Genomic DNA, 113,182 nt, shown 5'->3' with positions numbered 1-113,182 from the left:
GCGATGGCGACGAAGAGCAGGACGACGGCGACGACGAAGTTCTCCGGCTCGGCGATCGTGAGGCTGTACAGAGGCGCAGTGAAGAAGTAGTTCAGCAGGAATCCGGCGATCAACGCCGACAGTGCAGCAGGCGCAACACCTCCCAGCAGTGCGACACACAGCACCACCATGAAGAACAGCGCACTTTCCCCGCTCGGACCGAAATTGGGACCGACCCAATTGAGCACCGTCGCGGCCAGACACGGGACGACGACTGCCGCTACCCACGCGAGGAGGCGTCGACGACCTGAGTCGACCTGAAGTCGCCAGCGCCGCGCCCGTTGATCGTGAGTGACCATGTGCACGTCGATCTTTCCGGAATGCTGCACTACCGCAGCACCGATGCCCTCGTCCAGAATTCGAGCCACGCGAGACCGTCTCGAGGTACCGATCACCAGCTGAGTCGCATTCACTCCGCGAGCGAAGTCGAGCAGAGTGGTGGGTACGTCGTCCCCGACCACGCTGTGCACGCTGGCACCGAGCCCTGCTGCGAGCTTGCGCACCGAACCCATCTGTGGGGCCGAGACACCCATCAGCCCGTCGCCGCGAACGATGTGCAGCACCATCAGTTCGGCACTGGACTTCGAGGCGATCCGACTCGCGCGCCGCAGCAGCGTCTCCGATTCCGGCCCACCGGTCACCGCCACCACGACACGCTCACGCGCCTCCCAGGTGTCGGTGATTCGGTTCTCACTGCGGTATTTCACCAGAGCGGCATCGACCTGATCGGCGATCCACAACAGTGCGAGCTCGCGCAAGGCCGTCAGATTGCCCCGGCGAAAGTAGTTGCTCAGTGCCGCGTCCACCTTCTCGGCGGCGTAGACATTCCCGTGCCGCAATCTGCTGCGCAGCGCCTCCGGAGTGATATCGACCAGCTCGACCTGGCCGGCACCACGAACCACGCTGTCGGGCACTGTTTCTCGCTGCGGAACCCCGGTGATCTGATGCACCACGTCGTTGAGCGATTCGAGATGCTGCACATTGAGTGTCGAGATGACATCGATGCCCGCATCCAACAGGTCCTCGACATCCTCCCACCGCTTGCCGTGCACACTCCCCGGAGTGTTGGTGTGCGCCAATTCGTCGACCAGCACCACCTGGGGCCGCCGCGCCAGTACCGCCTCGAGATCGAGCTCCTCCGCCGCCGATCCGCGATACTCGACGAGACGAGGCGGGACCACCTCGATCCCGTCGAGTGCAGCAATCGTCCGCTCTCGGCCGTGCGTCTCGACCAGGGCAGCAACCACGTCGCAGCCCCTGTCCTGACGCCGATGCGCCTCACCGAGCATGGCGAAGGTCTTGCCGACGCCGGGTGCCGCGCCCAGATAGATGCGCAGCTCACCTCTGTCCGGCACGGCCTTCTCCTGTCTCAGCTGCAGGGGCTGGTCAAGCCCAGCGCCACGTTGAGCTCCGGCACATTGACCGCCTTCGCCCCGAGAACACCGTACTGCGGTCCAGCGGTGTACTCGGCGACCAAGGCCTCGACGTCGCCGACACTCATGCCGTTGACCTCGGCGACCCGCGGCACCTGCAGCGCGGCGTACTCCGGACTGATGGCGGGGTCGACCCCCGAACCGGAACCGGTGATGGCGTCCGGGGGAACAGCGGCAGGGTCGACGCTCTCTCGTGCGGCGATGGCGGCGCGACGCTGCTCGATGAACGACGCGAGTACCTCGCTCGACGGCCCCTGGTTGGTCGGCAATGCGGCCGCCGGATCTCCCGGAGCGAACGCGTCGTCGTCCGACACCGATCCGGTCACGCGGGTGTGGAAGTACGGATCCGGTTCTCCGGGAGCAACCTGCGGATCGACCCCGATCAAGGAGCTGCCGACGACGCAGCCCTGGACGTCGCGCAGCGGCGACCCCTCGGCGGAGTCGGTTCCGATGCGACTGATGCCCCAGACCAGGGCCGGGTAACCGATGCCGAGAACGACGGTCAACGCCAGCAGCACTGCGAAGCCGGCCACGACCTGTCGAAGAAATCCCTGTACGAAGCGCATGATCAACCTATCCCTGGAATGTGTCGAACGAGTAGATCGATGAGCCAGATCCCGACGAACGGGCTGACGACGCCGCCGACGCCGTAGACCAGCAGGTTGCGCCGCAGCAGTGCTGCCGCCGACGCGGGGGTGTATCGAACACCTTTGAGCGCCAACGGAATCAGTGCGACGATGACCAGCGCATTGAAGATCACTGCGGACAGGATCGCCGATTCCGGTGTGGCCAGACGCATGATGTTGAGCCCGCCCAGCTGCGGATAGACGGTGGAGAACATCGCCGGCAGGATGGCGAAGTACTTCGCCAGATCGTTGGCCAGTGAGAACGTCGTCAGCGCTCCGCGGGTGATGAGCAGTTGCTTACCGATCTCGACGATCTCGATCAACTTGGTGGGGTCGGAATCGAGGTCCACCATGTTGCCGGCTTCCTTGGCGGCGGAGGTGCCGGTGTTCATCGCGACACCGACGTCCGCCTGCGCGAGAGCCGGGGCGTCGTTGGTGCCATCGCCGGTCATCGCGACCAGCCGTCCGCCCTCCTGCTCCTGCCGGATGAGCGTGAGCTTGTCCTCCGGCGTCGCCTCGGCCAAGTAGTCGTCGACACCGGCCTCGGCCGCGATGGCCTTCGCGGTCAGCGGATTGTCTCCGGTCACCATCACGGTGCGAATGCCCATGGCGCGCAGCTGAGCGAACCGCTCGGCGATGCCCGGCTTGACCACGTCGGAGAGCTCGATGACGCCCAGAGCCCGGGTGCCACTGCCGGTTTCGCGGACAGCCACCACCAGCGGGGTGCCGCCGTTCTGCGCGATGTCGTGCACGGTGTCGTCGAGCGGGGCCGTGGCGTCCAAATCAGCCACTCCGCCGCCCTCACGAATCCACTCGTACACCGAATCCGCCGCCCCCTTACGAATTTCCATCCCCGGCAGGTCGAGGCCGCTCATCCGAGTCTGCGCCGTGAATGCCACGAATTCGCCGCGCTCGGATTCTTCTTCGTCCATCACGGATTCGAAGTCACGCTCGACCAGTTCGACGATGCTGCGTCCCTCGGGGGTGCCGTCGGCGAGGGAGGAGAGTCTGGCAGCCCGCGCCAACTCGGCCGCGTCGATGCCGGTGGCCGGGTGCAGTCCGGTCGCGCGGCGATTGCCGAACGTGATGGTGCCGGTCTTGTCCATCAACAGGGTGTCGATGTCGCCGGCCGCCTCCACTGCGCGCCCGGACATCGCCAGCACGTTGCGCTGCACCAACCGGTCCATCCCTGCGATACCGATCGCCGACAGCAGGGCCCCGATGGTGGTGGGAATCAAGCAGACCAGCAATGCGATCAGCTGGATCGGATCCTGTTGCCTCCCTGCATAATTCGACATCGGCCCGATAGCGACCACCGCGAAGAGGAACACGATGGTCAGTGACGCGAGCAGGATGTTCAGAGCAATCTCGTTCGGCGTCTTCTGCCGAGCTGCACCCTCGACCAACGCGATCATCCGGTCGACGAACGTCTCACCCTGTGCTGCAGTGATTTTCACGACGATCTCGTCGGAGAGCACGATGGTTCCGCCCGTCACGGCAGAACGATCACCACCCGACTCGCGGACCACCGGAGCAGATTCACCGGTGATCGCGGACTCGTCGACGGTAGCGATGCCCTCGATCACGTCGCCGTCTCCGGGAATGACCTCGCCCGCCGAGACGATCACCTCGTCGCCGACCGCCAACTCCGCTCCGGCCACCTCCTCTACTCCGGCTGCTGTGCGTCGTCGAGCAACGCTGTCCTGCTTCACTTTCCGCAGGCTCGCAGCCTGAGCCTTGCCCCGGCCTTCGGCTACGGATTCGGCGAGGTTGGCGAACAGCACCGTGAACCACAGCCACCCGGTGACGAACCAGGCGAACACCGACGGCTGGGCGATCGAGAGCACGGTGGTGACGATCGAGCCGAGGAAGACGACGAACATGACCGGATTGCGGGCCAGATGCCGTGGGTCGAGCTTGCGGAACGCGCCGGGTACGGCCGTGGACAGTGACAGGTTCATTGCATGGCCTCTGCTATGGGTCCGAGAGCAAGTGCGGGGAAGAAGGTCAGGGCCGCGACCAGCACGGCCGTACCGATCAGCAAGGTGCCGAACAACGGTCCATCGGTGGGCAGGGTGCCGGCATTGGGGGCACTGCGTTTGGTCGTCGCCAGTGATCCGGCGAGGGCCAGCACAAGGACGATCGGCAGGAAGCGGCCGAGCAGCATCGCCACCCCCAGAGATATCTGGAACCAATCGCTGGTCACCGTGAGCCCGCCGAAGGCGCTGCCGTTGTTGTTCGACGCCGAGGCGTAGGCGTACAGCACCTCGGAGAAACCGTGAATGCCGGTGTTGCCCTGGTAGCTGGTCGTCGATTCCAGAATCACGGTGATGGACGTGCCGACGAGCACGAGGATCGGCATGACGAGCACCGACAACGCGGCCATCGTGATCGCCCGTCGGCCGAGCTTCTTGCCGAGAAACTCCGGAGTGCGGCCGACGAGCAAGCCCCCGACGAACACAGCGATGATGGCAAGGACCAGCAATCCGTACAGACCGGTGCCGACGCCACCCGGCGCGATCTCACCGAACAGCATGTTCAGTAGCACCGCACCACCACCGAGCGCCGACATACTGTCGTGGGCAGAATTGACTGCGCCGGTCGATGTTCCGGTGGTGGAGACGGCGAACAAGGCCGACGCCGGAATACCGAAGCGGACTTCCTTGCCTTCCATCATCGCGCCCGCAGCCGTTGCCGCGACTCCGCGAGTACCGGACTCGGCGAACAGCGTCACCGCCAGCAGCGTGGCCCACAGTGTTGCCATCACCGCCAGCAACGTCAGGCCCTGCTTCCGATTGCCGATCATCGTGCCGAAGGTGCGCGTGAGCGCCACCGGAATCAGCAACAGCGAGATGATCTGCACGATGTTCGTCAGCGGAGTCGGGTTCTCGAACGGATGCGCCGAGTTCGCTGCGAGGATGCCGCCGCCGTTGGTGCCCAGGACCTTGATCGCCTCCTGCGAGGCCACGGGCGCAAGCGCATTGGTGACCGTCTGTCCGTCCACACCGGTGGAGGTGAACCCGGTGGAGAAGGACATGATGGTTCCCTGCGTCAGCAAGATCACCGCTACGAGCAGCGAGAGCGGCAACAGGATGCGCAGTGTGCCACGGGTGAGATCGACCCAGAAGTTGCCGAGCTCGCCGCCGGTGGACACCCGTACGAAACCGCGAACCACGGCGATCGCGACTGCGAGACCGACTGCGGCGGAGACGAAGTTCTGCACCGCGAGGCCCAGCGGCTGCGTCAGATTGGACAGTGTCGTCTCGGGAACGTACGACTGCCAATTGGTATTGGTGACGAACGAGGCCGCGGTGTTGAACGCCATTGCCGGGCTGACTCCCGACAGGCCACCGTTCAGGGGCAATACACCTTGAACTCGTTGCAGCACAAACAGAAGTACGACGCCGGCGAACGAGAATCCCAGCAGGCTGGTGGAGTACCCGACCCAGGTCTGTTCGGACGCGGAGTTCACCCGTGCCACTCGATAGAGCAGACGCTCGACAGGGGTGTCTCGGGGCGAGTCGAACACCCGAGCCATGTAGTCACCGAGCGGCACGTACGCCGCCGCCAGAACTGCGATCACGACGCAGATCTGGAAGAACCCGGCCACGTCAGAACCTCTCCGGATCGAGGAGAGCGACGAACAGGTAGACCGCGACGAACGCGGCCACCACGAGACAGAGCAATTCGGTCATTGCTCGATCCTGGAGCCCGCCGACGAACCGAGCCGCGTTCCTTACGCTTTCCTACGCCGTCGACCAGCGGTCATGACGAAGTTTTTACGCCGGGACCTTCAGTCAGCGCTCCTCGATGTCGTCGACGCGAATCTCGACCGCATCTCGGACGAGGGTGACGCCGAGCAGCTGCCACACCGTGTCGATCGCGATGGTCGCGAGTTCGTCTCCCGCCGCCTGCAGGTCGTCGCCGTAGACCCCGATCACCGCGACGAACAGACCGATGCAGGCGTGATCGTCCAGGTCGAGTTCGATCTCGGTCGGCTGTGCGCCGCGCACGCCGGCGAGGGCGCGCCGAAGCGTGGTCTTGACGATGTGGTCGCTGACCCGCAACGAATCTGCCGGTCCGGCAGCGGAACCGGGAGGAAACGCGCTGTCGATCGGCCACGTGCGTCTGGTGGTGTTGCGGACCTTCGTGAGAATGGACGTGCTGATATCCACCCAATTCGCTTCTTGCGGTGCGTCCCGAAGTTCGGTGGCAGCACGCGCGAGAACCGAATCCGGCTCTACCGGGTTCGCCATGTTGCCAACCTTTCACTCAATGTTGCTCGTGCTCTGGTCAATTGACCTCGTACAGCTCCGGCCGACAACGTCATGATCGCGCCGATCTCGGGGTGCGTCAGACCCTCCACCTCGCGAAGCAGCCAGCAGGCCCGCTGACGGTAGGGCAGCTCGGCGAGGGCAGCCCCCAGCTCGGTCATGAAGCTGTCGGCTTCGACGTCGGCTTCCGGATCGCTACCCGCACCCGTGCTCTTGCGTTCGAATACCCAATCCTCCGCTGGAGGAACGCTACGACGTCGTCGATTGTCGATCACCTTGTGCGACACCAGCGAGAACAACCATGTTCGCAGTGCCGAGTCCCCACGAAAGTTGTCCAGACCCTTCCACGCTGCCACGAATGCGTCCTGCACCACCTCTTCGGCGGCCCCCTGATCGGACAACATGTTGCGCGCGTACCGAAACATCTCCGGGCCGTAACGCCGGACGATCTCCTCGAACGCATCGGTCTCGCCGAGCGCGGCAGCGCCGACGAGAACGCGGTCCGACGCGTCTACCCACTCCATCGGGCCCAGTCCTTCCTATATCGTGACGTAGATCACTTTACGTGGACGTGCGTTTCGACCATCCGGCTACGACCAACTCCTGTCACACACTCTGCATCAGAATCGAATCGAAGAGAGGCATTCATGAGCTCCACGACGGACACCAAGGCAACCGTATCCGCAGCAGGCGAGGGAAAGACCGACATCACCACCAAGTCGGATTCCGTTCTCGTCAGCTCGCAGGGCCGCACCACCATTGCCGATACCGTCGTCTCCAAGATCGCCGGCATCGCCACCCGTGAGGTTCAGGGAGTGCATGCAGTCGGCGGCGGAGCCAGCCGCGCGATCGGTGCTCTCCGTGAGCGCATCCCCGGTGCCCGCGTCAACCAGTCGCAGGGCGTCTCGGTCGAGGTCGGCGAGCGCCAGGCAGCTGTCGACATCGACATCGTCGCCGATTACGGCGTCTCCATCGCAGACCTCGCCGCGGGCATCCGCCGCAACGTCATCAACGCCGTCGAGCGTATGACCGGTCTCGAGGTCACCGAGGTCAACATCGTCGTCCACGACATCTTCCTCGACGACGGCTCGGAAGAGGACGACACCATCGAGCCCGCCACCACCCGAGTGCAGTGACCGAGCCGCACATGGCGGATCGTGACAGGTCCGAGGACATCGCCGACGCCGTTCTGGCGGTCGACGGTGTCGTCGGGCTGCACGGCGGCATGTTCGGTGAGGCCGCGACCTACCTGCCCGGACGCCGAATCGCCGGCATCCGAAGCGGCGAAAACGGAACCGAGGTACACGTGACACTGGAGTTCGGTGTTGCGGTCCGTGACACCGCCGACGCCGTGCGTCGCACCGTGGCCGCGATGGTCGACGGTCCCGTGCACGTCACCGTCGAGGACGTCGTGCGAGTCTGAATTGTGCGAGTCTGACCAGGTGAACGATCATGCAGCGCCCAGCCGAGCCGCCGAGTACAAGGCGGCTCGGCGCGCTGTGGCGCGTGAGCATCACCCCGACATCGGCGGAGACCCGGCTCGCTACCTTGCCGAACTCGCCGAGGTAGATCGAAAGTTCGCCGTACCTCCCCAGGCCCCCCTGGCTTTCGCGAGCCCGCCGACCGTGTTCCGCGCGTCGCCGATCCCGGCTCCCTTGCGCACTCTGCCCAAGCGCATTGCTCGAATCCACAAACGCGTCACCCGGCGCAACTACTTCGAACTCTGACTGGAGATCAAGACCATGACCACTGCAACCATCGGTTTGTTCGTGGGACTTCTGCTGGCCATCGCCGCAGCAGCCGGTGGTTTCACCGGCTTCCTCATCGCCATCGTCCTCGGCGGCCTGGGCTTCTTCGTCGGCCGCTACATCGACGGCGAGCTGGACCTCAACTCGATCATGCGTGGTCGCGGTCGTGACTGAGACAGCTGTGGAGCCCGGTGAGCGCGGCTCACTGGAAATCAAGCACAAAGCCGTCGAGCGTCTCGCTGTTCTCGCAGCTCGCAGCACCGACGCAGTCACCGACCGCCACCCAGGACTACGCGTCCTGGGCGGACGTGAACTGCCCAAGGCAGACGTGACGATCAGCGGCACACGCGTTCGCGCGAAAGTCGACGTGGCCGTCACCTGGCCGGCACCGCTGGCCGAGGTCGCCGCCAACGTCCGAGCAGCAGTAGCCAGAGACCTGTCCGAGCTGGGCATCTACACCGTCGACCGAGTCGACGTCACCGTGCAATGCGTGCCTGCCGAGACGGCCACCGACGACGAAGGGAGAGTCCAATGAGCGCCAAGACGAGCAAGAAGCCGGTAGCAACTCCCACCGCGGCCGTCCCCGCTGTTCTTTTCGCACTTCTCCTCATCGCGGCCGGCATCGTTCTCGGCCGCGAGGCGCTGCTGAAACTGGGCGCACTCGACGGACCGGAGTGGGTCGGCCCCGCTGCGGCACAGCTGGACGGACTCACCGCGCAGAGCTGGATGCTGCCGGGCGGTATCGCAGCAGTGGTCGTCGGATTCATCCTGGTGTTCGTCGCTGTCAAGCCCCGTCGACGTACGCACCGCGCCCTCACCGAGCAGGACGTCTGGCTCCGCAAGGGTGACGTCGCTGCCGTGGCTCGCGCCACCGCGCTCGACAACGCCGAAGTCGAGTCCGCGACGGCCAAGGCCGGCAACAAGAAGGTCACCGTTGCCGCGTCCACCGTGATGGGCACCGACACCTCGACCCTCAAATCCTCGATCGTCACCTCCGTGGACGACGCCCTCCGCCCACTCGCGTCGGCACCGAAAGTCCGCACCCGAGTGCGAACGACAGGACACACCTCATGAACCGCGTCAACGCTTCGGTCGACCGAACCAGCACGGCGGTCGTCGGACTCGCATTGATCGCCCTCGGCGGCGGAGCAGTCGCGTGGGAGCGCGGCAGGTTCCCGGGCCGGGAGCGCATCGACGCCGCTTTCGTCGACACCACCGTCGACGCCGGTTGGTGGCCGTGGGCTCTCGGAGCGGCCGCGATCGTCCTCGTTCTCATAGGCCTCCGGTGGCTCTTCGCGCACCTGCCTCGCCGTTCGGTCGGCATCGTCGCGCTCAGCCACACAGCGAATTCCGAGTCGTTGGCTTCCGACGTCGACGGCAAGCTCGGGGTCGATTTGAGCACGGCCGCCAAGAGTGCCGCCAAGTCGTTGGCAGCCCACGACGGCGTCGTGTCCGCATCCGGCCGCTCGGTGTCCGACCGCGGAGAGCGGGTCGTGGAGATCACTGCGACTCTCGACCCGGCCGTGACGTCGCTCGACACGATTTCCGCCGCAGCAGCACAGACTCGTGACGACATCTTGACGTCCCTGGAAGGAACGCCCGCTGCTGTGCGAATTCTGTTGCAGTGCGGCAAGTCTCGAAAGCAGTCCGCTCGCGTGAGCTAGAACTCGATCTCCCCGATCAGTCCATGATGATCCGATCCGGGGAGATCGATTCTGTCGAGCGATCGAGCATGGCCGCTGTTGGACAGAATGTGGTCGATGCCGATGACAGCAGGCGTGCCCTTGTCCGTGGGGTACGTCGGCACCAGGCCCTTACCCAATTGCGCTGCGGCGTCCGAATATCCGGCATCGAGGAGATTGCGGAACTTCTTGTGCGAATATGTCGTGTTGAAGTCTCCACTGACGATCACCGGCCCGGTTCGCGACACCGCCTCCACATCGTCTCGCAGCGTGTCCAATTCGGCGGTCCAGATGTCGGCCGGAGTGATGAAGGCAGGGCCGGGATGCACGGCCAGTAGTGAGATCGGCTCGGAGTCCGGAACTTCGATCCGGGTCGCAAGATTCATCGGGCCGTACCCGGCGAGTTCGCGGCTGCCGGACAGCGGCAGGCGACTGTAGATTCCGGCTCCGCCGCCGCCCGTCGCGTACGGCCGCAGAAAACTGTAGGGAAAGAGCTCGTCCATCCCGGCGTCACGCAGGCCGATCACCGACGCATCGGTCAATTCCTGGATCGTGACGACGTCGACGGTGTTTTCGCGCGCCTGATCCACCACCGACGTCGGATCAGCGCTCCCCACCATCAGATTCGCTTGCATCACGCGCACCCGCACACCGTCTTCGCTCGGTGCCGCGTCGGCTGTGTACAGCGGGGCGTACGAGAGCGCACCTGCTGCCAGCACCAGCGCCGAGACTCCCGCGAGAATCCACCGCCTACCGACGAGTGCCACGACGGCACCGAGTGCGACCGCGATGAACATCAGCGGAACGAACGACGCCAGTGCAATCAGCACGTTGATGCGGGTGTCGGTGTAGTAGGCACCCAACGCCACCAGCCCGGTCAGAATGCCCAACGTTGCGATCGTGCCGGTGAGTATCCGTACCCAGGTTCGCTGCATCGGTCCGAGGGTAGCTACGCCCGAACGCCGAGGGTGAGCGCGGTGAATGTTGTCCAGGTCAGGGACACCAGACCGCGAACCGCTGCGAACGAGAACGCCGTGGACCACACCGTGCGGGTGCAGGGCTCGGGCACCGGCACACCCGCGAATCGATCGGCGAGCCAATCCAACGTCAGTGGTGCGCCGAGCGGGTGCAGCGACAGGTGTTCGCTCAGCCGGTCTCGTAGGTACGTCACGTGAGCGCCGGCTTCGTTGTACCGCTCGACCTGCCCATCCACGTCATCGATCGCGATGATTCGGTCATGTACCGCTTGGATCACCAGAAGCGGAACCGACGGGGCGATGCGACCGGGCTGAATGTCGTGGAACACCTGAACGATCTCGGGCAGCGCGAGCAGGTCGGCCAGAGGAATATCGATGTAGTTGTCCAGATCGTGTTTGGCCAGGCGGGCGACGGCTCGGACGGTCGTCATCGACTCGACGGAATCGAGAATGCGCAACCCCTCCTCGTCGACGTACTGCCGAACGACCCGATCCAGATCCGGGTAGGTGCGCCGTAGACCCGCTACCACCAGCGTCGGCAATGCTGCGTGCAGCGTGGCATTGAGCCGGGTGAACGCCGAAGCCGGATCGCCGACGGGCGAGCCGAGTGCGGCACCGACCAGCTCGATCTCCGGCGCATACTCCGGGGCCATCTCCGCCGCCCAGGACGTTGCCAGCCCGCCGCCCGAGTAACCCCACAGTGCGACCGGCGTGCTGTCGTTCAACTCGAGCGGCTCGAACGACAGCACAGCACGAATGGCGTCGAGTGTGCAGAATCCGGGTTCCTTCGGCGCACCCCAGTGTCCGTCGGGTCCCTCGTGATCCGGAATCGAGATGGTCCACCCACGGCGTAGGGCATGCAGAACCAGCAGGAACTCGAACTGCGGAACCGCCCCGAACGCCTTCGCGCCGCGGCGAAGGGCATAGGACGGGAAACACGAGGACGCAACGCCGTCGATCGCGCACTGATACGACAGCAGCACCGGCTCGGCATCCTGTGGCCGCAACACCGTCGTGACGCCGGCCTGCGGAAACCCGCCCAGATCGACGGTGCGGTAGAGCAGCTGCCAGGCGTCGACTCGTTGACGCACCCGACCGAACATCGCGACCTCGACCGGCCTGACCCTCAGAATCGTCCCCGGTCGAGCCGCTTCGTAACCCTCGGGCGCGACGTAGAAGGAATCGTCCTCGGGCCTGGTCGCGTCGCTGCGCATCGGTGCTCGTTCCACCGGCCAGGACTGTTCGTCCTCCATCGATCTGTCGACGCTCATGTGCCACCGCTTCTTGTCCGAGTCTCTTCGTCACACTAACTTGCCCTCAACGACCTCATTTCATGCAGCCTGCTGCCAATTGGTGATCAGAACGTCGGTCGCGTAGCTGAGGTCGAGGCCTTCACCACCCCAGTTCGGGACGATGGCGTCGGGCGCGATCCCGTCGTATCGTCGCCGAAGTTCCTCCGCATCACCGGCGGTCACCGGAGCGTGAATCATCGCGATCCCCGAAGGATGGTGAAACGAGAAGCGTTGATCACCGACGGCGTCGATGAAGAAGTACCCGTCGTGCAGCGCTCGATGGTGTTCACCGCACAGCAGGACCAGATTGTCGAGTGACGTGGCACCTCCCCGTGAGCGGTAGGTGACGTGATGAGCGTGCAGGAATCGGGTGCGCTCGCAACCCGGCACCGTGCAGCATCTATCTCGAATGATCAACTGACGCAACTGGGTACGGCCCGGCGCTTTCGCAGTCGAACTCCACCGCACAGTTTTTCCCAGCCGGCCGTGGCCGACGGTTCGCATGACCGCGGAACACAGCACCTGCGCGAGAGTCTCGTCGTCGAGGCCGGGCCCGTCGTCGAAATGAGCATGATCGCATCCGGCTTCGGTGCTGTTGCCGATATGGACCAACACCTCCGCAGCCGGCGAAACGACCGGAGAATCCACCGCAGCGCAGACCATCTCGGCCATGGCAATCATCGCCGGCACCGGGTTGGGCGGTGCAGGGGCTGCCCGGTCGCCCTCGGATTCGTCCTCGGTTCGCGTCCGCTCGTACTCTGCCCTGGTCAACGCGGCGAGAAGCCGCTTACCGTCCTCGGGCCGAAAGCGTGCAGTCAGAACGAGCGAGCCGTCTTCCTCATCCCACCGCCACCGCCCGGTACACGGATCGAGGTCGACGCCATTGCCCCTGGTAGGACGCATTGCCTTCTTCAGACCGCGGCAGAGACGTTCGATGTGCGCAGCGGGTGCGTCGAGCGCCTTCTGCAGCAACGACGCCTCGTTCTCGGCCGTGGCCACCCGCGTCATCGCGCGCACCTTGGAGTACGAGATGGTGCCGCTCAGGTACGCCGAGGTGATCAGCGGCAGCTCACGCATCGCCTTGGCCACGCGCACCTGCTCACGGGCCGTGTGCAGATCGACTCCCGCACGCCAGGACAACCAGTGCGCACAGGACCGCATTTCCCAGGCGGCCCATCCGCGTCGAGAATCGAACTCACCCACCAGAATCAGATACTGCGCCGACGCCGCAGCGATCTGACCGGCCAGAGCGCAGATCTCGGTCTCGATATCTCTCGTCTCGATCCGCCCCGCCTCGGATCCCACCTCGGCCATGTCGATCATGAACGCCCCCATTCATCGAATGCATGTTCGAGCAATGTACGACGAGGCACCGACAGGAAACTTCTCGATGGGCCCGACGCGTCCCCGCGGGGACGTCTCGAGCTTGCTTTCTCACTGTTGGGCCCGATACTGACACCAGATGCTGGTTCCGACGAAGGGTGGCACGTGAGCGACGACCCGACGGCACGAGAACAGGCCACGAGGCATCCGGCATCGGAGGCGCAGCGAATGCCCTACATGGCCGACGACCGCAACCCTCTCGCGCGCTTCAGCAGTCCGCTGCGGGGAACATGGTTGACGTCGCTGTTCGGCGCAGTGCTGCTCGTTGCACTGCCGATCATCACGGTGACGGGGCTGCTCTCGTACAGCGCCTACGGACCCCAGTTCGGCCAGGCCAGACCCGGTGACGTGGGGTGGTTACGGCTGCCGCACTTCGACTGGCCCACCGATCCGGCCTGGCTGTATCAACTCACGCAGGGCCTGCACGTCGGGCTCGGGCTCATCATCGTGCCGCTCGTCATCGCCAAACTGTGGTCGGTGATGCCCAAGCTCGTCGAGCTGCCGCCGGTGCGGTCACCTGCCCACGCGCTCGAAAGACTGTCGCTGTTGGCACTGGTCGGAGGTCTGCTGTTCGAGATCGTCACCGGTGTTCTCAACATCCAGTACGACTACGTGTTCGGTTTCGACTTCTACGCCGCCCACTACTTCGGTGCCTGGGTGTTCATTTCCGGATTTCTCGTCCACCTGTGCCTCAAGGTCCCGCTCATGTGGCGCACCCTGAGGTCGGAATCGCTGATGGACGTGCTGCGCGCCCGCAACGAAGCTCCGGATCAGCAGGACGACGACAATGCCCCGGCGACCATGACCCGACGCGGTGCCATCGGCTTGGTGGCCGCTGGAATGGGGTTCGTCGCTGTGCTGACGGTCGGTCAGACGCTCGGCGGCGTGCTGCGCAAGGCGGCGATTCTGTTGCCCCGCGGGCGTTCGTACGGTGACGGCCCCAACGACTTTCAGATCAACCGAACGGCCGAGGCTGCGGGCATCACCGAGGCGCAGACCGGGGCTGACTGGCAATTGACGATCAGCAGCGCAGCCGAGGACGCGGTCCCCATCGTATTGTCCCGAGGCAGGCTGCTGTCGATGCCGCAGCGCACCGCCGAACTTCCGATCGCGTGCGTCGAAGGTTGGTCCACCACACAGACGTGGACCGGCGTGCCGTTGGCCGAACTCGCCGCGCTGGCAGGCGTACCCGCACCGCGATCGGCGGAGGTGAGCTCGCTGGAGCAGAACGGCGCGTTCACCCGTGCGGTACTGCAGGGAAACCAAGCGGCGCATCCGAACTCGCTGCTGGCCTTGAAGGTCAACGGTGTCGATCTTTCGCTCGATCACGGATTTCCCGCCCGCGTGATCGTTCCGGCTCTTCCGGGGGTCCACAACACCAAATGGGTTGCGCGCATCGTGTTCCGACCGTGACTTGCCACGACCGGCCGTGTCGTAAAGAGTGACACAGGCCACCGAGCAGTCGCCGGCACGTGAGGAGAACCGATGAGCGAGACGACCACACCGCCCCCGAAGTGGAAGGTGGTCGGCCCCGGACTGGTGGTCGCCGCCACCGGTATCGGAGCCGCCGATCTGGTCGCGACTTTGGTCGCCGGCTCGCGTTACGGCTACGCCCTGCTCTGGGTCATCATCGTCGGCGTCGTCATGAAAGTTGTTCTGGTGGAGGGTGCCGGACGCTACACGTTGGCCTCGGGCAACACGATATTCCAGGGCTGGCGGTCGCTCGGAAGATGGACGACGGTGTACTTCGCGCCGTACATCGTGATCTGGGGATTCGTCTACGGTGCTGCGGCGATGTCGTCGAGCGCATTGCCGATCGTCGCGCTGTTCCCTGGCTTGGATCTGAAGGTCGTGGCCATCGCGTCCGGACTCCTCGGTTTCGCACTGATCTGGCTCGGTAGCTACGGCTTCTTCGAGAAGATCATCACCGTTTTCGTCGGCATCATGTTCGTGACGGTGATCGGCGCTGCGGTGGTGGCGGTTCCCAACGTCCCCGCGATCATCAAGGGCATCGTGCCCACCATTCCCGACGGCTCCATCGTGTATGTCCTCGGCCTCGCCGGCGGTGTCGGCGGCACCATCACGCTCGCCGCATACGGCTACTGGCTCCGCGAGAAAGGCTGGATCACACCGAAATTCATGCGGGTGATGCGGATCGACAATTCGATGGCCTACGTGATCTCGGGCATCTTCGTGCTGGCGATGCTCATCGTCGGTGCCGAACTGCTCTACTCTTCGCAGATCGCCATCTCCACCGGCGATCAGGGTCTGGTTCAGCTGTCCGATGTGCTGGCCGAGCGCTACGGCACCGTGTTCGGCTACGTCTTTCTCATCGGCTTCTGGTCTGCGTCGTTCTCGTCCCTCATCGGGGTGTGGAACGGGGTTTCCCTGATGTTCGCAGACTTCGTGGGCAACCTGAAGGGACTCGAGCAGGGACATTCGGACACGCGCGTCGGTGGCAAGTACTTCCGTTGGTACGTAGCGTGGCTGACCTTCCCGCCGATGGCACTGCTGTGGCTGGATCAGCCCATCGGACTCGTCCTCGCATACGGGGTGCTCGGGGCGGTGTTCATGCCGTTCCTGGCGGTGACTCTGCTCGTTCTTCTCAACAGCGACCGCGTGCCGAGGCAGTGGCGCAACGGCTGGTTCACCAATCTCACGCTCGGTGTCTGCGCGTTCCTCTTCGCCTGGCTCGCTGTCGACCAGGTACTGGACGCCCTCGACAAATACGTTTACTGACCGGCCGCTTCCAGCCGGGACCGCAAGGTCGACTCGGTGTGGCGGATCGCTTGACCCACAACCGGTTCCACCACAGCGGCGAGCAATTTACCGGCGATACCACCGGGCAGGCTGTACCGGAACACGACCACCAATCGGGTCTTGCCGTCTCCGACGTCCTCGAATGACCACGTCGACGAGTTCGACAGGCCCTCGACCGACTCGAGCGTGAGCCGCTCGTTGTGGACCCATTCGGTGACGTGAACCACGGACCGGAGCGCCTTGGGGCCGATCTGCATCGTCGCGTCGTACGTGGCCCCGAGACCGGACGTGACCTCGCTCGTCGGCTCGAACCGCGTGATGCCGAACATCCACTGCGGCACGTTACTGAAGTCATCGAGATAGGCGAAAGCCGCCTCCCGACTGGTCGACGCAATGGCCGAATGATTGATTACACGCACTCGCGCCACACTAATACACGCTACGCAGTGTTACACACACTTTGCCTGTTCGGCCTACCGCTGGACATAGCCCATCCGCTTGTCCACCACGTTGACCAGGGGCGAATCGTGCATATATCGCCGCAGGTTGTCCTCGAACAACGTCCAGAGCCGTTCGGCGAAGTCGTCGGCGTCACCCGCCAGGTGTGCAGTCAGGATGACGTTGTCGAGATTCCACAACGGGCTCGTTTCCGGGAGCGGCTCGACCTCGAACACATCCAATACGGCCCACCCGATAGCTCCGGCTTCCAACGCCGCGCACAGGGCCTGCTCGTCGACCACAGGACCTCGGGAGATGTTGACCAGTCCAGCCTCCGGACGCATGGCCCCGAGAATCTCGGCATCGACGAGGCCGTGGGTCCTCTCGGTCAACGGTGCCGCGAGCACGATCACGTCGTATTCACCGGCATACGTGGGTAATTGGTCGACGTCTCTGATTCGCGAGAATTCAGCGCCACCGGGGCGTTCGGACGTCCCCGACGCATCGACGGTCATCCCCAGCGCGCCGAGTACTCGTCCGATTTCGCGTCCGATCGAACCCGGGCCGATCACCAGCGCGGCGCGACCATGAATTCCGGTGGTCGATCTGTGTTCCCAGACGCGCTCGCGCTGACGCCGCAACGCCTGGGGCAGCTTCTTGACAGACGCCAGAATGCCTGCGGCGACGTATTCGGCAATCGCGCGATCGAGGATGCCTCCCGAGTTGGTCAGCAGCCACGGCCCCTCGCGCAGAACGGGATCCAGCAGCCGATCGACTCCTGCGCTCGACGCGTGGATCCAGCGAAGGTTCTCGGCCTCGGGCCACACAGCCTGCAGATCGACGGACTCGAACGTGCGAAACAACAGCACCTCGGCCCACACGACCGCATCGACCAGTTCTGCTATGGTGCAGCTACGGAACCGAACACCCTCGATCGAAGGAAATGCCATTCGGTCCGAAACACTCTCGACCACAAGCACGTTCACCACAGGAACCGCCACCTCCGTACGATGACACAGTGCTCACCGTAGAACTCGCATCTGCCGCTGACGCGGCAACGATACTTGCCCTGCGGCACGCTGCCGAGGACTGGTTGGCGGCCCGGCACATCGACCAATGGGCACCTCGCGAGGTTTCCCTGTCGACCGTGGCTGCACAGATCGACGCAGGGGGTTCCACATCGTCCGACGCGTCCCCGACGGCCCGCTGGTCGGAGCGCTTCGTTTGATCTGGTCCGACCCGTGCATTTGGCCCGATCAGGACCACAGAGCCGGCTACGTGCACGGCCTGGTGATCGACAGAAATGAAGCGGGAACCGGACTTGGCGCATCCATGCTCGACTCGGCCTCGCGGCGAGCCCGTCACGAAGGGCGATCGCTGCTGAGATTGGACTGCGCCGAGACCAACACGGAGCTGTGCAGCTATTACCTGAGACAAGGCTTCCGCCACGTCGGTCGGCGCGAATTCGCCGACGGTAGTTCATGGTTCAGCGTCGCACTCTTCGAGAGGTCGATCGATCGGTAACCTGTGCGCCATGGGTCGCACACCTTCGCTGTAGGTAATCCCTGTCGCGCGATCCGCGCGCTACCGTGACACCACCTCGTGCAGGATCTTGTCGGAGTCGCTGACCAGCGCATCGACGGCCATCCGCGCACCCCACCACATACCCAGCCATCCGACTGCCGCGGCCACGGGGACGGAGAGGTATGCGAGGGCCCCGGGGAGGAGCAAAGCCAGCAGAAGAGCGGGCAGTACCTACACTGCGAGAACGACTATTGCCAGCATGACCAGGGCGACCGAGCCTCCGTTGAACGACCCGCGCGTGTTCAGCGAGAAGGCCTTGGTGGGTTCAGGGACCGGGTAGGCGGCACGGACCGAGATCACGACGATGAGCCCAGCGCTGACGCCGAGCATCGACAGCGTCACCGAGATGGGGACTGCCAACCGGTCGAGTCCGAGGTCACCGAAGATTCGGACGACCGCCGTGGACACGATCGCAAGGGGTGCGGCCACGATCAGCCAGGCGATCTGCCGACCACGGACGTCGTCGCGCAGAGCTTGCGGAATCATCACCAGGTGCCACATCGAACCGCCGTCCAGGCCGTACAGATTCGATCCCGCACCCATTGCCATGAAGATCACGATCCACGCGCCCCACGCGGCGTCGAACGGTATGGAGTCGGTCACCAACGGACCGATTCCGCCGAGCACCGCGAAGATGAGGACCGACAGCAACTGACTTCGACGACGCATATCGCCGCGCCACAGGGCCAGCTCACGCGTCACCACCGCGCCGACCCGCGATGCCCGCCAACCGGTGTCGCCGTTGCGTCCGTTCGCTGCCGTCTGCTTCCGCGACGCACCGTACGAGGCAGACACCCGTCCCTCGAAGAGCCGCAGGACAAGTCGCTGCCACGACCACACCAATACGACATCGAGAAGCAGCAGACCCGCCACTGCGCCGATCGCGAGCAGCCAATTACCGTCCAGCGCAGCATCGACACCGGTGATTCCCCAGCTGAAGGGAATCGAATGTGCCAGCGTCAGAGGCCATATCACCTCACCCGACACCACCCGAGAGAAGTTCTGGGTGATAGGGAACTGCAGGAAGTACAGCCCGCCGAAGAGCGCCCCGAACGCCAGCAGAGCGAACTCTCGACTGCGTCGACTCTTCAACAGCTGAGACATCGCCACGGTAACCACCCTGGACAGAGTCACGAAGAGCACGACGGTCGCAGGCCAGGCCACCAGGGCAAGTGGAAGTGTTGCGACAGAACGCGATACGGCATAGATCGGGATCGATGCCGTCGCAATGGCTGTCAGCGGCACAACCATGCCGACTGCCGACGTCGTCAACAATGCACGTGCCAGACGTGCGGGTTCCACCGACAGCATCTGGAAGTGGCGGGGTTGGATGTTGTCGTCCGAGATTCCCGACAGCACCGGGAACAGTACTTAGCTCAGGCCCAGCAGGGTCAGCCCGAGGCTCGCGGTGCCGCCGACCAACACCTGCGAGGCTCCACTACGCGCAGACAACACGCAGGCCACGACCGCGAACACCAGTCCCAGTGCCCCGAACAGAACCTTGACCGCCGCTTGTCCACCTTGGAACTGCCTGCGGTAGAGCGTTGTTCGCATCTGCAGGACGGTGCGCCCGAGGGACGTCACGAGCGCATCCAGGACAGACCGTCGGGGTTCTGCTCCCGACTACCGACCAAGCGAACGAAGGCGTCGTCGAGGCTCCCGCCCGCGCGGACCTCGTCCACGGTTCCGGCGGCCACGACGCGACCTCCGGTGATGACGCCGACGTGAGTGCAGAGCTGCTCGACGAGCGCCATCACGTGACTCGACAGAATCACCGATCCGCCGGACCGGACGAACTGAACCAGAATGTTGCGAATGGTCGTGGAGGAGATGGGGTCTACCGCTTCGAAGGGCTCGTCCAGCACCAGCAGGCGCGGACCGTGCAGCAGCGCCGAGGCCAACCCGATCTTCTTGGTCATGCCCGCGGAGTAGTCGGCAATGACGGTTCCCCCGGCGTCGGCGAGATCCAACGCGTCCAGCAGCTCGTCTCGACGCTGCGCGATGACGTCTTCTGGCATTGCGCGTAGTCGACCGAAGTACGTGAGAAGCTCGTGGCCGGTGAACTGGGATGGCAGAGCGAGCCCGTCGGGCAGTACGCCGAGGAGCTCTTTCGCGGCGATGGGATCGGCCCAGACGTCTCGTCCGAACACCAGACTTCGACCGTACTGCGGCCTGAGCAGACCGACCGCCATGGAAAGACAGGTCGTCTTGCCTGCGCCGTTGGGACCGACCAGCCCGTACATCGAACCTGGTGGAACCACCAGAGACAGGTCGTCGACGGCAACTTTGGGCCCGAAGGCCATGCACAGGTGCTCGATCAGCAGGGCAGCGGAGTTCGTTTGCACGGGTAACAGACTAAATGGTTTGCACGGTTTCGTCACCCGCTACCGGTCATCGGCCAACGTTCGAGCGCACCGGTACCATTCGGGCATGAATCGCACCGCAGTGGTCACCGGAGCTTCGTCGGGAATAGGCAAGGCCGTTGCGTCGGCACTGGTCGAACGCGGGTATCGCGTGATCGGCACCTCCCGAAACCCCGATTCGATTCCCGACGCGGGACGCGCGGCAGGCGTCGACTATCGCGCCCTCGACCTGACCGATGCCGCGTCGATCGAGACGTTCGTCGCGGAATTGGGAGTTGTCGACGTTCTGGTCAACAACGCCGGTGAGAGTCAGTCCGGCCCGTTCGAGGAGCTGCCGACCGACGCCATCGAGAGGCTTTTCCAACTGAACGTTTTCGGCGCAGTGACGTTGTCGCAGGGCGTCATTCCCGGTATGCGCGAGCGCGGGTACGGCCGCATCGTGATGGTCGGCTCGATGTTGGCCAGCTTCCCGCTCGCCTACCGGTCGTCCTACGCCTCGACGAAGGCCGCCATCAAGGGCTTCTCCGACGCGGCACGCTTGGAACTCTCGCCCTACGGCGTGTGGATGACCACGGTGGAGCCGGGGTCGATCAACACCGGGATCAGCGAGCGGCGAACGAAGTACATCGCATCGGATTCGGTCCACCGAGACGATTTCCACACCGCGATCTCGTCCCTCGACCGCAAGGAAGGTACCGGCATCTCCGCCGAGGATGTCGCCGAAGTCGTGATCAAGGCCATCGAGGCCGACAAGCCGAAACCGTTGTACGCCAGAGGAAGCAACGCACCGGTGGTGTTCCTCGCCCGGCGGTTGCTTCCGGCGACGTTCATGGAGAAGACGATCGCGAAAATGTTCGGACTGAAGAGGTAGCCGAACCTCACCCGGCGATCGCGGCGTGCATCTCCCACACGATCACTTCGGCACCGCTGGCCGAGCTCAGCTTCTGACCGCCACCCCCGCTGACGCGCACGGCGTCACCCTCGGCGAGTAGACCGACGCCCTCGAGCATCGCCTCACCCTCGGCGACGAAAATGTGTACGAACGGCGCATCGGGGATCTCGACAGCGGCCTGCCCGGACCGTATGCGCGCTACGTGCATCGCCGCGTACTTGTTCTTGATGCGGATGGCTGCGTGGTCGGCGTGGTCCGGCATACCGGAGGCGACGGGAACCAAACCGCCGCTGAGCAATTCGTTGTCGATCTCGAGCTGCTCGTAGCCCGGAGTGATGCCCTGCTCATCGGGTACGACCCACATCTGGACGAACCGAACGGGATCACCGTGCTTGCCCGAATACGAGCCGGCAGTATCGCCCAGCCGCCACGAATCGTTCTTCTCGGAGTGCAGGATTCCGGTACCCGCGCTCATACGCTGCGCCAGACCGGGATAGATGACGCCGGAGTGACCCATCGAGTCCTGATGGACCAGCGATCCCTGCAGAACCCAGGTGATGATCTCCATGTCGCGGTGCGGGTGGGTCTCGAATCCCATTCCTGGCGTGACGATGTCATCGTTGTTGACCATGAGGACACCGTGGTGGGTGTTACCGCGATCGAAGTGGTTACCGAACGAGAAGGAATGCTTGGAGTCGAGCCAGCCTATCTTGGTCTTCGATCGGTCGTCGGCGCGCCGGATATCGAGTGTGGTTGCTGCAGAGGTCATGTCATTGCCTCGGTTCTCGAAGTAGGTGGGTCTCATAGAACGTGCGATCCGTACATCTCACCGAGCGGATCCGCGATGAGTTCCAGCCGCGCACCGTCGGGGTCGCGGAAGTACAGCGAGACCTCGCTGTGCTCGATCAGCTCCACGCCGGCGTCGATCAACTTGCTGCGCAGATGCTCCCAGCGAGTGGGTTCGACGCTGATCGCCACGTGGTGCAGACCGCCCAGAACCTCCGCGTAGGGACCGACGTCGAGGCCCGGAAAATCGAAGAAGGCCAGCAGATTGCTGTTGCCGATGTCGAAGAAGAAGTGGGAAGAGCCGGGGTAGTCGCGGTTCTCGATGAGCTCGGTCAGTGGGAACTCGAGCAGATCCTGATAGAAGCGCACCGTCGCCTCGACGTCGCTACTGACCAATGCGGTGTGATGGAGTCCGCGGGCCGACGATGCCGGCCGCTCGCCTGCAGGCTTCATGTACTGCTCACGAATGCGGTCCCGCTCTGTGGTGTGTACATCTGTCTCGGTCATCGCTCCACCCTCCGGTCAAGTAGTTGCTTCGTCAACTACCAAAAACAGTACACCCGATAGTTGCGTTGTCAACTAGCATGGAGGTATGGACTCACCACGGTGGCTCGATGCCGACGAACAGCAGGCCTGGCGCGCGTACCTCGACGCGACGAGGCTGTTGCTCCGCGACCTCGACAATCAACTCACACGCGACTCCGGAATATCCTTCACCGACTTCGAGCTGCTGGTCGTGCTCTCCGAAGCACCCGACCGACGACGGCGAATGAGCGAACTGGCCGACGCTGTCACCACCACGCGCAGCGGCGTCACCAGGGCCATCAGCCGACTGGTCGACAACGGCTGGGTCGTTCGCGTCAAATGCGACGACGACAAGCGAGGAATGTCCGCCGAGCTCACCGAAGCCGGTATGAACACCCTCGCCGCCGCCAGCCCGGGCCACGTCGAAGCAGTGCGACAGAACATGTTCGACCTCGTGAACCCGAGCGATCTCGCGGCTCTCACACGCACATTCTCGGCAATGCGGTACCACGCGTCGTGACCCTCACCCTTGTTCGCAGTGCCGAACGACATCACTGGTGGAACGAGTGGCTCGACTCCAAGCAGTCGTTTCCCGCCACCGGCAACTACGACCTCGCGGCCAATGCGCACGGACTGCTGATGGTGCACAACGAGGACACGGTGTTTCCCGGCGAAGGCTTCGACTCGCATCACCACCAGAACATGGAGATCCTCACGTGGGTTCTCGAAGGCACGCTCGAACACACTGATTCCCAGGGCAATACCGGGCAGATCCGTCCCGGAACGATTCAACGCATGAGTGCCGGCACCGGCATTCGCCACACCGAACGCAATGCGTCGAGTCGGTCGAGCCGCGAGAAGTTACGCGTCGTGCAGATGTGGATTCCGCCGGATGCCGACGGCCGGGTGCCGTCGTACGAAGAGCTGGATGTTCGAGGCGAGTTGGCATCGGGCGAGCTCGTCTGCGTGGCGTCGGGAATGCCCGACGTGAGCGGAGTACGCATCGGTAATCGCTTTGTGGCACTGCATGTTGCGCGGCTCCAGCCCGGACAATCGATCGTCGTTCCCGAAGCCCCTTTCGGTCACGTCTTCGTCGCCGACGGCTCCGCGGTGTTCGAGGACATCGGCGATGTCGTCCAGGGTGACGCGGTGCGACTGACCGGCACCGGCGGACAGCGCGTGACAGCATCGACTGCGAGCGAGATCATGATCTGGGAAATGCACGCCGAGTTCGCCTGAGCGGGAGAACGCGTGTGCGGTTACGACTGCGCGCGCCCGTCCAACGCCTCCGCGCACGCAACTAGATTGCGATGCAGCACTTCTCGCTCCTGTGCGGCGAGCGATGCGATCATGGCACGTTCCACCTCGGCGACGGCAGCCGACGCGTGCCTGAGACGTTCGATTCCACGTTCCGTCACGTACAGGCGCTGGTCTCGACCGGCCCCCTCTATCTCCACCAGACCCTCGCGCGTGAGACCGGCCAACAGCTGATGGGTCGCTTGCCGGCTGACGAACACCGCCCGAGCGAGCTCGGCGTTGGACAGCCCCGGCTTGTGTGCAAGGAGTTCGAGGCTCGAGTACTGCGAGACGGTGATGTCCAGATCACGTAGACATTCGTCCATCGCCGAACGCAGGGCAGAGGTAGCCCGCTTGAGGGCGTATCCGATCGAGGTGTCGACGTCCACTTGACTCATGTCAACATCTTGACATACATTCGGATCGTCAAGAACTTGACAAGCCAAAGATAGGACCCGACATGACCGTCGCAGCCGTTTCCGGACCCAGCTTCCTCTCCCTCCAAGTACGTGACCTCGCCGTCAGCGCAGACTTCTACGAATCCCAGCTAGGCCTCGTCCGCGCACCTCAGGCACCGCCCGGCGCGGTGGTCTTCATGACTTCACCCATCCCGTTTGCTGTCCGAAACCCAGCTCCCGGAACAGATCTCGACACCGGGCAAGCCGGACTCGGAGTTGCACTGTGGCTCGAATGCAACGACGCCGTGGCGCTACACGAAATGCTGATCGCGGCTGGAGTCACCATCTTGAACGACCCCTTCGACGGGCCCTTCGGAAAAACCTTCGTCCTGCAAGACCCCGACGGATACGCCGTCACCGTGCACAGCAGCTAGTACCGTCGAATCCATGCCGAACCGCCTGATCGACCGCCTGATCGAGGCAGCCAACGCGCCTCGAAAAGCTGCGAAGCCACCCGGTCCGATCCTGCTCGCGTTCACAACGATCGCCGTCGTCGCGTTGGTTGTCATGTCCGGGAATTGGTGGCCGTCTCCCCGCGGATACTTCGCATGGTTCGATCCGCTGCTCGTCGGTGCGGTAGCGGTCGTGGTGCTGCTGACCGTGGGGCTGCTCTGGGCAATTCGCGTCCTCCACGTCGTCGGCCAGGATCGACGGTGGTCGTGGTGGATCCTGCCCGCTCCGATCGTGATTTGCCTCGGAGCGCTGCTGATCGTGATCCTGCAGGAGCAGGCGATGAGCGCGACTTGGCTCGACTTTGCGGTCAACTGGAAGAACTGACCCTCGGGCACACTCCGAAAGAACTATTGCGAAATATTTCTTTCGAGTTATGGTTGGTTCATGAGCCCACCACCCCCACCCCGGACTCCGCGGAAGCTGACGGACATGTCCGAGCTCAAGGCGCTGACACATCCAATCCGGCTGCGGCTGCTCTACGCGCTGCGTGCCAACAAGTCGATGACGGCCACCCAGCTCGGCGATCTGGTGGACGAGTCACCGGCCTCGGTGAGCTATCACCTGCGCAAATTAGCCGAGCACGGATTCGTCAAAGAGGTCGAGAACGGATCGGACAAGCGTCAGCGGTGGTGGTCGGAGGCCCACGAAGGAGGGTTCAGCTGGTCGGAAAACGACTTCTCGAATTCACCCGAGTCGTTGTCGGTCGCCAAGGCCTCCATGGATTCCTGGTTGGCGCATCAATGGTCACGCCTGCACGACTTCGGACGAACCTCGGAATCGTGGGGCCCGGAGTGGGTGGCGGCGGCATTCAGTAGCGACGACGTTTTGCGGCTCACTGCCGAAGAAACGAAATCCATGGGCACGGAGATGCGCGCGGTCATCGACAAATGGCGGCGTCACGGCGAGAACGCGGTACCGGCAGAACGCGAACACGTCATGGTCCTGATGCACGGATTCCCCACCACACCATAGGAGTTGGCATGTATCCGTTCGATCCGCACACGTACCTTTTCCTGACCCGTCACGATCGCGACCAACGAGCACTTCAGGCTGAGCGCCGGAGACTCGCTGCCGCCCAGAAGCGCCTGCGCCGAGATGAACTCCGCGTTCAGCGAGCGTGGGACGAGTTGACGGCATCGCTCGCCGACGTTTCGGCATCGGAACAGCGTGTGTTCGAGCTGGCCCATCGGTGACAACCGTGAATGCCGCCCGCCTCTACTTGGCGGCAGCGCGCTTCGCGAGCACCTTCGATATTCCGAGCTGCGCAGCGACGATGATGCCGCCCACGATCGCGCCGATGATCGCCGACGCCAGAGTGTTGACGACCCACGCCAACACTCCGCCGATGCCGGCGACGCCACGGACGGCCTCCTCGCCGTGGTGCACGAGTTCGTAGATCGGATGGAATCCGAGTTCGTCGATACCGACGAGCAGGATGTGTCCGCCCACCCACAGCATCGCTGCGGTACCCACGACAGAGAGCACCGACATGACCTTCGGCATACCCTTGACCAGGCCTCGGCCGAACTTTTCGACGAACCCGGTGGAACCGTCGGCCAACTTCAGACCGATGTCGTCCATCTTCACAATCAGCGCGACGACTCCGTAGACGACGATCGTGATGACCACGGCGACAACCGCGAGGATGACCAGTCGGCTCCAGAAGCCCTCTGCAGCAATGGTGTCGAGCGCAATGACCATGATTTCGGCGGACAGAATCAGATCGGTGCGCACTGCTCCGGAAACAACGCTGTCCTCGTCGCGCGGCTCGTCCTCGGCGGCGGAGTGATGGTCGCCGTGGCCGAAGAGTGCGCCCCAGATCTTGTGCGCGGCTTCGTAGCTGAGGTAGCAGCCACCGAGCATCAGAATGGGCGTCAACAGCCACGGCACGAACTGACTGAGAAGCAACGCGATCGGCAGAATGATCAGCAGCTTGTTGCGCAACGAACCCACGGCGATGCGCTTGATGATCGGCAACTCACGTTCGGCCGCAAGACCCCGGACGTACTGTGGCGTCACCGCCGCGTCGTCGATGACGACGCCTGCCGCCTTCGCCGTCGCTCTACCGGTTGCTGCACCGACGTCGTCGATGGATGCAGCTGCCAGACGCGCTAACGCGGCCACGTCGTCGAGCAGGGCTACGAGTCCGCCGGCCATCACAGACCTCCGAATGAAGACGAATGCACGGGCTGGCTCCTAGGGCTGGGTACGACGCCGAATCCCGACGATCTACGTGTCGGAATATTACCGCCAGAGCTACGGCGAGGACCACACACGCCGAGATGTATGGTTTCCTATACGTATAGCGAACTATACTTCGATCGGAGCTTTGCATGACCCTCAGATGGTTGTCGGCCGGGGCCATCGGCCTCGCCACGGCGGCGGCGACGGCATTGCTCGCCTGGCTCGTCTCGCCCGTTGCGCCGGGAACGTCAGCGGTGGTGTTCGGATTCACCGCTTTGCCCTTCGGAGCGATGCTGGGGTGGATCCTTCTCATCGCGCCGAAGACGGCCGAGGCTGTGTACTCGTCGGGCGACAGCATCGAATCCCACTGGGCGACGACTGCATCGAGCGGGACGGCCACCGACCTGGTCTGCATTCTGGGCCTGACACTGACCGTGGTGTCGATAGCGCGGGCCGAGCCACCGACCACACTGCTCCTGATCGGCCTGCTTCTCGCCGCGTTCGCATCGTTCATCGCCCGGTACGCCTACGCGCGACATCGCGCGCTCTCCGAGTGAAGAACAGTGTTCGACGACGTCGCACCGAGCAGGGCTGGTCTCAGAGCGAACTGGCTGAGCGCATCGACGTCACCCGCCTGACGATCATCTCCATCGAGAAGGAACGATTCGACCCGAGCCTGCCCGTCGCCTTTCGCCTCGCCGCGGCCTTCGAATGCACCATCGAGGATCTGTTCGAGCCGGATCAGAGCTGATCGCTACTGCCGGTAGGAGCTCATGAAGTTGCCGAGCCGCTCCAATGCCGTCGCGAGATCATCGACGTTGGGGAGGGTGACGAGCCGGAAGTGATCCGGCACATCCCAATTGAAAGCGCGGCCGTGGCTGACGAGGATCTTCTCGGATTCGAGGAGGTCGAGCACGAACTTCTCGTCGTCGACGATGCCGAAACGTTCGGTGTCGAGTTTCGGGAACATGTACAGCGCGCCCGCAGCCTGAACGCAACTGATTCCGTCGATCGAGTTGAGCATCCGATGCGCCAGGTCACGCTGTGCAGTAAGCCTGCCCGCCGGAAGCAGCAGATCCTCGATCGACTGCCTGCCGCCGAGCGCAGTCTGTATTGCGTGTTGCGCCGGAACGTTCGCGCACATCCGCATGTTGGAGAGCAGCGTGATGCCTTCGATGAAGCTGGCCGCTCGTCGACGCGGCCCGGTGATCGCCAACCAACCTGCACGAAATCCACACACTCGGTACGCCTTCGACAGGCCTGAATAGGTCAGACACAGAACATCTTTCCCGGTCAGGGTGGCCAGATTCGTCATCTCTGCACCGTCGTAGACGATCTTTTCGTAGATCTCGTCGGCGAGCAGAATCAGATCGTGCTCACGTGCAAGGTCGACGAATCGTTGCAGCGCCTCGCGTGAATACACCGCCCCTGTCGGATTGTTGGGGTTGATCACCACGATCGCCCGGGTGCGGGGAGTGATCTTCGCTTCGAGGTCGTCGAAGTCCGGGGCCCAGTCCTGGCTTTCGTCGGCCAGATAATGGACGGGTACCCCACCGGCCAGGGCCACCGAACCCGTCCACAGCGGATAGTCGGGCGAGGGGATCAGAATCTCGTCTTCCGGGTTGCAAAGGGCCTGCATCGTCATCGTAATCAATTCCGACACCCCGTTACCCAGGTAGACGTCGCCGACATCGAGGTCTGTCAGACCCTTGGTCTGGTAGTACTGCACCACCGCGGTGCGCGCCGAGAACAGGCCGCGTGAGTCGGAATAGCCCTGAGCAGTCGGGAGATTGCGGATCATCGCCATCATGATCTCGTCCGGTGCCTCGAAACCGAACGGGGCAGGATTGCCGACATTGAGGCGCAGGATCGCGTGCCCCTGCTCCTCGAGTTCCTCGGTCTTGTCAAGAATGCGTCCACGAATGTCGTAGCGCACGTTCTCGAGCTTGCGCGCCTGATCGATCGATTTCGTCATGTCGAGTACTCCTCCTGCCGAACGGTCGGCGACATCCGGGTCCGGACCGCCACTGTTGCACATGCGATGACCGCCGCTCCACCCCCGACCACCGGCCACGTCAACCCCTCGCGCAGGATGATCGCGGCCCAGCAGAGGGTGAGGACGGGTTGGACCAGCTGTATCTGACTGACACTCGACATGGGACCGATGGCCAAGCCCCGATACCAGGCGAAGAATCCGAGGTACATGCTCACCACTGCCAGGTAGGCGAACGATGCCCACTCGGGTGCACCTGCCGTCGACGGCTGCTTCCACCACGCGACGGTGGCCAACACCCCGGTCACCGGAATGCTCACCACCAGAGCCCACGACACCGTCTGCCAGGCGCCTAGTTCACGGGCCAGCAAGCCCCCTTCTGCGTAGCCGACCGCCGCGGCAACCACGGCCCCGAGTAGCAGTAGGTCCGACCACTGCAGCCCAGCGGCCGTTCCCGTCCCCAGAAAGGCGAAGCCCACGGCAACGACAGCGCCCATGGCTGCGACCATCCAGAACATCGGCCGAACTCGTTGCCGTTCTCGCACTACCGCGACAACAGCCGTCGCCGCCGGGAGCAATGCGATGACCACGGCACTGTGGCCGGCCGAGGCCGTAGTGAGGGCGTACGAGGTGAGTACCGGAAACCCGATGACGACACCGGCCGCGACCACCACCAGCCGACGCCACTGCCCGCCTCGGGGAAGCTGCTGCCTCGTCACAGCCAGAGCCGTTGCCGCCAGTGCGGCGGCCAATACGGCACGACCGGTGCCGACGAAGAGCGGTGACAGGCCACCGGTGACGGCGATGCGGGTGAGCGGAACGGTGAACGAGAATGCAGTGACGCCTGCCAATCCCCACAACAGTCCGACGCGTGATAGCGGTCCCGCACCAGTTCGAGTAGCGCTACTATGCTGTGTCATGTCCGACGATAGCAGCTCTCGAATCGTGGCGGCCCTGAAGCAGTGGATCGCGGCGGCACCGGCCGAGGCCAAATTGCCGTCCACGCGCTCGCTGGTGGCCGAGCATCAGGCCAGTCCGGTGACGGTGCAGAAGGCGCTGCGCGCACTTACCGCACAAGGCGTCATCGAAAGCCGCCCTGGTGTGGGCACTTTCGTGAGAACCGTCCGCACGGCCCGGCCCAACGACTATGGATGGCAGACCGCGGCGCTGGGCGCGCCGGACAATCGACTGCAACTACCGGCGGCTCTGCAGTCGACCTCCAGCGATGTGATCGCGCTCCATTCGGGCTATCCGGCTCGCGAGTTGTTGCCGGAGAGACTCGTTCATGCTGCATTCACTCGGGCGTCCCGCACCGACGCGGTGATCGCCAGACCCCCGACAGCCGGACTGCCCGAACTGCGGGCGTGGTTCGCCGCGGAGTTGGGGACGTCGACACCGGTAGGCGTCACGCCGCCGTCGGCCAGCGATGTCGTCATCATTCCCGGGAGTCAGACCGGCCTCGGCACCGCATTTCGCGCACTCGTCGGGGCCGGCCGGCCGCTGCTGATGGAATCGCCGACATATTGGGGCGCGATTCTCGCTGCTAACCAGGCGGGCGTCCGCGTCGTACCGGTCCCCAGCGGCGTGCACGGTCCTGATCCCGATGCACTGTCGGAGGCTTTCGCACGCACCGGCTCTCGGGCGTTCTACGCCCAACCGACGTTTGCCAGCCCGACCGGAGCCCACTGGTCGCCGGCGCTGGGCGAGCAGGTTCTCGACACCGTTCGACGGCACGGCGCATTCCTGATCGAGGACGACTCGGCTCACGATTTCGGCATCACCGCCGAACCCAACCCACTGGCCGCACGGGACGACGCCGGACATGTGGTCTATCTCCGATCGCTCACGAAGACGGTATCGCCGTCGGTTCGATTGGCGGGCTTGGTTGCTCGCGGACCCGCTCATCAGCGAATCCTTGCCGACACCGGTGCCGAATCGATGTATGTCAGCGGGATCCTGCAAACCGTCGCGCTGGACGTGGTCACCCAACCTGCCTGGCGTACGCACCTTCGGCATCTTCGCACGCAGCTGGCGTCGCGTCGAGACTTGTTGGCGAACAGCCTGATCGAGTTCGCGCCCGGTGGCCACCTCGACGCCGTGCCGTGCGGCGGATTGAACCTGTGGATGCGCTTGCGTGATGACGTGGACTTGGATCAGGTTGTGCAACAGTGCAAATCCGCCGGTGTGATCGTCGGGGCCGGAAACGACTACTTCCCCGCCGAACCCACCGGTAAATATCTTCGACTCAACTACGCAGGCCCCAACCCCGGCGAGTTTCCCGATGCAGCGCGCACGATCGGGTCGATCATCTGAGACCGTTGGAGGCATCGACGGCGAACATCCACACTGCGCGCCGTTCAGCCGAACGAACGACAATAGTCTTTGGGGCGCAGAGCTTTCGGCTCGTAGGATCATCCGAATGAGGGATACTCGAACCGGCAGTTGCCATGTCACCATCGCTGAGACGGACAGCCCGTCACGTACGTTCGGTGGAGGAATTGTGTCGCGTAAAAGTCGAATTCGTAAGAACCTGGGCCGCCGTTCGGCGGCGGTCGTCCTGACCGTCGCAGCGTTCGCGCTCGCCGCACCCGCATCGGCCCTGGCCCAGCCCGAACTCGGCCCCATCATCGACAGCGGCAGCGCCATTCTCGACAGTGGCAGCGCCATTCTCGACGGCGGGAACATCATCGACAACAGTGTCCGCATCCTCGGGAGCGGGAGTGCCATCGCCGGCGGCATCCTCGGAATCGACACGGGTTCGGCGAACGGTGGTATCGCAACTCAGCAATGCAACGCCTCGACATTGTCGGGTGAGGAAGGTGTGACGGAGACGCTGCACGAGCTGGGTCGAACCGGCCCGACCTCGTTCGTCCTCAGTTACGACACCGTGAACGTGCCCGATCAGATCGAGGTGTTCTACCAGGGTGCACCGATCCACAACACCGGCTACGTCGGTGGCAGCACCGGCGTCGGATCCGTCGTGGTCTCGGTTCCTCCGGGCACCGCTACCGCGGTGCTGGTCCGAGTCACGGGACCTGTGGGAACAGTCTGGACGTACACCGTCAGCTGCCCGGTCTGACGGACTGTCACCGCCCGGCCCCAGCAGCTACGTTGAACCCGTGCAGAAGGTCAAGAGCGACTACGCCGCATGGATCGACCTGGGGCCGGGCGGTCTCCCCGCCAATGTCGGTGGCTGGTTGATCACCACCGCCCTGAGATTGTGTGCGCGACGCGACCCACTTCGTGTCGACGGTTCATCCGGTACCGGTCTGCACTGGCAGCTCGAACACCGCCCCGGACGACGGCCGTCAGTCGCGCCGTACCCCATTCCCCATCGCCAGCTCACTGATCGGGCGACCCATGCCTTGATCGAGCGGCTTACTGCCGCCGTCACCGCCGAGGTGCTGTTGGATGGACCGTTCCATCTGGCGCGCAGTCGTTTCGAGCGTAGGGGTGACGCGCTGTATCTTTCCGATCTACGGTCTGCCTCGCCCTGTATCTCTCGGACCAAAGGCGAAATAGTGCACGTACACGAGACCGAGGGTTCGTTGCACGTCGTACTGCAACCGGACGATGCGCAGACCGTCGTATCCGCGGGGTGGGGCGAACTGCACCCGCTGGCAGGACGCCCCTTTCTCGGGCTACCTGAGACCTACGTCTTCCTGTACGCACCGAGAGATTCCGACGACGCCGATCTAATCGAACAGATCATCCACCGCGCGGCCGCTACTGCGACGAGGTAACTCTGGGCAAGAGCGGACGAACATGTGAACATCGATGCATGACACTCGACGACATCGTGAATCTGGTCGGTAGCTTCGAGGGCACTGTCACACAGCGGCCCCGAGAAGGAGACGGAACCCCCGAGCTCGCATGGGGCGACGTGTTCTTCTATTACTCGCCCGACGGCACCATCCCGACCACTCAGCCGTTTGCGACGATCGTGACCAAGAACTACCCGGACGACGAACTGTCTCGACTGGACAGGACAGGCGCGTTTCGTGTCAATATCGTTGCAGGAAAGCAAGAATTCGAGAAGTTCTTGGGAGTGCCGCCCCGTGACGCGGCCCACGCACCCCAGGCCGACAGCGACGACGTCATCGCCGCCCACCCTCAATACGGCACGGCAGGATGGATGTCGGTGGTGAACCCGTCGTCGCGGACCGATACGAATGTTCGGGAACTACTCGACGCCGCCTACAACGTTGCCAAGAGCAGGTACGAGCGCCGCCAGAACTGATCAACCGAAGAAGTCGTCCATCGATCGGGACAGCCCCTCGATGTCGAGACCGTTGGCTTGGTCGTGTTGGGCCACAGTCCCGTATTTCCTGCGCTCTCCGGGCTCGACGCCGATCCCCAGCACTCGATGCCGTATGTCCGATAGAGCCCGATCGACCTGACACACAGAGGTTTCCGCAAGATAGGGCTCCATATCATGACGTCGGGCGCAGTCAGCGTCGTACGGAGAGTCGTACCGTCGAAGGGCCTGATCGTCGACGCGTGCAGCACCGTCAGGTCACGTCCACGGGCTGCGACCAGGACACGGTCCGTCATCGGACCGACCGAAATGACCGTGCCCGAATTACCTTGCTGCAGAACGGTCATCGAAGCGTCTTCTTGGCCGTGCGGACGTTCGTTGCACACTCCGTCGAGCCTGATGTAAACGCAATCGTCGGTTGCCGCCGCAGTGCGCAGCATCCATTCGACCTCGTCCACGTGCCCGGGAACGTGGACCGTCCAGCCGCCCAGAGTGTCGAGGAGTGCCACATCTCGCTGACCGAAGTGGGTCTCGCCGCCCTGCGGCCAGCCGTAGGACCCGCCCGAGCTCACCAGAATTGCGCCGACGCCCTGATGCCCCAGATCTAGCTTCACTTGCTCGAATGGCCGCTCGATCAGGAACGGCGGAAAGGTGTGCACGATCGGACGCATTCCGGCGAGCGCCATACCGCCTGCTACTCCGATCATCGCCTGTTCTCGGATCCCGACGTTGATGACCCGCGATCGAACATCCTCGGTGAGATCCGGCTCGAGATAGCCGACTCCGATCTCGGCCAGCACCAACGCGATTCGCTCGTCCTGCGCCAACAGCTCGGGCAGCAGACGATAGAAGTACTCGCGCTGGTCCAGCGTTGCGGTCATCAGCTCTCCTTCCTCTCCACATGGGCTACCACCACGTGTGGCCGGTCCGGGTGAGCAGTACTGAGTGCCGTCCGGAGTTCACCGTGATCACGTCCGTCGACGTCCGAGGTCGACCACCCTTCGAGGGCGAAGCGCGACGCGATAGCCCCGGGCCACCCCAAGCCGGCCGAATCGTTGTCGATCACCACCGTCGTCAGGTTCCCAAGCCGCGAGCGCCCGACGAACTGGATGGCTTCCATGTTGCTGCCCTCATCGAGCTCGGCGTCGCCGATCAGTACGAACACTCGCGCGTTGCTCTTCCGAATCCTCAGCGCAACAGCGGTTCCGGCGGCCAGAGCGAGACCGTGACCGAGCGATCCCGATCCGATGTCGACTCCGCGAACCAACGTGCGATCCGGGTGACTGCCCAAGGGCGAGTGGTAGGTGCCGAACGAAGCGAGCTCGGACCGCGTCAAGAACCCCTGTGCCGCCAGCACTGCGTAGTACGCCATGGGCCCGTGGCCCTTGGATAGGTAGAACCGGTCCCGCCGCGGGTCATCAGGATTCGCTGGGTCGACCCTAAGAATGTCGGAGTACAGCACCCACAGCACATCGAGCGTGGACGTTGCACTGGGACGGTGCTTTTCGTCGCCTGTCATCAGAGTCATGAGCTGCGGCAACTCGTCGAAAGTCGTATGCATGAAGCAACCTTGCAACCTCGAGTGCACTCGAGGTCAAGTGCGCTGCGCGAGAGGTGGGCTGAGCGTCCACCATTACTGTTCATGTCCGGAATCCCGCTTCTCGGCCCGAATTGTGGACACTCAGCACACCACCGCCCGTATTGTCGTGGCATGTCGCGCCCACATCTCGACGTCGCAGGTATAACCATCGATTGCGCCGATCCAGCGGTGCTCGCTCGCTTCTACCTCGCGCTACTCGGCGGAGACTTGCTGTGGGAGAACCTGGACAGCACCGGAATCAGAACACAGGCGGGCATGAACATCGTCGCGCAGAGAGTCGCGAACTACGCTCCGCCCCTGTGGCCGTCGGCATTCATCGTGCATTTCGATCTGAACGCCGGAGCCGACCTGGACGAGTCCGTTTCTTACGCCGTCGAATGCGGCGCGACAGAAGCAGTGGAGCAACCGGACCCGCGATGGCGCGTTCTCCTCGACCCCGCCGGCCACCCCTTCTGCATCACCACGGAGGTGTACGAGGAATGAAGGAAATCTGAGGTGTCCTGGCATGCAGAAGTCGAGCTGAGCGTCGACGACATTCGACACGTGACGGACTTCGCAGCTACCTGCGCACGACGGGCGTTGCCGATCTTCGAGATGGCCAACCCCAACGATGCGCGTCCACGTACGGCGATCGACGGTGCCGAGGCTTTTGCGGAGACCGGCCACCGCACGACAGCACTTCGCCACCTTGCCTGGGGCGCGCACAAAGCTGCCCGGGAAATGCCTGCCTCCGAGGCCACGGACGCCGCACTGTCCGCAATGCACGCCGCCGGTGCTGCCTTTGTCCATCCGCTGTACAGCCCACATCAGGTCAAACACATGCTCGGATCCGCCATCCATCTGGTGCTCGCCGACCCCAAAGCTGTTGCAAAGCAGATCGAATGGATCAATGCACAAGCGGACGCAACGCTACGCTCGGTTTTGCGCCGGTTTCCGCCACCGATCACTGGGCGTACGCGATTCAGCGTGCTCATGGTTCAACTCGATACCGAATTGCGACGTTGAGCCGTTGCCCATATCCGGGTGCGGTGACAGCATGAAAGACATGAAGGCCGAAGAACGCCCCTGGAAGCGTTACGGGCTTGCCGCGTTGCTGGCCGCGCTCGCGTTCCTCACGATCAGCGACCTTGTGTCCGATCCTTCTGCCTGGAACTGGTCGAAGCTGGTAGTGCTGGCTGTAGCGGCTGTGTTCATCTGGTACGGAGAGCGTCGAACCTGGACGGCTCCGGAGAAGATTAAGCCCGAGGATGTGCCCGCCGCGGATGTCGAGGCGGTTGTCGCAGAATCCGGACGAACTGTTTACGCGATCAAGGCGTTACGCGAGAAGCATCCCGGCCTCGGTCTGCGCGATGCGAAGAATCTCGTTCAACCGGACTACTGACGAGGAGTAGGCGGTGACATCAGTCGGTGGTACACGTGCCGTCCAGGATCCTGCGGGATTCACCGAGGCCGCAGCTCTGTTGATGGATTTCAATCGCGAGTACGACTACCCGGTGCCCGAGTGGGATTGGCTTGCAGTACATCTCGGCACTCTGGTGACATCCGGTGACACCAGCGTCCTGATGTTCGGGACTCCCGCCATCGGCGTGGCGGTTTTGCGATTTCGGATAGCGACGCTGAGTGCAGACCCCGAGGCCTACCTTGCCGAGTTCTACATCCAACCCGGGCTACGCGGGAAGGGTTACGGCACAACCTTCCTCGACGACGTGATCCAGCACGCACGCCGCAGGGGTGCCACCTACATGGACCTCAACACCTCCGAGGACGACGAGGCGGCGCGACACGTGTACGAGAAACGCGGCTTCGACTGCCACGAAGGTAACGGCGAGGGGCCGAAGGCGCTCTATTACGAGCTCGAGCTCGACCCGGTGGAGTAACTCAGCCGAGATAACGGCTCGGCGTCGCCGTTTCTCGACCGTTCCGGCCCCTGCGCGGACGTCCGCTATTTCGCGTCGCGGAAGTACGGTTCGACTGTGCCCTTGAGCTTGACGAGCATGGGATTACCGTAGCGATCCTTGGCGGTCGGGACTTCGACTCGCACCCAACCTTCGGTCACGTTGTACTCGCGAACACTGGTCTTCTCGACGCCGTTGAAGCGAATACCCACGTCACGGCGCAGAACCTCTTCGTCGTAGAAAGCGCTGCGCGGATCGATGGAGAGATGGTTCGGTGGAACGTCTGCGTTCTGGTCCTCGGACATGGATCACTTTCGTCGAATGTTGCGTCAGGTGCTTGATTCACAGTGAGAATACGGACCCAGGGCTGGACCAGCGTGGTTGACCCTAGCCCCGCGCCATATCGACGAACCGAGACAGGTGAAGCTGGTGTGCCACAGTGATTGTCGCCGTCGGACCGTTACGGTGCTTGCCGAGGATCAGGTCGGCCTCACCGCCGCGGGGGTCGTCGCGCTCGATTGCGTCGGGGCGGTGCAGCAGAATCACCATGTCGGCGTCCTGCTCCAGGGATCCGGACTCACGGAGGTCGGACACCATCGGCTTCTTGTCGGTTCGCTGCTCGGGACCACGGTTGAGCTGACATACCGCTACCACCGGGCACTCGAGTTCCTTGGCCAACAGCTTCAGCTGACGGGAGAAGTCCGAGACCTCCTGCTGACGGGACTCGACCTTCTTGCCCGACGACATCAGCTGAAGGTAATCCACCACAATGAGTTTCAGTCCGTTGCGCTGCTTCAGGCGTCGCGCCTTCGCACGGATCTCCATCATCGTCAGGTTGGGCGAATCGTCGACGAAGAGCGGCGCTTCGCTGATCTCGCTCATGCGCCGGGCCAGTTTGGTCCAGTCGTCGTCGGTCATCTTTCCCGAACGCATGTCACCGAGCTTGATCTTCGCCTCGGCGGACAACAGACGCATGACGATCTCGGTGCGACTCATCTCCAGAGAAAAAATAACACTGGGCATGCCGTGCTTGATCGAGCACGAACGCATGAAATCCATCGACAGCGTCGAGTTGTGGGTCGGGATCATCGACTCACTGGCGAGATAGAGGTGCTCTGTGTTGTCGACCTCCACGCAACGAACTGGGACCGAATCCACACGACGGACGTCGACGATGAACCGTGAACCCGACCTTACGGTGGATCCTGCAGCTCGACGTTCCTTGTGCAGCAACTGCTTCCGGTGCAGGCCGAACACGACATCGTCCGTCGCGAACGTCAACGTGAATGCCGTCGACGACGCTTCACTCCGACCCCGCGCCCTCTTGGTCGACATCTGTACTCGATAGCCCAAGCTGACGATCAGCTCACGGACCCCACGAACGAGTTGCTCACTGGTCACTGAGAACTGGACCGAACCGCCCGCCGTGACAGTGCCGTCCGTATCGAGCAGGCCCGCAAGGAGCGCTCGCCGTTGGCCCTCGGAACTGCGGAGGTAGTCGATGGGAACGTGCTTGTTACCCAGTACGCCGATCGTCCGTAGGCGCGCCTGCACGGTCCCGATCGAGTTGCGGCATGCCTGACAGCGGTGCAGACCGGTCGTGACCTTGCCGCAGTCGATGCACGTCGGTGCAGCGACTGGAGCGGACATGAAACGCGCTTTACCTCCGCATGATTGGCCGCAGGTACGGACATTGAGCGGAAACGGCACGAACTGCTTGCCGCAAACGACACAGTCCTTCGCCTCGACAACCTCGGTAGGCAGTTTGATCGAGTATCGGAGTGCGGCCTTCTCCGACGCCACCACGTGCAGGCCTTCGCCTTCCATCCGCGCGATGATTTCAGGGTCAGCGCTGGTGATCTGCGCGCACGCCGACGTTCCATCTCCCAGCCATGCGCCCATCGTGTACGGCGGTACCAGAAGTTCCCGCTCGGGCAGCTGAACGGCCTCGGTGTTGGTGACCGAGTGATTGATGCGTGCATCTTTCGTCGGACAGCGCACAGTGTTCGCGATTTCTTCGGTTGTGCGCACAGCAGCGAATGTCTGCTGATTGCGGGTCCGGTTGTAGTTGACCGCCGCAGCCTGCGCCGACTTGCGTGACGCCCTGGTCTCCGTCAACCACTGATGCTCCGCGTCGGCGACGATGACTGTGCCGTCAGAGAATTCGACTTCGTAGCAGGGTCGATCGAGCATGACGTCCGTGGCAGCCACGACGCGCGTCGGCATCCCGTGCGCATCGATGAGGTGGTCGCCCACGGCTACCTCGCCCATCGTGGTCCAGCCGTCGGGCGTCGGAAGTGGCGTATCGAGAGCAAGCGCCTTGCCCACACCAGGTCTAGCCGCCACAATGATCATCTGACCAGGGTGAAGACCGTTGGTGATTTCGTCGAGTTCGGCGAATCCGGTCGGCACACCCAGGGAGATTCCGCCGCGGCTGGCGATCGAGTCGATTTCGTCCATCGTGGGCTGCAGCAGCTCTTCGAGGGGCAGGAAGTCCTCGGATGTGCGGCGCTCGGTCACCTCGTAGACCTCTGCCTGTGCGCGGTCGACGACCTCGGCGACGTCCTGTCCATCGGCCCCTGCGTAGCCGAACTGGACGATGCGGGTGCCGGCCTGCACGAGGCGGCGCAGAATCGATTTTTCGGCGACGATCTCGGCGTAGTAGCCGGCGTTGGCCGCGGTGGGCGTCGTCTGAGTCAGCGTGATCAGGTAGGGCGGACCACCGATGCGCTTGAGCTCTCCGCGCCGATCCAATTCGGCCGAGACGGTCACCGGGTCGGCGGGCTCTCCGCGGCTGTAGAGATCCAGGATCGCGTCGTACACGTTCTGGTGGGCCGGGCGATAGAAGTCACCCGGCCGCAAGACCTCGAGCACATCGGCAATGGCGTCCTTGCTCAGCAGCATGCCGCCCAACACCGACTGCTCGGCAGCCATGTCCTGCGGGGGTTGGCGACCGAAGTCCTCACCGGGACCCTCGCTGGAGGAGGAGCCGGAGTAGTCGGACTGTCCTCGATCGTCCACAACTGCCACGCGAACCGGCCGTCCTCTCCCCATAGTCTTCAGCACCGCCGAATAGCACCCGGCCGTGCGCTCGAGCAAGTTCTACCCCCGGGCACCGACAAGCTTTCTCGGCACCGGATTCGCGCAGTCTCGTCGCCTGTCCGCGGCACCGAGAGAGACGCTGCACGGACGTTAAGCGGTATCGGCAGGAGTCACAACACAGCATGTGCATGAATCTGTGGATGAAATGTGGATGAGCTTGAACAACCGTGTTGACCACTTGGGGATAACCTGGGTATAACTTTCACAGTTTCGGCAGTTCAACCTGGTCACCGGGTGTACATAAAGTTTTCTTCCTGTGCATTGATTTGGGAGCGGCGTGTCGGCCGAATTGACAACTCGGGCGTGTTGAGTAAATACGAGATGAACCCAGGGGTGAACTAGGTCACAAAGACTGGGAATGCTCACAGAAACAGACCACCTACCCGTTTCAACGACCGAGGGCCCGATCCCACACACGGGATCGGGCCCCTCGTCACTGCCGATCGGACCTCAGGCTTCGCTCTCCTGCGGACTGTCGGCCGGATCCAACACGGTGACCTCCTTGGTGCCGATCTTGAGCACCCTGGCCGTCGGAATGTCGAAGAACAGTCCGGTGATGTGCAAGCGCCCTTCTGCGTTGGCACGGCCCACCACACGGTGACGAGTGAGCGTCTGCAGCTGCACGGCGACGTTCACCATCGCGAGCTGATCCGCTTCACCGAAACCGAGTTCCGCGGCCTGACGGCCGACCACATGCCCGCTGCGGTACGCCTCCAGGCTCGTCATCGCGTGGCCCAGCCATTCCGCCACAGACTCGTCTGCGGCATTCTCCGGCCCACTCAACACGGCCGTCATGGCACCGCAGCCCGAGTGCCCGCCCACCACCACCGACGACGTCCCCAGCTGGTCGACACCGAACGCGAGCGCGGCCTCCACCGAGCAATCCTGGCCCTTCGCGGGAACGAGGTTGCCCATGTTGCGGACCGTGAACAGATCGCCCGGTCCGCTGCTGGTGATCGTGTTCGGCATGACGCGCGAATCCACACAGCAGAGAAAGAGCGTGTCCGGATCCTGGTTGTCGGTCAGACCCTCGAGGTGCGGACGAATATTGGGCGCATGGGTGCGGTGGTACTCCGCCACTCCGCTCATCACCGGCCGGAGCGCGACGGGCGAATCTTCCTGCTCGACATCGTTCTTGAGCTGCCAGGCCCGCCACGGTGCCAAAGAGCTGCTCACCGTCGCCGCCCCACGCTTGGGCGGGCCCTCGGCGGCAGCGGCCATCGACGCCGTCCCCACTTCGTGGACTTTCACTGTGCCCCCGCCGAGTTCGTGCTGGCGCATCCATTCGTTCAACGCATCGTGCACCGCATGATCGAGGAAGTCGACGCTCAGGCGCACAGTGACATGCGTGCCTGCAGGCACGGTGGACAGCACATGCGTCAATCTGGGAAGCGCGAGGAAGCTCAACGATCCCTCGGTGGTGACGCGCCAGGTACCGTCCACCGTCTCTTCCGCGCGCACCTTGGCCCACACCACGCGACGCAGAACCAAGATGATCGACAGAGCCAATCCGATGAGCACGCCTTCGAGCAGATTGAGCGCCACCACACCGACCACGGTCACCGCGTAGACCGCGATGTCGCCGGTCTTGTTCGCAATCTTGATGTCCGCCAACTTGATCAGCTGCACGCCGATCATCACCAACAGCCCGGCCAATGCTGCGAACGGAACGAGTTCGACGATCGAAATGAACAGTACCGAGAAGATCAGAATCCATACTCCGTGCAGAATCGCCGACGCACGAGACTTGGCACCGACCTTGACGTTGGTGGCGCTGCGCACGATGACGCCGGTGATCGGCAGACCGCCGATGGCACCGGAGGCCATGTTGCCCGCACCCTGTGCCATCAATTCACGGTCGAAGTTGGTGCGCTCACCACTGTGCATCTTGTCGACGGCCACCGCGGACAGCAGACTCTCGACACTCGCGATCAACGCGATGGTGATGACACCGGTCACGAATGCACTCCACTGCCCGTCGGGCATGACCGGCAGGCTCAAGGAATCGATCAGGTTGCCCGGCAACTCGATTCGCTCGACATCGAGGGAGAAGAAGATCGAGACCGCAGTTGCGGTGACCACTGCGACCAAGGCGGCAGGCACCTTGGTGACCTTTGCCATCACGCTGGACAGCTCGGCCAACCGCGGCCAGGCAAACATCAGCACGACGACGATTCCGCCGACGATGATCGACGGCCACTGACCGTTGGCGACGGACGTGGGAATCGCCAGTATGTTCTGCACGGCCGAGCTCTCGGACTCACCGCCGAGCAGCACGTGAATCTGTTGCAGCGCAATGGTTATGCCGATTCCGGCCAGCATTGCGCGTACCACGACAGGGGAGATCGCCAGAGCACTACGCGCAATTCGGCTCATGCCCAACAGGATCTGAACAACACCTGCAAGGACAGTGATGGCGCACGTCACTCCCCACCCGAACTGGTTGACCAACTCGGCTACCACCACGGTGAGACCCGCAGCCGGTCCGCTCACCTGCAGTGGCGATCCGCCGAGGATGCCGGCCAGTATGCCGCCGACAACGGCGGCAATGAGGCCGGCCATGATCGGCGCGCCCGATGCGACGGCGATACCGATCGAAAGTGGCACCGCAACAAGGAAAACGACCAGTGAGGCCGGTACGTCGTATCTCAGAATCGACCCGACGCGAGACTGCGGCTCGCGTCGGGTTCCAGGACTGGGGTCGGAATCGGGTTCCACGGTCGTGGTCACGGCAGAGTTCCTCCGGGCGTCTAGGCGGCAGGTCGGTTGTTTCCAGTTGGTGATGGTGTTCGATGTCGCCCCGCCCAAAGACTACGCAAAGCTTTGCTCACAAACGTTCGAGGAGAGATGCTTCACAAATCGGAACCCATTGCGGCAGTTCATCTTTGTGAGAAGACACGAAAAAGCCCCACGAACCGAGGTTCGTGGGGCTTTTCTGCAGCCGTAGTGGGCCGAAAGCCGAAATCAGCTTCCGACGACCTCCAGCTTGAACTTGGCGGTCACGTCGGGATGCAGATTCACGACGATGTCGTGCTTGCCCGTGGTCTTGACGTGAGCCTTCGGCAGATCGATGCTGCGCTTGTCGACGACCGGTCCACCGGCAGCCTTGAGGGCAGAAGCGACGTCCGACGCGGTGACGGAGCCGAACAGCTTGCCCGAGTCGCCGGCAGTCTTCACAGACAGCGTGACGGACTCGAGGCCTTCGATGGCCTGCTTGAGCTCGTTGGCGTGCTCGAGGCCGCGAACGGCGCGAGCTTCCTGAGCGCGACGGATGCCGTCGACCTGCTTCTGAGCTCCACGGGTGGCCTGAATGGCCAATCCGCGGGGCAGCAGGAAGTTACGGCCGTAGCCGTCCTTGACCTCTACGGTGTCGCCAGGCGCACCGAGGTTGTCCACATCAGCGGTGAGGATCAGTTTCATACCAATCGCCCCTTTCTATCGAGCCGTCGCGGCGTAAGGCAGCAGTGCTACCTCACGCGAGTTCTTCACGGCAACGGCCACGTCACGCTGATGCTGGACGCAGTTGCCGGTGACACGGCGAGCACGGATCTTTCCGCGATCGCTGACGTACTTACGCAGCAACGTCGTGTCCTTGTAATCGATCGCCGTGTTCTTTTCCTTGCAGAAGGAACACGCCTTCTTCTTGAGCACCTTGTCGCGCAATGGCGGTTTGGGCATAGGTCTTTCTCCGTTACATCTGGTTGTTCTCGATCGAAGGATCTAGAACGGTGGCTCTTCGTCTCCGCCACGTCCGCCGAAGGAGCCCGACGCCGCCGGGGCGCTGCCCCAGGGATCGTCTCCACCCGAACCGGAGTTGGACAAGGAGTTCGAGCGGCCGCCGCTCGATCCGCCGGAGGAACCGGAGCCGGAGTTGAAGCCGCCTCCACCGCCACCTCCACCGCGGTTGGCCTTGTTGACCTTTGCGGTGGCGTAGCGGAGGGAAGGTCCGATCTCGTCGACTTCGAGCTCGACGACTGTCCGCTTCTCACCTTCACGCGTTTCGTACGAGCGCTGCCGCAGCCGTCCGCTCACGATCACTCGCGAGCCTCGGGTCAAGCTCTCGGCAACGTTCTCCGCTGCCTCGCGCCAGATGTTGCAGCGCATGAAGAGCGCGTCGCCGTCTTTCCATTCGTTCGTCTGACGATCGAATGTGCGCGGGGTGGATGCAACCGTGAAGTTGGCAACTGCCGCACCGGCGGGGGTGAATCGAAGTTCTGGATCAGCCGTCAAGTTTCCGATGACGGTGATGACGGTCTCGCCTGCCATGGTTCCTCTTTCAGTAGTAAGCGTTGTGAGTGCCAGCCTAGGGCCGGACACCGACAATTACTTGCCCTGTCGCAGGACCTTCGTACGCAACACGGACTCGTTGAGTCCGAGCTGACGATCCAGCTCGCTGACGGTGGCAGGCTCGGCGTTGAGGTTCACAACGGCGTAGATGCCCTCGGCATGCTTGAGGATCTCGTAAGCCAGACGACGCTTGCCCCACACATCGACCTTGTCGACGGTGCCGCCATCCTTGCGAACGACGTTGAGGAACGTATCGAGCGACGGAGCGACAGTGCGCTCGTCCAGATTGGGGTCGAGAATGACCATCAATTCGTAATGACGCATAAGACCTCATCACCTCCTGTGGACTAGTGAAAACGGCCACGGACTATCCGTGGCAGGAGGGTCGTTGCGTCAGCAACCCCTCGAAGATACACGACAGGGCGCTGACCTGCTAATTCGCGCTGGACGTACAGTCCGACTTTCGCTCGTCATACTCTTGCACCATGCGATCCGGGGTCCGCGCCACATCGATGACGGTCGTCGTGGTCGTCGTCACGGCTGCCCTCGGCTTGATTCTGGGATATCTGAACAAGGCCCGCTGCGCCGTCGCCCCGTTCGACGAGTCCGGGCGCAGCACGGTGTTCGACGCCATCAAGGACTCGTCCGTCTGCTACTCCGACATCCAGTTCCTGTGGCTCGGTCGCGATATCGACAACCACATCTTTCCGTACATCCACGGGGCCATCACGAGCGATGGAATCCTCACCGGAGGCACTGTCGAGTATCCGGTTCTGAGCGGTGTGTTGATGTGGCTCGGCGCGATCCCAGCCCACACCGACGCGCAGTTCCTGTTGACCTCGGCCCTCATCCTCGCGCCGTTCGGTCTGCTCACCGCGTGGATGCTCGGCCGGATGGCCGGCTGGCCGGCCTTGCTGTGGTCGATCGGCCCGCCCCTGGTGATGTACGCATTCCACAACTGGGAACTACCCGTCGTCGCGTCGGCGGTAGGCGCAATCTTCGTCATGACGTTGCCGATTACCCTGCGGCGCAAGGCTGTTGCGGCTTCGGTACTACTCGCGATCGGCTTCTGCCTCAAGATCTACCCGGGTGCGTTCGTGCTCCCGCTGATCGCGTACGTCGTCACCGGCGGAATGAACGGTCGAGAAAAGCCGGATACCGTCCGCGGTCGCTACGACGTCCGCGGTGGCCTGATGGTTGCCGGCGCTGCGATCGGCACTGTCGTTGCCGTCAACCTGCCGTTCGCCCTACTCGGCTACGAGGGCTGGCGCGCCTCCTTCACGTTCCAGTCCCTGCGGCAGGCCGACCTGACGACGAACTCCATCTGGTACTGGGGACTGCGCCACTTCTACATCGGCGACCAGATGACTCCCGACGCCTACGCGGAGGCCGAAGCGTCGTTCCAGGATGTGGTCGACGTCGCGTCGCCGCTGCTGGTGTTCGCTGCGTTCGCTCTTGCGCTGTGGCTCGGTTGGCGTCGCGCAAAGGTGGACGGTGCCTACCCGTGGATCGCCGTCAGCGGATCGATGCTGTGTGGATTCATGCTGCTGCACAAGGTGCACTCGCCGCAGTACACGCTGTGGTTGCTGCCGTTTCTGGTGCTGCTCAGGATTCCATGGACACTCGTCGGCGCGTATCTACTGGTCGATCTGTCGATGGGGATCGGAGTCTTCAAGTACTTCGCTGCGCTCGCCTCGGGTGCCGACGCCAACGACGAGGAGTTCTTCGTTCTCGTCGGCGTATGGGGGCGTGCACTGCTGCTGGTGGTGTTCTTCGTTCTGTTCGTCCGCGCCCGGATGCGTGTCGCCTTCCCGGGCGAAACCGACCAGTCGTCTGTATTATCGCCCCGACCAGCAACGATTTCTCTGACGACATCACCGGGGCAGTAGTACGGCAGGGCGGGGTGGGGCCATGACACAGGTTCGGCACGGGCAGGGCGAGACAGAGAAACAGGGCAACTCGGTACGACGCATAGGGCTGGTCGAGGACCACGAATCGGTGGCTCTGGGCCTTCAGGCCATGCTCGCGGACGAACCCGACCTCGAACTGGTGTCCATGGCCGCCACCGTCGGCGAGTTGCTAACACAACAGCAGACCCTCGACCTGGTGGTACTCGACCTGCGCCTCGGTGACGGTTCGTCGCCCAGGTCTAATGTCGAGCAACTACATGCCGCCGGTGCACGCGTACTGGTCTACACCGGTGCCGAGAACGCGTTTCTTGTGCGCTCGGCTGCCCGTGCAGGCGTATTGGGGGTGGTTCGCAAGTCCGCACCGGCGTCCACCATCGTGTCCGCCATCCGGCGTGCCGCACACGGTGGACAGGTCGTCACGACGGATTGGGCGGCGGCGATCGACGGCGATCCGCAACTTCCGGACGTGGGCCTCAGTCCGCGACAACGAGAGGTACTCGCCCTGTATGCGTCCGGCGAAAAGGCCGCACGAGTAGCCAGTCTCGCCGGACTGTCCGAGCAGACCGTCAACGACTACCTTGTGCGCATCCGCAACAAGTACGCCGAAGCCGGACGTCCGGCACCGACGAAAACCGATCTGTACAAGCGGGCTGTCGAAGACGGTTGGTTGCCGATGCCCGAACTGCCGCCGCGGGATTGATGCAGAGTTCGAGCGCGGAGGAACGGCTCGCGCGCTACATGGCCCGCTTCGCGAGTGCCGGCGCGTTCGCGTACTTGGTGCTGCTGACACCGCAGATCGCAGCGCAGTTCGACCGGTTACAACCCTGGTACACAGCACTGTTCGCGTGTTCCATCTTCGGCCCGGCCCTGAGCCTGTCGGTCGCATCGTTCCGCTGGAGCATGCGCAGCATCCGCGCCATCGTCACGGCACTGGCCGTCGCGTACCTTGCCGGGCAGGTGCTGTGGTTGTTCGCCTTCGAGGGCCCCGAGCTCGGATTGACCGAATCTGCTTGGATCGCAGTGTTTCCCGGTCTCGTCTCGGTCACCACGGCCATCGCGTGGTCCAACAAGGCGATCTTCACGTACCTCGTGTTCGTCGCCTCGTTCGGTCAGGTCGTCAATTACTACAGCCGAGTCGATCACGGCAACGTCCCCCTGTTCTCCGACATCGTCTTCGGCGTCATGTTCTGTGGAATATTCACCATCACAGTCACATTGGTGGTGCGCACCGGACGGCTACTCGACACGACCCGAACAGCTGCCGAGTATCAGGCCGCCACGGCGGCAGCGAGTGCCGCCCGATCGGTGGAACGCGAACGGTTCGATGCACTGATTCACGACGACGTCATGTCGACATTGCTCGCGGCATCGCGCGCGGGCAACAGCCCCGCATTGACAGTCCAGTCGGCCACTGCGCTCACCAGACTGGACCGGTTGCGCTCGGGCATCGCGTCGACCGAACCGGTGGGCCACGGCAGTTTCCTCGCTTACCTTCGATCGGCGCTGACCGAGGTGGACGACCAGGTTGTCATGGACACGGACACAGCCGAAGCGCCGAGCGGTTCGACACTGCCGATGGATGCCGTCCGCGCTCTTTCGGCAAGCGCCACGGAAGCCCTGCGCAACAGCGTCCGCCACGCCGGCGAGGACGTCGAACGTGCGGTACGGGTGCGTATCGATATCGCTTCGGTTCGTGTCGACGTTCGCGACGACGGCTGTGGATCCGACCCGCGATCCGTCGCCCCCCACAGACTGGGCCTCGCAGTCAGCATCGAAGGACGTATGCGCCAGCTGCCTGGCGGATCTGCCGACATCGTGTCGGGATCGGGCCGCGGCACCACCGTCACGTTGACCTATCGACACCCGGTGCAGGCGAAATGACCAAGACCTCGACTGCTCTCGCCACCCCTGACGCCGATCGGGACGTCCGGGGCTTCTTGGGCATGAACACTGCGAGTGCGTACGGAGTCGCCGCAACGTTCTTCGGTACCTACTCGCTCATGAACTTCACGTCGTCGAGTGGTGTGCACAGCGTGTGGACGGTTCAAGTAGCGGTGGTACTGGTGGCGTCGGCAGCGTTCGCGCTGGTAGCCGTACCCGGCGATCCACTCGGTGCGAGATGGGCGACGGCCATCGGCGCGGCTGCCCCGATGTCCACAGCTGTCGTGTTGTCGCAGCTTTCGGTCCCGATCGCCAACGGACTGCAGACCTGGCCGCTCAGTGCCGCGGTTGCGCTGTGTGGATACGTCAGCGTCCGAGGACGAACCGTCATCGGGTGGATGTCCATGGTTGCGGTGGTTACGGTGTGCGTCGTCTGGACGGCCGCCACCGGCCAGGGCTCGATGGTAGGTCTAGCCATGTCGATCATCAGCTTCGCGCCCTTGGCGATGGCGACGTTCTTCGCGCTGACCTTTCGCTCGACGGCAGCGGCGGTGTTCGAGTTGCGTGCTCGATCTCGCCACCGAGCCGCCGAGGAGGCCGCATCCTCGGCGGGTCTCGACGAACGAGACCGACAACTCGAGCGTCTCGATTTCCTCGCCCGTCCCCTGTTGGCGAAGATCGCAACGGGCTCGGACCTCGATTCCGCTGAACGCCAGGAATGCGGACTACTCGAAGCGTCTCTGCGGGATCGGCTGCGCGCACCGGGACTGATGACGGATGAGGTAGTCCAGGAGGCCCGGTCTGCTCGGACGCGAGGCGTGCAGGTGGTTCTGCTCGACGACGGCGGCCTTGCTGTGGTTCATCCCACACTCTCGGGGCGAGTGAGTACCGTCGTTGCCACCGCTCTTCGAGGTGCCCAGAGCGGTACCGTGACCGCGCGAATATTGCCTCCGGGCCGCCCGCTGGTTGCATCGATCCTGCTCAGCGACTCGGACGAGGACGTACGAATCGAAGTCGATTCCGGCGGAACCGAGTCTGTCGTAGTGCCGTGAGACGCTCACGCGACGGTTGATAGTTCAATGCCCCTGGAAATCAGGGCAGAAAAACTGCGCTTCAACTGTGAGAATCCATGGTGTTGGTTTAGTACGTCTCAACCACTTCGGCGTCCGGGAGAATTTGATGTCTGCATTGCTCGAACCCTTGTCCTCTGCGAACGATTCGTCCGTCTCGACGGCACGCCGTTCACGTGGGCCTATCAGCCTGGTTCCCCCTGCACTGCAGATACATCCCGTCCCGGCACCGCCCAGCCCGTTCCCGACGCGACCTGACCTGACCGGCCGCGAGATCGAGGTTCTGCTCTGCTGGATTCGCCACGACTCCAAGACCGAGGTGGCGAAGGCCTTGTTTCTCTCCCTCGGCACCGTCAACACTCATCTGACCCGCATCCGCGCCAAGTACACCTCGGTCGGGCGACCGGCACCGACCAAGGCCGGCCTTGTCGCCCGGGCCCTTCAGGACGGGCTGGTCGACATCTCGGAGCTCTGAGCGCCCCGAGCGCGCGACGTCAGACGCTGACTTCGGTGTTCACGCCCTCGTTCTCCAGACGCTTGTTGCGTCGGATGCTGCTCAGCAGGGCGGCTCCGATGAACAGGATGCCCACGAAGCCGGTGATCAACTCGTTGATGTGCACGCCGATCGACACCAGCAGGATGATCGACAAGGCTCCGATCGCCCAGTGGGCCCCGTGCTCGAGGTACACGTAGTCGGACAGCGTCCCCTTACGCACCAGGAACACCGTGATCGAGCGGACGAACATCGCGCCGATGAAGCCGAGGCCGAGCGCAATGATGATGGGGTCCGCGGTGATGGCGAACGCACCGATGACGCCGTCGAAGGAGAACGACGCGTCGAGCACTTCGAGATAGAGGAACAGGAAGAATCCGGCCTTACCCGTCGCCCGCGCCAATTCGCTGGGTCCGTGTGAGGACTCCTCGCCCTCTTCCTCGACGTGGAACAGCTCGCCGAGTCCGTTGACCGCGATATAGGTGATCATGCCCAGCACGCCGGAGACCATGACCGTGGAGATCTTGTCGTCCTCGGCCAGAAATTCTGCGCTCAGGACCAACAGCAGACCCGCGACGACGACGGAGAGCTGATCGAGGCGACCGATACGAGCGAGCGGCTTCTCCAGCCAGCTCAACCAGGTGATCTCGCGATCCTCGAAGATGAATCCGAGGAACAGCATTAGCAGGAACATACCGCCGAACGCTGCGATCTGCGGATGCGCGTCGGTGAGCAGCGTTTCGTAGCTGGGGTCGCCGTTCTCGAAGTAGGCCGCGCCGTCGGCCGGCGGGTTGAGAGCAAGGTCGAGAGCTGCCACCGGGCCGAGACCTGACGCAGCCCAGACGATGACCAGCGGGAACAGCAGCCGCATGCCGAACACGGCGATGATGATGCCGATGGTGAGGAAGATCTTCTGCCAGAAGTCGCTCATCCGTCGCAGGACGGTGGCATTGATGACGGCGTTGTCGAAGGACAGCGACACCTCGAGCACGCCGAGGATGAGAACGAGGATCATCGCCTCGATCCCGCCGTACAGGAATGCCACGATGACGGACACGATGGTGACCGCGATCGACCATCCGAAGATCTTCACAACCACAGTGGTGGCCCTTCTCGAGACAGATACGGAAAAACCCCCGCCCATCATGAACGACGAGGCGGGGGTAGTCCCAATCTTGAGAGGTGCTTTACTACACGTTTACTCCGAAGTCGCGAGCGATTCCTGCGAGTCCGGAGGCGTAGCCCTGACCGACCGCGCGGAACTTCCACTCCGCGCCGTTGCGGTACAGCTCACCGAAGACCATGGCGGTCTCGGTGGAGGCGTCCTCGCTGAGGTCGTAGCGAGCGAGCTCGGAGTTGTCGGCCTGGTTGATGACGCGGATGAACGCGTTGCGCACCTGACCGAACGACTGCGAGCGAGCGTCCGCATCGTAGATCGAGACGGGAAAGGTGATCGTCTCGATCTCCGGCGGTACCGCGGCGAGGTCGACCTTGATCTGCTCGTCGTCACCCTCGCCCTCGCCGGTGGTGTTGTCGCCGGTGTGCTCGATGGAGCCGTCGGGAGACTTGAGGTTGTTGAAGAACACGAAGTGCCCGTCGCTCAAGGCCTTCTTGGTCGAGTTCAACGCGATGGCGCTGGCGTCGAGATCGAAGTCGGTGCCGGTCGTCGTGCGGATGTCCCATCCGAGACCGACCACGACCGCGGTCAGGTTCGGAGCTGCCTTGGTGAGCGAGACATTGCCACCCTTGCTGAGGCTGACGCCCATGGAGAGGTCCTTTCGCAATTGGTTTCCCGTTACGGGTTCAACCGTAGTGGGAATGTCCGGTTCTTGGACGTACTCCGCCAACGACTGCCACATCGTCAGGGTTCCCGGTCAGTACTATCGAGCAGGTGACAAGTCGCTGGCCTGGGGTGTTCCGCCGGGGTGCCGAATCGGACGCCGCCGCGCGTCGTTCCCAGGACAACGCTGTCGCCGCGTTTCTCGACATGGACAAGCGTCAATCCATCGCCTCTGCGGGAGTCGAGGCGTCCGCGGCCTTACGGCCCGAGGATCGACTCTCGGCCCGCTGGGCCGACACCGAGAAACAGTGCTTCGAAGCCGGTGCTGCATACCTCGCCGCCGTCGACCGATTCGACGGAATCACCACCGCTGCTGCCAGATCGGCATTCGACAACGCCACCCGGCTGTTGCACGATGCCAGCTCGGCCGTCGACAGATTCTACGAAGCCCATCGCAACAACCTCGAGCAGGCTTCCGCCCAATTCGCGGCCACCCCACGCCTGGTGCAGGACGCGTTGACCGAGGCCGACGCCGCCCGATCCACCGTCGACGAGCAGTACGCCGGGTACGCCTCGCTTCGTCAGGCATGGCACGAACTCGATTCTGCGACAACGCAATTACAGACGGACCAGCGTGACCCGTTGCGCGCACGCGAGCACGCCGCCCGAGTTCGCGAACGAGCTGCAGCTCTCCGTGCAGCGGTGGAGGCTGCCCCCGGCCGACTCCAGGAAGCACGAACGGCACTGTCCTCGGTGCGCACCCGGATGGAGGCCGTCCGAACACGATCCGAGGGCATCGCTCCAGCCTTCTCGAGCCTGCTTCGCGAATTCAACGCCAAGAGTTCGGCAGATCTCTCGCGAAACGAGCGGTCGAGTGCGCGACACATCGAACAAGCGGACGAGGATCTGCGCGCGGCACGTTCGGCGCTCGACGCCGGCAACCCCGAGCAGGCACTGGATCTGGTGACCCAGGCACGCAGCCACCTCAGCGATGCAGAGCAGCTGGTCGACGCGGTCACCGACCGAGTTCGCCTCCTGCGAGCCGTGAAGGCGGATCCGAAAGCGACCGAGGACAAGGTGCGTTTCAAACTTCGTGACGCTCAGCAACTCGCGATCAATCGCGGCCTGGTTGCCGAATGGGGCTCGGTGTTGGATGCTCAGCTCGCCCGGATCGACAGGGCGAACACGGCCCTGACGGGCACCCACCCCGACTACTGGTCATATCTGCAGGATCTGGATACCATTTCGGACTTCATCGCAGGCGTGATCGAACGCATGCGCAACTCGCACTGAGCACATTCACACGAAGGACAGTGGTGCAACACTTTCGCCATCTCGACGCAGACACCCGTGAACGAGTGTTCTTCCTGCAACCGGAAGACATCGAGGTGAGCGACGGAAACGGCGCTGTAGCAACGGCTCTCGGAGCAACGCTGTACATCCCGGCGACGCGCCCCGACCTGACGGCAACGGTGAACAAACGTACGGACGAGGGCGTCCGGTCCATCGTCATCGATCTCGAAGACGCTGTCGCAGATCATGAGCTGGAAGAAGCTTTGGCCAACGCTGTCCGAACTCTGAACGAACTTTCGGGTTCGGGGTCGCTGGTGTTCGTTCGGGCGCGTACCCCCGAGCACATCCGCAGCATCTGCGCCGGCCTCACCCACGGTGCCGCCGGTCTGGCCGGATTCGTCGTGCCGAAGTTCACGGCAGCACGCGGAGCCGAGTTCCTGGACGAGATCGTCGCGGCATCGACGGCACATGGCACTCGCCTGTTCGCAATGCCCGTTCTCGAATCGCTCGAGGTCGTTCACCGCGAGACCCGCGACGGAGAACTCGTTGCCATCCGCGAGTTGCTGGGGGCCTACCGCGACACCGTGCTGGCGGTGCGAATCGGAGCGACCGACATGTGCGGGACCTTCGGCATTCGCCGCGACCGCGACCTGACCATCTACGACGTCCGCGTCGTCGCCGACGTCATCAGCGCGATCGTCAACCACCTGGGCCGCAACGACGGCACGGGATTCGTCATCACCGGACCTGTGTGGGAGTACTTCGCAGACCACGAGCGCATGTTCCGTCCCCTACTACGGCAGACACCCTTCGTCGACCAGGACGCCGTCCGATTCCGCCAGCAACTGGTGAGCAGCGACCTCGACGCGCTCCTGCGCGAGGTAGCCCTCGACCGGGCCAACGGCATCCAGGGCAAGACCGTCATCCATCCTTCACACGTCCCCGCCGTTCACGCATTGTCCGCAGTGACGCACGAGGAGTATCACGATGCCCTGGACATTCTGTCCTCCGATCAGGGCGGCGTGCAGGCCTCCGGCTATCGGAACAAGATGAACGAGCTGGGTCCACACCGTAATTGGGCGAAACAGACCGTACTGCGCGCCAGGGCGTTCGGCGTCACCAACGAGGGAATCACGTTCGTGGATCTACTGACCGCGCTGGCACAACGATGAACCACAATCCGGCCGACGGAATAACCCTGACCGACACCGGCTCGTCGTCGTCCTGGACTGCCACGCAGTTGGTTCGGCCCGGTCTGCGCCGTAACCCACGGCGTGCCCACCTGCTCGTGTCCACGGTGCTCGGTAAGCACATCCCCGTCGATCCCGACGTCGTCATCTCGGCCGGAGAGGAACTGGCCGCACTCGTCGCCGACGCGGTGGACGGCTCCGATGTCGATGTGCTCGGATTTGCCGAAACGGCAACGGGATTGGGGCACACTGTCGCGACCGGGCTGAAAGCGCACTGCTACCTGCACTCCACGCGGCGCACGCTACCCGGGATGATCGTGCACGGTGAGTTCGAGGAAGGGCACTCGCACGCCACCGACCACCTGTTGATGCCGACGTCGCCCGATCTTCTCGACAGTGACCTGCCGTTGATTCTCGTGGACGACGAGATCTCGACCGGAGCCACGGCGTTGGACGCATTGCGCCAGATTCATTCCTCGGCCGGACGCCGCCACTACGTCATCGCATCCCTCGTCGACATGCGTACCGCCGATCATCTCGCCACTACGGCGGCGGTGGCAACAGAACTCGGCGTCCGGATCGACAACGTGAGCCTGGCACAGGGATCGGTGGCGCTCGAGCCAGGCCTGGTGGACACGGTGCTCGCCTTACCCGATCCGGTGTTCAATCCCACTGCTGCACAGCCCGGTTCGGTTCGACGAGTGGACGCGCAGTGGCCGGCAACCCTGCCCGACGGCGGTCGGCACGGGTTTCTGCACTCCGACGCGGCCGGTTTCGACACCGCGATCGAGGCCGTGGCGGCCACCGTCGATGCGGCGCTCGACGATTCGACATCGGTGGTGGTCATCGGTCACGAAGAGCTGATGTACCTGCCGCTCCGATTGGCGGCGACGCTGCAGAAGCGGGGCCACACCGCGCTGTTCCAGACCACCACCCGATCCCCGGCCTATGTGGCGGACGTGCCCGGCTACCCCCTGCGGCGAGGGTTCGAATTCACTGCCCCCGAGGATGACTCGGCGCTGCGGTACCTCTACAACGCGTCCGCACCGGACGACGCGACCTTGATACTGGTTGCCGACGCCCCCGCGGACACCGACGCTCTCGCCGCCGCTGCCGACACTCTCGCCGCGTCTGGTGTCGACGTGGTGCTGGTCGTCCTCACCGGTGCCGACCCGGTAGCACTCGAGATAGCTCGACGGGCTCGACCGCTTCGTGGACCCGAATTCGGTTCCTACGCAGCCGACGAGGTCACCTGGTTGCTCAAGGATCTCTCTGCAATCTCGTTGGAGGCCGAGGTCGACGAGCGCGAGAAGGCGATTCAGGCCGGGACGGCGCACTACGCGGAGACGCTTCCGGTCGAGTACCAACCCGATCTCGCCTACCGCGAACTGTTCGAAAAAGTGCTGCAGGAGAGCGCTTCACGGCTCGCCGTCGCCGTCGGCACCGTCACCGAGGTGGTCCTGGCCGAGCGCGGCCACGACATCGCCCTCGCCTCGCTTGCCCGGGCGGGCACTCCTGTCGGAATCCTGATGCGCCGTTGGGCCTTCGCGATGCACGGCATCGAGATCCCGCACTACGCCGTCTCGATCGTGCGTGATCGCGGCATCGACAGCGTGGCCCTGCGCTACCTCGCCGACCACCACGACTCGCGTTCGGTGGTGTTCGTCGACGGGTGGACCGGCAAGGGTGCGATCGCCCGCGAACTCACTGCGGCACTGCGCGACTTCCCGGGGGCCGAGTTCGACGACGACCTGGCCGTGCTCGCCGACCCTGGGCACTGCGCTCGCACGTACGGCACCCGAGACGACTTCCTCATCGCGTCGGCCTGCCTCAACTCGACCGTCTCGGGCCTGGTGTCCCGAACCGTGCTCAACGACAGCCTGATTCGACCCGGCGACTTCCACGGCGCGAAGTACTACGCCGATCTCGCGCCCGCCGACGTCTCGCGCCACCTGCTCGACACCGTCGCAGCGCGCTTCGACGATGTCCGTGACGAAGTCGCCGCCTCGGTGACGACCGTGCTCGGCTCCGACCGAAGCCCCACCTGGTCCGGCTGGGCATCGGTGGAGAAGGTGCGCGCGGAGTACGGCATCTCGCACGTCAATTTCGTCAAACCCGGTGTCGGCGAAACCACCAGGGTTTTGCTGCGCCGCGTTCCGTGGCGAGTGCTGGTGCGCGAGGCCGATGCGTCCGAACACGAACACATCAGGATGCTCGCCGCCGCCAGGGGAGTACCGGTGGACGTGGTGCCCGACCTCGCGTACTCGTGCATGGGTTTGATCAAGAACGTCTCCACCGAGGACGCGTCGTGAGCGCTCTCGTCGCCGTGGATCTCGACCGCACGATGATCTTCTCCGAGGGCGCACTCGGGACGCCTCTGGACGAGTCGTTCGAGTGCGTCGAGATGTACGAGGGAAAACCCCTGTCGTACATGAGTTCTCGATCCATCTCACTGCTCCGCGAGTTGAGTGAGAGCGTCGTCGTGGTGCCGACCACTACTCGCACCATCGAACAGTTTCAGCGGATTGCACTGCCCGGTGGCCCCTGGCGATACGCCATCACCAGCAACGGCGGCAACATCCTCGTCGACGGTGAGCCGGATGCGGCCTGGCGCAACAGCTTCGATCTGGACCTGGCCGGTATCGGTACGGAGCTGAAATCGCGGGTATCCGACGATTGGGTGCTCAAATACCGCGAGGCCGACGGCCTGTTCTGCTACCTGGTGGTGAACACGGCCGCAGTGCCGGAGAACTTCGTCTCCGAGTGGTCGCAGTGGTGCGCCGCTCGGGACTGGAACGTCTCGCAACAGGGCCGCAAAATCTACACGATGCCCAACGCGGTGTGCAAGAGTTCCGCGGTGGCCGAGGTTCGGTCGAGGCTCGTCGAAGACGGCACGGTGGACGCCCGCGCCCGAGTCTTCGCCGCAGGTGACGGAGCACTCGACGCCGAGATGCTCATCGCAGCCGACGCGGCGATCCGTCCGCGGCACGGTGAACTGGAGTTGCTGGGCTTCACGCGCCCCGGGTTGACGGTCACCGATTCTTCCGGCGTCCGCGCCAGCGAGGAAATTCTCGACTGGCTACGGAACCGAACTGCCGTGCGCCGCGTCTAACCGGTCGTCGGGGAGAGAAGACCGTAGGGCAAGGGGTGGGTATGGCGGATCCGTATGCAGAACTCCAACAGCAGGTGCAGGCGATCATCGATCACGGGCCCACAGCCGGCTTCGGTCCCGAGGCCGTCAACTCGCTGATCGAGAACACGTTCTCGAAGGAGAACGGTTCGTACGGATACCTCGGCGAGTACGAGCCGAACGAAGTCGTGGTCACCGAGCCGTTCGAGGTGATGCGGCACGCGGAGATCCTGCAGAAGGTTAACACCCTCGCGGCGGAGTCGATATCGACGTCGTCGCTGAACTGGAACGACCTGGCCGCCGCAGCCCGCGAAGGATCCGACGGCTTCCGCAACGGAATCGAAGCCGCGATGAATGCCGGCTGGTCGGGGCCTACCTCCACCGCAGTGCGCGGCGGGGTCGGCGACTACACGTCGTCGGCCACAGCGCTGTCCACCGCCATGACCATGATCAGCAACAAACTGCTCGAGGCACACTCGGGATTCACCCAGACCAGGGCTGCCATGCCGCCGATCATCGACATCGGCGTCGGGGCCACCATGCTCGAGTCGTCGTTTCCGAGCGGACTGCCGTTCGCCGACTCCATCAAGGAGATCGCGCGGCTGCACGACGAACAGGAAGAACAGGCGCGGCAGGTCATGCGTTCGGTCTACGTGCCGGGGGTACTGCAATCCGACGCCCAGGTTCCGGTGTTACCCGCAGCGCACAACCCGGTTTCCGACGGTGGCAGTGGAGGTTCGACCGCCGGTTGGGGATCGGGTGGGGGATCGACCGGGGGTGGCGGCGGTGGCAATGATCGATCGGCGGGACCAACCGGTACGGCTGCCGCTCAGCCGCCGCCGGGTGGCGCGGATTCCACCGACACCCGGCAACCAGGTATGGAACCGGGGCAGCCCGGCTCCGGGCAACCGGGATCGCTGCCGGCGGCCGAGCGCCCCGGCGAGACACGTGCCGCATCGGCGTCCGGACCCGGGGGCGGTGCGATTTCAGGAGGCAGTGCAGGTTCCGGCAACGGCTACGGCGGCTCTGGGTACAACGGCTCTGGCTACGGCGGCTCTGGCTACAACGGCGGCGCGGGTTATGGCGGCGGAGCGGGCAGCGGTTCCGGATCGGGCTATGCGGGCTCGGGCTACGGCTCGATTCTCGGCTCACCGCTCGGGGGCAACGGGGCCACCGGTGGCGGACCGGGCAGTAGTGGACCGGGCAGTGGCGGACCGGGCAGCGCAGCTGCTGCAGCCGCGGGCCGAGCAGGGGCACACGGCACGCCCGGCATGGGCGGCATGGGAGCGGGAGGCGCGCGAGGAGGCGGAGACAACGACACCGACCATACGACTCCCGGCTACCTGGTGGACGTCAGCAACGGCAGCGAACTGATCGGCGACCTTCCGCTGGTCGCACCACCGGTACTCGGGGGCTGACGATGACCGACTGGACCATGGACGGCATCGATTTCATGATGCTCTGCAACAAATTCGGACGCGATCGACTGCCCTATCCCCTTGCGGTCACCCTTGATGTCGACACCCAGGACCGGTACCGGTTTCTGTGCCAGGAGGCGTCGGCGAGAATCGATGCGCTGATGGACGACGACCTGGGCGCAGCTGTGCGCACCCTTGTCGACCCGATCGTGCGCATCGAATGTCGTGGTGACACACGCGATCCGCGCCGCAAGACCATTCGCGCACACGCGGCGGTGCGCCATGATGTTGCCGTCGTGCTCACCCAGCAGCCGGGGCTCGACGCGTCCTCGGGCGGTGCCGTCACGATCGAACTGACCAGCCCTGAACTGGCACCCACCCGAGTTCTCGAATCGGTTCCGACCGCTACCGCGGGCCGCCGATCGACCCTGCGACTCGAACGAGCCGGTGCCGCAACCACATCGGGCGGGAAGCATCTGTCCACCGCGACCCGAGGGGCCACCGCGGACGAGCAATTCCGCACCTTCTTTCACCGTGCGCGGTCCGCGGCCGGGGAGATCATCGTCGCGCGCGGCCGCACCTTCGACAACCGACGCGACACCGACGCCGTCTCGTTCTTCTGGATGGACTTCGAGCGGGACGGCCGATACATCGTCTACTCCGAAGACACCATCGACATCATGCCTGCCGATACCGCCGGTGTGGCGTCGGAGATCGGCCACCACATGGCGGTCGCGCTACGTCGCTGATGACGGCCGGCCCTTGACACCGTATCGATTTTCGATAGGTTATCGATATTCGTTGTTATCGACTATCGATATGGAGGCGTCGGGATGGCATACGGACTGGGCTCGGCACGGGCCAACAAATGGGCGATGGCGCTGTATGCGGCCATAGCGGTGGTGTGGTCGGGGTGGAAGGCGTGGCAGTACCACTCCTCGGACGATGTTCTGGCGAAGTTCGAGCCACTGCCGGGTATTCCGGCAGCAGAACTGTTCGGTGGCCAGTTGCAAGCCGGTAACTCCGTCGAGCTGAGCGTGCCCAAAGCCGACTTGATGCGGCTCATGGGCCTCATCGACTTCATGCGCTACGGGTCGATCGTCGTCGGAATGGTCATCATTCTGGTTGGCCTGCTGTTCGTCTACCGATTCTGCGACCGCGTTATCGTCGGCAACCCGTTCACCAACTCCGCCCGCACCGACGTGGTGATGATCGGCGTATGCATCGCCCTGTATCCCGCTATCACCGGTTTCATGAATGTGCTGGCCACCAACAGTGTCGTCGGCGTACTGGAACTGTCCGACACTGTCGAAACGTCCACATCCACCGCGGGCCTCTACACGGCAACCGTCGTCGCCGTCTTTCTGCAGTTCGTCTACGCCACCATCACTCAGGGCACCAAGCTCGCTCGCGATACCGAAGGCCTGGTCTGATGGCGGAGGAATTCGTCGACCATCTCGTCGTCTGCCATCTGGGCGACATTCTCGACGCCCGCGGCATGACGCTCGCCGAGCTCTCGCGCTTGGCCGGCGTCAGCGTCGTGAACCTCTCGGTGCTGAAGAACGATCGCGCCAAGGCCATCCGATTCTCGACGCTCACCGCGGTCTGCCGTGTGCTCGACTGCACTCCCGGGGACCTGTTCAGCCTGCGGCGGATCTGACGTTCGCTCGACGACACCAGTCGGACAAATCGAACAAGTACATTGGATGACGGTAACCAGCACTACGAGAGAGAGTCCACCACATTGTCTGCTCCGGCCGGTCAACCGTTGTCCAAGGGCCAGAACGGCCCCCTCACCGTCGGTGACGTCGTCGTCTCCATCGCACTGGCCGTCCCCGCGGACCTGTCCGCCTTGCTGGTCACCGACGCCGGGAAAGTGCGCACCGACGCCGATTTCGTGTTCTTCAACCAGCCCACCGGCCCCGGCGTGCGCCTCGAACCCGGCCAGGGCGGTCCGGCTCGTCTCGCCGTATCACTTGCTGCGGTGCCCGCAGACATCGAGCAGATCCGAGCCGTCATCACCCTCGACGACGCGTCGAGCAACTTCGGTCGATCCACCGCTCCGGTCGCCAGAGTCAGCGACACCGCCGGAAACGTGTTGTACGAGTACACGATCGATGGTTTGAGCTCGGAGTCGATCGTGATCGCACTGGAAATCTACCGCCGCCAGGGGAGTTGGAAGGTGCGTGCCGTCGGGCAGGGCTACGCGGGCGGATTCGCTGCGTTGGTGACCGATCACGGCGTGTCCGTGGACGACGCTCCCGCCCCCGCAGCCGCACCGACACCGCCCCCCGCACCCGCCACCCCACCGCCGGCACCCACCCCACCGCCCGCACCCGCTGCGCCGCCGGCACCACCCGCCGCCCCGGTTCCTTCCGAGGCTCCGGAAGTCAGCTTGACCAAGTCCAAGCCGGTCAGTCTCACGAAGGGGCAGAAGGTCACCCTTCGCAAGGACGGCGGCGTGGCTCTGACGGTCATCCGGATGGGCCTCGGCTGGGATCCGGTGACCACTCCGAAGAAGGGCGGATTCTTCGGCGGCGGAGGCCGAGCCGCGAACATCGACCTGGACGCGTCGGCGATCATGCTCGCCGACCGCAATGTCAACGACGTCGTCTACTACGGGCAGCTCAATGCCAAGGACGGCTCGATCGTGCACCAGGGAGACAACCTCACCGGTGAGGGCGAGGGTGACGACGAGGTCATCGTGGTCGACCTGACACGGGTGCCCCAGCATGTCACCGGCATCGTCTTCACCGTCACCTCGTACCGCGGTCAGACCTTCGAGCAGGTGGCAAATGCGTTCTGCCGCTTGGTGGACAACACCACCAACACCGAACTCGCTCGCTTCACCCTGCAGGGCGGAATGCCGTTCACCGGCCTGGTGATGGCCAAGGTCTATCGCCAGGGAAGCGAGTGGAAGCTGCAAGCGATCGGCGACGGAATCCAGGCCAAGCACGCCGGTGAGGCCGTCAAGCAGCTCGGCCGCTATATGTGACCTTGCGGGCCATCGTCTTTCGATCTGCAGCGCCGTCGAGAACGCCACCGAGCGGGTCGACGGCGCTGCCGTTTCGAATGAGGTCCTCGGACGGCCGATAGATCTGTCGAATGACCAACGCGCACAGACCGATCACGGCGATATCGCGTACCACTACGGCACCGGTGAACCACTGTTCCGGCAAGCCCTTGTTGTCCACACCGAGGTAGTAGTACATGCGTGGGAACCAGACGAACGCGTCGATCGTCATCCACGCCAACAGTATTCGGCGATGAGGTAACGCCAGCACGGCAAGGGGAACCAACCACAGCGAATATTGCGGGCTCCATACCTTGTTGGTGAGCAGGAAGCCGGCCACCACCAGGAACACCAACTGCGCGAGCCGTGGTCGCACCGGGGCCGTCGAACCGATATATGCGATCACCGCGCACACGATGGCAAACAACACCAGTGTCACGGCATTGAGGATCAACGGCTTGGCACCTGCATACAGTGGACCGTCGAATCCGGGCCAGCCGGTGAACGAGGTCACCACGTTGTACAGCGAATCCGGGTCGGCCCCACGCTCGGAGTTGAGTCGGAAGAACTCGTACCAACCCGACGGATACAGCAGCGCGATGGGAAGATTGACGGCCAGCCAGGCTCCGATCGCCGCGCAGGCGGTGATGCCCCACTCCCGCATCTTGCCGGTGCGCCAGCACAGCACCAACAGCGGGCCGAGGAACAACAGGGGATAGAGCTTGGTGGCACCGCCGAGACCGATCAGCACACCGGCGAGAACCGGCCGCTTCTTGGCCCATGCGAGCAATCCGGTGAGCGCGAAAGCCGCTGCCAGAGCGTCGAAGTTGGTGAAGCCGTGCACGATCACCAGCGGCGATGCGGCCACCAGCGCCGCGTCCCAGATCCGACGTCCGGCAGCTATTGCCGTGGCCCAGACGGTGACCAACCATGCCACCGCCAGCCCCAGGGCGACCACGTTGAAGTACACGACGACAGGCAGAGCCTGCGGCAGGAAACTCAGTGAGTTCCATACCTTTCCGACGACCATCGAGCCGTACTGGTACAGCCCGGCGAGCACCGGGTACTCCATGTATCGAACCTGGGTGGTGCCGTCGGCCCTGGTTTCTTCCCAGGATTTCTTGTACGGAAACGCACCTTGATCGAGTCGCTCCGCGCCGTAGAGCGGCACGGTGTCCGAGTAGCACATCGCCACGTACTGTCGGCTGCCGCTCCAATCCAGTCCGAGCTCACCGCCCGGGCCCACCGGAGCCTGCTGAATACACGCCGCTTTCGCGAACCATCCGAAGCACAGAAAGACCACCGCGAGTAGCAGGATTGCCCGCAATGCAGTGAACCACCGTTGCCGTCCGATCACCGCGTGCCGCCCGACCGGACCGCCGACGACCGAGGACAACTCCCCGGCCACCGGATCGGTCCGACTGGGCAGATCCCTGTCCGCTGCGCTCCCTGTGTCGAGACGACCGGGGCTGGCCAGAGCTCTACCCTTGCGATCAGGTTCGGTCGTCACCGCGGGAGTCGTTACTGCCCGGGCGCTATTGGCTCGGGCGCTGCCGGTTCAGGTGCCGCCGGTTCGGGTGCAGGCTGAGCCGGTGCCAACCCGGGGAGCGGGATGGTGACGCCGGGCAGGATTTCGACCTGCCGCGGAGTGATGACGACCGGCGGCGAGATCTCCGTCGGAATCGGCAGGGTCACCGGTGGCGGCGCCGTCGACGGTGCCACCGTGGCCGTCGGTGCCGGAGCCGAGTACTGCGGCACTCCGGCCTGACCGGCGATGGCCTCGGGCGTCGGGAACGTCTCGTTCGAGGTGCCGTCCAGCGTGCCGTCCATCGTGTCTTTCCAGATGTCCGACGGTAGGCCCGATCCGTAGATCGGTCCGCCGTAACTGTTCTCGAGCGGCAGACCTTGCTCGGTGCCGACCCACACGGCCGTGGACAGCGACGGTGTGTACCCGACCATCCAGGCGTCCTTGTTCTGCCCGGTGTCGCCGAGCTGAGCGGTACCGGTCTTGGCTGCCGACTGGCGACCACCGGCGAGGTTGTGACCGTTGGAGTAGCCGGCGATCGGCCGCATCGCCGAGGTCACGTTGTCCGCGACCGCGGCCGAGACGACCTGCTGACCGGCTTCTGGCGCGCGGTCGAGAAGCACCGTGCCGTCGGCGGTGACGACCTTCTGCACGAAGTGCGGAGTGTGATAGACGCCGGACGCAGCCAGTGTCGCGTAGGCCGACGCCATGTCGAGGACACGAGATTGGTACTGGCCGAGGACAACTCCGTAGTTCGGGCCCGCGTTGTCGGGCTCGGTCAGCGTGGGGCCGACGCCGTCGATCTCCTGTGGGATACCGAGTGTGTGGGCCATGTCCGCGATGGCCTGCGGTCCGTTGTCCATGCCGAGCATCATGCGGTAGAAGCTGGTGTTGAGCGACCGCTTGAGGGCTTCTGCGATGGTGCACGTTCCGCAGGAGGCACCTTCGACGTTGCTGATCTCGATGCCGTTGACGTCGAGCGGAGAGCTGTCGTACATCTTGGACAGCGGGATGCCCTGATCCAGCGCAGCGGCAAGACCGAACACCTTGAACGACGAGCCGGTCTGCAAACCGGACTGGGCGAAGTCGAATCCGCGTCCGTCGGCACCGCCGTAATACGAGCGGACTGCGCCGGTGCGTGGATCGATCGACACCGAGGCCGTCCGCAGCTCGGACGGTTCGCCTTCGAGATTGCTGTTCACAGCGTCCACCGCGGCCGCCTGGGCCTTCGGATCGATGGTCGTGGTGATCTGCAGACCCTCGGTGTTGAGGTCCTGATCACTGACACCCACTGCCGACAGCTCTCGGAGCACCTGGGCCTTGATCAAGCCGTTCGGCCCGGCATCCTGAGCGTCACCGGTATCGACCTGCGAGGTCGGGACAACAGCCGGGAACAACATCGCGGCTCGCTGGGCGGAATCGAGCTGACCCTGCGAAACCATGCCGTCGAGAACGTAATCCCACCGAGCCTGCGCGCCCTCGGGATTGACCTCGGGATCGAGATTGGAGGGCTGCTGGATGACCGCCGCCAGCACCGCACCCTCCTCGACGGACAGCTGATCGACGGACTTACCGAAATACGCCGTCGACGCGGCCGCGATGCCGTACGCACCACGGCCGAAGTAGATCGTGTTGAGGTACGCGGCCAGGATGTCGTCCTTGGACCACTGACGCGCCATCTTCGACGAGATGACGAGCTCACGCATCTTTCGAGTCAGCGTTCTGTCGTTACCGACCAGCGCATTCTTCACGTACTGCTGAGTGATGGTCGAACCGCCGCCTGCGCTGTCGCGTCCGAGCACGTTGTCACGGAGAGCGCGGCCGAAGCCCGTCACCGAGAATCCGGGATTGGAGTAGAAGTCGCGGTCTTCGGCCGAGAGCACGGCGTTACGCACATGCTCCGGAATCTGCTCGATCGTCACGTCGGTGCGGTTGCCCTCGGGCGGCACCACCTTGCCGAGCACACTCGAGCCGTCGGCGGCGAAGATCGTCGCGACCTGGTTGGTTCTGATGTCGCCGGGACGCGGCACGTCCTCGACGGTGTACGCCACCATGAACGCCAGGATCGGCACGATCAGACCCAGAGCGATCAACGCATACACACTGCGCCGAACGACCCGCCACTTGGACTTCTTCTTCGTTTTCGCGGCGGGACCTCTTTCGGGCGGATCGGGCGGTTCACTGCCCGAGTAGCTGGTGGATGGATCGTTCGGTTCGTACGGAGGTGGCACCGATCCGACGCGCGCGGCAGGCGTCACCGGCGGCTCGCCGTAGCGCCGCTCACCGGGAGGCCGAGACTGCGGCGGCAACGGACGCTGACCGGACGCCGGTCCCGGACGCTGACCGGGCGGGGGCATTGGAGGCCTGCCCTGCGGCGGCATCGGACGTTGCCCTGGAGGAGGTCCCGGACGCTGCCCGGGCGGGGGCATGGGAGGCCTGCCCTGCGGCGGCATCGGACGCTGACCTGGGGGAAGTCCTGGGCGTTGACCGGGGGGAGGCCCGGGTCGCTGCCCGGGAGGAGGTATCGGTGGCCGGCCCTGCGGCGGCATCGGACGCTGCCCGGGCGGCGGCACGGGGCGACGCCCGGGAGGATCCGAATGTCTGCTGCCGCGCGATGGCCCGGGCACGTCGGGACGCCGTCCGGAGTCGCTACGGCCAGGTTCGTTGCTACCCGGGTTGTTGTCGTAGGGGGAACTCACGTACAGATCTCCAGTAATTTCGGCAGCCGCGTCGAACACTCGCGGGAAGGCATCGACCGAGCGATTGTGTCATTCACTCGCGGTACGACGGTTGGGTTGGCGGGAACCCGATCGTGAACGACGGGGTTGCTTGGGCGCGGGGATGGCCCCGAGGACATACGACTGAACGAGATGGTTCCAGCTGCACGAGCGGCACACCTCGACCACGTGTACCGAGAATTCCTCCTGGGTCGCAGCGAGCCGGACGAGTTCGTCGGCCGTTCTCGCCGATCCGGACAGCGCACCGAGCTTCTCACCGAAAACCCAGGAGACCAAAGTCAGCTGCTCTTTGCGGCAGATGGGACACACCACATCGCTGCCGCGGCCGTGGAACTTGGCAGCGCGGAGCAGATAAGGATCTGCGTCGCATACCGCTGCTACGCCCGTTCTACCGGAGTAGACCTCGGCCAGCAGCGACCGCCGCCGAAGGGCGTAGTCCACCACCTGTCGCTGAAGTCGCACGAGACCAGAGTACGTGCGCCCGTTCCGAAGGGGACCTGCGAACCCCCGCCTCCCCGGTGAAAGGGTCCCGTTTCGGCGGCGACAAACTGTGCTCCACCTGTGCCGATGCGACTGTGGGATCCGCTGCTCACAGGTGAGCCCCGGTCCCTACACTCGTGCACATGCTCGCCACATCGGGTATCAGCGTGCGGCCCCGACGGGACAGCGACCTGAACACCCTCCTACCCATCCTGCAACGTGCGCACTCGACGCATCGCTATCCCGTGCGCGCAGCGGCGGTGCGAGCCGACTGGCTGGCCGCACCGAACGAACTCGCAGCCTGGGTCGCCGAACACGACGACGCCGTCGTCGGACATATCGCGCTGCATCCGACGGCATCGCCGGAACAGGATGCCGGTGCGGACGACGCGAGCGCGCAGTGGCAGCGAGCAACGGGGGTCGGTGCCGATCGACTCGCTGTCGTGTCGCGCTTGGTGACCGACGGCTGCGTACCGGGCAGCGGAACGACGTTGCTCGCCCACGCAGTGAATGCTGCACGGGACGCGGGCCGGATACCGGTGCTGCTCGTCGATCCGAGTAGCACCGCCCTCGGCTTCTACGACAGGCGAGGATGGCACCGAATCGGGACGTCTGCGCAGCAGTGGGGCGAGTACCGAGTCGACGCGGTGCTCATGGTGGCACCGGTTCGCTGATCCGTTCATCCGGCCCGGGTTCGGTCACGCCACCAGAGCGAAGGCGGCACACCGCACTGCACCACCGAGACGTACGCGGTCTGCTGTTCGCAGCCGATGCATCAGGTGTTCAGTACGTCCCGTACGCCCTAGTTCGCCGTGGGCAGGGGCAGCCACGACCGCAGTGGCGAGCGCGGAGATCACTGCGCCGGCCGCGCTGATCAGCACGAAAGGGTCGACCGAACCGGCCACCAACACCCACAGACACGCAGCAGCAAGTAGTCCATAGACCGGCCCGACGACGAGGGTGATCCGCCGCGAGTGGGCGTTGTGTGCACGCGGCCAGTCGTCTTCCGGCACCTCCGCCAGCGCGGGGTAGACAACGCCCGTCACTACCAGCTGAAAGCCGAGATGCAGGGCGGCAGCGGCAGCGAGCGCGTCGACCGGGGTCATGCGTCGCACAGTACGTTCTCGGGCTACGGCTGCGGACGCGCGCAGTACTCTACTTCGGGCTTTCGTGAGTGACGGCGCGATAGCCGGTCGCGCCTGCTCGATCGACAGCGGCCTTGACGAGGCCGAACACCGCACCGTGAACTGCTGCCGCAATCAGCACTTCTTGCACGGAGCGGCTCAGATCCTTCGGATCGGGCGCGGCAGCATCGTCGTCGCCGACGCGCTTCCACACCTGCTTGAACACCGCACCGGCCGCCATCCCGCCCAGCACGCTGGTCGCCAACGACATCGGTGTGTAGAACGCCTTGGATACCGCACTCATCGGAATGCCTTTCTCGTACGTCGACGACGAAGAAGAAGCGTCACCAGCAGTACCGCCACAACGGCGCCGGCCACTCCAGCGGTAGCGCCGGGCCTCTCGCGCACCGCGTCGGACGCTCGCGCGGCCTGGCGGGAGGCCTCGTTGCTCACTCGAGTCGGTACGTCTGCTTTGGCCGCGAGCGCGGAGACGGTCTCGGCCAACTCGGAACGCTGTTCTTCGATGCTGGGCGGCTGATCCGAGCCTCCGGGAGCGCTGTGTGCAGGTGTATCGGTCATCGGATTCCCTCCTTCACTGCGGAGATGTCGTCGCTCACTCGTGCGGCGGTGTCGGCGGGAACCGGCGGCAGAGCCTTCTTGGCTCGTGATGCCCCGACCGCGGCCAGGATGCCGCCGATCGCCAGCACTACGACCGTGACGATCAGCGCCGCGAGCCAGGCGGACAGCACGGTCGCGAGACCGAGCACTGCCGTAGCGATCGCTGTGGCGAGGCCGAGAAACAGCAGCAGTGCCCCCGCGCCGGAGATTCCGACGCCCAGGCCGAGCCTGCTTCCCTTGCTCTTGACCTCGGCGAGTCCGGCGTCGATCTCGGTTCGTACGAGCGTCGAGACCTGGGTGGTCAGGCGCTCGACCAGTTGCACCGTCGACAGATCCGCGACCTGGGAATCTCCGGCATGGTTGTCCGCACTGGACCGGCCCGGTATTCGATCGTGTTGGTTCATGGTGCTCTCCTTCGATGCAGTTGCTTCCTGCTTCGATACCCGCGCCGAATCCGAAAAAACGCATCTCCCGCTGCCGATGTACGCCACGAGAAAAGGTCATCGGTTTGTCACAACATGTATCGGCGCGATACATTCTTCGATAGTGCGGTCGATCGCATCGCCTGATGTGATCGTGTGATCCGAGAAGGGGGAGTTGCATGCTCGAGCTCGCAATTCTCGGTTTGCTTCTCGAAGCACCCATGCACGGCTACGAGCTCCGCAAACGGCTGACCGGCCTGCTCGGAGCTTTCAGAGCGTTTTCGTACGGATCGCTTTACCCGGCGCTCCGTCGACTGCAAACCGACGGTCTCATCGCCGAGGACGCCGGTCCCGAACTGCTCGTCAAACGACGAGCGAAACGGGTGTACGTGCTCACCCCCCTCGGCAGGGAACGATTTGCCGAACTGGTGGCCGATACCGGACCGCAGAACTACACCGACGACGGATTCGGCGTACATCTCGCCTTCTTCAGTCGGACTCCCGCGGAAGCCCGAGTCCGCATTCTCGAAGGCAGACGTCGCCAGGTCGAGGAGCGCCGAGAAGGTCTCCGCGACGCTGTGGCCAAGGCGAACGGAACTCTCGACCGCTACACCCGGCAGCTACACCAGCTCGGTCTCGAATCGAGCGAACGCGAGGTGAGGTGGCTCAACGAAGTCATCGCAGCCGAGCAGGCCGGCCCCACCCCAGCACCGTCCACCACAGCACCAAACAGGACAGTCAAGACAGAAGGAGAACCCGACCATGGGTGAGAACAACAACGCAATCCGCGTGGCCATTGTGGGTGTGGGCAACTGCGCCTCATCCCTGGTCCAGGGTGTCGAGTACTACAAGGACGCAGACGAGAACGCCAGCGTTCCCGGCCTGATGCATGTCCTGTTCGGCAAGTACCACGTCCGCGACGTCGAGTTCGTCGCCGCGTTCGACGTGGACGCCAAGAAGGTCGGCTTCGACCTCTCCGAGGCCATCTTCGCCAGCGAGAACAACACCATCAAGATCGCCGACGTGCCCCCGAGCACCGTCAGCGTCCAGCGCGGCCCCACCCTCGACGGCATCGGCAAGTACTACTCCGAGACCATCGAGATCTCCGACGCCGAGCCCGTCGACGTGGCCCAGGCACTGCGCGACGCCAAGGTCGACGTCCTCGTGTCCTACCTGCCCGTCGGATCCGAAGAAGCCGACAAGTTCTACGCACAAGCCTCCATCGATGCCGGCGTCGCCTTCGTCAACGCCCTCCCCGTCTTCATCGCCTCCGACCCCGTCTGGGCCAAGAAGTTCGAGGACGCAGGCGTCCCCATCGTCGGCGACGACATCAAGAGCCAGGTCGGTGCCACCATCACCCACCGCGTCATGGCCAAGCTCTTCGAAGACCGCGGCGTGCAGCTCGACCGCACCATGCAGCTCAACGTCGGCGGCAACATGGACTTCCTCAACATGCTCGAGCGCACCCGCCTCGAGTCGAAGAAGATCTCCAAGACCCAGGCCGTCACGTCGAACCTGCAGCGGGAATTCAACGCCAAGGACGTCCACATCGGACCCTCCGACCACGTCGGCTGGCTCGACGACCGCAAGTGGGCCTACGTCCGCCTCGAAGGCCGCGCCTTCGGTGACGTCCCCCTCAACCTCGAGTACAAGCTCGAAGTATGGGACTCGCCCAACTCCGCCGGCGTCATCATCGACGCAGTCCGCGCCGCCAAGATCGCCAAGGACCGCGGCATCGGTGGACCGGTCATCCCGGCATCGGCCTACCTGATGAAGAGCCCGCCGAAGCAGCTGGCCGACGACGTCGCCCGCGAGCAGCTCGAAGCGTTCATCATCGACGCGTAATTCTCCGCGGCACCGACGCCCGCCGGTCCACTCAACGTGACATTGACCCCCAAAAGGGCCACCAAATGTCACATCGAGTGCCGGCGGGCGTTCGTCGATCCCGCAGCGATGATGTTTCGCGGATCGAATGTCACCCTGATTTCCGTGATCTTTCCGTTCTCGATGCGCTGCCAGTTCGCGGTCGATGCCGGGGGTGCGATCGACGTGTGTAGGTCGAACCACGTCAGTACGTTCGGGCCATCGACGAAGACGTGGGCGATCTCGACGTCGGAGACGATTTCCGACATTCCTTTCAACCCAGCCACACATTCCTCGCCGCTCTCGGCCGTGCCCAGCGGCCCTCGGAACGTGGCATCGGGGTGCAGGATCGAGGCCAGTGTGTCGAAGTCCTTCGCCTTCCAGGCTTCGAAGTAGGTCGCTGCGATTTCTTCGGGTGTCTGTGTCATGAATTCGAGTCTCGAGTCGACAGTGTCAGAAGTCCAACAGTTGGTTCCGATCACCACGATCACTTTCACTCATAGCCGCAGCTAGACAACTCGCGCTATCGTTCTCACGTGGCAATCGATCCCACCTCGAAGCATCCGGTTCTCGAACGAGTGCGCGCACTTGCGTTCACCTACCCCGACGTGACCGAGAAGATCTCCCACGGCAGACCGACCTTCCGCACGGCCTCGGTGTTCATCTACTTCGGCGGCGGCGTCAAAGGCGGCGACCAGTTCGATCTCTCGATCGTCGTCAAATGCGAGAGCGCCGAGGAGCAGCGGGCCTGCGAACTCGAGCCCCGCTACTTCCATCCGGCCTACCTCGGACCCGCAGGCTGGGTGGGATTCGACCTGAGCATGCCCCACGATGACGAGGCCGCCGACGACGTCTGGGCCGAGGCCGCCGAATTGATCGACTGCAGCTATCGCATCACGGCACCCAAGCGCAGCGTGGCCCGGCTCGACGCCGGTGAGGGTCCCGATCTGGGGACGCAGCAGTGGAACTGAGACAACTCGAATACTTCGTCGCGGTCGCCGAGGAAGCGAACTTCACCCGCGCTGCCGCACGCGTACACATCAGCCAATCCGGGGTCAGCGCGCAAATCCGGGCGCTCGAAAGAGAGCTCGGCGCCGAGCTGATCGACAGGTCCGGTGGCACAGCCACTTTGACCACGGCCGGTGAGGCAGCACTGACACAAGCTCGCGCCACACTGGCCGCAGCAGGATCGGTGAAACAGTCCGTCGACGATGTGACGGGACTACTGCGCGGTTCACTGGCCGTCGGCATGGTCACTGCGTGCACCGTCCCACCACTGTTCGACGCGTTGGCGCGTTTCCACAAGGCTCATCGCGGCGTCGAACTTTCACTGCAAGAGGGTAATTCGGATCAGCTGGTTGCAGATGTTCGATCCGGTGAGCTAGACGTTGCATTGGTCGGTGTCGCCGCTCGAACCCCTGACGGGCTCGACTCGATGGTCGTGATCGACGAGCGGATCGTCGCGGCCGTTCCGCCCACGCACTCACTGGCTGAGCATCGAGAAGTAACGCTGGCCCAGGTGTGCGAACACCCGATCGTTGCACTACCGCAGGGCACCGGCATTCGTGCGGTGTTCGACAGGGACTGTGCGGACGTCGGACTGACACCGCCCATCACGTTGCAGGCCACTGCTCCCGACGCCGTAGCGGACCTCGCGGCGAGGGGGCTGGGGGTTGCAATACTCAGCGCCTCGATGGCGTCGTCCTACGCCGACAATCTCGTTGCCGTCGAACTGACCGACTCGCACACCGCCGCAGTGCTGGCCCTGGTGTGGCGCAACGCGATGAGTCCTGCCTCGACCGAACTGGTGGCAATCGCAAAGACGAGTTTCAGCGAATCTTCTTGACGACGAACCACAGTGCCACGAGCAGACCGAGCAGCGCTACCGACGACAGCACGCGGGGATCACCGCCGACGATCCCGGCTACGGCGAAACCGAGAGCCACCAATGCGAAGAACCCGAGAATGCCTGCCAGCAACTGCAAGTGGTCCTGCGCCGTCACGACTTGACGCCGCCCGCCGTCAATCCTGAAATGATGCGGCGCTGGAACAGCAGGACCATGATCACCAGTGGAATCGCAACGATGGTGCCCGCGGCCATGATCGCGGCGTACGGCACGACGAGCGGATCGTTGCCGGTGAAACGCGCGATGGCCACGGTCACCGGTTCGGTGCTGTCACTCGAGAGCTGACTGGCGAGCAAGTACTCGTTCACCGCTGCGATGAATGCCAGGATCGCGGTCGTGAACAGGGCCGGTGCGGCCAAAGGCAACATCACCAGCCGGAAAGCCTGGAAACGCCCGGCACCGTCGATTCGTGCGGCTTCTTCGAGTTCCCAGGGTAATTCGGCGAAGAACGCCGCCAGCGTATAAATCGTCAGCGGTAGGACGAACGAGATGTTCGGGATGACCATCGCCTGGTAACTGCCGATCCACCCGATGTTGGTGAAGAACTGGAACAGCGGGGTCACCAAAGCAACGACGGGAAACATCGACGCACCGAGGATGATGCCCGTCACCACGTACTTGAAGCGAAAGTCGATGCGAGAGAGCGCGTATGCCGTGAAGATGCCGATGACCAACGCGATCAGGGTGGTCGCGCCGCCCACGATCAGGCTGTTGCCGACAGCGCGAAGGAAGTTGTTCCCGTTCGCCGTCGACAGAGCAGTCTCGAAATTCTGCCAGGTGACGTGCGTCGGCCACGGCGTCGTGTCGAAGGTGTAGCGCGGGTCGCGGAACGCGGTGACGACCATCCAGTAGAACGGCGCCAACCCCCATACCAGGATGACGACAACACCGAGATAGATGCGGGCCTGCTTCATCGACCGGCCCCCTTGCGCTGATTCTCCTGCGTGGCAACGGCATTGGCTCCGAGGAACTTCACCAGGATGAACGCCACGACGAAGATCATGATGAACGAGATGGTCGACAGTGCGGCAGCGCTGTTGAATCCCTGCCGGATCTGCTCCACCACCAGGATGGAAATGGTACGAGTGGCGGGGTTGCCCTCGGTGAGGATGGCGGGCAGGTCGTACATGCGCAACGCGTCCATGGTGCGGAACAGAATTGCGACCATGAGAGCCGGCTTGACCAGTGGCAGCGTGATTTTGGTGAAACGCTGCCATGCCGACGCCCCGTCGACCCGGGCCGCTTCGTAGACATCGGCCGGAATCATCTGCAGCCCAGCGAGAATGAGCAGAGCCATGAACGGCGTCGTTTTCCATACGTCGGCGATGATGACTGCGAAGCGGGCAGGCCAGGCGTCACCCGTCCACAGGATGTTGGTTCCCAGAATGCGATTGGCGATTCCGTCGTACGCGAAGATGAAGTACCAGAGCTTGGCCGTCACCGCCGTCGGAATGGCCCACGGGATGAGGATCGCGGCGCGCAGCAGAGCGCGACCGGCGAAGGTCTTACCCATAATGACGGCCATCGCGAAACCGATCACCACCTCGATGGAGACCGTCACGACCGTGAAGAATGCGGTGTTGCCGACCGCGCCCCAGAACTGGGACCCGAGGGTTCCCGGCGGGCATGGCACCAGCGTGCCCGACGCCGACGTGCACTGCTGCAGGATCCAGTGCGTGTAATTGTCGAAACCTGCCGAGCCACCGGCGACGAACATGCCGGTAGCGGGATCGAGACCGGGGTCCTTGGAGAAGGACATCACGAGCGCTCGGATCACCGGGTAGACGATGACGATCGCGAGGATCACCAGCGTCGGTGCGATCAACAGCCAGGCGCGACCCGGCGTCAGGCCGAACCGCTTTTTCTTGGACCGCACATGCCGACCGCGGCCGGGGGACGAGCCCCCGGCCGCGGTGGTTGCGGCGGCCCCACTGGTCACACCAGCAGGTACAGCCATTGGTTCTCCCGAAATCAGCTGGCGCCGGCGGTTTCGATACCGGCCTGCATGTCCGTGATCGCCTGGTCCACGCTCTTCTCACCCTTGATGGCGGCAGAAACGTTGTCCTGCACGGCCTTCGAGACGGCCGGGTAGAACGGGGTGACAGGACGCGGAACTGCGTTCTCGATGGACGCCTTCAATGCGGGCAGGTACGGCATCGCGGCGATCAGTGCGGGATCGTCGTACAGCGACGACAGCACGGGCGGCAGAGCGCCCTCGGCGATGATGCGCTGGGCCTGCTCGCCCTGCATGAATCGCAGGAAGTCGGCGGCCGTGGCCTTGTTCTCGGAGTATGCGCTGATCGCGGCGTTGTATCCGCCGAGGGTCGAGGTGCCGACTCCGGTGACTCCGGGAAGCGGTGCGACAGAGTACTTGCCGGCCACAGCCGAACCTTCCTCAGCAGCTGTGCCGTAGACGTACGGCCAGTTGCGGAGGAACAGCGCCTGTCCGTCCTGGAACGCCTGCTGGCTCTCGGACTCCTTGAACGTGGTGTCCTGAGCCGGGATGACGCCGGTCTCGAACGCGGTGACGAGGGTCTGCAGTCCGGCCCTGGCCTCCGGGCTGTCGACGGTCGGGGTCTTGCCGTCTTCGGCAACGATCGATCCGCCGTGTGCGTTGATGATCTCCGACGCGTTGGCCGTCAGACCTTCGTAGGGGGCGAATTGCCCTGCGTAGCAATCGATGTTGTTGTCCCGTGCGACCTGGCAATCCTCGGTGAGCTCGGCCCAGGTGGTGGGTGCCTCGGGGAGCAGATCGCTGCGGTAGTACAGCAGTCCGCCGTTGGTGTTCTTCGGTGCGGCGTACTGCGTGCCGTTGTACGTTGCGCTCGCGACGGTCGCAGGCAGAACACCTGCGTTGTCGAGTGCGAACTCGCCCTCGAGCGGAACGAGCCAGCCCTTGGCCGCGAACTCGGCGGTCCAGACGACGTCGAGTGCCATCACGTCGTAGTCGCTCTGCTGCGCCTGGAGCTGCTGTACGAAATCGTCGTGGGCCTGATCGGCGTCGGCCGACTGCTCCTTGAAGGTGACCTCCTGATCGGGGTTGGCCGCGTTCCACTCCGAGATGATCTGCTGGACGACGCCGGTCTCCGTGGTGTCCTGGCCCTCTACATAGGTGATAGGCCCACGACCGTCGGCGTTTTCGGATGCAGCACCCGAATCGCTGCTCGAGTCGCTCTCGCTCGAACATCCGGTGAGCGTCAGCAGCGTGGCCGCTGTCGCAACCACTGCAACCTTCGTGATCAAAGACGCCATTGTTCTCTCCACTTACTTCTACGCGGTGGTATGCGCCCGGAGATCGGCATGCGGAATCGTGCTGTGATGCTCCCCCGACACATATGTCGATGGGTACTGTGGCACACAACTCACCGTGTGGTGGTCATTATCGCGTTCCTGAATTGGTCAACCCGGACGTGTCGGAGGTGCCCGGTAGCCTTTCGCTCATGAGTTCGGACAAGATGCTGACGCGGATCGGCGGTTTGTTGCGCCAGGCCGAGTCCACCGACAATCCCCACGAGGCCGAGGCCTTCATGGAGGCAGCGCAGCGTTTGGCCACGTCGGCGTCGGTGGATCTGGCAGTGGCTCGTTCGCACAGCGCATCACGAGAGCGGCAGGCGACGCCGAGCCAGAAGGTGATCCCCATCGGAGAGCCGGGCAAGCGTGGACTCAAGACGTACGTCCACCTGTTCGTGTCCATCGCGCACGCCAACGATGTCCAGTGCGATGTGTCGAGGTCGTCGACGCAGGTGTTCGCTTACGGGTTCGACTCCGACATCGAGATCACCGAGGCCCTTTATTCTTCTCTGTTGATTCAGATGGTTAGGGCCTCGGACGGGTACATCAAGTCCGGTGCTTACAAATCCGAGACAGCAATTCGTACCGTCACGGAGATCAAGAATCGCCGACGCTACACCCGGCGTGAGGAAGTGCCCGTCGCCGCTGTGACAGCTCGGCTCAACTTCCAGACCGCGTTCGCAGCCCGCATCGGGCAACGACTGAACGAGGTCAAGAAGGAGACCGAAGCGAAGGCGATCGAGCAGGAGCAGCAGGGGGCGGGAACGGCACTGGTGTTGCGCAACAAAGAGATCGAACTCCGTGACTACTACCGACAGACCTCGACTGCACGAGGACACTGGAGGGGCCAGAGTGCGAACGCCAGTTATTCCGAGGGCGCACGTAAGGCAGGAGATCGAGCGGGACGAAACGCGAAAATCGGTGCTCATGCCGAAATCGACGGTGCAAGCAAGCAGTTGGGACGCTGAATCCCCGACCGTCGACGACGTGAAACGTTCGTCCGACTGCAGATAAAGGCCAGGTATCTACGCGAAACTCACGAAAGCAATCCGTCTAGTGCATTTGACTAGAATAAGTCTAGTATGGGGGACTATTCTTGATCGCAGATCAGCCGACAAGGACGGTGGTGAAGGCACTGAAGGCTGCCGGGTTTTCGCGGGACCGCACCGTGGGTTCACACAGCACGTGGGTCTCATCCGATGGCTTGGTCAAAGTCACTGTGCCCGACGGGCATCGAACGATATCACCCGGTGTGTATCGCAGGATTCTCGCGGCGATGAAGGAGGCGCAGTAGTGGGCAAGGTTTATTCGGTGTCCGTCACCCGAGACGGCAAGTGGTGGACGATCGCAGTCCCTGAACTCGACGCACTGACGCAGGCACGCCGCATCGACGACGTGCCGACCATGGCGAAAGAGCTGATTGCGCTCGAAACCGGCGTGGCTCTCGCAGAAGTCGACATAGACCAAAGCATCCAACTGGAGCCAGGCGGAGAGGACCTCGCCGTCCGCGTTGCCGACATCAAGGCGCAGCGCGCCCGCGTGACCGAGGAAGAGGTACGCGTCAAAGCCGCCGCACAGGAGTTTGCCAAGAAACTCGCCAGCGCCCAGGTCCCGGTTCGCGACATCGGGTCACTACTCGGAGTGACTTTCCAGCGGGCCAGTCAATTGGTCAACAGCTGATTGCACACGGGCATTCGACTACACCCTCTTCTTTTGCCAGCCACTCAACGCCGCCGCGTGGCAAGTAGCTAAAGATGCTGCGCTTACGCCGGTCGCACTGACCGTGACATCGGGTGGCAACTGGTTATGTAGTCGTCGGAGAGGCAAAGAAAACCGGCCAGCCGATGTCCGTGCGCCACAGCGCCGAGTTGTCGGTATCACGTGGCCCGACGGCGTAGACCTCGCGAACCGGCCCGGCGATAGCGAGGCCGTTGGTCTCCACGTACACCCCCAGAGCGCCATAGGTGACGTCGATGTCGTCGTGGGGTCCGTGATGCACCGTCACCGCGAGTTCGACGGGCGGTAGCGTCATCGGCCGGATTCTCCCAGCGGACGGGGCATGGGCGGTGGGAACGAACACGGTCATCTGGCCGCGACCCTCGGTGAACAACTCGTTGTCGTACAGCCCGCCTGGTGGTCCAGTGGTGTGGGCGACGGCTGCATCGATCTCGGCCATCGCGTCGGAGTACCAGCCCAACACGTCGGACGCGTCGACCACCTCGGAAATTGCTGCTACCGAACACTGTTGGGTGAGTACGCGTCGAACATCGATAGTGGGCGGAGCCGGATCCAACAGCCGGCGTAGTGCCGTCACTGCTGATCGCGTGTCGTCCAACTGCCGCTCGAGCCGAGTGAGGTGTTCGGAGATCAACCGGGCTCGAGCGTCGGGGTCCGGCGTGTGCACGATCGCCCGCACCTCACGCTCGGGCATCTGCATGCTGCGGAACCGACTGATGATCTGTGCCGTCGCCACTTGATCCGTCGCGTAGTACCGGTATCCCGAATAGTCGTCCACTGTTGCAGGTTCGAGCAACCCCGACTCGTGGTAGCGCCGCAGAGTCTTGACCGACAAGTGCGTGATGCGAGAGAACTCGCCGATCGTCAGCAATCCGTTCATGGCTACATTCTGGACTCTCCCCGTGGGGGAGGGGTGACAGTGAGTTCATGACCGAATCGCAGACCATCGACCGCTACTTCGAGCTCGCGCCCATGGCCGACTTGGAGCCCTACTTCGACCTCTTCGCCCCCGACGCCGTGGTGGAGGACGAGGGCCGCGAATACCACGGCATCGACGCGATCCGGAGCTGGCGAACCGAAGTGCCGCAGGTGCACTACGACGTACTGTCCGTCGTCGAATCCGGTTCCGGGAGAATGGCAACGGCGCAGATTTCGGGCGACTTCCCCGGTAGTCCGGTGAACCTGGCGTACTGGTTCGAGCTTACCCAGGACGGAAGAATCGCGGTGCTGCGAATTCGGGTGTAGCCGGGAATTCCGCAAACGCGCGTGCGTTCGCCAGGTGCACGGGGAATCGCCGAGGTTCAGGGAGCGAACCCGCTCGCGTATGACAAACGCGCTCGCGTTTGCGGGGGGCTGGGTCGGCGAACGGGGGACTGGGGGCGGGCGGGGAATTGGGGGCGGGCGGGGGATTGGGGGCGAACGGGGCGGAGCGCTCAGTCGAGGCGCGCCAAGACCACCCGAAGTCCGATGACACTGGCGATCGGGAACAGGGCCGCGACCAGCCAGGGGACAGCCGCACCCCAGCCGGTCTCGGGGGACGCGTCGATCACGGCACCGACTGCGATCGATCCGATGAGTACGCCGATGCCGCCGAGTGAGGCCATGAATCCGTAGTACGAACCCAGTCGGCGTTCGGCGGCCATGCGCGGCACCAGGTCTCGGGCTTGAGGCATGGCGATCATCTGTCCGAGGGCAAGGAGCAGCACGAAGAGCGCAGCCGGGATCAGCCCGACCAGACCGTTCAATTCCAAGGGACTGAATATCGCGACCAGGACGAAAGATGCTGCCATGACGGCGAATCCGATGGGCAGCGTCACCCGAGGTGATGTCCCAGCGACGCGTCGAGTGATCGGCAGCTGCGTCGAGACCACGAGTACGGCCGAAATAGCGAAGAACCAGCCCAGCACCGTCTGCGATCCCCACGCCCGTTCGACCTCGAGCGGCAGCAGCAGGTACAGCTGGTTGTAGGCCACCAGCTGTGCGCTCATCGCGACCGCGAACAGCACGAAGGTTCGGTTGCGCACCACGTCGGTCCAACCCGACAGCCAGGGATCGTCGCGATGCTCACCGCGTTCGCGCGGCAACCACCGAATGTGCGCCGCGATGACCAGAACGAATATGCCGGCCGCCACCAGGCACGCGACGCGGAAGTCGACGAGGAGCAGTAGCGAGCCCACCAGCGGGCCGGTGAACGAGCCGATCTGACTGCACACCGAGAGCAATGCGAACGTCTCGACCCGCGTCGCACCGTCGTTGCGCTCGCTCTTACCCGCCTCGATCGCTACTGCGGATTCCACTGCAGGAGAGAACAATGCGGCTGCGAAGCCGACCATCACCGTGGCGATCAGCACGGCCGTGAGCGAGTCGGCGAAAGCAAGGCCCACAAATCCCGCGACCCGCAGCACGCACCCGACGAGAACGACCGGCTTGATGCCCCACCGATCGGCGAGAGTGCCACCGACGAAGAACAGCCCCTGCTGCGAGAACGTTCTGATGCCGAGCACCACTCCCACGAGCGCGGCCCCGAGTCCGAGGTCGCTCGTCAGATGCACCGACAGGTACGGCAAGACCATGAAAAAGCCGATGTTGAAGGTCATTTGAGTGAGCACGAGCAGTCGGACGGTGGGGGTGGCTCGACGCAGATCGACGAGAAACGACCACCGCCATCGCGTCGGCGATCTGTCGGTCTTCGCCCTCATCTCTTCCGCCCTCCTTTGTCTACTCCGTCGATGACCCGCACCGATTTGTATACCCGCCGAGTGCGCCCTAGAGTCAATCGACAACGATTGTCGCAATCAGTGTCGTCAACGCTAGTGATCATTCATCCAGGGAGACCCATGCTCGTCGTCGAGGGCCTGTGCATCGACGCGCGCCGAAACAGCGTCGTCACGGACGTCTCGTTCGAGGTATCGGAGGGCGAACGCGTCGGACTGCTCGGATCCTCGGGGTCGGGGAAGTCGTTGACGGCCGCCGCGATCATCGGCCATCTCCCTCCCGGCATCACCTCCACGGGAACGATCACCGTCGATGGGCATGACGTCGCCGGCCTGCCGACTCCCCGACGGCACTGCGGTGCCCGACCGGCAATGATCTTCCAGCAGTCGGCGACGGCGCTGAACCCGATGGTCACCGTCGGAAAGCAGCTGAGCGCCCCGGCCCGCGCGAGCACGTCCGACACCGCCGAGCTGCTGGAACAGGTGGGGTTCTCCGACCCGGCACGGATCCTCGCCTCCTACCCGCTCGAGCTCTCGGGTGGTCAGCGTCAACGAGTGTGCATCGCGCTCGCGATCGCCTGCCGCAGCCCATTGCTCGTGGCCGACGAGCCCACCACAGCGCTCGACGTCGTCACCCAGGCGCGGGTGCTGACCGCTCTGCGAGCCGTCGACAGTGCTCTGCTCTTCATCACCCACGATGTTGCCGTCGCGGCCCAACTGTGCACTCGGTTGATCGTCATGGACCGCGGGGAAATCGTCGAGCAGGGGTCGACGTCCGAGGTGCTCGAGAATCCGCGCGCGAGACTGACCGAATCTCTGATCGCCCAGGCGCAGGCAGCCGATCCGATGGCGAACCTACCGGGAAGCCGCGTCCGATGAGCCTGGCCGCCGCTGCGGTGACGCGCCGGTTCGAGCGCCGCGGTACCAGTCACACCGCCCTCGAGAACGTGAGTCTCGAGGTGCTGCCGAACACCAGAACGGCCCTCGTCGGAGAATCCGGTTCCGGCAAGACCACCCTGCTGCGATTGCTGCTGGCGCTCGATCGCGTGGATTCGGGTGCCGTCACGCTCGACGGCACCGCCGTGGTCCCTGTCAAGGCCAAGGCGATGCGGTGGTTCCGTAAACGGGTGCAGTACATCCCCCAGGATCCTGCGACGTCTCTCGATCCGCGGCGCTCCGTTCTCGATCTCGTCGCAACGCCGTTGCGCCTACTCGGCGCCGAGGGAGACCATGTGGCACTCGCCACGAAAGCGTTGGCCGCGGTGGGAATGGACGATCGCTACCTCGCGCGCCGGCCGGCGGAACTCTCGGGCGGACAGAACCAGCGCGTGGCGATCGCGCGAGCAGTGGCGTGCGAACCCGAGTACCTGTTGGCCGACGAACCGGTCAGCGGACTGGATCTCGATCTGCGTGAGCAGGTACTCGATGTTCTCGACGAGTTGTGCGACCGAACGTCCACCGCCCTGCTCATCGTCTCGCACGACCTGTCGGTGGTCGCGCGATCGTGCCGCGAGGTATTCGTCCTGTGCGACGGCCGAATCGTCGAAACCGGCTCCGTCGCTTCGGTCCTCACCGATCCGCAGCATCGACACACGCGCGACCTTCTCGATGCCGTGCCCCGACTTCCACACCAACGAACTATTGATTCACAGGAGATTGCATGAGCACCAACAGTATTCGCGCGCTGAAGGCTGGAGCGGTCGGGGCCGTCGGCGTGCTGGCCCTGACCAGTTGCTTCTCCTCGTCGACCAACGAGGGAGGCGATGACCGGGCCCGGGTGGCCATGCTGCAACCACCGCGTTCGGCTCTGTCTCAATTCAGCGACGACGCATTCAAGCTCTCCCGCTGGTCCACGGCGGAGACGCTGGTTCAGCTCGACGACCTCGGCGAAGCACTGCCGGCGTTGGCCACCGAGTGGAACCGAGTCGACGACCTGACGTGGAGCTTCGACCTTCGTCCCGACGTGAGATTTCACGACGGAACACCGCTGAACGCCGACGCGGTGGTGACCGCGCTGACGGCCGCGACGCAGGCCGCACCCAAACCGCGCATCCTCGACGGCGTCGAGATGACCGTCTCGGCCGTCGACGAGGACACCGTGACCGTGGCGACCGAACTGTCCGATCCGCTGGTACCGCAACGTCTTTCGAGTCCTCAGCTCTCCATCCTCGCCCCGGCGGCATACGAGGGCGACGGACCGGTCGATCCCATCGGACACGGCACCGGGCCGTTCGTCCTCACCGATGTTCAGGGAACCTCGAGCGCATCGCTCGACCGCAACGACGACTACTGGGGCGACCCTGCCCAGCTCGCCGGATTCGACGTCGACTTCGTTCCCGACGGCACCGCCCGAGCAGCAGCGTTGCGGAACGGCACGGCCGACGTCGTCGAAGCCGTGCCCGTGTCGCAGGCCGCGCAGGTCGAGGAGGACCTGATTCACGAGGTTCCGATGCCGCGTACCAACACGCTCTACCTGAACACCGCGAACGGCGTCTTCGCAGATCCGGCGATGCGTGCCGCAGCCCGCGAATCCGTCGACAAGGACCGTCTGGTCGAGCAGGTCTACGAGGGACGGGCGGATGCTGCCAACGGCCTTCTGGGCCCGGCACTTCCGTGGGCGGCCGACCGACCGGATCGCACCGAGACGCCGGCCGGCGACGCCGCCGGAAAGCGCATCACACTGGCGACGTTCACCGACCGCGCCGAGCTTCCCGAGGTGGCCGTGCTGTTGCAGCAGGAGCTCGAGGCGAAGGGGTTCATCGTCGAGCAGGTCGTACGGGAATACCAGTTCATCGAGACCGACGCCGTCGAGGGCCGATTCGATGCATTCATCCTTTCGCGGGCGACCGTTCTCGACTCCGGCGACCCCGTCGCGTACATGTACTCCGACTTCGCATGCGAGGGATCGTTCAACATCTCGCAGTTCTGCGATCCCGCGGTCGACGACGCTCTGGCCACCGCGTCGGCCACCGATCCCGGTGCCGAACGACGCGCCGCGATCCTCGAGGCCGAGCGGCTCATCCTCGAAGCGGATGCTGCCGTTCCCATGCTGCACGAACGCGTCATCCAGGGCGAATCGAACTCGGTCGCCGATGTCGCCCGCGACCCCCGCGAGCGTGCGTTGATCACCGCCGATACCAGCATCGAATGACACCGTGAAGAAGGGAACCTGGATCGTCGCCGCCTCGCGAATCGCCTCGGTTCTCGGGGTCGTGGTCATCCTCGGAATGCTGCCGTGGCTCTCCGCTCGCGATCCCGCACTGAGCATTTTGCGAGCACGATCCGCCGAGCAGGAAGCGACCGAGGAGGCTCTCGACGCCATTCGTCAGGACCTCGGGCTGGACGTGGGACCGGTTCGGATGTTCTGGAACTGGTTCACCGGACTGCTGCAGGGTGATTTCGGCAATTCGTGGAACACGGGACGGCCGGTCCTGCCCGGTGCCCTCGACGCACTCGGCGTCTCGCTGACCTTGATGGGGTGCGCCATAGTGGTGGCCCTCGTCGTGGCCACGATCGTCGTATTCCCCTCTCTGCGAGCAGGTCTGCGCGGTAAGCCGCGCCGAACGGCCGGGGCCGGAGCAGCGACGTTGACCTCGCTTCCCGAGTTCCTGCTGGCGTCGTTACTCGTGGTCATCGGCGCGGTGTGGCTGTCGTTTCCCGCGTACGGCTGGAGCGGACCGGAGTACGTGGTGCTCCCGGCCCTCGCACTCGGACTCCCCGCCGGCGGGCTCATCGGACGACTGCTGGCCGACGCGGTCGCCGTCACCTTCACCGAAGGGTGGGTCACCACCTGGACCGTCGCCGGGTTCTCCCGCCGACAGATCGCGGTAGCTGTTCTGCGCAGGGCCCTACCGGGCCTGACCTCGCAGGTCGGGCTGGTCATGGTCGCAATGACCGGCGGAGCGGTTGCAGTGGAGAAGGTGTTCGCCATTCCGGGATTGGGCCGCACCACGCTCGGCGATGCGCAATCGCAGAACCTCCCCGGGTTGCAGGTCGACGTGCTGTTGCTGCTCGCGATCAGTGCCGTGCTCGGAATTGCCGCGGAAGTTCTACGACGAGCCATGCTCGGAAGCGCGCTCCGCGGCGGATCGATGCCCATCCCGTCCGGTGTGTTCGCCCCGTCGCCGCGGCGGTGGGTGATTCCGATCGCTGCCGCCTCCGCGCTGGTGATCATGGTGCTCGCCGGACTGGGACGTGATCCGTTCTTCGCGACACCGCAGAAGTTCGCTCCACCGTCGACCGAATTCCCTTTCGGCACAGACGCATCGGGCCGCGATCTGCTCGCGCGGGTCTCCGAGGGTGCCGTCTCCACGATCAGCTTGTCGCTTGCGGTGACACTCGGTTGCTTCGTCGTCGGTCTGGCCTTCGGTTTGATTCCCCGGGCCTCTCGCGGGCTCATCGAGGTCTCGAACGCCGCACCTCCGGTGGTGACCGGCATTCTGATCGCGGCCGTGTGGGGTCCGAGCGCGGGCGGAGCTGCGGTGGCGATTCTCCTGGTCACGTGGGCACCGCTCGCGGCGCACACTGCCGCGCTCGTGGACGAGGCTCGGGCGCGTCCGTACATCGCCATCCTGCCGACTCTCGGCGCGAGTGAAGCCCGCATTCTGTTCGGGTCGATCGTGCCGAGCGTTGTGCCCGCAGTGCTGCGTCATGCGGTGCTTCGACTCCCGGGTGTGGCATTGGCCCTGGCCGCGTTGGGCTTCCTGGGCCTGGGCCCGCAACCGCCGACTCCGGACTGGGGGCTGATCCTGTCCGACGGTGTCGCGTCGGTCGAACGCGCGCCGTGGGTGGTCCTGGCACCGCTCAGCTCATTGGTCGCGCTCGCCGTACTCGCGATCTCGCTCGCCAGCGCCACCTCGGGGCGTGCGCGGAAGACCGGATCACCTGAAAAGCGTTTCGAGGCACCGACACCCGAAGTAGATGCCGGCGCCTCGAAAGCGAGTGACTAGTCCAGCCGATAGCGGATCAAGCGGGCGCTGTTCGCGACCACCGCAACCGACGACGCGTTGTGCAGCACGGCTGCCAACACCGGCGACAGAGCGCCGCCGGCACCGACCAGCAGACCGATCGCATTCACGGCGATCGACATCGCGTAGTTCTGCTTGATGACGTCGAGCGAATGGCCGCCGAGTTCGCGAAGGTCGAGCAATCGACCCAGCTCGTCGCCCGAGAGTGCGACATCCGCCGTTTCGACGGCCACGTCGGTACCCGCGATACCCATCGCGATACCGATGTCGGCCGCGGCGAGAGCCGGGGCGTCGTTGATTCCGTCGCCGACCATCGCCACGATGTGGCCCTGGTCCTGTAACCGCTTCACCATCGCCAACTTGTCGTCCGGCAAGACTTCCGCGTGCCAGTCGTCGATACCCAGTTCGTCCGCCACGGCGGCGGCCGTTTTGGGGTGATCACCGGTGAGCATGACGATCTTGCGGACGCCCGACGACCGAAGGGCATCGAGCACCTTCCTCGATTCCGGTCGCACCTCGTCACGCAGACTGACCAACCCGACGAGCACACCGTCCACCGCGAGCAGCAGCGGAGTCTCGGCCTTGCGCTGCAGTCGATCCACCCACTCCAGGGCGTCGGTGGACAACTCGACGTTCTCCGATGCGAGCAACGGTTGGCTGCCGAGCAGCAGGGTGCGATCCCCGGCGAGGGTCCGCATTCCCATTCCCACGACCACCTCGCACTGCTCGTGCGCCGGTATCTCGATGTGACGCTCGCGGGTACTGCGAATCAACGCGGCGGCGAGCGGATGTCGAGAATGGATCTCGGAACTGGCCGCGTAGGCGAGAACCTTCTCCAGATCCCAATCGTCGTGGAAAGACACGACATTGGTGACGACCGGTCGTCCCACCGTCAGGGTTCCGGTTTTGTCGAACACGATGGCGTCCACACGTCCGGCCTGCTCGAGGTGCGATCCGCCCTTGATCAGCATGCCTCGGCGTGCGCCGTTGCCGATCGCAGCACTGATGGCTGTGGGAGTGGACAATCCGACGGCGCAGGGGCAGGCGACCAACAGCATCGTCATGGCCCGCCGAACATCGCGGGTTACCACGAGCGTGAGCAGTGACAGCGCGAACGACGCCGGCACGAACCGCCGGGAGAAGTTGTCGCCGACCGTCTGGATACGACCACGATCCTCCTGCGCCTCCTCGACGCGAGCGATGATGCGGCCCAGGGCGGTTTCGTGCCCGACGGCGTTGGCGCGTATCACGATTCGTCCACGTACCACCACCGATCCCGCGTAGGCACGATCGCCCACGTTCAACGTGACCGGCAGGTTCTCGCCGGTGATGGCGGCTTGGTCCACTACGGCCTCGCCGTCGCAGATGATGCCGTCGACGGGAATCGCCACCTGCTCGTGCACCACGACCTCGTCGCCGACGACCAGCGAGGTGATGTCCACCGACATCTCCACACCTTCGGGTCCGCGTACCCACGCGGTGTCCTGACTACCGGCGAGGAGGGCGGAGATCGCGCGTCGAGTACGACGCAGCGTCAGATCCTGCAGGTACTCACCGATGTTCAGCAGCCACAGTACGGTCAACGCAACGACGTTCTCGCGCAACAACAAGCTGGCGATGGTGGCGGCGGAGACGAGTGCATCCGTTCCGGCGGCCTTGCGTCCGCTCAGCGATCGCAACGCCCCCTTCAGGAACGGATACCCGGTGAAGATCGTGACGCCACTGGCAACGACGCGGCTGGTGGGGCCGAGCATCGGAGGGCGAGAAAATCCGTAGCGTCGAATACCCAAGAGCAGCAATGCAGTTCCGCCGACCGCCATCCTGATGACGTCTCCGCTGCTGACCTCCGCGGAATGCGGAATGCGATCGACTGTTGCCGAGAGCGACACCGACGAGCCGCGTTCGACGGCGTCGAACAGGGTGTCGTGGTCCACGCGCTCGCGGGAGTACCAGATCACGACACTCGCTGTCCGGGGATACGCATGCGCCGCTCGCACACCGGGAATCGCGGTCAACAGATCTTCGACCGCCACTGCGCGGGCGACGCTGCCCGTCAATGCCGGCACGATCAGGCGCATACGTCCCGCAGCGTCGGAGCGCACGGTGACGCTCGTCCTGGCGGACTCGGTACCGACTGCGAGCACCGCACCGACCGTCGGCGGCTCGAGCAGATCAGCGGCGGAGTGTTCCGCCATCAGTGGTCGTGGTCGTGGGGTGCGGACTGCACCGGGGGAGTGGCCTGCTCGCCGTTCTTCTCTTTCGCCTCGGCGATGATGTCGGCCGCGGCCAAGCGTGCCGACTCGGCCCGCTGCTCGGCCTTGCGCATGCCCTTGATGGACAGCGAGGTCACACCGACTGCGGCGTCACGCAGCGGCGCACGCTCGACGAGGCCCTTGACTCCGTTGTAGGCGGCGACACCCACGACGCCGGTCACCACAGTCGACGCTGCTTTCGCGAGAAACGGTCCGAACATGTACAGCACTCCCCTTCGTTGGACGGCCACCGAGCAACCGTCATATGCACGAGTTGCAATATATACCACCCTGGCTGCACCGGCGTCCGGAGCCGAGGTTATCGATAGAGGAGCGCGCAGCAGTTCTCGCCTAGGCTCTCACCGTGGCCGCCAAGGACATCCAGCGCTCGAAGGTGTACGACGCAGAACAACTGGTCCGCACCATGTTCGACCGTGCCGAGGAGCGGGGCCTGCGCATGGTGCAGGTGATGGGCTCGCAGATCACGTTGCCGATCGAGCGAAAATTCGCGTCACTGGATTCGGTGCAGGCATACGTCGATGCAGTCTTGGCGCTCGGTTGGGTCGCGGCCACCTGGCCCGACGCCGGACGCCGGATCATCGTGCGTGCTCGGTCCGGATCGGGCGCTGCCCACTACGAGCGCGACACGGCCACCATCGCCGTCCCCCTCCATCGGGGCAACACTGCCTGGGCGCTGCGGGAACTGGTGGTGCTGCACGAGCTCGCGCACCACTTCGGTGACGAGGACGAGCCGCAGCACGGCGGTGCATTCGTCGACCGCTACATCACCCTCGTCGGCGAGATCGTCGGCTCCGAGGCCGCGTTCGTTCTCCGCGCGATGATGGCCGAAAGCGGCGTCCGCATCGGCTGAGCACATTCGGGTGCATCATGGGAGACGCAGCCCACACGACGAGGAGACGTACATGACCGTCAAGATCGGTGTTCAGCTTCAACCCCAGCACGCTCCCGACTATCAACTGATCCGCGACGCGGTGTTGCGCTCGGAGGACGCGGGCGTCGACATCGTCTTCAACTGGGATCACTTCTACCCCCTCTACGGAGACCTCGACGGCGCGCATTTCGAGTGCTGGACCATGCTCGGCGCGTGGGCCGAGCAGACCTCGAACGTCGAGATCGGTGCACTCGTCACCGGCGGCGGTTACCGCAACCCGGATCTGCTGGCCGACATGGCGCGTACCGTCGACCACATCAGTGGCGGACGGTTGATCCTCGGCATCGGTGCCGGCTGGAACGAGAAGGACTACGAGAACTTCGGGTACGAGTTCGGCACAGCAGGTTCACGATTGGCACTGTTGAAGGAAAGCCTCGGCAGGATCAGGAACCGCCTCGACGTCGGCAATCCGGCACCCACCCGCGACATCCCGATCCTCATCGGCGGCGGCGGCGAGAAGAAGACGCTCAAGATGGTGGCCGAATACGCACACATCTGGCACAGTTTCGCGGACCTCGAGGCGCTGAAGCACAAGTCGGAAATCCTGGCGCAGCACGGCACCACCGTCGGACGCGACGTCTCGGTGATCACGCGATCGGTCGCGTGGCCGGGTGCAGACACAGCCCAGGATTTCGTCGACGCCGGGGCCACACTGTTCACCGTCGGAGTCAACGGGCCCGAGTACGACCTGGCGGAACTGGGCCAGGCTATCGAGTGGCGGGACGCACACCGGTAGACACCAGTTCGTTGAGCGAAACCCTTGCGTGGACGCCGTTTGGGTGAGTGGGCCCTGGTCCGCTTAGGGTTTCGTTCATGGTTGCCGTACGCGCGTCACGCGCGCTCGTGGTTCTCGTCCTCGGACTGTTGATGGCTCTGACGCTCGCCGCGTGTGGCACGTCGAACTCCGACGAGCAGGCAGCGGCAGGTCCGACGGACCTGTGTGCCCCTCCCGGCGTCGACAGCGCGTCGTCCACCCCGACGAACTTCGACGCTGCCGCAGCGGCCGCGACGGAGGACCGATACACGACGGACAACGTCACTCCGCTGGACCGCGTGGACACGAACGCCCTGGGATTGGTGACGCCGGGAGTGCTGACGGTCGGCACCCTGTCCGACGCGCCGCCGAGCATCTGCCTGGACTCGACCGGCCAGTACACCGGGTACGACAACGAGCTGCTGAAGGCCGTCGCCGACAAGCTCGGCCTGCAGATCAAGTTCTCGGGTACCGAGTTCTCGGGCCTGCTCGCCCAGGTTGCCGGTCGCCGCTTCGACGTCGGCTCGTCCTCGATCACGACGACGGACGAGCGACGCAACACCGTCGGATTCACCAATGGGTACGACTTCGGCTACTTCTCCCTCGTGGCACAGACCGGCGGGCCGATCAGCCGGTTCGAAGACCTGAACGCGAGCACCAGGATCGGCGTCGTGCAGGGCACCGTGCAGGACGACTACGTGGTGAACACCCTCGGCCTCGATCCGGTGAAGTTCCCGGACTACAACACCGCCTACGCGAACCTGCGCACCGGGCAGATCGACGCCTGGGTGGCCCCGTCGCAGCAGGCGGAGGGCTTGGTCAAGCCGGAGGACGGCACCGCGATCACGCAGAACACGTTCTCGCTGAACAACTTCGTCGGCTGGGCCGTCGCCCGCGAGAACCAACCGCTGATCGACGCGCTCAACTCCGGGCTCGACGCGGTGATCGCCGACGGCACGTGGGCCACCCTCTACTCCGACTGGGTTCCGCGCGAATTGCCCGACGGCTTCAAGCCCGGTAGCAAGGCCGCTCCCGAGCCGGAGCTGCCCGACTTCGCCGCCATAGCAGCACAGAACGACGAGAACGCGCCCGAAGCCGTTGCCGTTCAACAGAAGTCCACACTGGCGCAGCTGGGGGATACGTTCTTCGACTGGTCGCTGTACAAATCGGCCATCCCCGACCTGTTCAAGGTGGGCCTGCCGAACACGCTGATTCTGGCGTTGGCGTCGGGCATCATCGGTACGGTCCTCGGCATGCTGCTGGCGTTGGCCGGCCTGTCTCGCACGCGCTGGCTACGGTGGCCCGCTCGCGTCTACACCGACATCTTCCGCGGCCTCCCCGCGGTGGTCATCATTCTGATCATCGGCCTCGGTATCGGCCCGGTGGTCCAAGGCCTGACCGGCGGCAACCCGTATTGGCTGGGCGCTGCGGCACTCTCGCTGCTCGCGGCGGCGTACATCGGTGAGATTTTCCGGTCCGGCATCCAGAGCGTCGAGGCCGGACAGATGGAAGCGGCACGGGCACTGGGCTTCAACCGTCGTCGCTCGATGAATCTGGTGGTCGTCCCACAGGGTGTCCGACGGGTCCTGCCGGCGCTGATGAACCAGTTCATCTCACTGATTAAGGACTCGTCGCTGATCTACTTCCTGGGACTGCTGGCCACCCAGCGTGAGCTATTCGCCGTCGGCCGAGATCTCAACGCACAGACCGGAAATCTCTCACCGCTCGTCGCGGCCGGATTGTTCTACCTGGTCCTGACCGTGCCGCTCACCCATCTCGTGAACTACATCGACAAGCGACTGCGCACCGGTAAGACCGAGCAGACGCTGGACCCGGTCGAGCAGGCCGTCGTCGTGGAAAGAGGCTGACATGACTTCTGTTTCGCTCTCAGGTAAGGACATTCATCTGTCCTTCGGCAACAACAAGGTGCTGCGCGGGGTGAGCATCGACGTTCCGGCCGGCACGACGACAACGGTGATCGGTCCGTCGGGCTCGGGCAAGTCGACGTTGCTGCGTGCCCTCAATCGACTGCACGAGCCGGAGCAGGGCGACATCCTGCTCGACGGCAAGTCGGTGCTGAAGGACAATCCCGACGAGCTGCGTCAACGTATCGGCATGGTGTTCCAGCAGTTCAATCTGTTTCCGCACAAGAGCGTTGCCGACAACATCGCCCTCGGCCCGCAGAAGTTGCTCGGCCTGTCCAAGGAGGCGGCTCGCGCGGCGGCCATGGATCAACTCGAGCTGGTGGGGTTGACCGACAAGGCGGATTCGCGTCCGGGCAACCTCTCCGGCGGACAGCAGCAGCGCGTCGCCATCGCCCGCGCTCTAGCCATGAAGCCCGAGGTCATGTTCTTCGACGAGGCCACCTCCGCCCTCGACCCCGAGTTGGTCAAAGGCGTGCTGGCGCTCATGGCCGACCTCGCGAAGGGCGGCATGACGATGGTGGTGGTGACCCACGAGATGGGCTTTGCTCGATCGGTGTCCAACCGGGTGCTGTTCATGGATCACGGCAGCGCCGTCGAAACCGGAACGCCGGAGCAGTTGTTCGACGATCCGCACACCGATCGACTGAAAGCGTTTCTGTCGCAAGTGCTGTAGCAGTGGCGTGGATAAGTGCCCCCCCGGGGCACTTATCCACGCCACTGCCGAAGGCACGTTAGGGCAGCCTCGTTATCCACGACTTCACCTGAACGTTCATTTACTTTCGCTTTTGGGTGACAGCGTGCCGTGACATGAAGCCACTACCCTTGTTCGCCGTTCACGACGGCAGCTCCAAGCGCTCTTCCCTGACGTGCAAGTACAAGTGCGGTGATGCGTGCTTCCACGACATCCCCAATACGTCGAAGGGCGAGTACTTCGGCGACATCGTCAAGACCGCGATGTCTCGTCGCGGCATCATCAAGGGTGGGGCCATGGCCGTGCTCGCCGTGGGCGCGGGCAGCGTGCTGGCTGCGTGTTCCACCGACGAGCCGGCCGCCACCGGAACCTCCTCCACCACCTCGGGCTCCGACACCCCGCCGGTGGACGGTGTGGATTTCGTTGCGGTGGAGCCCAACACCGAGGATGCCGTCGTGGTCCCCGAGGGATACGAGCAGGGCGTCGTCATCCGCTGGGGCGACGCGGTGGTCGCAGGCGCACCGGCATTCGACTTCGACAACCAGACCGCCGCCGCGCAGGAGAAGCAGTTCGGCTTCAACAACGACTTCGCGGGTCTGCTGGCCATCGAGGGCACGCCGAACGCGCACCTGCTGGTGGTCAACCACGAGTACAGCACCGAACCGGCCATGTTCAAGGGCTACGACGCGGAGAACCCCACCCGCGAGCAGTTCGACGTCGCCCTTGCCGCACACGGACTTTCCGTGGTGCAGGTGCAGGGCGAATCCGGCACCGGCAAACTGACCCCGGCCATGGGCCAGTACAACCGCCGCATCACCGGTAAGACCGAGTTCGTCGTCACCGGCCCCGCCGCGGGCAGCAACTTCCTGAAGACGAGCGTCGACCCGTCCGGCACCAAGGTTTTCGGCACGTTCAACAACTGCTCGGGGGGCCTCACCCCGTGGGGAACCGTGCTCTCCGGCGAGGAGAACTTCAATCAGTACTTCGGCAACGCCGAATCCGTCACCGATCCCGTTGCGGCCGAGCGGCTCTCGCGTTACGGCGTCGAGGGTGCGGCGAGCGATCGCAAGTGGGAACGCTTCGACAAGCGCTTCGACCTGGCGCAGGAGCCCAACGAGGTGAACCGCTTCGGATACATCGTCGAGGTGAACCCATGGGATCCGCAGTCGACCCCGATCAAGCACAGCGCACTCGGGCGGTTCAAGCACGAGGCCGCGACGATCCACGTCACCGACGACGGCACCGTGGTGGCCTACAGCGGCGACGACGAGCGCTTCGACTACATGTACAAGTTCGTCTCGAGCCGAAAGATGATGCCGGGCACCGGCGCGGCCGCGATGCGCAGCAACCTGAAACTGCTCGACGCGGGCACGCTGTACGTCGCCACCCTCACCGGCGACACGCCCGACGAGATCGATGGATCCGGCACCCTGCCGTCCGACGGTGAATTCCGTGGCACCGGAACATGGATCCCACTGCTCGAAACCGGCGAGGACGGACGCGGCACGTCCCTCGTCGACGGTATGTCCGCCGAAGAGGTAGCGGTGTTCACCCGTCAGGCAGGCGACAAGGTGGGCGCAACCAAGATGGATCGTCCCGAGGACTTCGAGCCCAACCCGGTGACCGGCAAGGTCTACGTCGCCCTGACGAACAACTCCAACCGTGGCACCGAGGGGAAGGCCGCAGCCGACGAGGCCAACCCCCGCAACACCAACAAGAACGGCCAGGTGCTCGAGCTCGACGACGACCACGCGGGCACGTCCTTCACCTGGAACCTGCTGCTGGTCTGCGGCGATCCGAACGAGGCCGACACCTACTTCGGCGGCTTCGACAAGAGCCAGGTCAGCCCCATCTCGTGCCCCGACAATCTGGCGTTCGACGCCAAGGGCAACCTGTGGGTGTCCACCGACGGCAACGCCCTCGACTCCAACGACGGTCTGTTCGCGGTGGTGCTCGACGGCGAGCGGCGCGGCGAGACCCGACAGTTCTTGACTGTTCCTGCCGGCGGCGAGACCTGCGGTCCGATCGTCACCGACGAGCGCGTCGTGGTGTGCGTGCAGCACCCCGGCGAGAGCGACGACGCCACCGCCGACGCACCGATCTCGCATTGGCCCGACGGCGGCGATACGCAGCCGCGACCGTCCGTCGTCGCAGTCTGGAAGTCGGCGTAGCAGTAGCCGAACGACATTCGGAAGAAGGCACTTGTAATCGACAACAGTCGATTGCAAGTGCCTTTCGGCCTTGTTAGCAGTCATCGAATTGCAGCAGCGGGTTCTGGGAATTCACAACGTCTCCGTCAATGCCGCAAAGGCTGTTGACCCGTTGGTAACAGGTATGTAAACCTACGTCGATAGACCGGTAGCTGGAACTCCATTCGGGCTGTGCGCGCAATGGAGGACGTTTCGGGGCAACGTCGACTTCCTTTCAACGCATAACGACGTGCCGGTAATCGCTCCCCTTATGTGCACGAAGAGGCGAGTCATTGGAATCCCCTGATTCACTGACGATTCGGGAAGAAGAGCTCGATCGGACGTCGACGGAAGATACCGAGCCGTTTCCGCTCACCGCAGCACAGCGCGGATTGTGGTTTACTCAACATTTGTTGAGTGATGTTCCTATTACGATTGCCAATTACCTCGATATTCGCGGAGCCGTCGATCTCGATCTGATGCGCTATGCCGCCCGCCGCACGGCCCGTGAGTTCGGTGTCGGTTCCCTGCGACTGCTCGAAGTGGACGGCGAACCCCACCAATACATCGATGTCGAGCACGGTGACGATTCGGTCGTGGTGGATTTTCGCCACGAGCCCGATCCGGAGCGTGCGGCCCGCGAATGGATGCGCAGCGCGTACAGCACGGCTGTCGATCTGACGCGCGGTCACCTGCTGACCGGCGCGATGCTGCGCATTTCCGACGACCGCACTTTCTTCTACTCCCACGTCCACCACATCGTGCTCGACGGCTACGGTTCCGTTCAGTTCATGCGCCGCGTCGCATCGATCTACACCGACGTCAGCGAAGGCCGCGAGCCCACACCGTCTCGGGCCGGCTCGCTCGGCGACGTCTACGCCGCCGAGGCGCACTATCGGCAGTCCCCCCGATTCGCAAAGGACCGCGAGTACTGGCGGAGCAAAACGACCGATCTGCCCGCGCCGCCGTCCATCACCGGCGTTATCGCACCTCCCGCAGCTCGGGCACACGTGACCGGGGGGTACCTTCCCGAGGCTGTCGAGCAACGGGTGGACGAGGCCGCGAACCGACTGGACTCCGCCTTCGCTCCGCTTGCCATCGCCGCCGTAGCGACCTTCCTTGCTCGGATGACCGGAACCACCGACGTGGTGCTGAGCCTGCCGGTCGCCGGCCGGACCACCGCGCTGCTGCGACGTTCCGGCGGCATGGTCTCCAACGTGCTGCCCATTCGCGTCCGCATCGGCCCGCAGTGCACTCTGTCGACACTGGTGGCAGGTGTGCAGTTGGAGCTCACCGGCGCACTGCGGCACCAGCGCTATCGGGCCGAGGACATCCGGCGCGATGCCGGTGCCGGCAGTGAGACTCGCGGATTCTTCGGCCCGGCGATCAACATCATGGCCTACGAGACCGAGGTTGCCTTCGGAGCTCTGACCGGCGAATTCAACGTGCTCTCCACCGGACCCGTCGAGGACCTCTCGGTCAACATCTACCCGGCGTCCAGCGGAACGCGCTCCCGCGTGGAGTTCGAGGGCAACCCCAACATCTACGGAGCCGAACAGTTCGCGGACCTGCACCGACGATTTCTGACGTTGTTCGAGCGCTTCCTCGCTGCCGACTCCGACACACCGGTTCGAGAACTCGATGTGCTCGACGCCGCCGAACGATCGGCACTCGTACCCTTGGCCGGGCCCGATGCGGTTGCGGCCGAACTGTTTCCGAACCTACTGCGCCGGGGCGTGGAGGCGGCGGCAGACAACATCGCCGTCGAGGCCGGGGACGAGACGCTGACCTACCGCGAACTCGACGCTCGCGCCAACACGATCGCCCGTGCTCTCATCGCGCGCGGAGCCGGGCCGGGTACCGTCGTCGCCGTCGCGCTGCCCCGCGGGATGGCATCGATCGTCGCACTGTGGGCAGTCGCCGCGTCCGGTGCCACCTTCGTTCCGGTCGATCCCGGCTACCCGGCCGAGCGAATCGCCCACATGCTGGTGGACTCCGCTGCGAGCATGGGGATCTGCGAACACGCGCTCTCGCACCGACTACCCGAGCAGGTGCGCTGGCTCGACATGGACGCCCCGGAATTCCGCGAGGAGTGCGCGAACAGGCCGTCCGAGCCGGTCACCGACTCGGAGCGCTGCGCGAATCTGACCGCGCAGCACGCCGCCTACATGATCTACACCTCCGGCTCCACCGGCACTCCCAAGGGCGTTCTGGTCACCCACGCCGGACTCGCGACATTCGCCGCAGACGCCAGACCCGAACTGGGCGTGACCACGACGTCGCGAATGCTGCGCTTCTCGTCGTCGAGTTTCGACGCCTCACTGTTCGAGATGATCCAGGCATTCAGCGCAGGAGCGACGATGGTCGTCGCACCGCCCACCGTGATCGGCGGTGACACGCTCACACACTTCCTTCGTGAGCGCCGCATCACCCACATCATCTGCGCTCCCGCGTTGCTCACCACCGTCGACGCCACCGAGCTCGACGGCCTCGACGCCGTCGTCGTCGGCGGAGACGTCATGCCGCCGGACCTGATCGATCGATTCGGTTCGCGGACAGCGCTGTTCAACAGCTACGGGCCCACCGAGACCACCATCGTCGTGACGATGACCCAGCCACAGACCGATCCACGCGCCATCACGATCGGCCGCCCCGTCCAGGGCTCGCACGTCGTCGTCCTGGACGGTCTGCTGCGGCCCGTGCCACCGGGATCGGCGGGAGAGCTCTACCTCGGCGGCCCCGGCATCGCTCGCGGGTACCACCACAGAACCGGGTTGTCCGCCGCGCGCTTCGTCGCCGACCCCTTCGGCCACGGACGCCGTCTGTACCGCACCGGAGACATCGTGCGCTGGACCGGCGCGCTCGACTCCGCTGAGCTCGAGTTCGTCGGCCGCAGCGACTTTCAAGTTCAGATCCACGGCCAACGCGTCGAACTCGGCGAGATCGACTCGGTGCTCTCCCAGCACGAGGCCGTCGACTTCGCGGTGTCGGTGGTGCATCGCCGCGGCGATGCGTCGATTCTGGTGTCCTACGTCAAACCGGCCGAAACACTCGACCACCCGGCGTTGCGCGCCTACGCATCGCGATTCCTACCCCCGCACATGGTGCCCGGGGTGGTTCTCGAACTCGACGCGATTCCCCTGACCCCCACCGGCAAAGTGGATCGATCCGCACTGCCACAACCCACCTTCGAGTCCGATGCCACGGCCTACCGCGCCCCGTCGACGCCGGTCGAACAGATCCTCGCCGACGCCATGGCGATTGTGCTGCAACGGGACTCGGTGAGCGTCGACGATTCGTTCTTCGCACTCGGTGGAGACAGCATCATCGCCATCCAACTGGTGGCCCGCGCGAAGTCGCTCGGGGTGGTGATCACCGCTCGTGACGTCTTCGAGCGTCGTACCGTCGCCGGGTTGGCCGAGGTCGCAACCGACACCGCGCACCAGGTGACGCTCGAGGAGCTGCCCGGCGGAGGCGTCGGCGACATGCCGTTGACCCCCATCATGAGGCAGACCGTTCGCTCCCTCACCGAAGCCGACGGCATGGACGCGTTCCACCAGACCCTGGTCCTGACCGCTCCGGCGGATCTCGAACTGGACGGCCTGCGCCGGACCGTTGCCGCGGTTATCGACCATCACGACGCACTGCGCTCGGTACTGACCGACGACGGCCTGACGATCCGGCCCGTCGGCAGCACGAACCTGGACGCCATCGTCACCCGCGTGTGCACCACGAGCAGGCCGGGTAGCCGCGAATTCGCCTCTGTTCTGGCCGAATCCGCTCGGGTGTTCACTGCCCGCCTGCGACCGCGCGCGGGCGTCATGCTGCAGGTTGTCTGGGTGGCACCCGACACCGGCCACCCCGAGATCATCGACACCCACGGAATCGGCCGCATCATCGTCATCGCGCACCACCTGGTGATGGACGGTGTCTCGTGGCGCATTCTGATTCCAGACCTGGCCGCAGCGTGGCATCAGGTTCAGTCGAAGTCCGACGTGCAGTTGCAGCCGGTCGCCACTTCGATGCGTCGGTGGGCCCACGGACTCCAGGACGTCGCTGCCCGCTCCGCAGCGGAACTCGACTGCTGGACAGCAATTCTCGACGGTCCGAACGACCTGATCGGCCGCCGCCCACTCGATCCTGCGGTCGACGTCGGGGCGACCCGGGAACAGGTGTCGGTCGAACTCACCGCCGAGGTCACCGAAGCATTGATCGGTCCGCTCACGCGGGCGTACCGCGGCACCGTCGACGACGTCCTGCTCACCGCGCTGGCGCTGGCTGTGCGCTCCTCGTCGTTCCTCGTGTCCGTCGAAAGCCACGGCCGAGACGAGGAGATCCTGCCCGGAGCCGACCTGTCTCGCACCGTCGGCTGGTTCACCTCTATCCACCCGGCGCGCCTGAGCCTCGACGGTCTCGACGCCGATTCGATTCTGACCGGAGACGTGTCGCCGTCCGATGCCGTCAAGCGCGTCAAGGAACAGCTGCGTGCGATACCGGGAGCGGGCAGCGGCTTCGGTCTACTGCGCTACCTGAACGACGACACCGGCACCGTCCTCGCCGAAAGTAATTCGCCGCAGATCAGTTTCAACTACCTGGGGCGCCTCGACACCGACATTCCCGACGCCCTGCGCGGACGCGGGTGGATCCCGGACGCATCGATGGACATCGGCGTGGGAAGCGGAGATCGACTGCCGGTCGCGGTCGCGTTGGACATCAATGCCGTGGTGACCAACGGCCGGTTGCGGGCCACGTTCGCCTTTCCCCGCGGTGTGCTGGACCGTCCGGAAGTCGACAGGTTGGCCGACCGATGGACCTCGGCGCTGGCGCGGCTCGCCGAGCACGCGGCATCCCCCGATGCGGGTGGTCTGACGCCGAGCGATGTTCTGCTGGCGAATGTCGAGCAGAGCTCGATCGATCGGTGGGCGAGCACATACGGCGAGCTGGAGGACATCTGGCCACTCGCTCCGCTGCAGCACGGACTGATGTTCCACTCCGAGCTCACCCGCGGACACGTCGACGTCTACACCGCGCAGTTGGTGTTCGAGCTCGGCGGAGACATCGACGTCGAGCGGTTGCACCGGGCGGCGCGTCGATTGCTCGCCCGCCACGACAGCCTGCGCACGGCCTTCGTTCGAGACGACCGAGGAACCGCGGCCGCGTTGGTTCTCGCCGACCCGTCACTGCCCTGGCGCATCATCGATGCCGACGCCGATCGCGTACCCGCCATCGCCCACGCAGAACGGATCTCGAGATTCGATCTGGACGCAGCTCCGTTGCTGCGGTTCGTCCTGGCGCGTACCGAGGACGGGGCGTCGCTCGTGGTCACCAACCACCACATCCTGTTCGACGGATGGTCGATGCCGATCTTCGTCAAAGAACTGCTGGTGCTCTACGCCGCCGACGGCCCCATCCCGATTCCGGCCAGGACCTACCGCGACTACCTGACGTGGCTCGACAAGCGCGATCATGCAGGGGCACTGGACAAGTGGGCCGAAGCACTGGCGGGCGTCGAAGAACCGTCGCTGATCGCGCCAGGCCACGGAGCGAACCCCGACATGCCGGCGGAGCTGCCGGTGGCCCTCGACGACGCCTCGGTAGTCGCCCTGAAAGCCGCGGCGCGAGACCTCTCGGTCACCGTCAACACCGTCGTGCAGGCAGCGTGGGCGTTGGTGCTCGCCACCGAACTCGGCCGTGAGGATGTCGTGTTCGGGGCGACCGTCTCGGGCCGGCCGGCCGGCCTGACCGGCGTCGAGGACACTCTCGGCCTGTTCATCAACACCCTGCCAGTGCGCGTCCGTGTCCATCGCAACGACACCGTCTCATCGCTGCTCGCGCGGGTCCAGGGCCAGAGTGTGGACCTGCTGGACAGTCACCACGTGGGGCTGCCCGAGATCCGGTCCCGAGTGGGTGCCGGGGCCGGGTTCGACACGCTGACGGTCTTCGAGTCCTACCCGGTGGACCATTCGGCACTCGATCGCGACACCGACATCGCCGGGATGCGAGTACGCGACCTCCAGGTGACCGATGCCACCCATTATCCGCTGACGCTGATCACCGTACTCGAACCGACGGTGCGGATGACGCTGAAATATGCTGCAGCAAGCATCGATTCGACTCGCGCAGCCTCGATTGCCGAACGGTTCCGCCGTGCCCTACGCGGCCTCACGAGCGATGCACAACGTCCGGTGGCGCAACTGGACCTGCTCTCCGAGGACGAGCATGCGCGTCGAGCAGCGTGGAACAGCACCGACCACCCGGTGCCCGAGCGCACTCTCGTCGATCTGCTCGCTGCGACCGCGAGCGAGCACGCCGACGCGACCGCAGCGGTCTTCGAGGGAAAGAGCCTGACGTACAGCAACTTCTGGGCAAGGGTGCGCTGCCTGGCTCGGTACCTGCGCAGTACCGGAATCGGGCCAGAGGACGTGGTGGGTGTTGCGATGCCCCGTTCGCTCGATCAACTGGTCGCGGTGCACGCCGTGGTGGCAGCCGGGGCTGCCTACCTTCCCATCGACCCGTCGACACCGCAGGCCCGCATCGAGCATGTTCTCGCGACCGCAGCACCGTCGCTGATTCTCGGTGCGCTGGTCGATGTTCCGGTGACCGTGATCGATCTCTGTACCTTGGATCTGAGCGGATTCAGCACCGCACCCCTCGACCCGCTGCCCGAGCTACGACCGGATCACCCTGCCTACGTGCTGTTCACCTCGGGCTCCACCGGAGTGCCCAAAGGGGTCACGGTCTCCCACCGAGCCATCGTCAACCGGCTGCTGTGGATGCAGCACGAGTATCCGCTGACACCCCGCGACATCGTGCTGCACAAGACTCCGGCGACGTTCGACGTCTCGGTGTGGGAACTGTTCTGGCCGTTGCTGGTCGGTGCCACAACGGTCATCGCCGAACCCGACGGCCATCGTGATCCGATGTACTTATCCGCGCTTGTTCGCGAACACGGCGTCACGACAGCGCATTTCGTGCCCTCGATGCTCGAGCTGTTTCTCACGTACGGCAAGCCGGAGCGATGCACCTCGCTGCGGCAGGTGTTCGCCAGCGGTGAAGCACTGCCGCGTGCCATCGTCGACCGTTTTCACCACTCGATCGACTCCGAGCTGCACAACCTGTACGGACCGACCGAGGCCGCAGTCGACGTCACCTACCACCGCACCCGAGCCGGCGACGAGGGTGCGGTACCGATCGGTGCGCCGGTGTGGAACACCACCGTGCACGTCCTCGATTCCGTACTTGCGCCGGTGCCGGTCGGCGTCATGGGTGAGCTCTACCTGGGCGGAGTGCAGCTGGCTCGGGGGTACGCCGCGCGGCCCGATCTCACCGCCGCGCGCTTCGTCGCCGCGGACTCCGGGCAGCGGCTGTACCGCACCGGAGACCTCGTTCGGTGGTCCGAGGACGGCTCTGTGCAGTACCTGGGCCGCAACGACTTCCAGGTCAAGCTTCGCGGGCAGCGTCTCGAACTCGGCGAGGTCGAAGCAGCACTGCTCGCGGTCGACGGCGTCCACGCGGCCGTCGCCGTCGTGCGCTCGGATCGACTTCTCGCCTACATCGTCGGCTCCGCGAATACCGACTCCGTGACGGCGCACGCGGCCCGCGTACTCCCCGAGTACATGGTGCCGTCGAGCATCGTCGTGCTCGACGCGATGCCGCTGGGTGCGACCGGAAAGCTCGACCGCACCGCACTCCCGGATCCGCTCGCGGCGACGGAGAAGTTCGTGGCACCATCGGGTCAGTCCGAAGAAGCGGTGGCACAGATCTTTTCCGAGGTCCTGGCCGCCGAGCAGGTGAGCGTGACCCGGTCGTGGTTCGCTCTCGGAGGCGATTCGCTCACCGCTACCCAGGTGGTCGCCCGGATCAATGCGGAACTGGACTCCGACCTCGGCGTCCGCGACCTGTTCGAGGCACCGACCGTCCGACTGCTGGCCGCACGCCTGGGCGGTGGCGGTCATTCCACCGGCTCCATCGTTCTCGGCCCCAGACCCGAACGAATTCCGTTGTCGCCGGCTCAGCACCGGATGTGGTTGATCAATCGGTTCGATCCCTCGTCGGCGGCCTACAACATCGCAGCGGCGTTCCGGGTGGACGGCGTCCTGGATATCGATGCGTTGCGTGCCGGTCTGCTCGACGTCGTCGAACGCCACGAGATTCTGCGCACCGTCTACCCCGACGGTCCCGACGGCCCCCATCAGGTCGTCACCTCGCAGTACCCGGAGGTGACCGTCTCCCGCACCGCCGAGCCGTTGCTCGACGGAGCTGTGTACGCACTCGCCGCACAGGGATTCGACGTGAGTGCCGCTCCGCCGTTGCGCACAGCGGTGCTCGAGATCTCGCCCGAGAACCACGTGCTCGTCGTCGTCGCGCACCACATCGCCGCCGACGGGTGGTCGATGAAGCCGCTGGCTCGCGATGTGATGATCGCGTGCGGATCCCGCGCGGCCGGCGGCGCACCGCAGTGGACTCCGCTGCCGGTGCAGTATGCCGATTACGCACTGTGGACCCTGGGCCGTCTCGGTGCCGAGGACGATCCCGATTCGATTGCATCCCGTCAGATCGATTACTGGACCGCCGCATTGGACGGCGTACCCGAGCGACTCGCGCTACCGACGGATCGGCCCCACCCAGCGGTGGCCTCGCATCGAGGGAGCCGGCTGTCGATCGCTCTGGACGCGAGCACCGTCGCCGCAATGACCTCGCTAGCCGAAAGCACCGGCTCGACGCGCTTCATGATCGCGCACGCAGCACTGGCGATCATGCTCGCGCGCGTCTCGGGCACCCGCGACATCACCATCGGCACACCGGTGGCCGGCCGCGGACAACGCGAGTTGGACGACCTCGTCGGAATGTTCGTCGGAACCCTGGTGCTGCGCTCGCAGATCGAGCCGTCCGCACCGTTCACCGACATCCTGAGCTCGGTGCGCGACAACGATCTCGACGCCTACGCCAACGCCGACATTCCGTTCGAGCGATTGGTCGAGATTCTGCAGCCACCGCGTTCGACGGCGCACCACCCGTTGTTCCAAGTGATGCTGTCGATCGAGGATGCGCCGCCGCCGGTGGTCGAGCTGCCGAACCTGTCGGTTCGCCCACTCGATACCGCGCACGTGGCCGCCAAGTTCGACCTGCACGTCACGCTGTCGTTTCCCTCGTCAGCCGAAGCAGCCGCGGTGGAGTTCGTCTATGCCACCGACATATTCGACGAAGCGACGGTGACGGTTCTCGCTGAGCGGTTCCGCGCGATTCTCGCATCGGCGCTCGCGGATCCGAACCGGCCGGTGGGAGACATTCCGATCCTGTCCGCCGACGAGCGCCATCGCCCCCACGGCGCACCCGCGCTGGCGCATCGCACCCTGCCCGAACTACTGGCGGGTGCCGTCATGAGTGCAGGCGGCAGCGGTGTCGCCATCGAGGCCGGCGAGGTCCGGTGGACCTACTCCCAGTTGGACGACGCCGCAACCGTATTGGCACGCAGGCTGATTCGCCACGGAATCGGTCCGGAACAGTATGTGGCGGTTGCGCTGCGGCGCGGTGTGTCGTCGATCCTTGCGACCTGGGCGGTGGCCAAGACCGGTGCCGCGTTCGTTCCGATCGACCCGAACCATCCGACCGAACGCATCGCCTCCATGCTCGCCGATTCCGGGGTGGCTCTGGGTATCACGCACGATCGACACCGCGATTCACTGCCGACCGGACCCGCATGGATCTGCATCGACGAGATGTCGGAGGCGGACGGGGACAGCACGCCGGTGGGAGATCTGGACCGAACCGAGATGCTTCGATCGGATCACCCTGCCTACATGATCTACACCTCGGGTACCACCGGACATCCGAAGGGCGTCGTCGTCTCACACCGCGGACTGGCGAATCTCGTTGCGGATCTGGTCGACAACTTCGGACTCGACACCCGTTCGCGTACATTGCATGTCGCGTCACCGAGCTTCGACGCCTCGGTGCTCGAGCTGCTGCTGGCCGTCGGCGCGGGATCGACCATGGTGATCGCCGACGCCGACGTGCTCGGCGGACCCGAACTCGCAGCCGTGCTGCAGGGCGTCACCCATGCCTTCGTGACGCCGTCCGCGTTGGCCACGGTGGACCCGTGCGATGTTCCGGGCACCACCACGATCGTCGTCGGCGGCGAAGCGTGCCCACCGACGCTCGCCGACGCGTGGTCTGCGCGCCTGCGGATGTTCAACGGATACGGGCCCACCGAGACCACCGTCTTCGCCACGATCGACGGGCCCCTCGAGTCGGGGGCTCCCGTGTCGATCGGAGGCCCGCTTCGGGGCTTCGAGTCGGCGGTTCTCGATGACCGTCTACATCCGGTGCCCACCGGATCCGTAGGCGAGCTCTACCTCACCGGTGACGGCGTCGCGCGTGGATACCACCGTCGATTCGGTTTGACAGCAACACGTTTCGTCGCCGACCACCACGGCCGCAGGCTGTATCGCACCGGTGATCTGGTCCGCCATGACCAGGACCGGTACCGGTACATCGGCCGCTCCGACGAACAGGTGAAGGTCCGTGGATTCCGCATCGAGCTCGGTGAGATCGATGCGGTACTGGCGCGCTACGACGGCGTCGCGCAGTCGGTGAGCGCGGTGAGCGGTTCCCAGGTGTCCGGCTACGTGGTGCCGGCAACCGGTCGAATACTCGACCCAGAGCTGATTCGACACCACGCACGCCGCTTCCTGCCCACTCACATGGTGCCGCAGTCGATCACGATCCTCGAGGCTCTCCCGCGGACCGACTCGGGCAAGGTCGATCGGATCGCGCTGCCCGTGCCGACCGTCGGCGCGCAGGTCTTCGCCGAGCCGGCCACTGCCACCGAGCACATCGTCGCCGACGCCTTCGCCCTCGTGCTCGACGCAGGATCGGTGGGGGCCGAGGACGATTTCTTCGCACTCGGTGGTACCTCGCTGTCGGCGACCCGAGTGATCTCGCACATCAACGACGCCGCGGGGACCGCGCTACCGGTGCGCACCCTGTTCGAGTCGACGACGGTGCGATCGTTGGCCGTGGCGGTCGACTCGGCCGAGCGCTCTGCGTTGCCGCGTCTGGTGGCCGGGCCGCGACCATCGGTGATCCCACTGTCGTTCGCGCAGATGCGCATGTGGTTGCTCAACCGATTCGATCCCACGTCGGCGGCGTACAACATCGCGTTCGCCGTGCAGTTGGACGGCGCCCTCGACGGCGATGCCTTGCAGCTCGCCGTCGACGATGTGCTCCTCCGACACGAATCGCTCCGCACCTACTTTCCCGTGGTCGGCGACGGTCCCGCACAGGTGATCGCCCCGAACGTGGCCCTCGACCTGCGCCCGGTGGACGTCAAGGAGACCGAGGTGCTGGCCCGAGTCGCACAGGTGATCGGCCGCGGGTTCGACGTCACCGACGGTGTCCCGTTGCGCGGCGCGCTGCTGCGGACCGGGCCGAGCGCGCACGTACTGGTTCTCGTCGTGCATCACATCAGCGCCGACGGCTTGTCGATCGGTCCCCTGGCCCGTGACGTCGCCGTGGCCTACGGGGCGCGGTCCCACGGCACGCCGCCCCAGTGGACGCCGCTGCCCGTGCAGTACGCCGACTTCGCCGTGTGGCAGCGCACGGTGCTGGGCAGCGACGAGGACCCCGTTTCGGTTCTGGCACAGCAGATTCGGTACTGGAAGCAGACTCTGGCCGACCTACCTGCGGTGCTCGATCTGCCGACCGACAGACCCCGTCCGGCGGTAGCGTCCAAACGTGGACGCGCTGTGCAGTTCTCGCTCTCCGAGCAGACCGGTGCGGGTGTGCGGGCACTCGCCAGGTCCACCGGAGCCTCGGTGTTCATGGTGCTGCACGCGGCGTACGGGGCGCTGCTGGCCCGGCTGACCGGGGGCACCGACATCGCCGTCGGCACCCCCGTCTCAGGACGTGGATCGGGAGCCCTGGACGACGTCGTCGGCATGTTCGTCAACACCCTCGTGCTGCGCCTCGACGTCGACCCGAGCATGTCGTTCACCGAACTCGTAGCGCACACCCGCACCGTGGATCTGGCCGCGATGGAACACTCCGATGTCCCGTTCGAGCGAGTGGTGGAGGCAGTGGCACCGGCGCGCTCGACCGCACACTCGCCGCTGTTCCAGGCCCTGATCGCCGTGGAGACCGAGCGGCCCAGCGGCACAACACTGCCCGGGCTCGAGATCACGCCGTTCCCGTACGAGTCCGAGGTCACTCGCTTCGATTTGGCACTGACGATCACCGACTCCGATGTTCTGAGTGGATCGCTGCGGTACGCAACGGATCTGTTCGACGCGGCCACTGCCGGACGGTTCGTCGACGAGTTCACCGCGCTGCTGGGCGCGGCCCTCGACCGACCGGCTGCACCGATCGGCGACCTCGCTCCGACGCGTGACGGCGTGCTGCACGGGTCGGCCGACGCCCCCGTCCGCACGCTCGGAGACATGATCGACGACGCCGTCGCCGCCCGTCCCGACGCAATTGCTCTGCGCTGGAACGGCATCGACTACACCTACCGCCACGCGAATGCCTACGCGAATCGATGGGCGCGCGTACTGCTGGGCTACGGGGTCGGACCCGAAACGGTGGTCGCCGTGGCGCTTCCCCGATCGGCAGAATCGGTGCTGTGCACGTGGGCCGTCACTCGGACCGGCGCTGCCTACCTCCCGGTCGATCCGGCGTACCCCGCCGAGCGGATCGCGCACATGATCACCGATTCCGGTGCCGTGCTCGGCCTGACGACAGCGGAGGCCGGCCGCAGGCTGCCATCGGAGGTGCCGTGGGTCGAACTCGACGACCCCGCAACGATGGCCGAATTCGAGCAGGCGTCCGAATTGCCCATCGACACTGCCGAAATCACCGGACCGGTCACGGCCTCGACCGCGGCGTACGTCATCTACACGTCCGGTTCCACCGGGCGGCCGAAGGGTGTCGTCGTCGGTCACCAGGGGCTGGCGAACCTGGCGGCCTCGCGCAAGGAGCTGCATCGCGTCGAACCGTCGTCTCGGTTCCTGCACAACACGTCGCCGAGTTTCGACATGGCCGTCGGCGAGATGATCTCGGCACTGTCCGCAGCGGCCACACTCGTCGTCTCCCCGCCGCGCATTCTCGGTGGGTCGGAGCTGGCCGCGTTCATCCGCGACGAACAGATCACCCACGCCTTGATGACGCCGTCTGCGCTGTCGACGCTGGATCCGGTGGGACTCGAGTGCCTCGAAGTACTGTGCGTCGGCGGTGAAGCGTGCAGCACCGAACTGGTGGCCCGGTGGAGCCCGGGACGCCTGATGCTCAACGGATACGGGCCGACCGAGGCCACCGACATCTCGACGCTCGGTGAGGTGCGGACCGGCGAGCCGATCACCCTGGGCCGTCCGCTGCACGGGTTGCGCGCCATGGTGCTCGACGCGCGCTTGCATCCTGTGCCGGTGGGAGTGCGCGGGGAATTGTACGTGGCCGGTCCTGCACTGGCGCGCGGCTACCACTGCCGATCCGGTTTGACGGCAACACGTTTCGTCGCCGATCCGCTGCATCCGGCAACTCGGATGTACCGAACCGGCGACGTGGTGCGACGCACGGCCGACGGTCGATTGCTCTACAGCGGTCGCAGCGATCAGCAGGTGAAGATCCGCGGATTCCGCATCGAACCGGGGGAGGTCGACGCGGTGCTGACCGCGCACGCCGACGTGGAATCCGCAGTGACGCTGGCAGTGCCGGGTCCCGCGGGAGAGACCACATTGGTGTCGTACATCACCGGTTCAGCAGCGCCCGACGCGGTGCGCGAGCATGCCCGGCGCTCGTTGCCCGCGCACATGGTGCCGTCCGCGGTGACGATCATCGCGCAGGTTCCGCGCACCGGAACCGGAAAGCTCGATGTCGCCGCGCTACCGGCACCGCTGTTCGGAACCACCGGCTACCGCCCCGCGCGAACGGCGGCCGAGATCGCCGTGGTGGAGACCTTCGAGGCGGTGCTCCAGACGCGTCCGATCGGGTTGGACGACAACTTCTTCGATCTCGGCGGTAGCTCACTGTCTGCGATGCGGGTGATCGGCGAGCTGCGCGCGCGCTGTTACGAAATCGGTATGCAGTCGCTGCTGATGGATGCATCGGTGAGTGCCGTTGCCGAGCGGATCTCGTCCGATTCGGTGGACACCGAGGAACTGGCCGTGCTGCTGCCGCTGCGGGACGTGGGCTCGGGAGCTCCGGTGTTCTGCATTCACCCGATTCTCGGATTGTCCTGGTGCTACTCCGGATTGGCCGATCACCTCGACAATCCGCTGTACGGTCTGCAGACTCCGACGCCGGACCAACTGCCGAAGACGCTGGCGCAGTTGGCTGCTCGCTACGTCGAGGAGATCACCCGGATAGCACCCGACGGCCCGGTGCACCTGCTCGGTTGGTCGCTGGGCGGCGTCATCGCGCACGAGATGGCAGTCCAACTCGTGGCGTCCGGCCGAACCGTGGCCTCACTGACGCTGCTCGACGCCCATCACGGCGATCGGGGCGAGTGGGCCGAGGCGATTCCGGTGGCAGACCTGACGTCGGGGCTCGGGCTCGATGTCCCCGACGGTCAGGTGGTCTCCCTCGACACCGCGGGCGATTTGCTCGACTCCGTCGATACCGGGGGCATCCTCGTCCGCACCGACATCGAGCGTCTCATCGACGCAGCGCGGCACAATCACGAACTGCTGCAACGACATCGGCCCGGCGTCTATCCCGGCGACGTCCTGTACGTCGCGGCCGGCCGCGACGGCGGCGATGGCGGCGATGGCGTCGGGCAGTGGTATCCGCATGTCGCGGGCTTCACCACGGTCGTGTCCGTATCGGCAACGCACTGGCAGATGTGCGCGCCGTCCACCCTCGCTGCCGTCGGTCCCAGGATTGCCCACCAACTTCGCTCCGCCGAGAAGAAAGAACTGACGAATCGATAAAAGCTCCATTCCCGACGGTCGTCGTCCGCCGCCTCGCGGTGATGACACTGTCCGCCGGATTGCTGTTCGGCCTACCCGCGGTGGCAACGGCCGATCCGGTGGCACCTGCCGTCGGGGAGAATCGAGGGCCGGTGGGAACTCTCCGCGGAATCGACAAGATCGACGACGTCCGCTGGGATGTGTTCGTTCATTCGCCGTCGATGGACACCGACATCAAGCTCCAGGTGATCAGGCCGGCGGACACGTCGGTGCCGAGGCCCACTCTGTACATGCTCAACGGTGCCGGTGCAGGTGTGGACAGTGCCAACTGGTTGGTCAAGACCGACATCGTGGAGCTCTTCGCGGACAAGAACGTCAACGTCGTCATGCCCGTCGGCGGGTCTTTCAGTTACTACACCGACTGGGTGCGCGACGATCCGAAGCTCGGCCGCAACAAGTGGCAGACGTTCCTCACCCACGAGCTACCGCCGGTGCTCGACGACGCGTTGGGAGCCGACGGCGTCAATGCCATCGGCGGGCTGTCGATGTCCGCCGGGTCGGTGCTCGATCTGGCCATTCAAGCTCCCGGCCTGTACCGAGGCGTGGCGTCGTACAGCGGCTGCGCGCAGACGAGCGATCCGGTCACTCGCAGCTTCATACGCGCGTTGGTGCGGCTGCGCGGCGGCGGCGACACCGACAACATGTGGGGACCGGACGGTGATCCGCGCTGGGTGGAGCACGACCCGCTGGTCAACGCCGAGAAGCTTCGTGGACTCGAGCTGTTCGTCTCCAATGCCAGCGGGTTGCCCGGGCCGTACGAGATGCCCGGTGTCGTTCGCCCCGCCGACTCCCCGCCGCTAGCCGACCAGGCAGTGCTGGGGGGTCTCATCGAGGCCGGCTCGAACGTCTGTGCCCACAATCTGGTGAACCGTCTCGGCGAACTCGGCATCCCCGTCACCACGAACTTCTTGCCGACCGGCACGCATTCGTGGCAGTACTGGCAGGACGCACTGCGGGCATCCTGGCCGACGCTGGAGCGGGCGCTGAGCTGATGGGGTCTGCGCACCTGGTCGCTCATGGTGAACAGTCACTAATGCGTTCTGTCCACAGACATGATTGAGTCTTCGATAATGAGACGTGGGTAACACTCACGCGGTCGTTGGCGACATACCCATAGTCGGCACGAACAAACCCTATGGAAACACGAACTACATCTCTTGGCTCGGAGGCGCACCCATGACTGTCGTGAACGATCTCTCGCATCTCGCTCTCACGGAACTCGACCCATCCGATTATGCGGTGCCGACCATCGCGCCGATCCGAACCGCAGGTCATCTCGATCCCGTGTTCTGCGTCCACCCGCTGGTGGGGCTAATCGATTGTTACTCCGGGCTGTCCGCGCACGTCGACGACGCGCGGCCGATCTACGGCATCCAGGTGCCGACCTCCGGTGAGCGCGCCGAGTCTCTCGCAGCCCTGGCCGCCGCCTACGCCGACGACATAGTTCGCGTCCAGCCCACGGGTGCCGTCCACCTGCTGGGGATGTCGTTCGGCGGAGTTCTTGCCCACGCCATCGCCGTCGCACTGCAGACCCGCGGCATCACCGTCGGTGCACTGACGCTGCTGGACAGCGACCCGGTCCGAGCCCGCGCCGAGGGAGCCGATCTTCTCGCGTCCATGGGTGACGACATCGATCGCAGTCACGTCGAGGAGTTGTTGGCCGTCGCCTCGCACAACGACGAGCTCGTTCAGCGGCATCTGCCCGGCATCTTCTTCGGCGACATCCTCGCCGTCTCGTCCCTGGGAACCGACTCCGGTTCCGCGTGGCACCCCTTCGTGTGCGGAACGGTCGCCAAGTACCTCGTGCCCGACGCCACCGCGTTCGATGTCGTCGGCCCCTTGGTCGACAGCTACCTCCGCTGATCCCTCGTTCTATCCCAGCCAGTCCAGCACGGCCGCGGCCGTCCAGGATTGCTGCATGCTGCCGAGCGGCTTGCCGGTGAACGGCTCGTAGTACTCGGCGAAACTGCCGTCGCTGGCCTGACGCAGGCCCTCGTCCCGTAGGGACAACGACCGCTCGGACCACCCGCGGCGCGCGAACGCCCACGAGAACAACCACGTCATCACCGGCCACACCGGCCCACGCCAGTACTCACGGGCGCGGAAATCCTTGGAGACCGGCGACGTCGACGGCGGGACGGCGTACCGCAGATCCGGATGTCCACAGAATCGCGTGCCCTCGAACAGTCGCAGCAGATTACGTTCCTGCTCGCGCGGCAAACCGCCGCACAGCAGCGGCGCGAACATCGCGATGGTCTCGGTGCCGATCCACTGACCGGTGCGCAGATCGAAGTCACGGGCTCCACCCGAGCGTGCGTCGGTCGTCGCGACCACGCCTGCGCGAAACTTGTCGGCCCACGACCGCAACTCCCGCACATCCGAGCGAGGACGAGAGTGGTCCTCGCCGATGGTGGCGAGTACGTCGCAGGCCACCGCGAAGATGGCGCTGACGAACACATCCTCGACGGCGAAGCTCATCTTGGTCTTCAGCGCGTCGTCGTCGTAGCCGACCTGCTTCATCTCTTCGACGAGCCAGATGTAGCGGTCGTACTCGAGGTTGCTGGGCCGCTGAGAGGAGTCGGTGATGACCGCCTTGTCCTCCCTGAAGTACGGATCCATCTCTCCCGGAATCACATTGGCGTAGGCCGAATCCCAGCGCGGCGAATTGTCCATGCCCGACTCCCAGCCGTGGAACAGTGCGATGCGGCCGTTGTCGTCGACGTCGCGGGCATGGGCGAGCCATCGATGCCACCGCACCAGGTCACCCCAGCGTCGATCGAGAAACTCCTCGGCGACAGCGCGAGTAGTACGTCCGTGCCGTTTGGAGTGATCGAGGATGCGCTGCACGGCGATCGCGTGTACAGGGGGTTGGGTGATTCCCGAGGTCTGCGGACTCATCGGAGCCTGCGGGGCGAGGGTGCCGGTGGCCCACCGCGCCGGGCCGGGAAAGTAGCCGTCGACCCCGTTGGCGAACACGATGTGCGGAATCATCCCGTTCTTCCACTGCGCCGAGAGAAGCGTGTCCATCTCCACCACCGCGCGCTCGACGCTCAACGGGGCCAGGCCCACGGAGACGAACGCCGCATCCCAGCTCCACATGTGCGGATACAGCCTCGGGGCAGCGCTCGTCATGGTGCCCAGGTCGTTGCCCCGGAGCAGATACGCCGCCCGTGCCGCCAGCTGCGTGGAAGTGAAACCTCGGTCGCCCATGCAGACAGTTTGCGTCCATACGCGTGATTTTGCTCGGTTCGATTGCGGACCGTAGCTGTCCTCAATCGTTCCTAGTGTGGGTTTCACCAGCTATCAGGAGGAAAACAATGGCCACCGAGAACACCGACATCCAGAAGATGCTCGACGAACAACGCGCGAACTTTCTCATCACCGTCCGCGGAATCACCGATGAGCAGGCACGTACCCGCACCACCGCGAGCGAACTGACGCTCGGCGGCCTGCTGCATCACGTCATCAGCAACGAGCGACACTGGATGACGGTGATAGCGGAACTCGACGAGACGGCCGAGTTCGACATGGCCGGCGCGGGCAGTGAGTACGTGATGGGCGTCGATGAGACCGTGGCGGGTTTGGTTGCGGAATGGGAAGAGGTGGCCCGCGCAACTTCTGCGGCGCTGGACTCGCTGGACCTCGATATTTCGGTCCCGGTGCCGACAGCGCCGTGGGCGCCCGAACGCGTCTGGCAGAGCGCGCGATTCACCGTGCTGCACATCCTCCGCGAGATCTCCCAGCACGCGGGTCACGCGGACATCATTCGCGAGGAACTCGACGGTGCGAACTCCACGCAGACTTGGGCTTCCGAGGCGGGGATGAGCTTCTAGCCGAGTGCGAGTTGCTGCTGCAACGAATGCTCCACTCCACGGGTGCAGGCCGGGGATTCTCCGATTCACGCTCAGGAGTGGAGCGAAACGTGCGGAGGCACGGGGCCTGATTACTGTGGCTGTATGACTCGTACTGCGCTGGTGACCGGAGCAAGCCGTGGCCTCGGGGCCCATATCGCTCGATTGCTCGCTCCGGATCACCACGTCCTGCTCGGCGGGCGATCAGCCGAGTCTCTCGAGGCCATCGCGTCGGAACTGGCAGGAGCTACACCGTGGCCGGTGGAACTGACCGATCCCGACGCGGTGGCGGCCGCCGCGTCGGGCATCGATTCTCTGGACGTGTTGGTGCACAACGCCGGAGTCGCTGCGCTCGGAACGGTGGAGGAGTCGACGGCCGATGAGTGGCGTCGACAGTACGAAGTGAATGTCATCGCCGTCGTCGAGCTCACTCGCCTGTTGCTCCCGGCCCTGCGTGCTGCGAACGGTCATGTGGTGCTGATCAATTCGGGTGCAGGACTGCGCGCGAACCCGGGCTGGGGCGGCTATGCGGCAAGCAAGTTCGCCCTGAGGGCCTTCGGGGATGCACTGCGCCAGGAGGAACCGTCGTTGCGCGTGACGTCGATACACCCCGGCCGTATCGACACCGAGATGCAGCGGGACATCGTGGCACATGAGGGTGGGGAGTACGACGGCTCGAAGTTCCTGCAGCCCAGCACTGTTGCGCTCTCCGTTCG

115 protein-coding genes (2 of these 115 only partly in view) are annotated in these 113,182 nt (G+C 64.6%); 65 read left to right on the top strand and 50 right to left on the bottom strand.

Annotated elements, in window-relative coordinates:
- From ACIGGF_RS07250 to ACIGGF_RS07220, 7 genes are all read right to left on the bottom strand, one after another.
- Positions 1-1,394: the 5' portion of an ATP-binding protein gene (locus tag ACIGGF_RS07250; protein WP_397520702.1), read on the bottom strand. The gene continues 1,060 nt to the left of window position 1, outside the view; the window shows 1,394 of its 2,454 coding nt (coding positions 1-1,394); the start codon lies at positions 1,392-1,394; its stop codon lies beyond the left edge, outside the window.
- Positions 1,395-1,408: 14 nt separating this feature from the next.
- Positions 1,409-2,038 carry a potassium-transporting ATPase subunit C gene (locus tag ACIGGF_RS07245; protein ID WP_397520701.1) on the bottom strand — a complete coding sequence of 210 codons (630 nt, stop codon included), beginning with the start codon at positions 2,036-2,038 and terminating at the stop codon, positions 1,409-1,411.
- Between the two features lie 2 nt (positions 2,039-2,040).
- On the bottom strand, positions 2,041-4,059 hold the full coding sequence (gene kdpB, locus ACIGGF_RS07240; RefSeq protein ID WP_397520700.1) for a potassium-transporting ATPase subunit KdpB: 2,019 nt from the start codon (positions 4,057-4,059) through the stop codon (positions 2,041-2,043).
- Positions 4,056-5,708, bottom strand: a complete 1,653-nt coding sequence (kdpA, locus tag ACIGGF_RS07235; RefSeq protein ID WP_397520699.1) for a potassium-transporting ATPase subunit KdpA — start codon at positions 5,706-5,708, stop codon at positions 4,056-4,058. Before kdpA ends, kdpB begins: the two co-directional genes overlap by 4 nt.
- Position 5,709: 1 nt before the next feature.
- The gene (locus tag ACIGGF_RS07230; RefSeq protein WP_222093319.1) at positions 5,710-5,793 is read right to left on the bottom strand and encodes a potassium-transporting ATPase subunit F; all 84 of its coding nucleotides are present in this window, start codon (positions 5,791-5,793) and stop codon (positions 5,710-5,712) included.
- Between the two features lie 102 nt (positions 5,794-5,895).
- Positions 5,896-6,354, bottom strand: coding sequence for a hypothetical protein (locus ACIGGF_RS07225; RefSeq protein WP_397520698.1), 459 nt, complete (start codon positions 6,352-6,354; stop codon positions 5,896-5,898).
- Entirely contained in the window at positions 6,339-6,896 is a 558-nt protein-coding gene (locus ACIGGF_RS07220; protein WP_397520697.1) for an RNA polymerase sigma factor, read from the bottom strand. The genes ACIGGF_RS07225 and ACIGGF_RS07220 overlap by 16 nt, the downstream gene beginning before the upstream one ends.
- A gap of 123 nt (positions 6,897-7,019) precedes the next feature.
- Between ACIGGF_RS07220 and ACIGGF_RS07215 the strand changes: the two genes are divergently transcribed.
- From ACIGGF_RS07215 to ACIGGF_RS07185, 7 genes are read left to right on the top strand one after another with little or no spacing between them, the layout of a single operon-like run.
- Positions 7,020-7,508, top strand: a complete 489-nt coding sequence (locus ACIGGF_RS07215; RefSeq protein ID WP_397520696.1) for an Asp23/Gls24 family envelope stress response protein — start codon at positions 7,020-7,022, stop codon at positions 7,506-7,508.
- Between the two features lie 11 nt (positions 7,509-7,519).
- On the top strand, positions 7,520-7,795 hold the full coding sequence (locus ACIGGF_RS07210; protein ID WP_397520695.1) for an Asp23/Gls24 family envelope stress response protein: 276 nt from the start codon (positions 7,520-7,522) through the stop codon (positions 7,793-7,795).
- 19 nt (positions 7,796-7,814) lie between these two features.
- Positions 7,815-8,099 (top strand): hypothetical protein, encoded by a 285-nt coding sequence (locus tag ACIGGF_RS07205; protein WP_397520694.1) that lies wholly within the window; start codon positions 7,815-7,817, stop codon positions 8,097-8,099.
- 15 nt (positions 8,100-8,114) lie between these two features.
- Positions 8,115-8,294, top strand: coding sequence for a hypothetical protein (locus ACIGGF_RS07200; RefSeq protein WP_027495126.1), 180 nt, complete (start codon positions 8,115-8,117; stop codon positions 8,292-8,294).
- Positions 8,287-8,655, top strand: coding sequence for an Asp23/Gls24 family envelope stress response protein (locus ACIGGF_RS07195; protein WP_397520693.1), 369 nt, complete (start codon positions 8,287-8,289; stop codon positions 8,653-8,655). The genes ACIGGF_RS07200 and ACIGGF_RS07195 overlap by 8 nt, the downstream gene beginning before the upstream one ends.
- Entirely contained in the window at positions 8,652-9,194 is a 543-nt protein-coding gene (locus ACIGGF_RS07190; protein WP_397520692.1) for a DUF6286 domain-containing protein, read from the top strand. Before ACIGGF_RS07195 ends, ACIGGF_RS07190 begins: the two co-directional genes overlap by 4 nt.
- Positions 9,191-9,784 carry a hypothetical protein gene (locus ACIGGF_RS07185; RefSeq protein ID WP_397520691.1) on the top strand — a complete coding sequence of 198 codons (594 nt, stop codon included), beginning with the start codon at positions 9,191-9,193 and terminating at the stop codon, positions 9,782-9,784. Before ACIGGF_RS07190 ends, ACIGGF_RS07185 begins: the two co-directional genes overlap by 4 nt.
- Here ACIGGF_RS07185 and ACIGGF_RS07180 read toward each other — a convergent pair.
- From ACIGGF_RS07180 to ACIGGF_RS07170, 3 genes are read right to left on the bottom strand one after another with little or no spacing between them, the layout of a single operon-like run.
- Positions 9,781-10,737, bottom strand: coding sequence for an endonuclease/exonuclease/phosphatase family protein (locus tag ACIGGF_RS07180; protein WP_397520690.1), 957 nt, complete (start codon positions 10,735-10,737; stop codon positions 9,781-9,783). The genes ACIGGF_RS07185 and ACIGGF_RS07180 overlap by 4 nt on opposite strands.
- Before the next feature lie 14 nt (positions 10,738-10,751).
- Positions 10,752-12,050 (bottom strand): lipase family protein, encoded by a 1,299-nt coding sequence (locus ACIGGF_RS07175; protein ID WP_397520689.1) that lies wholly within the window; start codon positions 12,048-12,050, stop codon positions 10,752-10,754.
- A gap of 60 nt (positions 12,051-12,110) precedes the next feature.
- Positions 12,111-13,394, bottom strand: a complete 1,284-nt coding sequence (locus tag ACIGGF_RS07170; RefSeq protein WP_397520688.1) for an HNH endonuclease signature motif containing protein — start codon at positions 13,392-13,394, stop codon at positions 12,111-12,113.
- Positions 13,395-13,622: 228 nt separating this feature from the next.
- On the opposite strand from ACIGGF_RS07170, the gene ACIGGF_RS07165 reads away from it, so the two are divergent.
- Together ACIGGF_RS07165 and ACIGGF_RS07160 are read left to right on the top strand one after the other, a co-directional pair.
- The gene (locus ACIGGF_RS07165) at positions 13,623-14,867 is read left to right on the top strand and encodes a molybdopterin-dependent oxidoreductase (RefSeq protein ID WP_397520715.1); all 1,245 of its coding nucleotides are present in this window, start codon (positions 13,623-13,625) and stop codon (positions 14,865-14,867) included.
- A 72-nt stretch (positions 14,868-14,939) separates the two neighbouring features.
- Complete coding sequence (locus tag ACIGGF_RS07160) at positions 14,940-16,193, top strand: Nramp family divalent metal transporter (RefSeq protein ID WP_397520687.1); 1,254 nt, start codon at positions 14,940-14,942, stop codon at positions 16,191-16,193.
- Here the strand turns inward: ACIGGF_RS07160 and ACIGGF_RS07155 are convergent.
- Both ACIGGF_RS07155 and ACIGGF_RS07150 read right to left on the bottom strand, forming a co-directional pair.
- Positions 16,187-16,633: an SRPBCC family protein gene (locus ACIGGF_RS07155; protein ID WP_397520686.1), complete on the bottom strand. Its 447-nt coding sequence runs from the start codon at positions 16,631-16,633 to the stop codon at positions 16,187-16,189. The two genes, ACIGGF_RS07160 and ACIGGF_RS07155, sit on opposite strands and share 7 nt — an antisense overlap.
- Before the next feature lie 54 nt (positions 16,634-16,687).
- Positions 16,688-17,602, bottom strand: coding sequence for a D-2-hydroxyacid dehydrogenase (locus ACIGGF_RS07150; RefSeq protein WP_397520685.1), 915 nt, complete (start codon positions 17,600-17,602; stop codon positions 16,688-16,690).
- A gap of 68 nt (positions 17,603-17,670) precedes the next feature.
- On the opposite strand from ACIGGF_RS07150, the gene ACIGGF_RS07145 reads away from it, so the two are divergent.
- Together ACIGGF_RS07145 and ACIGGF_RS07140 are read left to right on the top strand one after the other, a co-directional pair.
- Entirely contained in the window at positions 17,671-17,880 is a 210-nt protein-coding gene (locus ACIGGF_RS07145; RefSeq protein WP_397520718.1) for a hypothetical protein, read from the top strand.
- Positions 17,832-18,176 carry a GNAT family N-acetyltransferase gene (locus ACIGGF_RS07140; protein WP_397520714.1) on the top strand — a complete coding sequence of 115 codons (345 nt, stop codon included), beginning with the start codon at positions 17,832-17,834 and terminating at the stop codon, positions 18,174-18,176. The genes ACIGGF_RS07145 and ACIGGF_RS07140 overlap by 49 nt, the downstream gene beginning before the upstream one ends.
- A gap of 60 nt (positions 18,177-18,236) precedes the next feature.
- Here ACIGGF_RS07140 and ACIGGF_RS07135 read toward each other — a convergent pair whose 3' ends face one another.
- From ACIGGF_RS07135 to ACIGGF_RS07120, 4 genes are read right to left on the bottom strand one after another with little or no spacing between them, the layout of a single operon-like run.
- The gene (locus tag ACIGGF_RS07135) at positions 18,237-18,383 is read right to left on the bottom strand and encodes a hypothetical protein (protein ID WP_397520684.1); all 147 of its coding nucleotides are present in this window, start codon (positions 18,381-18,383) and stop codon (positions 18,237-18,239) included.
- Positions 18,384-18,407: 24 nt separating this feature from the next.
- Positions 18,408-19,595: an ABC transporter permease gene (locus ACIGGF_RS07130; RefSeq protein ID WP_397520683.1), complete on the bottom strand. Its 1,188-nt coding sequence runs from the start codon at positions 19,593-19,595 to the stop codon at positions 18,408-18,410.
- A gap of 12 nt (positions 19,596-19,607) precedes the next feature.
- Positions 19,608-19,820 carry a hypothetical protein gene (locus ACIGGF_RS07125; protein WP_397520682.1) on the bottom strand — a complete coding sequence of 71 codons (213 nt, stop codon included), beginning with the start codon at positions 19,818-19,820 and terminating at the stop codon, positions 19,608-19,610.
- Entirely contained in the window at positions 19,817-20,539 is a 723-nt protein-coding gene (locus tag ACIGGF_RS07120) for an ABC transporter ATP-binding protein (protein WP_397520713.1), read from the bottom strand. Before ACIGGF_RS07120 ends, ACIGGF_RS07125 begins: the two co-directional genes overlap by 4 nt.
- A gap of 127 nt (positions 20,540-20,666) precedes the next feature.
- Here ACIGGF_RS07120 and ACIGGF_RS07115 point away from each other — a divergent pair, with 127 nt between their 5' ends.
- Complete coding sequence (locus ACIGGF_RS07115) at positions 20,667-21,470, top strand: SDR family oxidoreductase (RefSeq protein ID WP_397520681.1); 804 nt, start codon at positions 20,667-20,669, stop codon at positions 21,468-21,470.
- A gap of 7 nt (positions 21,471-21,477) precedes the next feature.
- Here the strand turns inward: ACIGGF_RS07115 and ACIGGF_RS07110 are convergent, their stop codons facing one another.
- The gene (locus ACIGGF_RS07110; protein ID WP_397520680.1) at positions 21,478-22,260 is read right to left on the bottom strand and encodes a pirin family protein; all 783 of its coding nucleotides are present in this window, start codon (positions 22,258-22,260) and stop codon (positions 21,478-21,480) included.
- A gap of 32 nt (positions 22,261-22,292) precedes the next feature.
- A complete protein-coding gene (locus ACIGGF_RS07105) occupies positions 22,293-22,784 on the bottom strand; it encodes a VOC family protein (protein ID WP_397520679.1) in 492 nt (163 codons plus the stop codon).
- 85 nt (positions 22,785-22,869) lie between these two features.
- Between ACIGGF_RS07105 and ACIGGF_RS07100 the strand changes: the two genes are divergently transcribed.
- Both ACIGGF_RS07100 and ACIGGF_RS07095 read left to right on the top strand, forming a co-directional pair.
- Entirely contained in the window at positions 22,870-23,322 is a 453-nt protein-coding gene (locus ACIGGF_RS07100; protein WP_397520678.1) for a MarR family winged helix-turn-helix transcriptional regulator, read from the top strand.
- On the top strand, positions 23,319-24,041 hold the full coding sequence (locus ACIGGF_RS07095) for a pirin family protein (RefSeq protein ID WP_397520677.1): 723 nt from the start codon (positions 23,319-23,321) through the stop codon (positions 24,039-24,041). The genes ACIGGF_RS07100 and ACIGGF_RS07095 overlap by 4 nt, the downstream gene beginning before the upstream one ends.
- Positions 24,042-24,061: 20 nt before the next feature.
- On the opposite strand, the gene ACIGGF_RS07090 is transcribed toward ACIGGF_RS07095, so the two are convergent.
- Positions 24,062-24,496, bottom strand: coding sequence for a MarR family winged helix-turn-helix transcriptional regulator (locus ACIGGF_RS07090; protein WP_397520676.1), 435 nt, complete (start codon positions 24,494-24,496; stop codon positions 24,062-24,064).
- 62 nt (positions 24,497-24,558) lie between these two features.
- Here ACIGGF_RS07090 and ACIGGF_RS07085 point away from each other — a divergent pair, with 62 nt between their 5' ends.
- The 4 genes from ACIGGF_RS07085 to ACIGGF_RS07070 are packed head-to-tail and all read left to right on the top strand — an operon-like array spanning position 24,559 to position 26,202.
- On the top strand, positions 24,559-24,930 hold the full coding sequence (locus tag ACIGGF_RS07085; protein WP_397520675.1) for a VOC family protein: 372 nt from the start codon (positions 24,559-24,561) through the stop codon (positions 24,928-24,930).
- 13 nt (positions 24,931-24,943) lie between these two features.
- The gene (locus ACIGGF_RS07080; RefSeq protein WP_397520674.1) at positions 24,944-25,333 is read left to right on the top strand and encodes a hypothetical protein; all 390 of its coding nucleotides are present in this window, start codon (positions 24,944-24,946) and stop codon (positions 25,331-25,333) included.
- 60 nt (positions 25,334-25,393) lie between these two features.
- Positions 25,394-25,981: an ArsR/SmtB family transcription factor gene (locus ACIGGF_RS07075; protein ID WP_397520673.1), complete on the top strand. Its 588-nt coding sequence runs from the start codon at positions 25,394-25,396 to the stop codon at positions 25,979-25,981.
- Positions 25,982-25,989: 8 nt separating this feature from the next.
- Complete coding sequence (locus ACIGGF_RS07070) at positions 25,990-26,202, top strand: hypothetical protein (RefSeq protein WP_397520672.1); 213 nt, start codon at positions 25,990-25,992, stop codon at positions 26,200-26,202.
- Between the two features lie 22 nt (positions 26,203-26,224).
- Here ACIGGF_RS07070 and ACIGGF_RS07065 read toward each other — a convergent pair whose 3' ends face one another.
- Positions 26,225-27,166 (bottom strand): DUF808 domain-containing protein, encoded by a 942-nt coding sequence (locus tag ACIGGF_RS07065; protein ID WP_397520671.1) that lies wholly within the window; start codon positions 27,164-27,166, stop codon positions 26,225-26,227.
- 176 nt (positions 27,167-27,342) lie between these two features.
- Between ACIGGF_RS07065 and ACIGGF_RS07060 the strand changes: the two genes are divergently transcribed.
- Together ACIGGF_RS07060 and ACIGGF_RS07055 are read left to right on the top strand one after the other, a co-directional pair.
- Positions 27,343-27,750, top strand: coding sequence for a hypothetical protein (locus ACIGGF_RS07060; protein ID WP_397520670.1), 408 nt, complete (start codon positions 27,343-27,345; stop codon positions 27,748-27,750).
- Positions 27,747-27,944, top strand: a complete 198-nt coding sequence (locus ACIGGF_RS07055) for a helix-turn-helix transcriptional regulator (RefSeq protein WP_397520669.1) — start codon at positions 27,747-27,749, stop codon at positions 27,942-27,944. The genes ACIGGF_RS07060 and ACIGGF_RS07055 overlap by 4 nt, the downstream gene beginning before the upstream one ends.
- A 3-nt stretch (positions 27,945-27,947) precedes the next feature.
- Here ACIGGF_RS07055 and ACIGGF_RS07050 read toward each other — a convergent pair whose 3' ends face one another.
- Both ACIGGF_RS07050 and ACIGGF_RS07045 read right to left on the bottom strand, forming a co-directional pair.
- On the bottom strand, positions 27,948-29,168 hold the full coding sequence (locus ACIGGF_RS07050; RefSeq protein ID WP_397520668.1) for a pyridoxal phosphate-dependent aminotransferase: 1,221 nt from the start codon (positions 29,166-29,168) through the stop codon (positions 27,948-27,950).
- Positions 29,165-30,106, bottom strand: coding sequence for a DMT family transporter (locus ACIGGF_RS07045; protein WP_397520667.1), 942 nt, complete (start codon positions 30,104-30,106; stop codon positions 29,165-29,167). The genes ACIGGF_RS07050 and ACIGGF_RS07045 overlap by 4 nt, the downstream gene beginning before the upstream one ends.
- Between ACIGGF_RS07045 and ACIGGF_RS07040 the strand changes: the two genes are divergently transcribed.
- The 4 genes from ACIGGF_RS07040 to ACIGGF_RS07025 all read left to right on the top strand — a co-directional run bounded on the left by ACIGGF_RS07040 (position 30,105) and on the right by ACIGGF_RS07025 (position 33,426).
- Positions 30,105-31,499: a PLP-dependent aminotransferase family protein gene (locus ACIGGF_RS07040; RefSeq protein ID WP_397520666.1), complete on the top strand. Its 1,395-nt coding sequence runs from the start codon at positions 30,105-30,107 to the stop codon at positions 31,497-31,499. The genes ACIGGF_RS07045 and ACIGGF_RS07040 overlap by 2 nt on opposite strands.
- 106 nt (positions 31,500-31,605) lie before the next feature.
- Positions 31,606-32,265, top strand: a complete 660-nt coding sequence (locus ACIGGF_RS07035; protein WP_397520665.1) for a hypothetical protein — start codon at positions 31,606-31,608, stop codon at positions 32,263-32,265.
- A 40-nt stretch (positions 32,266-32,305) separates the two neighbouring features.
- Entirely contained in the window at positions 32,306-32,929 is a 624-nt protein-coding gene (locus tag ACIGGF_RS07030) for a hypothetical protein (protein ID WP_397520664.1), read from the top strand.
- Between the two features lie 38 nt (positions 32,930-32,967).
- A complete protein-coding gene (locus ACIGGF_RS07025) occupies positions 32,968-33,426 on the top strand; it encodes a DUF6194 family protein (RefSeq protein WP_397520663.1) in 459 nt (152 codons plus the stop codon).
- Here ACIGGF_RS07025 and ACIGGF_RS07020 read toward each other — a convergent pair.
- Both ACIGGF_RS07020 and ACIGGF_RS07015 read right to left on the bottom strand, forming a co-directional pair.
- Positions 33,384-34,325: a transketolase family protein gene (locus tag ACIGGF_RS07020; protein ID WP_397520662.1), complete on the bottom strand. Its 942-nt coding sequence runs from the start codon at positions 34,323-34,325 to the stop codon at positions 33,384-33,386. The two genes, ACIGGF_RS07025 and ACIGGF_RS07020, sit on opposite strands and share 43 nt — an antisense overlap.
- Entirely contained in the window at positions 34,325-35,005 is a 681-nt protein-coding gene (locus ACIGGF_RS07015) for a thiamine pyrophosphate-dependent enzyme (protein WP_397520661.1), read from the bottom strand. Before ACIGGF_RS07015 ends, ACIGGF_RS07020 begins: the two co-directional genes overlap by 1 nt.
- 150 nt (positions 35,006-35,155) lie before the next feature.
- On the opposite strand from ACIGGF_RS07015, the gene ACIGGF_RS07010 reads away from it, so the two are divergent.
- The 4 genes from ACIGGF_RS07010 to ACIGGF_RS06995 are packed head-to-tail and all read left to right on the top strand — an operon-like array spanning position 35,156 to position 36,921.
- Entirely contained in the window at positions 35,156-35,527 is a 372-nt protein-coding gene (locus tag ACIGGF_RS07010) for a VOC family protein (RefSeq protein ID WP_397520660.1), read from the top strand.
- A 12-nt stretch (positions 35,528-35,539) separates the two neighbouring features.
- On the top strand, positions 35,540-36,049 hold the full coding sequence (locus ACIGGF_RS07005; protein ID WP_397520659.1) for a putative immunity protein: 510 nt from the start codon (positions 35,540-35,542) through the stop codon (positions 36,047-36,049).
- A 31-nt stretch (positions 36,050-36,080) separates the two neighbouring features.
- On the top strand, positions 36,081-36,425 hold the full coding sequence (locus ACIGGF_RS07000; protein ID WP_397520658.1) for a hypothetical protein: 345 nt from the start codon (positions 36,081-36,083) through the stop codon (positions 36,423-36,425).
- A 13-nt stretch (positions 36,426-36,438) separates the two neighbouring features.
- Positions 36,439-36,921, top strand: coding sequence for a GNAT family N-acetyltransferase (locus ACIGGF_RS06995; protein ID WP_397520657.1), 483 nt, complete (start codon positions 36,439-36,441; stop codon positions 36,919-36,921).
- Between the two features lie 65 nt (positions 36,922-36,986).
- On the opposite strand, the gene ACIGGF_RS06990 is transcribed toward ACIGGF_RS06995, so the two are convergent.
- The 7 genes from ACIGGF_RS06990 to rpsF all read right to left on the bottom strand — a co-directional run bounded on the left by ACIGGF_RS06990 (position 36,987) and on the right by rpsF (position 44,652).
- Positions 36,987-37,244, bottom strand: coding sequence for a DUF3297 family protein (locus tag ACIGGF_RS06990; protein ID WP_397520656.1), 258 nt, complete (start codon positions 37,242-37,244; stop codon positions 36,987-36,989).
- 82 nt (positions 37,245-37,326) lie between these two features.
- Positions 37,327-39,969: a replicative DNA helicase gene (gene dnaB / locus ACIGGF_RS06985; RefSeq protein ID WP_397520655.1), complete on the bottom strand. Its 2,643-nt coding sequence runs from the start codon at positions 39,967-39,969 to the stop codon at positions 37,327-37,329.
- 522 nt (positions 39,970-40,491) lie between these two features.
- Positions 40,492-42,771: a SulP family inorganic anion transporter gene (locus ACIGGF_RS06980; protein WP_397520654.1), complete on the bottom strand. Its 2,280-nt coding sequence runs from the start codon at positions 42,769-42,771 to the stop codon at positions 40,492-40,494.
- Between the two features lie 234 nt (positions 42,772-43,005).
- The gene (rplI, locus tag ACIGGF_RS06975) at positions 43,006-43,461 is read right to left on the bottom strand and encodes a 50S ribosomal protein L9 (protein ID WP_057478316.1); all 456 of its coding nucleotides are present in this window, start codon (positions 43,459-43,461) and stop codon (positions 43,006-43,008) included.
- Positions 43,462-43,476: 15 nt separating this feature from the next.
- Positions 43,477-43,719, bottom strand: coding sequence for a 30S ribosomal protein S18 (rpsR, locus tag ACIGGF_RS06970; protein WP_027495080.1), 243 nt, complete (start codon positions 43,717-43,719; stop codon positions 43,477-43,479).
- Positions 43,720-43,761: 42 nt separating this feature from the next.
- A complete protein-coding gene (locus ACIGGF_RS06965) occupies positions 43,762-44,307 on the bottom strand; it encodes a single-stranded DNA-binding protein (RefSeq protein ID WP_397520653.1) in 546 nt (181 codons plus the stop codon).
- Between the two features lie 57 nt (positions 44,308-44,364).
- Positions 44,365-44,652 (bottom strand): 30S ribosomal protein S6, encoded by a 288-nt coding sequence (gene rpsF / locus ACIGGF_RS06960; protein WP_008711385.1) that lies wholly within the window; start codon positions 44,650-44,652, stop codon positions 44,365-44,367.
- 161 nt (positions 44,653-44,813) lie between these two features.
- Here rpsF and ACIGGF_RS06955 point away from each other — a divergent pair, with 161 nt between their 5' ends.
- The 5 genes from ACIGGF_RS06955 to ACIGGF_RS06935 all read left to right on the top strand — a co-directional run bounded on the left by ACIGGF_RS06955 (position 44,814) and on the right by ACIGGF_RS06935 (position 49,664).
- Positions 44,814-46,217: a hypothetical protein gene (locus tag ACIGGF_RS06955; protein ID WP_397520652.1), complete on the top strand. Its 1,404-nt coding sequence runs from the start codon at positions 44,814-44,816 to the stop codon at positions 46,215-46,217.
- 22 nt (positions 46,218-46,239) lie between these two features.
- Positions 46,240-46,938 (top strand): DNA-binding response regulator, encoded by a 699-nt coding sequence (locus ACIGGF_RS06950; RefSeq protein ID WP_397520651.1) that lies wholly within the window; start codon positions 46,240-46,242, stop codon positions 46,936-46,938.
- Positions 46,938-48,119, top strand: a complete 1,182-nt coding sequence (locus ACIGGF_RS06945) for a sensor histidine kinase (protein ID WP_397520650.1) — start codon at positions 46,938-46,940, stop codon at positions 48,117-48,119. Before ACIGGF_RS06950 ends, ACIGGF_RS06945 begins: the two co-directional genes overlap by 1 nt.
- Positions 48,116-49,171, top strand: coding sequence for a hypothetical protein (locus tag ACIGGF_RS06940; protein ID WP_397520649.1), 1,056 nt, complete (start codon positions 48,116-48,118; stop codon positions 49,169-49,171). Before ACIGGF_RS06945 ends, ACIGGF_RS06940 begins: the two co-directional genes overlap by 4 nt.
- 127 nt (positions 49,172-49,298) lie before the next feature.
- Positions 49,299-49,664, top strand: coding sequence for a response regulator transcription factor (locus tag ACIGGF_RS06935; RefSeq protein ID WP_397520648.1), 366 nt, complete (start codon positions 49,299-49,301; stop codon positions 49,662-49,664).
- Positions 49,665-49,683: 19 nt separating this feature from the next.
- Here ACIGGF_RS06935 and ACIGGF_RS06930 read toward each other — a convergent pair whose 3' ends face one another.
- On the bottom strand, positions 49,684-50,781 hold the full coding sequence (locus tag ACIGGF_RS06930; protein WP_397520647.1) for a DUF475 domain-containing protein: 1,098 nt from the start codon (positions 50,779-50,781) through the stop codon (positions 49,684-49,686).
- A gap of 91 nt (positions 50,782-50,872) precedes the next feature.
- Positions 50,873-51,448, bottom strand: a complete 576-nt coding sequence (locus tag ACIGGF_RS06925) for a TerD family protein (protein WP_397520646.1) — start codon at positions 51,446-51,448, stop codon at positions 50,873-50,875.
- A gap of 221 nt (positions 51,449-51,669) precedes the next feature.
- On the opposite strand from ACIGGF_RS06925, the gene ACIGGF_RS06920 reads away from it, so the two are divergent.
- The 9 genes from ACIGGF_RS06920 to ACIGGF_RS06880 all read left to right on the top strand — a co-directional run bounded on the left by ACIGGF_RS06920 (position 51,670) and on the right by ACIGGF_RS06880 (position 61,488).
- Positions 51,670-52,755: a hypothetical protein gene (locus ACIGGF_RS06920; RefSeq protein WP_397520712.1), complete on the top strand. Its 1,086-nt coding sequence runs from the start codon at positions 51,670-51,672 to the stop codon at positions 52,753-52,755.
- Positions 52,756-52,778: 23 nt separating this feature from the next.
- Positions 52,779-53,927 carry an HpcH/HpaI aldolase/citrate lyase family protein gene (locus ACIGGF_RS06915; protein WP_397520645.1) on the top strand — a complete coding sequence of 383 codons (1,149 nt, stop codon included), beginning with the start codon at positions 52,779-52,781 and terminating at the stop codon, positions 53,925-53,927.
- Entirely contained in the window at positions 53,924-56,257 is a 2,334-nt protein-coding gene (locus tag ACIGGF_RS06910) for a phosphoribosyltransferase (RefSeq protein ID WP_397520644.1), read from the top strand. The genes ACIGGF_RS06915 and ACIGGF_RS06910 overlap by 4 nt, the downstream gene beginning before the upstream one ends.
- Positions 56,254-57,057 (top strand): HAD family hydrolase, encoded by an 804-nt coding sequence (locus tag ACIGGF_RS06905; protein ID WP_397520643.1) that lies wholly within the window; start codon positions 56,254-56,256, stop codon positions 57,055-57,057. Before ACIGGF_RS06910 ends, ACIGGF_RS06905 begins: the two co-directional genes overlap by 4 nt.
- 41 nt (positions 57,058-57,098) lie before the next feature.
- On the top strand, positions 57,099-58,493 hold the full coding sequence (locus tag ACIGGF_RS06900) for a hypothetical protein (protein ID WP_397520642.1): 1,395 nt from the start codon (positions 57,099-57,101) through the stop codon (positions 58,491-58,493).
- 2 nt (positions 58,494-58,495) lie between these two features.
- Positions 58,496-59,242 (top strand): ESX secretion-associated protein EspG, encoded by a 747-nt coding sequence (locus ACIGGF_RS06895; protein ID WP_397520641.1) that lies wholly within the window; start codon positions 58,496-58,498, stop codon positions 59,240-59,242.
- Positions 59,243-59,326: 84 nt separating this feature from the next.
- Entirely contained in the window at positions 59,327-59,926 is a 600-nt protein-coding gene (locus ACIGGF_RS06890; protein ID WP_397520640.1) for a hypothetical protein, read from the top strand.
- Complete coding sequence (locus ACIGGF_RS06885; protein ID WP_397520639.1) at positions 59,926-60,153, top strand: helix-turn-helix domain-containing protein; 228 nt, start codon at positions 59,926-59,928, stop codon at positions 60,151-60,153. Before ACIGGF_RS06890 ends, ACIGGF_RS06885 begins: the two co-directional genes overlap by 1 nt.
- 84 nt (positions 60,154-60,237) lie before the next feature.
- Positions 60,238-61,488, top strand: a complete 1,251-nt coding sequence (locus tag ACIGGF_RS06880; RefSeq protein ID WP_397520638.1) for a TerD family protein — start codon at positions 60,238-60,240, stop codon at positions 61,486-61,488.
- Here ACIGGF_RS06880 and ACIGGF_RS06875 read toward each other — a convergent pair.
- From ACIGGF_RS06875 to ACIGGF_RS06865, 3 genes are all read right to left on the bottom strand, one after another.
- Entirely contained in the window at positions 61,463-63,016 is a 1,554-nt protein-coding gene (locus tag ACIGGF_RS06875) for a glycosyltransferase family 87 protein (RefSeq protein ID WP_397520637.1), read from the bottom strand. The genes ACIGGF_RS06880 and ACIGGF_RS06875 overlap by 26 nt on opposite strands.
- Positions 63,017-63,027: 11 nt before the next feature.
- Positions 63,028-65,388, bottom strand: coding sequence for a transglycosylase domain-containing protein (locus ACIGGF_RS06870; RefSeq protein WP_397520636.1), 2,361 nt, complete (start codon positions 65,386-65,388; stop codon positions 63,028-63,030).
- Positions 65,389-65,799: 411 nt separating this feature from the next.
- Complete coding sequence (locus ACIGGF_RS06865; RefSeq protein ID WP_397520635.1) at positions 65,800-66,231, bottom strand: DUF5318 domain-containing protein; 432 nt, start codon at positions 66,229-66,231, stop codon at positions 65,800-65,802.
- Positions 66,232-66,392: 161 nt separating this feature from the next.
- On the opposite strand from ACIGGF_RS06865, the gene ACIGGF_RS06860 reads away from it, so the two are divergent.
- Positions 66,393-66,923 carry a GNAT family N-acetyltransferase gene (locus ACIGGF_RS06860; protein ID WP_397520634.1) on the top strand — a complete coding sequence of 177 codons (531 nt, stop codon included), beginning with the start codon at positions 66,393-66,395 and terminating at the stop codon, positions 66,921-66,923.
- A gap of 24 nt (positions 66,924-66,947) precedes the next feature.
- Here the strand turns inward: ACIGGF_RS06860 and ACIGGF_RS06855 are convergent, their stop codons facing one another.
- The 4 genes from ACIGGF_RS06855 to ACIGGF_RS06840 are packed head-to-tail and all read right to left on the bottom strand — an operon-like array spanning position 66,948 to position 68,395.
- Complete coding sequence (locus tag ACIGGF_RS06855; protein ID WP_397520633.1) at positions 66,948-67,355, bottom strand: hypothetical protein; 408 nt, start codon at positions 67,353-67,355, stop codon at positions 66,948-66,950.
- 49 nt (positions 67,356-67,404) lie between these two features.
- Positions 67,405-67,677, bottom strand: coding sequence for a DUF4235 domain-containing protein (locus tag ACIGGF_RS06850; RefSeq protein ID WP_397520632.1), 273 nt, complete (start codon positions 67,675-67,677; stop codon positions 67,405-67,407).
- The gene (locus ACIGGF_RS06845; protein WP_397520631.1) at positions 67,674-67,952 is read right to left on the bottom strand and encodes a DUF3618 domain-containing protein; all 279 of its coding nucleotides are present in this window, start codon (positions 67,950-67,952) and stop codon (positions 67,674-67,676) included. The genes ACIGGF_RS06850 and ACIGGF_RS06845 overlap by 4 nt, the downstream gene beginning before the upstream one ends.
- The gene (locus ACIGGF_RS06840; RefSeq protein ID WP_397520630.1) at positions 67,949-68,395 is read right to left on the bottom strand and encodes a phage holin family protein; all 447 of its coding nucleotides are present in this window, start codon (positions 68,393-68,395) and stop codon (positions 67,949-67,951) included. Before ACIGGF_RS06840 ends, ACIGGF_RS06845 begins: the two co-directional genes overlap by 4 nt.
- Positions 68,396-68,592: 197 nt before the next feature.
- Between ACIGGF_RS06840 and ACIGGF_RS06835 the strand changes: the two genes are divergently transcribed.
- Complete coding sequence (locus tag ACIGGF_RS06835; RefSeq protein ID WP_397520629.1) at positions 68,593-69,183, top strand: PadR family transcriptional regulator; 591 nt, start codon at positions 68,593-68,595, stop codon at positions 69,181-69,183.
- A complete protein-coding gene (locus tag ACIGGF_RS06830; RefSeq protein ID WP_397520628.1) occupies positions 69,176-70,258 on the top strand; it encodes an inositol-3-phosphate synthase in 1,083 nt (360 codons plus the stop codon). Before ACIGGF_RS06835 ends, ACIGGF_RS06830 begins: the two co-directional genes overlap by 8 nt.
- 68 nt (positions 70,259-70,326) lie before the next feature.
- Here ACIGGF_RS06830 and ACIGGF_RS06825 read toward each other — a convergent pair whose 3' ends face one another.
- A complete protein-coding gene (locus ACIGGF_RS06825) occupies positions 70,327-70,704 on the bottom strand; it encodes a nuclear transport factor 2 family protein (RefSeq protein ID WP_397520627.1) in 378 nt (125 codons plus the stop codon).
- A gap of 108 nt (positions 70,705-70,812) precedes the next feature.
- Here ACIGGF_RS06825 and ACIGGF_RS06820 point away from each other — a divergent pair, with 108 nt between their 5' ends.
- Positions 70,813-71,247 carry an MmcQ/YjbR family DNA-binding protein gene (locus ACIGGF_RS06820; protein ID WP_397520626.1) on the top strand — a complete coding sequence of 145 codons (435 nt, stop codon included), beginning with the start codon at positions 70,813-70,815 and terminating at the stop codon, positions 71,245-71,247.
- Entirely contained in the window at positions 71,238-72,122 is an 885-nt protein-coding gene (locus ACIGGF_RS06815; RefSeq protein WP_397520625.1) for a LysR family transcriptional regulator, read from the top strand. Before ACIGGF_RS06820 ends, ACIGGF_RS06815 begins: the two co-directional genes overlap by 10 nt.
- On the opposite strand, the gene ACIGGF_RS06810 is transcribed toward ACIGGF_RS06815, so the two are convergent.
- Genes ACIGGF_RS06810 through ACIGGF_RS06795 form a run of 4 tightly spaced genes read right to left on the bottom strand, consistent with a single transcriptional unit; the run spans position 72,106 to position 75,435 of the window.
- Entirely contained in the window at positions 72,106-72,279 is a 174-nt protein-coding gene (locus ACIGGF_RS06810; RefSeq protein ID WP_397520624.1) for a hypothetical protein, read from the bottom strand. The genes ACIGGF_RS06815 and ACIGGF_RS06810 overlap by 17 nt on opposite strands.
- The gene (locus ACIGGF_RS06805) at positions 72,276-73,097 is read right to left on the bottom strand and encodes a carbohydrate ABC transporter permease (RefSeq protein ID WP_397520623.1); all 822 of its coding nucleotides are present in this window, start codon (positions 73,095-73,097) and stop codon (positions 72,276-72,278) included. The genes ACIGGF_RS06810 and ACIGGF_RS06805 overlap by 4 nt, the downstream gene beginning before the upstream one ends.
- Entirely contained in the window at positions 73,094-74,140 is a 1,047-nt protein-coding gene (locus ACIGGF_RS06800; protein WP_397520622.1) for a carbohydrate ABC transporter permease, read from the bottom strand. The genes ACIGGF_RS06805 and ACIGGF_RS06800 overlap by 4 nt, the downstream gene beginning before the upstream one ends.
- Positions 74,141-74,154: 14 nt before the next feature.
- Entirely contained in the window at positions 74,155-75,435 is a 1,281-nt protein-coding gene (locus ACIGGF_RS06795) for an ABC transporter substrate-binding protein (RefSeq protein ID WP_397520621.1), read from the bottom strand.
- 188 nt (positions 75,436-75,623) lie between these two features.
- Here ACIGGF_RS06795 and ACIGGF_RS06790 point away from each other — a divergent pair, with 188 nt between their 5' ends.
- The 3 genes from ACIGGF_RS06790 to ACIGGF_RS06780 all read left to right on the top strand — a co-directional run bounded on the left by ACIGGF_RS06790 (position 75,624) and on the right by ACIGGF_RS06780 (position 77,154).
- Positions 75,624-76,442 carry a DUF2786 domain-containing protein gene (locus tag ACIGGF_RS06790; RefSeq protein WP_397520620.1) on the top strand — a complete coding sequence of 273 codons (819 nt, stop codon included), beginning with the start codon at positions 75,624-75,626 and terminating at the stop codon, positions 76,440-76,442.
- Positions 76,443-76,597: 155 nt separating this feature from the next.
- On the top strand, positions 76,598-76,768 hold the full coding sequence (locus tag ACIGGF_RS06785; RefSeq protein ID WP_397520711.1) for a type II toxin-antitoxin system HicA family toxin: 171 nt from the start codon (positions 76,598-76,600) through the stop codon (positions 76,766-76,768).
- Positions 76,768-77,154, top strand: coding sequence for a HicB family toxin-antitoxin system (locus ACIGGF_RS06780; protein WP_397520619.1), 387 nt, complete (start codon positions 76,768-76,770; stop codon positions 77,152-77,154). The genes ACIGGF_RS06785 and ACIGGF_RS06780 overlap by 1 nt, the downstream gene beginning before the upstream one ends.
- 124 nt (positions 77,155-77,278) lie before the next feature.
- Here ACIGGF_RS06780 and ACIGGF_RS06775 read toward each other — a convergent pair whose 3' ends face one another.
- The gene (locus ACIGGF_RS06775) at positions 77,279-78,091 is read right to left on the bottom strand and encodes a MerR family transcriptional regulator (RefSeq protein WP_397520618.1); all 813 of its coding nucleotides are present in this window, start codon (positions 78,089-78,091) and stop codon (positions 77,279-77,281) included.
- Between the two features lie 47 nt (positions 78,092-78,138).
- Here ACIGGF_RS06775 and ACIGGF_RS06770 point away from each other — a divergent pair, with 47 nt between their 5' ends.
- Positions 78,139-78,456: a nuclear transport factor 2 family protein gene (locus ACIGGF_RS06770; RefSeq protein WP_397520617.1), complete on the top strand. Its 318-nt coding sequence runs from the start codon at positions 78,139-78,141 to the stop codon at positions 78,454-78,456.
- A gap of 188 nt (positions 78,457-78,644) precedes the next feature.
- Here ACIGGF_RS06770 and ACIGGF_RS06765 read toward each other — a convergent pair whose 3' ends face one another.
- Positions 78,645-79,910 carry an MDR family MFS transporter gene (locus tag ACIGGF_RS06765; protein WP_397520616.1) on the bottom strand — a complete coding sequence of 422 codons (1,266 nt, stop codon included), beginning with the start codon at positions 79,908-79,910 and terminating at the stop codon, positions 78,645-78,647.
- Between the two features lie 138 nt (positions 79,911-80,048).
- On the opposite strand from ACIGGF_RS06765, the gene ACIGGF_RS06760 reads away from it, so the two are divergent.
- The 4 genes from ACIGGF_RS06760 to ACIGGF_RS06745 are packed head-to-tail and all read left to right on the top strand — an operon-like array spanning position 80,049 to position 84,874.
- A complete protein-coding gene (locus ACIGGF_RS06760) occupies positions 80,049-80,804 on the top strand; it encodes an ATP-binding cassette domain-containing protein (RefSeq protein WP_397520615.1) in 756 nt (251 codons plus the stop codon).
- Positions 80,801-81,589, top strand: a complete 789-nt coding sequence (locus ACIGGF_RS06755) for an ABC transporter ATP-binding protein (RefSeq protein ID WP_397520614.1) — start codon at positions 80,801-80,803, stop codon at positions 81,587-81,589. Before ACIGGF_RS06760 ends, ACIGGF_RS06755 begins: the two co-directional genes overlap by 4 nt.
- Positions 81,586-83,076, top strand: a complete 1,491-nt coding sequence (locus ACIGGF_RS06750; protein WP_397520613.1) for an ABC transporter substrate-binding protein — start codon at positions 81,586-81,588, stop codon at positions 83,074-83,076. The genes ACIGGF_RS06755 and ACIGGF_RS06750 overlap by 4 nt, the downstream gene beginning before the upstream one ends.
- A gap of 4 nt (positions 83,077-83,080) precedes the next feature.
- A complete protein-coding gene (locus ACIGGF_RS06745) occupies positions 83,081-84,874 on the top strand; it encodes an ABC transporter permease subunit (protein WP_397520612.1) in 1,794 nt (597 codons plus the stop codon).
- Here ACIGGF_RS06745 and ACIGGF_RS06740 read toward each other — a convergent pair.
- Positions 84,871-86,970: a heavy metal translocating P-type ATPase gene (locus ACIGGF_RS06740; protein ID WP_397520710.1), complete on the bottom strand. Its 2,100-nt coding sequence runs from the start codon at positions 86,968-86,970 to the stop codon at positions 84,871-84,873. The two genes, ACIGGF_RS06745 and ACIGGF_RS06740, sit on opposite strands and share 4 nt — an antisense overlap.
- Before the next feature lie 116 nt (positions 86,971-87,086).
- Positions 87,087-87,365, bottom strand: coding sequence for a DUF1490 family protein (locus ACIGGF_RS06735; RefSeq protein ID WP_397520709.1), 279 nt, complete (start codon positions 87,363-87,365; stop codon positions 87,087-87,089).
- Positions 87,366-87,508: 143 nt separating this feature from the next.
- Here ACIGGF_RS06735 and ACIGGF_RS06730 point away from each other — a divergent pair, with 143 nt between their 5' ends.
- From ACIGGF_RS06730 to ACIGGF_RS06695, 8 genes are all read left to right on the top strand, one after another.
- Positions 87,509-88,015, top strand: coding sequence for a TIGR04338 family metallohydrolase (locus ACIGGF_RS06730; RefSeq protein ID WP_397520611.1), 507 nt, complete (start codon positions 87,509-87,511; stop codon positions 88,013-88,015).
- Between the two features lie 52 nt (positions 88,016-88,067).
- Positions 88,068-88,832 carry an LLM class F420-dependent oxidoreductase gene (locus tag ACIGGF_RS06725; RefSeq protein ID WP_397520610.1) on the top strand — a complete coding sequence of 255 codons (765 nt, stop codon included), beginning with the start codon at positions 88,068-88,070 and terminating at the stop codon, positions 88,830-88,832.
- 77 nt (positions 88,833-88,909) lie between these two features.
- The gene (locus ACIGGF_RS06720; RefSeq protein ID WP_397520609.1) at positions 88,910-90,718 is read left to right on the top strand and encodes an ABC transporter substrate-binding protein/permease; all 1,809 of its coding nucleotides are present in this window, start codon (positions 88,910-88,912) and stop codon (positions 90,716-90,718) included.
- A gap of 1 nt (position 90,719) precedes the next feature.
- Positions 90,720-91,448: an amino acid ABC transporter ATP-binding protein gene (locus tag ACIGGF_RS06715; RefSeq protein WP_397520608.1), complete on the top strand. Its 729-nt coding sequence runs from the start codon at positions 90,720-90,722 to the stop codon at positions 91,446-91,448.
- A 134-nt stretch (positions 91,449-91,582) separates the two neighbouring features.
- On the top strand, positions 91,583-93,637 hold the full coding sequence (locus tag ACIGGF_RS06710) for a PhoX family protein (protein ID WP_397520607.1): 2,055 nt from the start codon (positions 91,583-91,585) through the stop codon (positions 93,635-93,637).
- 311 nt (positions 93,638-93,948) lie between these two features.
- The gene (locus tag ACIGGF_RS06705; protein WP_397520606.1) at positions 93,949-108,576 is read left to right on the top strand and encodes an amino acid adenylation domain-containing protein; all 14,628 of its coding nucleotides are present in this window, start codon (positions 93,949-93,951) and stop codon (positions 108,574-108,576) included.
- Between the two features lie 41 nt (positions 108,577-108,617).
- Complete coding sequence (locus tag ACIGGF_RS06700; protein WP_397520605.1) at positions 108,618-109,607, top strand: alpha/beta hydrolase; 990 nt, start codon at positions 108,618-108,620, stop codon at positions 109,605-109,607.
- 184 nt (positions 109,608-109,791) lie between these two features.
- Positions 109,792-110,478: a thioesterase domain-containing protein gene (locus tag ACIGGF_RS06695; RefSeq protein WP_397520604.1), complete on the top strand. Its 687-nt coding sequence runs from the start codon at positions 109,792-109,794 to the stop codon at positions 110,476-110,478.
- A gap of 9 nt (positions 110,479-110,487) precedes the next feature.
- On the opposite strand, the gene ACIGGF_RS06690 is transcribed toward ACIGGF_RS06695, so the two are convergent.
- Positions 110,488-111,825, bottom strand: coding sequence for an amylo-alpha-1,6-glucosidase (locus ACIGGF_RS06690; protein ID WP_397520603.1), 1,338 nt, complete (start codon positions 111,823-111,825; stop codon positions 110,488-110,490).
- A gap of 107 nt (positions 111,826-111,932) precedes the next feature.
- Here ACIGGF_RS06690 and ACIGGF_RS06685 point away from each other — a divergent pair, with 107 nt between their 5' ends.
- Together ACIGGF_RS06685 and ACIGGF_RS06680 are read left to right on the top strand one after the other, a co-directional pair.
- Positions 111,933-112,448, top strand: coding sequence for a DinB family protein (locus ACIGGF_RS06685; RefSeq protein ID WP_397520602.1), 516 nt, complete (start codon positions 111,933-111,935; stop codon positions 112,446-112,448).
- 123 nt (positions 112,449-112,571) lie between these two features.
- Positions 112,572-113,182: the 5' portion of an SDR family oxidoreductase gene (locus tag ACIGGF_RS06680; RefSeq protein ID WP_397520601.1), read on the top strand. The gene runs 61 nt beyond the window's last position; the window shows 611 of its 672 coding nt (coding positions 1-611); the start codon lies at positions 112,572-112,574; its stop codon lies beyond the right edge, outside the window.

Origin of the sequence: Rhodococcus sp. NPDC078407, from assembly GCF_044542515.1 — a bacterium.
Lineage (GTDB): Bacteria > Actinomycetota > Actinomycetes > Mycobacteriales > Mycobacteriaceae > Rhodococcoides.
The sequence above is the reverse complement of the archived record's forward strand: the minus strand, read 5'-3'. Positions and strand labels throughout refer to the sequence as shown.

What these genes read in the sequence shown, in the direction of transcription:
- ACIGGF_RS06740 (WP_397520710.1), bottom strand. Translation starts at nt 86,970, where the DNA reads ATGCGCCTGATCGTGCCGGCATTGACGGGCAGCGTCGCCCGCGCAGTG.
- ACIGGF_RS07045 (WP_397520667.1), bottom strand. Translation starts at nt 30,106, where the DNA reads ATGACACAGCATAGTAGCGCTACTCGAACTGGTGCGGGACCGCTATCA.
- ACIGGF_RS06765 (WP_397520616.1), bottom strand. Translation starts at nt 79,910, where the DNA reads ATGAGGGCGAAGACCGACAGATCGCCGACGCGATGGCGGTGGTCGTTT.
- ACIGGF_RS06840 (WP_397520630.1), bottom strand. Translation starts at nt 68,395, where the DNA reads ATGAACCAACACGATCGAATACCGGGCCGGTCCAGTGCGGACAACCAT.
- ACIGGF_RS06890 (WP_397520640.1), top strand. Translation starts at nt 59,327, where the DNA reads ATGGCATACGGACTGGGCTCGGCACGGGCCAACAAATGGGCGATGGCG.
- ACIGGF_RS06920 (WP_397520712.1), top strand. Translation starts at nt 51,670, where the DNA reads ATGGACAAGCGTCAATCCATCGCCTCTGCGGGAGTCGAGGCGTCCGCG.
- ACIGGF_RS07110 (WP_397520680.1), bottom strand. Translation starts at nt 22,260, where the DNA reads ATGACCTCTGCAGCAACCACACTCGATATCCGGCGCGCCGACGACCGA.
- ACIGGF_RS06900 (WP_397520642.1), top strand. Translation starts at nt 57,099, where the DNA reads ATGGCGGATCCGTATGCAGAACTCCAACAGCAGGTGCAGGCGATCATC.
- ACIGGF_RS07185 (WP_397520691.1), top strand. Translation starts at nt 9,191, where the DNA reads ATGAACCGCGTCAACGCTTCGGTCGACCGAACCAGCACGGCGGTCGTC.
- ACIGGF_RS07220 (WP_397520697.1), bottom strand. Translation starts at nt 6,896, where the DNA reads ATGGAGTGGGTAGACGCGTCGGACCGCGTTCTCGTCGGCGCTGCCGCG.
- ACIGGF_RS06950 (WP_397520651.1), top strand. Translation starts at nt 46,240, where the DNA reads ATGACACAGGTTCGGCACGGGCAGGGCGAGACAGAGAAACAGGGCAAC.
- rplI (WP_057478316.1), bottom strand. Translation starts at nt 43,461, where the DNA reads ATGAAACTGATCCTCACCGCTGATGTGGACAACCTCGGTGCGCCTGGC.
- ACIGGF_RS07170 (WP_397520688.1), bottom strand. Translation starts at nt 13,394, where the DNA reads ATGATCGACATGGCCGAGGTGGGATCCGAGGCGGGGCGGATCGAGACG.
- ACIGGF_RS06910 (WP_397520644.1), top strand. Translation starts at nt 53,924, where the DNA reads ATGAACCACAATCCGGCCGACGGAATAACCCTGACCGACACCGGCTCG.
- ACIGGF_RS06710 (WP_397520607.1), top strand. Translation starts at nt 91,583, where the DNA reads ATGAAGCCACTACCCTTGTTCGCCGTTCACGACGGCAGCTCCAAGCGC.
- ACIGGF_RS06715 (WP_397520608.1), top strand. Translation starts at nt 90,720, where the DNA reads ATGACTTCTGTTTCGCTCTCAGGTAAGGACATTCATCTGTCCTTCGGC.
- ACIGGF_RS07190 (WP_397520692.1), top strand. Translation starts at nt 8,652, where the DNA reads ATGAGCGCCAAGACGAGCAAGAAGCCGGTAGCAACTCCCACCGCGGCC.
- ACIGGF_RS07015 (WP_397520661.1), bottom strand. Translation starts at nt 35,005, where the DNA reads ATGCATACGACTTTCGACGAGTTGCCGCAGCTCATGACTCTGATGACA.
- ACIGGF_RS06925 (WP_397520646.1), bottom strand. Translation starts at nt 51,448, where the DNA reads ATGGGCGTCAGCCTCAGCAAGGGTGGCAATGTCTCGCTCACCAAGGCA.
- ACIGGF_RS06805 (WP_397520623.1), bottom strand. Translation starts at nt 73,097, where the DNA reads ATGAAGCAGGCCCGCATCTATCTCGGTGTTGTCGTCATCCTGGTATGG.
- ACIGGF_RS06935 (WP_397520648.1), top strand. Translation starts at nt 49,299, where the DNA reads ATGTCTGCATTGCTCGAACCCTTGTCCTCTGCGAACGATTCGTCCGTC.
- rpsR (WP_027495080.1), bottom strand. Translation starts at nt 43,719, where the DNA reads ATGCCCAAACCGCCATTGCGCGACAAGGTGCTCAAGAAGAAGGCGTGT.
- ACIGGF_RS07065 (WP_397520671.1), bottom strand. Translation starts at nt 27,166, where the DNA reads ATGGCCGGCGGACTCGTAGCCCTGCTCGACGACGTGGCCGCGTTAGCG.
- ACIGGF_RS07150 (WP_397520685.1), bottom strand. Translation starts at nt 17,602, where the DNA reads ATGGCATTTCCTTCGATCGAGGGTGTTCGGTTCCGTAGCTGCACCATA.
- ACIGGF_RS06725 (WP_397520610.1), top strand. Translation starts at nt 88,068, where the DNA reads ATGACCGTCAAGATCGGTGTTCAGCTTCAACCCCAGCACGCTCCCGAC.
- ACIGGF_RS06750 (WP_397520613.1), top strand. Translation starts at nt 81,586, where the DNA reads ATGAGCACCAACAGTATTCGCGCGCTGAAGGCTGGAGCGGTCGGGGCC.
- ACIGGF_RS06835 (WP_397520629.1), top strand. Translation starts at nt 68,593, where the DNA reads ATGCTCGAGCTCGCAATTCTCGGTTTGCTTCTCGAAGCACCCATGCAC.
- ACIGGF_RS06990 (WP_397520656.1), bottom strand. Translation starts at nt 37,244, where the DNA reads ATGTCCGAGGACCAGAACGCAGACGTTCCACCGAACCATCTCTCCATC.
- ACIGGF_RS07075 (WP_397520673.1), top strand. Translation starts at nt 25,394, where the DNA reads ATGAGCCCACCACCCCCACCCCGGACTCCGCGGAAGCTGACGGACATG.
- ACIGGF_RS06895 (WP_397520641.1), top strand. Translation starts at nt 58,496, where the DNA reads ATGACCGACTGGACCATGGACGGCATCGATTTCATGATGCTCTGCAAC.
- ACIGGF_RS07010 (WP_397520660.1), top strand. Translation starts at nt 35,156, where the DNA reads ATGTCGCGCCCACATCTCGACGTCGCAGGTATAACCATCGATTGCGCC.
- ACIGGF_RS06685 (WP_397520602.1), top strand. Translation starts at nt 111,933, where the DNA reads ATGGCCACCGAGAACACCGACATCCAGAAGATGCTCGACGAACAACGC.
- ACIGGF_RS07165 (WP_397520715.1), top strand. Translation starts at nt 13,623, where the DNA reads ATGCCCTACATGGCCGACGACCGCAACCCTCTCGCGCGCTTCAGCAGT.
- ACIGGF_RS07225 (WP_397520698.1), bottom strand. Translation starts at nt 6,354, where the DNA reads ATGGCGAACCCGGTAGAGCCGGATTCGGTTCTCGCGCGTGCTGCCACC.
- ACIGGF_RS07100 (WP_397520678.1), top strand. Translation starts at nt 22,870, where the DNA reads ATGGACTCACCACGGTGGCTCGATGCCGACGAACAGCAGGCCTGGCGC.
- ACIGGF_RS06860 (WP_397520634.1), top strand. Translation starts at nt 66,393, where the DNA reads ATGCTCGCCACATCGGGTATCAGCGTGCGGCCCCGACGGGACAGCGAC.
- ACIGGF_RS06755 (WP_397520614.1), top strand. Translation starts at nt 80,801, where the DNA reads ATGAGCCTGGCCGCCGCTGCGGTGACGCGCCGGTTCGAGCGCCGCGGT.
- ACIGGF_RS06945 (WP_397520650.1), top strand. Translation starts at nt 46,938, where the DNA reads ATGCAGAGTTCGAGCGCGGAGGAACGGCTCGCGCGCTACATGGCCCGC.
- ACIGGF_RS06955 (WP_397520652.1), top strand. Translation starts at nt 44,814, where the DNA reads ATGCGATCCGGGGTCCGCGCCACATCGATGACGGTCGTCGTGGTCGTC.
- ACIGGF_RS07050 (WP_397520668.1), bottom strand. Translation starts at nt 29,168, where the DNA reads ATGACGAAATCGATCGATCAGGCGCGCAAGCTCGAGAACGTGCGCTAC.
- ACIGGF_RS06760 (WP_397520615.1), top strand. Translation starts at nt 80,049, where the DNA reads ATGCTCGTCGTCGAGGGCCTGTGCATCGACGCGCGCCGAAACAGCGTC.
- ACIGGF_RS06700 (WP_397520605.1), top strand. Translation starts at nt 108,618, where the DNA reads ATGACACTGTCCGCCGGATTGCTGTTCGGCCTACCCGCGGTGGCAACG.
- ACIGGF_RS07200 (WP_027495126.1), top strand. Translation starts at nt 8,115, where the DNA reads ATGACCACTGCAACCATCGGTTTGTTCGTGGGACTTCTGCTGGCCATC.
- ACIGGF_RS07210 (WP_397520695.1), top strand. Translation starts at nt 7,520, where the DNA reads ATGGCGGATCGTGACAGGTCCGAGGACATCGCCGACGCCGTTCTGGCG.
- ACIGGF_RS07105 (WP_397520679.1), bottom strand. Translation starts at nt 22,784, where the DNA reads ATGACCGAGACAGATGTACACACCACAGAGCGGGACCGCATTCGTGAG.
- ACIGGF_RS07175 (WP_397520689.1), bottom strand. Translation starts at nt 12,050, where the DNA reads ATGAGCGTCGACAGATCGATGGAGGACGAACAGTCCTGGCCGGTGGAA.
- ACIGGF_RS07040 (WP_397520666.1), top strand. Translation starts at nt 30,105, where the DNA reads ATGTCCGACGATAGCAGCTCTCGAATCGTGGCGGCCCTGAAGCAGTGG.
- ACIGGF_RS07070 (WP_397520672.1), top strand. Translation starts at nt 25,990, where the DNA reads ATGTATCCGTTCGATCCGCACACGTACCTTTTCCTGACCCGTCACGAT.
- ACIGGF_RS07060 (WP_397520670.1), top strand. Translation starts at nt 27,343, where the DNA reads ATGACCCTCAGATGGTTGTCGGCCGGGGCCATCGGCCTCGCCACGGCG.
- ACIGGF_RS06885 (WP_397520639.1), top strand. Translation starts at nt 59,926, where the DNA reads ATGGCGGAGGAATTCGTCGACCATCTCGTCGTCTGCCATCTGGGCGAC.
- ACIGGF_RS06845 (WP_397520631.1), bottom strand. Translation starts at nt 67,952, where the DNA reads ATGACCGATACACCTGCACACAGCGCTCCCGGAGGCTCGGATCAGCCG.
- ACIGGF_RS06695 (WP_397520604.1), top strand. Translation starts at nt 109,792, where the DNA reads ATGACTGTCGTGAACGATCTCTCGCATCTCGCTCTCACGGAACTCGAC.
- kdpB (WP_397520700.1), bottom strand. Translation starts at nt 4,059, where the DNA reads ATGAACCTGTCACTGTCCACGGCCGTACCCGGCGCGTTCCGCAAGCTC.
- ACIGGF_RS07180 (WP_397520690.1), bottom strand. Translation starts at nt 10,737, where the DNA reads ATGCAGCGAACCTGGGTACGGATACTCACCGGCACGATCGCAACGTTG.
- ACIGGF_RS07120 (WP_397520713.1), bottom strand. Translation starts at nt 20,539, where the DNA reads ATGGCCTTCGGGCCCAAAGTTGCCGTCGACGACCTGTCTCTGGTGGTT.
- ACIGGF_RS07020 (WP_397520662.1), bottom strand. Translation starts at nt 34,325, where the DNA reads ATGACCGCAACGCTGGACCAGCGCGAGTACTTCTATCGTCTGCTGCCC.
- ACIGGF_RS06830 (WP_397520628.1), top strand. Translation starts at nt 69,176, where the DNA reads ATGGGTGAGAACAACAACGCAATCCGCGTGGCCATTGTGGGTGTGGGC.
- ACIGGF_RS07245 (WP_397520701.1), bottom strand. Translation starts at nt 2,038, where the DNA reads ATGCGCTTCGTACAGGGATTTCTTCGACAGGTCGTGGCCGGCTTCGCA.
- ACIGGF_RS07080 (WP_397520674.1), top strand. Translation starts at nt 24,944, where the DNA reads ATGCCGAACCGCCTGATCGACCGCCTGATCGAGGCAGCCAACGCGCCT.
- ACIGGF_RS06825 (WP_397520627.1), bottom strand. Translation starts at nt 70,704, where the DNA reads ATGACACAGACACCCGAAGAAATCGCAGCGACCTACTTCGAAGCCTGG.
- ACIGGF_RS06855 (WP_397520633.1), bottom strand. Translation starts at nt 67,355, where the DNA reads ATGACCCCGGTCGACGCGCTCGCTGCCGCTGCCGCCCTGCATCTCGGC.
- ACIGGF_RS06800 (WP_397520622.1), bottom strand. Translation starts at nt 74,140, where the DNA reads ATGGCTGTACCTGCTGGTGTGACCAGTGGGGCCGCCGCAACCACCGCG.
- ACIGGF_RS07215 (WP_397520696.1), top strand. Translation starts at nt 7,020, where the DNA reads ATGAGCTCCACGACGGACACCAAGGCAACCGTATCCGCAGCAGGCGAG.
- ACIGGF_RS06870 (WP_397520636.1), bottom strand. Translation starts at nt 65,388, where the DNA reads ATGCCCCCGCCCGGTCAGCGTCCGGGACCGGCGTCCGGTCAGCGTCCG.
- ACIGGF_RS07085 (WP_397520675.1), top strand. Translation starts at nt 24,559, where the DNA reads ATGACCGTCGCAGCCGTTTCCGGACCCAGCTTCCTCTCCCTCCAAGTA.
- ACIGGF_RS07115 (WP_397520681.1), top strand. Translation starts at nt 20,667, where the DNA reads ATGAATCGCACCGCAGTGGTCACCGGAGCTTCGTCGGGAATAGGCAAG.
- ACIGGF_RS06720 (WP_397520609.1), top strand. Translation starts at nt 88,910, where the DNA reads ATGGTTGCCGTACGCGCGTCACGCGCGCTCGTGGTTCTCGTCCTCGGA.
- ACIGGF_RS06850 (WP_397520632.1), bottom strand. Translation starts at nt 67,677, where the DNA reads ATGAGTGCGGTATCCAAGGCGTTCTACACACCGATGTCGTTGGCGACC.
- ACIGGF_RS07230 (WP_222093319.1), bottom strand. Translation starts at nt 5,793, where the DNA reads ATGACCGAATTGCTCTGTCTCGTGGTGGCCGCGTTCGTCGCGGTCTAC.
- ACIGGF_RS07000 (WP_397520658.1), top strand. Translation starts at nt 36,081, where the DNA reads ATGAAAGACATGAAGGCCGAAGAACGCCCCTGGAAGCGTTACGGGCTT.
- ACIGGF_RS07035 (WP_397520665.1), top strand. Translation starts at nt 31,606, where the DNA reads ATGAGGGATACTCGAACCGGCAGTTGCCATGTCACCATCGCTGAGACG.
- ACIGGF_RS07025 (WP_397520663.1), top strand. Translation starts at nt 32,968, where the DNA reads ATGACACTCGACGACATCGTGAATCTGGTCGGTAGCTTCGAGGGCACT.
- ACIGGF_RS07160 (WP_397520687.1), top strand. Translation starts at nt 14,940, where the DNA reads ATGAGCGAGACGACCACACCGCCCCCGAAGTGGAAGGTGGTCGGCCCC.
- ACIGGF_RS06940 (WP_397520649.1), top strand. Translation starts at nt 48,116, where the DNA reads ATGACCAAGACCTCGACTGCTCTCGCCACCCCTGACGCCGATCGGGAC.
- ACIGGF_RS06690 (WP_397520603.1), bottom strand. Translation starts at nt 111,825, where the DNA reads ATGGGCGACCGAGGTTTCACTTCCACGCAGCTGGCGGCACGGGCGGCG.
- ACIGGF_RS06790 (WP_397520620.1), top strand. Translation starts at nt 75,624, where the DNA reads ATGAGTTCGGACAAGATGCTGACGCGGATCGGCGGTTTGTTGCGCCAG.
- ACIGGF_RS06770 (WP_397520617.1), top strand. Translation starts at nt 78,139, where the DNA reads ATGACCGAATCGCAGACCATCGACCGCTACTTCGAGCTCGCGCCCATG.
- ACIGGF_RS06735 (WP_397520709.1), bottom strand. Translation starts at nt 87,365, where the DNA reads ATGTTCGGACCGTTTCTCGCGAAAGCAGCGTCGACTGTGGTGACCGGC.
- ACIGGF_RS06775 (WP_397520618.1), bottom strand. Translation starts at nt 78,091, where the DNA reads ATGAACGGATTGCTGACGATCGGCGAGTTCTCTCGCATCACGCACTTG.
- rpsF (WP_008711385.1), bottom strand. Translation starts at nt 44,652, where the DNA reads ATGCGTCATTACGAATTGATGGTCATTCTCGACCCCAATCTGGACGAG.
- ACIGGF_RS06965 (WP_397520653.1), bottom strand. Translation starts at nt 44,307, where the DNA reads ATGGCAGGCGAGACCGTCATCACCGTCATCGGAAACTTGACGGCTGAT.
- ACIGGF_RS07090 (WP_397520676.1), bottom strand. Translation starts at nt 24,496, where the DNA reads ATGAGTCAAGTGGACGTCGACACCTCGATCGGATACGCCCTCAAGCGG.
- ACIGGF_RS06795 (WP_397520621.1), bottom strand. Translation starts at nt 75,435, where the DNA reads ATGGCGTCTTTGATCACGAAGGTTGCAGTGGTTGCGACAGCGGCCACG.